This is a genomic window from Acinetobacter sp. KAM396, from assembly GCF_021602765.1.
Classification (GTDB): domain Bacteria; phylum Pseudomonadota; class Gammaproteobacteria; order Pseudomonadales; family Moraxellaceae; genus Acinetobacter; species Acinetobacter towneri_A.
Map to the genome: position 1 here is coordinate 1 of NZ_BPPH01000001.1, position 115,343 is coordinate 115,343.

General features: G+C 41.4%; 122 protein-coding genes, 1 tRNA gene and 4 pseudogenes (1 of these 127 running past the window's edge). 40 read left to right on the plus strand and 87 right to left on the minus strand.

Going from position 1 to position 115,343, the window contains the following annotated elements; all coding sequences use genetic code 11:
- Positions 1-103 precede the first annotated feature (103 nt).
- Positions 104-355, plus strand: a pseudogene (locus L6C30_RS00005) (hypothetical protein); the annotation flags it as partial.
- A gap of 111 nt (positions 356-466) precedes the next feature.
- Here L6C30_RS00005 and rhlB read toward each other — a convergent pair.
- Positions 467-1,618: an ATP-dependent RNA helicase RhlB gene (rhlB, locus tag L6C30_RS00010; RefSeq protein ID WP_230244334.1), complete on the minus strand. Its 1,152-nt coding sequence runs from the start codon at positions 1,616-1,618 to the stop codon at positions 467-469.
- A 110-nt stretch (positions 1,619-1,728) separates the two neighbouring features.
- Positions 1,729-1,941, minus strand: coding sequence for a cold-shock protein (locus tag L6C30_RS00015; protein ID WP_004648643.1), 213 nt, complete (start codon positions 1,939-1,941; stop codon positions 1,729-1,731).
- 477 nt (positions 1,942-2,418) lie between these two features.
- Here L6C30_RS00015 and L6C30_RS00020 point away from each other — a divergent pair, with 477 nt between their 5' ends.
- The 5 genes from L6C30_RS00020 (at position 2,419) to L6C30_RS00040 (ending at position 5,281) form a co-directional block, all read left to right on the plus strand.
- The gene (locus L6C30_RS00020; RefSeq protein WP_004971495.1) at positions 2,419-2,676 is read left to right on the plus strand and encodes a sulfurtransferase TusA family protein; all 258 of its coding nucleotides are present in this window, start codon (positions 2,419-2,421) and stop codon (positions 2,674-2,676) included.
- Positions 2,677-2,838: 162 nt separating this feature from the next.
- Positions 2,839-3,708, plus strand: coding sequence for an RNA polymerase sigma factor RpoH (gene rpoH, locus L6C30_RS00025; protein ID WP_004971496.1), 870 nt, complete (start codon positions 2,839-2,841; stop codon positions 3,706-3,708).
- A 172-nt stretch (positions 3,709-3,880) separates the two neighbouring features.
- Positions 3,881-4,246 (plus strand): DUF423 domain-containing protein, encoded by a 366-nt coding sequence (locus L6C30_RS00030; protein ID WP_230244332.1) that lies wholly within the window; start codon positions 3,881-3,883, stop codon positions 4,244-4,246.
- Positions 4,247-4,287: 41 nt separating this feature from the next.
- The gene (thiS, locus tag L6C30_RS00035) at positions 4,288-4,485 is read left to right on the plus strand and encodes a sulfur carrier protein ThiS (protein ID WP_004971499.1); all 198 of its coding nucleotides are present in this window, start codon (positions 4,288-4,290) and stop codon (positions 4,483-4,485) included.
- 13 nt (positions 4,486-4,498) lie between these two features.
- A complete protein-coding gene (locus L6C30_RS00040; protein WP_230244330.1) occupies positions 4,499-5,281 on the plus strand; it encodes a thiazole synthase in 783 nt (260 codons plus the stop codon).
- Positions 5,282-5,391: 110 nt separating this feature from the next.
- On the opposite strand, the gene L6C30_RS00045 is transcribed toward L6C30_RS00040, so the two are convergent.
- On the minus strand, positions 5,392-6,003 hold the full coding sequence (locus L6C30_RS00045) for a glutathione binding-like protein (RefSeq protein WP_236162304.1): 612 nt from the start codon (positions 6,001-6,003) through the stop codon (positions 5,392-5,394).
- Between the two features lie 218 nt (positions 6,004-6,221).
- On the opposite strand from L6C30_RS00045, the gene L6C30_RS00050 reads away from it, so the two are divergent.
- Both L6C30_RS00050 and trmB read left to right on the plus strand, forming a co-directional pair.
- Positions 6,222-7,673 carry a SulP family inorganic anion transporter gene (locus L6C30_RS00050; RefSeq protein ID WP_230244316.1) on the plus strand — a complete coding sequence of 484 codons (1,452 nt, stop codon included), beginning with the start codon at positions 6,222-6,224 and terminating at the stop codon, positions 7,671-7,673.
- A gap of 190 nt (positions 7,674-7,863) precedes the next feature.
- A complete protein-coding gene (trmB, locus tag L6C30_RS00055) occupies positions 7,864-8,580 on the plus strand; it encodes a tRNA (guanosine(46)-N7)-methyltransferase TrmB (protein ID WP_230244315.1) in 717 nt (238 codons plus the stop codon).
- A gap of 83 nt (positions 8,581-8,663) precedes the next feature.
- Here trmB and L6C30_RS00060 read toward each other — a convergent pair whose 3' ends face one another.
- The 7 genes from L6C30_RS00060 to L6C30_RS00090 all read right to left on the minus strand — a co-directional run bounded on the left by L6C30_RS00060 (position 8,664) and on the right by L6C30_RS00090 (position 16,048).
- Positions 8,664-9,440: a Rossmann-like and DUF2520 domain-containing protein gene (locus tag L6C30_RS00060; RefSeq protein ID WP_230244313.1), complete on the minus strand. Its 777-nt coding sequence runs from the start codon at positions 9,438-9,440 to the stop codon at positions 8,664-8,666.
- 104 nt (positions 9,441-9,544) lie between these two features.
- On the minus strand, positions 9,545-10,342 hold the full coding sequence (locus tag L6C30_RS00065) for a thioesterase family protein (RefSeq protein ID WP_230244311.1): 798 nt from the start codon (positions 10,340-10,342) through the stop codon (positions 9,545-9,547).
- A gap of 111 nt (positions 10,343-10,453) precedes the next feature.
- Positions 10,454-10,732, minus strand: a complete 279-nt coding sequence (locus tag L6C30_RS00070) for a hypothetical protein (RefSeq protein WP_236162303.1) — start codon at positions 10,730-10,732, stop codon at positions 10,454-10,456.
- A 663-nt stretch (positions 10,733-11,395) separates the two neighbouring features.
- Positions 11,396-12,880: an OmpA family protein gene (locus L6C30_RS00075; protein ID WP_230244307.1), complete on the minus strand. Its 1,485-nt coding sequence runs from the start codon at positions 12,878-12,880 to the stop codon at positions 11,396-11,398.
- A 218-nt stretch (positions 12,881-13,098) separates the two neighbouring features.
- On the minus strand, positions 13,099-14,334 hold the full coding sequence (locus L6C30_RS00080) for a dihydroorotase (protein WP_004971548.1): 1,236 nt from the start codon (positions 14,332-14,334) through the stop codon (positions 13,099-13,101).
- 10 nt (positions 14,335-14,344) lie between these two features.
- Complete coding sequence (locus tag L6C30_RS00085; RefSeq protein ID WP_230244303.1) at positions 14,345-15,361, minus strand: aspartate carbamoyltransferase catalytic subunit; 1,017 nt, start codon at positions 15,359-15,361, stop codon at positions 14,345-14,347.
- Between the two features lie 306 nt (positions 15,362-15,667).
- Positions 15,668-16,048, minus strand: a complete 381-nt coding sequence (locus L6C30_RS00090) for a hypothetical protein (RefSeq protein WP_230244301.1) — start codon at positions 16,046-16,048, stop codon at positions 15,668-15,670.
- Between the two features lie 326 nt (positions 16,049-16,374).
- Between L6C30_RS00090 and rlmKL the strand changes: the two genes are divergently transcribed.
- On the plus strand, positions 16,375-18,579 hold the full coding sequence (rlmKL, locus tag L6C30_RS00095) for a bifunctional 23S rRNA (guanine(2069)-N(7))-methyltransferase RlmK/23S rRNA (guanine(2445)-N(2))-methyltransferase RlmL (RefSeq protein WP_230244299.1): 2,205 nt from the start codon (positions 16,375-16,377) through the stop codon (positions 18,577-18,579).
- Between the two features lie 73 nt (positions 18,580-18,652).
- On the opposite strand, the gene L6C30_RS00100 is transcribed toward rlmKL, so the two are convergent.
- The 3 genes from L6C30_RS00100 to L6C30_RS00110 form a co-directional block, all read right to left on the minus strand.
- Positions 18,653-19,936, minus strand: coding sequence for a DUF945 family protein (locus L6C30_RS00100; RefSeq protein WP_230244291.1), 1,284 nt, complete (start codon positions 19,934-19,936; stop codon positions 18,653-18,655).
- A gap of 228 nt (positions 19,937-20,164) precedes the next feature.
- A complete protein-coding gene (gene clpB / locus L6C30_RS00105; protein ID WP_236162302.1) occupies positions 20,165-22,744 on the minus strand; it encodes an ATP-dependent chaperone ClpB in 2,580 nt (859 codons plus the stop codon).
- Between the two features lie 312 nt (positions 22,745-23,056).
- Positions 23,057-23,479, minus strand: a complete 423-nt coding sequence (locus L6C30_RS00110) for an OsmC family protein (protein ID WP_070156041.1) — start codon at positions 23,477-23,479, stop codon at positions 23,057-23,059.
- 148 nt (positions 23,480-23,627) lie between these two features.
- On the opposite strand from L6C30_RS00110, the gene crp reads away from it, so the two are divergent.
- Both crp and L6C30_RS00120 read left to right on the plus strand, forming a co-directional pair.
- The gene (gene crp / locus L6C30_RS00115) at positions 23,628-24,332 is read left to right on the plus strand and encodes a cAMP-activated global transcriptional regulator CRP (protein ID WP_004971566.1); all 705 of its coding nucleotides are present in this window, start codon (positions 23,628-23,630) and stop codon (positions 24,330-24,332) included.
- A gap of 204 nt (positions 24,333-24,536) precedes the next feature.
- Complete coding sequence (locus L6C30_RS00120; protein WP_236162301.1) at positions 24,537-25,586, plus strand: NADP(H)-dependent aldo-keto reductase; 1,050 nt, start codon at positions 24,537-24,539, stop codon at positions 25,584-25,586.
- Between the two features lie 195 nt (positions 25,587-25,781).
- On the opposite strand, the gene L6C30_RS00125 is transcribed toward L6C30_RS00120, so the two are convergent.
- The 6 genes from L6C30_RS00125 to L6C30_RS00150 all read right to left on the minus strand — a co-directional run bounded on the left by L6C30_RS00125 (position 25,782) and on the right by L6C30_RS00150 (position 31,470).
- Positions 25,782-26,564, minus strand: a complete 783-nt coding sequence (locus tag L6C30_RS00125) for a M48 family metallopeptidase (protein WP_236162300.1) — start codon at positions 26,562-26,564, stop codon at positions 25,782-25,784.
- 156 nt (positions 26,565-26,720) lie between these two features.
- On the minus strand, positions 26,721-27,029 hold the full coding sequence (locus L6C30_RS00130) for a hypothetical protein (RefSeq protein WP_236162299.1): 309 nt from the start codon (positions 27,027-27,029) through the stop codon (positions 26,721-26,723).
- Positions 27,030-27,266: 237 nt separating this feature from the next.
- Positions 27,267-28,586, minus strand: coding sequence for an adenylosuccinate synthase (locus tag L6C30_RS00135; protein WP_236162298.1), 1,320 nt, complete (start codon positions 28,584-28,586; stop codon positions 27,267-27,269).
- Positions 28,587-28,655: 69 nt separating this feature from the next.
- Positions 28,656-29,822 carry an ATP phosphoribosyltransferase regulatory subunit gene (locus tag L6C30_RS00140; protein ID WP_236162297.1) on the minus strand — a complete coding sequence of 389 codons (1,167 nt, stop codon included), beginning with the start codon at positions 29,820-29,822 and terminating at the stop codon, positions 28,656-28,658.
- 164 nt (positions 29,823-29,986) lie between these two features.
- A complete protein-coding gene (locus L6C30_RS00145; protein ID WP_236162296.1) occupies positions 29,987-30,301 on the minus strand; it encodes a hypothetical protein in 315 nt (104 codons plus the stop codon).
- A 134-nt stretch (positions 30,302-30,435) separates the two neighbouring features.
- On the minus strand, positions 30,436-31,470 hold the full coding sequence (locus L6C30_RS00150) for a type I glyceraldehyde-3-phosphate dehydrogenase (protein WP_236162295.1): 1,035 nt from the start codon (positions 31,468-31,470) through the stop codon (positions 30,436-30,438).
- Positions 31,471-31,932: 462 nt separating this feature from the next.
- On the opposite strand from L6C30_RS00150, the gene alaS reads away from it, so the two are divergent.
- The 3 genes from alaS to csrA all read left to right on the plus strand — a co-directional run bounded on the left by alaS (position 31,933) and on the right by csrA (position 36,477).
- Complete coding sequence (alaS, locus tag L6C30_RS00155; RefSeq protein WP_236162294.1) at positions 31,933-34,626, plus strand: alanine--tRNA ligase; 2,694 nt, start codon at positions 31,933-31,935, stop codon at positions 34,624-34,626.
- Positions 34,627-34,690: 64 nt separating this feature from the next.
- Positions 34,691-35,971, plus strand: a complete 1,281-nt coding sequence (locus L6C30_RS00160; RefSeq protein WP_178318484.1) for an aspartate kinase — start codon at positions 34,691-34,693, stop codon at positions 35,969-35,971.
- A gap of 251 nt (positions 35,972-36,222) precedes the next feature.
- A complete protein-coding gene (gene csrA / locus L6C30_RS00165; RefSeq protein WP_004971589.1) occupies positions 36,223-36,477 on the plus strand; it encodes a carbon storage regulator CsrA in 255 nt (84 codons plus the stop codon).
- A gap of 162 nt (positions 36,478-36,639) precedes the next feature.
- Here csrA and rnhB read toward each other — a convergent pair.
- Positions 36,640-37,221 (minus strand): annotated as a pseudogene (rnhB, locus tag L6C30_RS00170) (ribonuclease HII); the annotation flags it as partial.
- Between the two features lie 87 nt (positions 37,222-37,308).
- On the minus strand, positions 37,309-37,695 hold the full coding sequence (locus tag L6C30_RS00175; RefSeq protein WP_236162293.1) for a hypothetical protein: 387 nt from the start codon (positions 37,693-37,695) through the stop codon (positions 37,309-37,311).
- Positions 37,696-37,924: 229 nt separating this feature from the next.
- On the opposite strand from L6C30_RS00175, the pseudogene L6C30_RS00180 reads away from it, so the two are divergent.
- Positions 37,925-38,473: pseudogene (locus L6C30_RS00180) on the plus strand (cytochrome b).
- A 103-nt stretch (positions 38,474-38,576) separates the two neighbouring features.
- Here L6C30_RS00180 and L6C30_RS00185 read toward each other — a convergent pair.
- From L6C30_RS00185 to L6C30_RS00390, 42 genes are all read right to left on the minus strand, one after another.
- Entirely contained in the window at positions 38,577-39,578 is a 1,002-nt protein-coding gene (locus tag L6C30_RS00185; protein WP_236162292.1) for an adenosine deaminase, read from the minus strand.
- A gap of 97 nt (positions 39,579-39,675) precedes the next feature.
- Positions 39,676-40,998, minus strand: coding sequence for an NCS2 family permease (locus L6C30_RS00190; RefSeq protein WP_026438181.1), 1,323 nt, complete (start codon positions 40,996-40,998; stop codon positions 39,676-39,678).
- A gap of 414 nt (positions 40,999-41,412) precedes the next feature.
- Complete coding sequence (locus L6C30_RS00195) at positions 41,413-41,592, minus strand: hypothetical protein (protein ID WP_070156055.1); 180 nt, start codon at positions 41,590-41,592, stop codon at positions 41,413-41,415.
- Positions 41,593-42,346: 754 nt separating this feature from the next.
- A complete protein-coding gene (locus L6C30_RS00200) occupies positions 42,347-42,931 on the minus strand; it encodes an N-acetylmuramidase family protein (RefSeq protein WP_236162291.1) in 585 nt (194 codons plus the stop codon).
- A complete protein-coding gene (locus tag L6C30_RS00205) occupies positions 42,912-43,199 on the minus strand; it encodes a hypothetical protein (RefSeq protein WP_236162290.1) in 288 nt (95 codons plus the stop codon). Before L6C30_RS00205 ends, L6C30_RS00200 begins: the two co-directional genes overlap by 20 nt.
- A complete protein-coding gene (locus L6C30_RS00210) occupies positions 43,183-43,455 on the minus strand; it encodes a holin (protein WP_236162289.1) in 273 nt (90 codons plus the stop codon). Before L6C30_RS00210 ends, L6C30_RS00205 begins: the two co-directional genes overlap by 17 nt.
- A 79-nt stretch (positions 43,456-43,534) precedes the next feature.
- A complete protein-coding gene (locus L6C30_RS00215) occupies positions 43,535-45,892 on the minus strand; it encodes a hypothetical protein (protein WP_236162288.1) in 2,358 nt (785 codons plus the stop codon).
- Between the two features lie 343 nt (positions 45,893-46,235).
- Positions 46,236-46,466, minus strand: coding sequence for a hypothetical protein (locus L6C30_RS00220; protein WP_236162287.1), 231 nt, complete (start codon positions 46,464-46,466; stop codon positions 46,236-46,238).
- A gap of 38 nt (positions 46,467-46,504) precedes the next feature.
- Complete coding sequence (locus L6C30_RS00225) at positions 46,505-48,790, minus strand: hypothetical protein (protein ID WP_236162286.1); 2,286 nt, start codon at positions 48,788-48,790, stop codon at positions 46,505-46,507.
- A 1-nt stretch (position 48,791) separates the two neighbouring features.
- Positions 48,792-49,505: a glycoside hydrolase family 104 protein gene (locus L6C30_RS00230; protein WP_236162285.1), complete on the minus strand. Its 714-nt coding sequence runs from the start codon at positions 49,503-49,505 to the stop codon at positions 48,792-48,794.
- A gap of 7 nt (positions 49,506-49,512) precedes the next feature.
- Positions 49,513-50,871, minus strand: coding sequence for a hypothetical protein (locus L6C30_RS00235; RefSeq protein WP_236162284.1), 1,359 nt, complete (start codon positions 50,869-50,871; stop codon positions 49,513-49,515).
- A gap of 8 nt (positions 50,872-50,879) precedes the next feature.
- Positions 50,880-51,527: a DNA transfer protein p32 gene (locus tag L6C30_RS00240; protein ID WP_236162283.1), complete on the minus strand. Its 648-nt coding sequence runs from the start codon at positions 51,525-51,527 to the stop codon at positions 50,880-50,882.
- An 8-nt stretch (positions 51,528-51,535) separates the two neighbouring features.
- Entirely contained in the window at positions 51,536-51,976 is a 441-nt protein-coding gene (locus L6C30_RS00245; protein WP_236162282.1) for a GNAT family N-acetyltransferase, read from the minus strand.
- Positions 51,973-52,305 (minus strand): hypothetical protein, encoded by a 333-nt coding sequence (locus tag L6C30_RS00250; RefSeq protein WP_236162281.1) that lies wholly within the window; start codon positions 52,303-52,305, stop codon positions 51,973-51,975. Before L6C30_RS00250 ends, L6C30_RS00245 begins: the two co-directional genes overlap by 4 nt.
- Positions 52,292-52,636, minus strand: coding sequence for a hypothetical protein (locus tag L6C30_RS00255; RefSeq protein WP_236162280.1), 345 nt, complete (start codon positions 52,634-52,636; stop codon positions 52,292-52,294). The genes L6C30_RS00250 and L6C30_RS00255 overlap by 14 nt, the downstream gene beginning before the upstream one ends.
- Positions 52,637-52,641: 5 nt before the next feature.
- Entirely contained in the window at positions 52,642-54,048 is a 1,407-nt protein-coding gene (locus L6C30_RS00260; protein ID WP_236162279.1) for a packaged DNA stabilization protein, read from the minus strand.
- A complete protein-coding gene (locus L6C30_RS00265) occupies positions 54,035-54,661 on the minus strand; it encodes a hypothetical protein (RefSeq protein ID WP_236162278.1) in 627 nt (208 codons plus the stop codon). Before L6C30_RS00265 ends, L6C30_RS00260 begins: the two co-directional genes overlap by 14 nt.
- 54 nt (positions 54,662-54,715) lie before the next feature.
- A complete protein-coding gene (locus L6C30_RS00270) occupies positions 54,716-55,132 on the minus strand; it encodes a hypothetical protein (RefSeq protein ID WP_236162277.1) in 417 nt (138 codons plus the stop codon).
- 54 nt (positions 55,133-55,186) lie between these two features.
- Positions 55,187-56,392: a P22 phage major capsid protein family protein gene (locus L6C30_RS00275; RefSeq protein WP_236162276.1), complete on the minus strand. Its 1,206-nt coding sequence runs from the start codon at positions 56,390-56,392 to the stop codon at positions 55,187-55,189.
- Positions 56,393-56,394: 2 nt separating this feature from the next.
- On the minus strand, positions 56,395-57,210 hold the full coding sequence (locus L6C30_RS00280) for a hypothetical protein (protein ID WP_236162275.1): 816 nt from the start codon (positions 57,208-57,210) through the stop codon (positions 56,395-56,397).
- Positions 57,200-59,464: a portal protein gene (locus L6C30_RS00285; RefSeq protein WP_236162274.1), complete on the minus strand. Its 2,265-nt coding sequence runs from the start codon at positions 59,462-59,464 to the stop codon at positions 57,200-57,202. Before L6C30_RS00285 ends, L6C30_RS00280 begins: the two co-directional genes overlap by 11 nt.
- Positions 59,464-60,750, minus strand: a complete 1,287-nt coding sequence (locus L6C30_RS00290) for a PBSX family phage terminase large subunit (protein WP_236162273.1) — start codon at positions 60,748-60,750, stop codon at positions 59,464-59,466. Before L6C30_RS00290 ends, L6C30_RS00285 begins: the two co-directional genes overlap by 1 nt.
- Complete coding sequence (locus L6C30_RS00295) at positions 60,725-61,132, minus strand: terminase small subunit (RefSeq protein WP_236162272.1); 408 nt, start codon at positions 61,130-61,132, stop codon at positions 60,725-60,727. The genes L6C30_RS00290 and L6C30_RS00295 overlap by 26 nt, the downstream gene beginning before the upstream one ends.
- Positions 61,133-61,136: 4 nt before the next feature.
- Complete coding sequence (locus L6C30_RS00300; RefSeq protein WP_236162271.1) at positions 61,137-61,622, minus strand: hypothetical protein; 486 nt, start codon at positions 61,620-61,622, stop codon at positions 61,137-61,139.
- 19 nt (positions 61,623-61,641) lie between these two features.
- Positions 61,642-61,944 carry a hypothetical protein gene (locus L6C30_RS00305; RefSeq protein WP_005266881.1) on the minus strand — a complete coding sequence of 101 codons (303 nt, stop codon included), beginning with the start codon at positions 61,942-61,944 and terminating at the stop codon, positions 61,642-61,644.
- A gap of 278 nt (positions 61,945-62,222) precedes the next feature.
- On the minus strand, positions 62,223-62,495 hold the full coding sequence (locus tag L6C30_RS00310; RefSeq protein WP_236162270.1) for a hypothetical protein: 273 nt from the start codon (positions 62,493-62,495) through the stop codon (positions 62,223-62,225).
- Entirely contained in the window at positions 62,482-62,661 is a 180-nt protein-coding gene (locus L6C30_RS00315; protein WP_236162269.1) for a hypothetical protein, read from the minus strand. The genes L6C30_RS00310 and L6C30_RS00315 overlap by 14 nt, the downstream gene beginning before the upstream one ends.
- A 102-nt stretch (positions 62,662-62,763) precedes the next feature.
- Positions 62,764-63,519 (minus strand): site-specific DNA-methyltransferase, encoded by a 756-nt coding sequence (locus L6C30_RS00320; RefSeq protein ID WP_236162268.1) that lies wholly within the window; start codon positions 63,517-63,519, stop codon positions 62,764-62,766.
- A 310-nt stretch (positions 63,520-63,829) separates the two neighbouring features.
- The gene (locus tag L6C30_RS00325) at positions 63,830-64,393 is read right to left on the minus strand and encodes a hypothetical protein (RefSeq protein WP_236162267.1); all 564 of its coding nucleotides are present in this window, start codon (positions 64,391-64,393) and stop codon (positions 63,830-63,832) included.
- A 10-nt stretch (positions 64,394-64,403) separates the two neighbouring features.
- Positions 64,404-64,637 carry a hypothetical protein gene (locus tag L6C30_RS00330; RefSeq protein ID WP_236162266.1) on the minus strand — a complete coding sequence of 78 codons (234 nt, stop codon included), beginning with the start codon at positions 64,635-64,637 and terminating at the stop codon, positions 64,404-64,406.
- Positions 64,638-64,639: 2 nt separating this feature from the next.
- Complete coding sequence (locus tag L6C30_RS00335; RefSeq protein WP_236162265.1) at positions 64,640-64,921, minus strand: hypothetical protein; 282 nt, start codon at positions 64,919-64,921, stop codon at positions 64,640-64,642.
- On the minus strand, positions 64,914-65,222 hold the full coding sequence (locus tag L6C30_RS00340) for a DUF6378 domain-containing protein (RefSeq protein ID WP_236162264.1): 309 nt from the start codon (positions 65,220-65,222) through the stop codon (positions 64,914-64,916). The genes L6C30_RS00335 and L6C30_RS00340 overlap by 8 nt, the downstream gene beginning before the upstream one ends.
- Positions 65,219-65,617, minus strand: a complete 399-nt coding sequence (locus L6C30_RS00345; RefSeq protein ID WP_236162263.1) for a hypothetical protein — start codon at positions 65,615-65,617, stop codon at positions 65,219-65,221. Before L6C30_RS00345 ends, L6C30_RS00340 begins: the two co-directional genes overlap by 4 nt.
- A complete protein-coding gene (locus L6C30_RS00350; RefSeq protein WP_236162262.1) occupies positions 65,610-65,774 on the minus strand; it encodes a hypothetical protein in 165 nt (54 codons plus the stop codon). The genes L6C30_RS00345 and L6C30_RS00350 overlap by 8 nt, the downstream gene beginning before the upstream one ends.
- The gene (locus L6C30_RS00355; protein ID WP_236162261.1) at positions 65,771-65,983 is read right to left on the minus strand and encodes a hypothetical protein; all 213 of its coding nucleotides are present in this window, start codon (positions 65,981-65,983) and stop codon (positions 65,771-65,773) included. Before L6C30_RS00355 ends, L6C30_RS00350 begins: the two co-directional genes overlap by 4 nt.
- Positions 65,980-66,570: a hypothetical protein gene (locus L6C30_RS00360; protein ID WP_236162260.1), complete on the minus strand. Its 591-nt coding sequence runs from the start codon at positions 66,568-66,570 to the stop codon at positions 65,980-65,982. Before L6C30_RS00360 ends, L6C30_RS00355 begins: the two co-directional genes overlap by 4 nt.
- Complete coding sequence (locus tag L6C30_RS00365; RefSeq protein WP_236162259.1) at positions 66,567-66,767, minus strand: hypothetical protein; 201 nt, start codon at positions 66,765-66,767, stop codon at positions 66,567-66,569. The genes L6C30_RS00360 and L6C30_RS00365 overlap by 4 nt, the downstream gene beginning before the upstream one ends.
- A 106-nt stretch (positions 66,768-66,873) precedes the next feature.
- The gene (locus tag L6C30_RS00370) at positions 66,874-67,554 is read right to left on the minus strand and encodes a hypothetical protein (RefSeq protein ID WP_236162258.1); all 681 of its coding nucleotides are present in this window, start codon (positions 67,552-67,554) and stop codon (positions 66,874-66,876) included.
- The gene (locus L6C30_RS00375; RefSeq protein WP_236162257.1) at positions 67,547-68,398 is read right to left on the minus strand and encodes a YdaU family protein; all 852 of its coding nucleotides are present in this window, start codon (positions 68,396-68,398) and stop codon (positions 67,547-67,549) included. The genes L6C30_RS00370 and L6C30_RS00375 overlap by 8 nt, the downstream gene beginning before the upstream one ends.
- Positions 68,398-69,087 (minus strand): phage antirepressor KilAC domain-containing protein, encoded by a 690-nt coding sequence (locus tag L6C30_RS00380; RefSeq protein ID WP_236162256.1) that lies wholly within the window; start codon positions 69,085-69,087, stop codon positions 68,398-68,400. The genes L6C30_RS00375 and L6C30_RS00380 overlap by 1 nt, the downstream gene beginning before the upstream one ends.
- 14 nt (positions 69,088-69,101) lie before the next feature.
- On the minus strand, positions 69,102-69,392 hold the full coding sequence (locus tag L6C30_RS00385) for a hypothetical protein (protein ID WP_236162255.1): 291 nt from the start codon (positions 69,390-69,392) through the stop codon (positions 69,102-69,104).
- Positions 69,393-69,406: 14 nt separating this feature from the next.
- Positions 69,407-69,607 (minus strand): hypothetical protein, encoded by a 201-nt coding sequence (locus tag L6C30_RS00390; protein WP_180104760.1) that lies wholly within the window; start codon positions 69,605-69,607, stop codon positions 69,407-69,409.
- A gap of 124 nt (positions 69,608-69,731) precedes the next feature.
- Here L6C30_RS00390 and L6C30_RS00395 point away from each other — a divergent pair, with 124 nt between their 5' ends.
- From L6C30_RS00395 to L6C30_RS00450, 12 genes are all read left to right on the plus strand, one after another.
- Positions 69,732-70,415, plus strand: a complete 684-nt coding sequence (locus L6C30_RS00395; RefSeq protein WP_236162254.1) for a helix-turn-helix transcriptional regulator — start codon at positions 69,732-69,734, stop codon at positions 70,413-70,415.
- A gap of 202 nt (positions 70,416-70,617) precedes the next feature.
- A complete protein-coding gene (locus L6C30_RS00400) occupies positions 70,618-70,842 on the plus strand; it encodes a hypothetical protein (RefSeq protein ID WP_179988364.1) in 225 nt (74 codons plus the stop codon).
- On the plus strand, positions 70,839-71,249 hold the full coding sequence (locus L6C30_RS00405; protein WP_236162253.1) for a hypothetical protein: 411 nt from the start codon (positions 70,839-70,841) through the stop codon (positions 71,247-71,249). Before L6C30_RS00400 ends, L6C30_RS00405 begins: the two co-directional genes overlap by 4 nt.
- Entirely contained in the window at positions 71,246-72,208 is a 963-nt protein-coding gene (locus L6C30_RS00410) for a recombinase RecT (RefSeq protein WP_236162252.1), read from the plus strand. The genes L6C30_RS00405 and L6C30_RS00410 overlap by 4 nt, the downstream gene beginning before the upstream one ends.
- A complete protein-coding gene (locus L6C30_RS00415; RefSeq protein WP_236162251.1) occupies positions 72,208-72,867 on the plus strand; it encodes a hypothetical protein in 660 nt (219 codons plus the stop codon). Before L6C30_RS00410 ends, L6C30_RS00415 begins: the two co-directional genes overlap by 1 nt.
- Positions 72,864-73,178 carry a hypothetical protein gene (locus L6C30_RS00420; protein WP_236162250.1) on the plus strand — a complete coding sequence of 105 codons (315 nt, stop codon included), beginning with the start codon at positions 72,864-72,866 and terminating at the stop codon, positions 73,176-73,178. The genes L6C30_RS00415 and L6C30_RS00420 overlap by 4 nt, the downstream gene beginning before the upstream one ends.
- On the plus strand, positions 73,178-73,396 hold the full coding sequence (locus L6C30_RS00425; protein ID WP_201950941.1) for a hypothetical protein: 219 nt from the start codon (positions 73,178-73,180) through the stop codon (positions 73,394-73,396). The genes L6C30_RS00420 and L6C30_RS00425 overlap by 1 nt, the downstream gene beginning before the upstream one ends.
- Positions 73,396-73,692: a hypothetical protein gene (locus L6C30_RS00430; protein ID WP_236162249.1), complete on the plus strand. Its 297-nt coding sequence runs from the start codon at positions 73,396-73,398 to the stop codon at positions 73,690-73,692. The genes L6C30_RS00425 and L6C30_RS00430 overlap by 1 nt, the downstream gene beginning before the upstream one ends.
- Positions 73,692-74,183 carry a hypothetical protein gene (locus L6C30_RS00435; RefSeq protein ID WP_236162248.1) on the plus strand — a complete coding sequence of 164 codons (492 nt, stop codon included), beginning with the start codon at positions 73,692-73,694 and terminating at the stop codon, positions 74,181-74,183. The genes L6C30_RS00430 and L6C30_RS00435 overlap by 1 nt, the downstream gene beginning before the upstream one ends.
- Complete coding sequence (locus L6C30_RS00440; RefSeq protein WP_236162247.1) at positions 74,176-74,550, plus strand: hypothetical protein; 375 nt, start codon at positions 74,176-74,178, stop codon at positions 74,548-74,550. The genes L6C30_RS00435 and L6C30_RS00440 overlap by 8 nt, the downstream gene beginning before the upstream one ends.
- Complete coding sequence (locus L6C30_RS00445; RefSeq protein ID WP_236162246.1) at positions 74,537-74,911, plus strand: hypothetical protein; 375 nt, start codon at positions 74,537-74,539, stop codon at positions 74,909-74,911. The genes L6C30_RS00440 and L6C30_RS00445 overlap by 14 nt, the downstream gene beginning before the upstream one ends.
- Positions 74,908-75,195, plus strand: a complete 288-nt coding sequence (locus L6C30_RS00450; protein WP_236162245.1) for a DNA-binding protein — start codon at positions 74,908-74,910, stop codon at positions 75,193-75,195. Before L6C30_RS00445 ends, L6C30_RS00450 begins: the two co-directional genes overlap by 4 nt.
- A 3-nt stretch (positions 75,196-75,198) precedes the next feature.
- Here L6C30_RS00450 and L6C30_RS00455 read toward each other — a convergent pair whose 3' ends face one another.
- The 8 genes from L6C30_RS00455 to efp all read right to left on the minus strand — a co-directional run bounded on the left by L6C30_RS00455 (position 75,199) and on the right by efp (position 83,757).
- Positions 75,199-76,212, minus strand: a complete 1,014-nt coding sequence (locus tag L6C30_RS00455) for a site-specific integrase (RefSeq protein ID WP_236162244.1) — start codon at positions 76,210-76,212, stop codon at positions 75,199-75,201.
- Between the two features lie 220 nt (positions 76,213-76,432).
- Positions 76,433-76,509 (minus strand) — tRNA-Val (locus tag L6C30_RS00460).
- Between the two features lie 32 nt (positions 76,510-76,541).
- Positions 76,542-78,569, minus strand: a complete 2,028-nt coding sequence (locus L6C30_RS00465) for a DUF3488 and transglutaminase-like domain-containing protein (RefSeq protein WP_236162243.1) — start codon at positions 78,567-78,569, stop codon at positions 76,542-76,544.
- A 5-nt stretch (positions 78,570-78,574) separates the two neighbouring features.
- Complete coding sequence (locus L6C30_RS00470) at positions 78,575-79,480, minus strand: DUF58 domain-containing protein (RefSeq protein WP_236162311.1); 906 nt, start codon at positions 79,478-79,480, stop codon at positions 78,575-78,577.
- A gap of 10 nt (positions 79,481-79,490) precedes the next feature.
- On the minus strand, positions 79,491-80,417 hold the full coding sequence (locus L6C30_RS00475; protein WP_152421051.1) for a MoxR family ATPase: 927 nt from the start codon (positions 80,415-80,417) through the stop codon (positions 79,491-79,493).
- 186 nt (positions 80,418-80,603) lie between these two features.
- Positions 80,604-80,909 carry a YbdD/YjiX family protein gene (locus L6C30_RS00480; RefSeq protein WP_019837636.1) on the minus strand — a complete coding sequence of 102 codons (306 nt, stop codon included), beginning with the start codon at positions 80,907-80,909 and terminating at the stop codon, positions 80,604-80,606.
- Between the two features lie 10 nt (positions 80,910-80,919).
- Entirely contained in the window at positions 80,920-83,019 is a 2,100-nt protein-coding gene (locus L6C30_RS00485) for a carbon starvation CstA family protein (protein ID WP_236162242.1), read from the minus strand.
- 168 nt (positions 83,020-83,187) lie between these two features.
- Positions 83,188-83,757, minus strand: a complete 570-nt coding sequence (gene efp / locus L6C30_RS00490; protein ID WP_026438184.1) for an elongation factor P — start codon at positions 83,755-83,757, stop codon at positions 83,188-83,190.
- Between the two features lie 314 nt (positions 83,758-84,071).
- Between efp and epmB the strand changes: the two genes are divergently transcribed.
- Genes epmB through L6C30_RS00505 form a run of 3 tightly spaced genes read left to right on the plus strand, consistent with a single transcriptional unit; the run spans position 84,072 to position 88,953 of the window.
- Entirely contained in the window at positions 84,072-85,088 is a 1,017-nt protein-coding gene (gene epmB / locus L6C30_RS00495; RefSeq protein ID WP_236162241.1) for an EF-P beta-lysylation protein EpmB, read from the plus strand.
- A gap of 14 nt (positions 85,089-85,102) precedes the next feature.
- Positions 85,103-86,848, plus strand: a complete 1,746-nt coding sequence (locus L6C30_RS00500; protein WP_236162240.1) for a GTPase — start codon at positions 85,103-85,105, stop codon at positions 86,846-86,848.
- The gene (locus L6C30_RS00505; RefSeq protein ID WP_236162239.1) at positions 86,830-88,953 is read left to right on the plus strand and encodes an EAL domain-containing protein; all 2,124 of its coding nucleotides are present in this window, start codon (positions 86,830-86,832) and stop codon (positions 88,951-88,953) included. The genes L6C30_RS00500 and L6C30_RS00505 overlap by 19 nt, the downstream gene beginning before the upstream one ends.
- A gap of 86 nt (positions 88,954-89,039) precedes the next feature.
- Here L6C30_RS00505 and rpmE read toward each other — a convergent pair whose 3' ends face one another.
- The 4 genes from rpmE to L6C30_RS00525 form a co-directional block, all read right to left on the minus strand.
- Positions 89,040-89,264, minus strand: coding sequence for a 50S ribosomal protein L31 (gene rpmE, locus L6C30_RS00510; RefSeq protein ID WP_004971624.1), 225 nt, complete (start codon positions 89,262-89,264; stop codon positions 89,040-89,042).
- Positions 89,265-89,468: 204 nt separating this feature from the next.
- A complete protein-coding gene (locus L6C30_RS00515) occupies positions 89,469-90,467 on the minus strand; it encodes a bile acid:sodium symporter family protein (protein ID WP_236162238.1) in 999 nt (332 codons plus the stop codon).
- Positions 90,468-90,654: 187 nt separating this feature from the next.
- The gene (gene gloA, locus L6C30_RS00520; RefSeq protein WP_236162237.1) at positions 90,655-91,056 is read right to left on the minus strand and encodes a lactoylglutathione lyase; all 402 of its coding nucleotides are present in this window, start codon (positions 91,054-91,056) and stop codon (positions 90,655-90,657) included.
- Between the two features lie 17 nt (positions 91,057-91,073).
- Entirely contained in the window at positions 91,074-93,254 is a 2,181-nt protein-coding gene (locus tag L6C30_RS00525; RefSeq protein ID WP_236162236.1) for an MFS transporter, read from the minus strand.
- A gap of 194 nt (positions 93,255-93,448) precedes the next feature.
- Between L6C30_RS00525 and L6C30_RS00530 the strand changes: the two genes are divergently transcribed.
- On the plus strand, positions 93,449-96,142 hold the full coding sequence (locus L6C30_RS00530; protein WP_374706581.1) for a Lon protease family protein: 2,694 nt from the start codon (positions 93,449-93,451) through the stop codon (positions 96,140-96,142).
- A 125-nt stretch (positions 96,143-96,267) separates the two neighbouring features.
- Here the strand turns inward: L6C30_RS00530 and grxD are convergent, their stop codons facing one another.
- A complete protein-coding gene (gene grxD / locus L6C30_RS00535; RefSeq protein ID WP_236162235.1) occupies positions 96,268-96,609 on the minus strand; it encodes a Grx4 family monothiol glutaredoxin in 342 nt (113 codons plus the stop codon).
- A gap of 161 nt (positions 96,610-96,770) precedes the next feature.
- Here grxD and L6C30_RS00540 point away from each other — a divergent pair, with 161 nt between their 5' ends.
- Positions 96,771-97,982 carry an aspartate aminotransferase family protein gene (locus L6C30_RS00540; protein ID WP_236162234.1) on the plus strand — a complete coding sequence of 404 codons (1,212 nt, stop codon included), beginning with the start codon at positions 96,771-96,773 and terminating at the stop codon, positions 97,980-97,982.
- Between the two features lie 75 nt (positions 97,983-98,057).
- Here L6C30_RS00540 and L6C30_RS14945 read toward each other — a convergent pair.
- The 3 genes and pseudogenes from L6C30_RS14945 to surE all read right to left on the minus strand — a co-directional run.
- Positions 98,058-98,425 (minus strand): annotated as a pseudogene (locus L6C30_RS14945) (LysR family transcriptional regulator); the annotation flags it as partial.
- 73 nt (positions 98,426-98,498) lie between these two features.
- Positions 98,499-99,326 (minus strand): peptidoglycan DD-metalloendopeptidase family protein, encoded by an 828-nt coding sequence (locus L6C30_RS00550; protein ID WP_236162233.1) that lies wholly within the window; start codon positions 99,324-99,326, stop codon positions 98,499-98,501.
- A 106-nt stretch (positions 99,327-99,432) separates the two neighbouring features.
- A complete protein-coding gene (surE, locus tag L6C30_RS00555) occupies positions 99,433-100,209 on the minus strand; it encodes a 5'/3'-nucleotidase SurE (protein ID WP_236162232.1) in 777 nt (258 codons plus the stop codon).
- Between the two features lie 211 nt (positions 100,210-100,420).
- Here surE and L6C30_RS00560 point away from each other — a divergent pair, with 211 nt between their 5' ends.
- The 8 genes from L6C30_RS00560 (at position 100,421) to purB (ending at position 107,379) form a co-directional block, all read left to right on the plus strand.
- Entirely contained in the window at positions 100,421-100,792 is a 372-nt protein-coding gene (locus L6C30_RS00560; RefSeq protein ID WP_236162231.1) for an MCR_0457 family protein, read from the plus strand.
- A gap of 317 nt (positions 100,793-101,109) precedes the next feature.
- Positions 101,110-101,502, plus strand: coding sequence for an MCR_0457 family protein (locus L6C30_RS00565; protein WP_004971644.1), 393 nt, complete (start codon positions 101,110-101,112; stop codon positions 101,500-101,502).
- Positions 101,503-101,619: 117 nt separating this feature from the next.
- Positions 101,620-102,768 carry a D-alanyl-D-alanine carboxypeptidase PBP5/6 gene (gene dacC / locus L6C30_RS00570; RefSeq protein WP_236162230.1) on the plus strand — a complete coding sequence of 383 codons (1,149 nt, stop codon included), beginning with the start codon at positions 101,620-101,622 and terminating at the stop codon, positions 102,766-102,768.
- A gap of 106 nt (positions 102,769-102,874) precedes the next feature.
- Positions 102,875-103,405, plus strand: a complete 531-nt coding sequence (locus L6C30_RS00575; protein WP_194558785.1) for a gamma carbonic anhydrase family protein — start codon at positions 102,875-102,877, stop codon at positions 103,403-103,405.
- 162 nt (positions 103,406-103,567) lie between these two features.
- Entirely contained in the window at positions 103,568-104,053 is a 486-nt protein-coding gene (locus L6C30_RS00580; RefSeq protein ID WP_236162229.1) for an NUDIX hydrolase, read from the plus strand.
- A gap of 4 nt (positions 104,054-104,057) precedes the next feature.
- On the plus strand, positions 104,058-105,191 hold the full coding sequence (gene mnmA / locus L6C30_RS00585; protein ID WP_236162228.1) for a tRNA 2-thiouridine(34) synthase MnmA: 1,134 nt from the start codon (positions 104,058-104,060) through the stop codon (positions 105,189-105,191).
- Positions 105,192-105,203: 12 nt separating this feature from the next.
- On the plus strand, positions 105,204-105,935 hold the full coding sequence (gene hflD / locus L6C30_RS00590) for a high frequency lysogenization protein HflD (protein WP_236162227.1): 732 nt from the start codon (positions 105,204-105,206) through the stop codon (positions 105,933-105,935).
- 55 nt (positions 105,936-105,990) lie between these two features.
- Complete coding sequence (gene purB, locus L6C30_RS00595; RefSeq protein ID WP_236162226.1) at positions 105,991-107,379, plus strand: adenylosuccinate lyase; 1,389 nt, start codon at positions 105,991-105,993, stop codon at positions 107,377-107,379.
- A gap of 84 nt (positions 107,380-107,463) precedes the next feature.
- Here the strand turns inward: purB and L6C30_RS00600 are convergent, their stop codons facing one another.
- The 8 genes from L6C30_RS00600 to L6C30_RS00635 all read right to left on the minus strand — a co-directional run.
- A complete protein-coding gene (locus L6C30_RS00600) occupies positions 107,464-107,700 on the minus strand; it encodes a hypothetical protein (RefSeq protein ID WP_236162225.1) in 237 nt (78 codons plus the stop codon).
- Positions 107,701-107,727: 27 nt separating this feature from the next.
- Positions 107,728-108,189 (minus strand): hypothetical protein, encoded by a 462-nt coding sequence (locus L6C30_RS00605; RefSeq protein ID WP_236162224.1) that lies wholly within the window; start codon positions 108,187-108,189, stop codon positions 107,728-107,730.
- Between the two features lie 109 nt (positions 108,190-108,298).
- A complete protein-coding gene (gene sohB, locus L6C30_RS00610; protein ID WP_230244215.1) occupies positions 108,299-109,261 on the minus strand; it encodes a protease SohB in 963 nt (320 codons plus the stop codon).
- A 216-nt stretch (positions 109,262-109,477) separates the two neighbouring features.
- A complete protein-coding gene (gene pstB, locus L6C30_RS00615) occupies positions 109,478-110,404 on the minus strand; it encodes a phosphate ABC transporter ATP-binding protein PstB (RefSeq protein ID WP_096901086.1) in 927 nt (308 codons plus the stop codon).
- Between the two features lie 13 nt (positions 110,405-110,417).
- Positions 110,418-111,806, minus strand: a complete 1,389-nt coding sequence (pstA, locus tag L6C30_RS00620; protein WP_236162223.1) for a phosphate ABC transporter permease PstA — start codon at positions 111,804-111,806, stop codon at positions 110,418-110,420.
- Positions 111,806-113,185, minus strand: coding sequence for a phosphate ABC transporter permease subunit PstC (gene pstC / locus L6C30_RS00625; RefSeq protein ID WP_236162222.1), 1,380 nt, complete (start codon positions 113,183-113,185; stop codon positions 111,806-111,808). The genes pstA and pstC overlap by 1 nt, the downstream gene beginning before the upstream one ends.
- 98 nt (positions 113,186-113,283) lie before the next feature.
- Complete coding sequence (locus L6C30_RS00630; protein WP_236162221.1) at positions 113,284-114,309, minus strand: substrate-binding domain-containing protein; 1,026 nt, start codon at positions 114,307-114,309, stop codon at positions 113,284-113,286.
- 472 nt (positions 114,310-114,781) lie between these two features.
- A protein-coding gene (locus L6C30_RS00635; protein ID WP_019837667.1) for an aspartate aminotransferase family protein crosses the window boundary here: on the minus strand, positions 114,782-115,343 show its end. The gene runs 971 nt beyond the window's last position; 562 of the gene's 1,533 nt are visible here — the last part of the coding sequence; the start codon falls outside the window, past its right edge; it ends in the stop codon at positions 114,782-114,784.

Consider the following 115,343-nt stretch of genomic DNA (forward strand, 5'->3'; position numbering starts at 1 on the left):
GGCAGAAGAAATTATTTAGACCAATCATCAAAGACTTCATTGATGACTTTATTCTCGATAAAAATCATCTGCTACCACAGAGAATCTATAAATGATAGTGCGTAAGTCCTATATTATTTCTAAAAACAATGCAATTACAGCTGCCAATAAAACCTGTGGTACGCGTGCCACTCCAGTCTTGGTCGATGAAAAAACATCTTATAACGGCGCACTCAAAGGTGTGGTAGATGAACAAACGGGACAAATGATTCAAGCAGCTGCAAATGTTTTAGGTACGATTGCAGGACGCAATACTGATATTGCTCGTGATGATGATTATCAAACTGTGCTGACCTTTAGATGTCAGGCAAAGTAAATACGACAAGACAACTCAACAACCCAATACAAAAAAAGTCGCTCCACTGAGAGCGACTTTTAAACTAAGAACAGCAAAATTTAAACTAAAAATAGCTTAAAAATTTAATGATTAGCAATAACCATCTAAACGCGTTAATGGCAATTTTTGACCAATCGCCTTTTCAATTTCTGGCAAATAGAATGCATCATCTTCAGACAAGAAGCTAATACTCACGCCACGTGTACCTGCACGACCAGTACGACCAATACGATGGACGTAATCATCAGACTGTTCAGGCAAAGTAAAATTCACTACATGCGACACACCATCGACGTGAATACCACGCCCTGCAACGTCAGTTGCAATCATGATGTTATGTTTACCATTTTTGAATTGATCAAGCATTTTTAAGCGTTTGTCTTGGGCAATCTCACCCGACAACATCACCACTTTATAGTCATCTCGCTTTAAATGATCATAAAGCTTACGCACCTGATCACGACGATTGGCAAAAATCATGACTTTTTCAATGGGCTCATCACGTAAAATTTCTTCAAGCAATTTATATTTATCGGTTTTAGCAACCATATATACCCGTTGCTCAACATCGGCATTGGTTTTCTTTTCAGGTTCAATTTCTACCGTGACGGGTTCAAATAACCATTGTTGAGCCAAATTTAATACATCATAACTAAAAGTTGCCGAGAACATTAACGTCTGACGCTGCTCTTTACGCGGTGAATAACGCACAATACGTTTTACCGCGGGAATAAAGCCCATATCTAGTAAACGGTCTGCTTCATCAATCACTAAAAATTCAATTTGATCGAGCCAAACTTCTTTTTGTTCTACAAAATCAATTAAGCGGCCTGGTGTTGCAACAATAATATCAACAAAGTTTTTATTGAGTTGTGATTTTTGCTTATCAAAATCTACACCACCCAACAAAGTCACCACATTTAAGTCGGTAAATTTGGTTAAATCTTTTGCGTCACTTTCAATTTGCAAAGCCAATTCACGTGTAGGTGCCAAAATCAAAGCACGCGGTTCACCACGATAACGCTGCCCTTGAATTGGGTTATTCAATAAATCGTTGATGACACTAATTAAAAAGGCAGCAGTTTTTCCTGTACCTGTTTGCGCACGACCAATGGCATCATGTCCAGCCAAAGTAAATTTTAAAACCTTTTGCTGAATTGGCGTCATTTCCTTGAAACCCAAAGCATCAATAGCCTGTTTCAATTGCGGATGTAAATTTAAGGTTTCAAAACCAGAAGACATAAATATATGCTCGAACTTATACAGACAAAAAACTGACCTATTATAAACAGAAATACAAATAAAAAACGCCCCAATCATGATTGGAGCGTTTTTTTAGAATAATCGAGAGATTAGTCTAGTGGCTGTACTTCTTCAGCTTGGAAGCCTTTTTGGCCTTTTACTACGCTGAATTCAACACGTTGGCCGTCACGAAGTGAACGGTGGCCGTCACCTTGGATCGCACGGAAGTGAACGAATACATCGTCGCCGCCATTGCGTTGGATAAAGCCAAAGCCTTTAGTGTCGTTGAACCATTTAACTACGCCTTGTTCACGAGCTGTCATAAGTTAATCCTCATTGATTAAAAAGAAGGACCACCCGGTGTTGCAAACAGCAGAGCAAACAAAGTTTAAAAATATTTTTATTTCTAAGCTTGTAATCATTCTGTATAACTATTAACAAAATCCCGGTTACATCCATTTGTAATAGGGCGACAAACAACGATTGTCTATCTAAAATCCTAAATACGCATCGAGCTTAACACGGGTTTATGACAATTAATAGATTTTTTTTGATTTATCTTGTTCAGTTTGAAACGATTTGAACAAATGGAAAATTTTGATTTCTGTTAAGTGACTTAGCACAATTTTGATCTATAAATTTTATTGCAAATATCTCACAAAATAAGCCAATTCTCTTGCCCTTATGCGCAGTAAGCCGCGCAATGAATAGCCCCGATGCTTCAGATGAAATTTATTTGGGATTTGTGAACGAATTTGCTAATATGATCATTCTGTTTTTTAAGGCGAAATTTTACTTCAATGCTGTGTGATGCCGAACAACCTATCATAGTGATTGATGCTATGGGACAACCTTGTCCTATGCCTTTATTGATGCTGAAACGTGCCCTTAAACATTCAGATTCTGCACGGTTTTTATTGAAGTCATCTGATCCGCACAGCCAGCAAGATGTGGCGCGTTATTGTCAGTTACATCAATACGGCTGTGAAGCAAGCCAGATTTCGGCAACAGAGTTTCATTATGTGATTGATGTTGCCAAGCCAAAATCATCGCAATAAGTGCATCTATTTGATTGTTCATTTGTTTTAATGACTTAATATTCGCCGCTTATTGCTATAAAGATTTACATATCTACACCAATTTTACTTATTTAAGTAGAATATTGGCATTAAGATAAAGACATCGGTTATTTTACCTACCCAATCCTATAAGGAGATCTCATGAGTGACAGCAGCAATCAGTTGATGCCCCTGTCATTATCTGCACCAGGGGTAAACCTCGGGGCTTATATTAGTACTGTTAACCAAATTCCTATTTTAACGGCTGAACAAGAAAAAGAGTTAGCCGAGCGTTATTATTACGATCAAGATTTAGACGCTGCCAAAATGTTGGTCATGTCGCACTTACGTTTTGTGGTGCATATTGCACGAAGTTATGCGGGCTATGGTTTACCGCAGGGCGATTTAATTCAGGAAGGCAACTTGGGCTTAATGAAAGCCGTGAAACGCTTTGACCCGAATATGGGCGTGCGTTTGGTGTCATTTGCCGTGCATTGGATTAAAGCTGAAATTCATGAATATGTTATTCGTAACTGGCGTATTGTTAAAATTGCCACCACCAAAGCACAGCGTAAATTGTTCTTTAATTTGCGTAGCCTCAAAAAATCGAGCAAAAAACTGACGCTTGAAGAAGCACAATCTATTGCCAATGACTTAAATGTGACTGCAGAACAAGTCTTGGAAATGGAAGGTCGTTTAACCGCTTATGACGCAGCTTTTGAAGCACAGGGCGATGATGACGATGAAGGTTCAACTTATGTTGCACCTGCATTGTATTTGGAAGATAACCGTTACGACCCTGCACGTTTGGTCGAAAACGAAGACTACGAAGAACAAAGCACTTCTGCTCTGCATGAAGCTATGGAGCAGTTGGATGATCGTTCACGTAATATTTTGCAGCGTCGCTGGTTAGATGATGATAAATCGACCCTGCATGAATTGGCAGCAGAATATAATGTTTCAGCAGAACGTATTCGTCAGCTCGAAAAAAATGCCATGGAAAAAATTAAAGTGGCAATGTCATCAAACTAAACTGACATTCTTCCAAATTAATGCAAGCACATCGAAAAATAAAATTGGGCAAACTGCCCTTTTTTATTGCCTTGGATTCGTACAACTGGCATACAGGCAGGCAATTCTCAGATTTTCCCAAGCTGAAAAATGTGCTAAGGTTAAGCGCAAAATTAAATAGGTCAATTTGCGTATGTGGATTGCAATTTCTGCCTTGAATTTAGCGGTTGCGGTGTTACTTGGTGCATTTGGTGCACATGGTTTAAAAGCCCGTGCGACTGAAATTCAATTGGGATGGTGGCAAACTGCAACAGATTATTTTTTCTATCATGCTCTTGGACTTTTGGCTTTAGGCATCTTGGCTAAAGTGATTCCACAACTTCCCATTAAAGCCAGTTTTATTCTGATTCAACTGGGTATTTTATTTTTCTGCGGTTCACTTTATATCATGGCATTGGACATTGTACGCGGTTTGGGCATGATTACCCCAATTGGTGGTGCGCTCATGATTGCGGGTTGGCTGACCTTAGCATGGCAAGCCATGAAACATACCAAATAAAGCCCAATCGTATTTTGTAATTTTAAGATGGATTCTCGGTCATGCAAATTTATCTGAACGGCGAAGCACAACAGACCACTCACACGACCCTTTTACAACTGATTCAGGCATTAGATTTAGAAGGCAAACGTTTTGCCGTAGAGCAAAACGAAAAAATTATTGCCAAAAGTAAACTTGCCGAAACCCCTATTTGCGATCAAGACCGCATTGAAATTATTCATGCCGTTGGTGGCGGCTAAACTCGGAGCACCCATGCAAGATACCTTTAAAATCGGTTCACGTACCTTTAATTCACGTTTATTGGTGGGTACGGGCAAATATAAAGATTTAACCGAAACAGATTTGGCGATTCAAGCCAGTGGCGCAGAAATTGTCACCGTTGCCATTCGTCGTGTAAACATTGGACAACATCCAAATCAACCCAACTTACTTTCCGTGATTCCACCAGAAAAATACACCATTTTGCCGAATACCGCGGGTTGTTTTGATGCCAACAGTGCCGTACGTACCTGCATGCTGGCGCGTGAATTGCTGGATGGTCACAACCTCGTCAAACTGGAAGTTTTGGGCGATGAAAAAACCCTATATCCCAATATCACCGAAACTTTGAAAGCTGCGCGTACGCTAATTGACGATGGTTTTGAAATCATGGTTTATACTTCAGATGACCCAATTGTGGCGCAAGAATTGGAAAGTATGGGCTGCGTGGCGATTATGCCATTGGGTAGCTTGATTGGTTCAGGCTTAGGGATTCTTAACCCGCATACCATTTCGATTATTAAAGAAAATGCCAAAGTACCTATATTGGTAGATGCAGGAGTAGGTACCGCTAGTGATGCTGCGATTGCCATGGAATTGGGGTGTGATGGTGTGCTCATGAATACTGCAATTGCAGCAGCACAAAACCCTGTACTCATGGCATCTGCGATGCGTAAAGCGGTGGAAGCAGGACGCGAAGCTTATCTAGCAGGACGTATGCCACGTAAACGTATGGCGAATGCTAGCTCACCTGAAACGGGTTATTTCTTTAAATAATCATAATAAAGTTGCACGGTCTTTTCCAAGTCCAGCAACTCAAATAAAAAAGACGTTCAGTATTAACTCAACGTCTTTTTTATTAGCTGATTCTGGCAAATAAAAGCTAATTAAGGAATCAAGCCTTCATCACGCATCGCAATTTGTACCGACTGCCGCGCAGCGACTATATTACGGATTTCAACTACATGACTATAAGGGGTTAAATCATGCTCAATATGGTTTGACCAATTGGTGATGACAAACAAATATGCATCGGCTGGGCCGAAGTTATCATCCACCAAATATTCATGGTCTGATGACTCAATTTCTTGATCAATATATGTCAACAAACGATCAATTTCTGCATACGCTTTTTCTTTGGCTTCTGCATCTAATGGTCCAGCAAAAAATACCGCATAAGCATCATGTAATTCTGAGTTTAAATAACCTAACCATTCCAAAACTTTAGCACGACCTAAACCCGATGGCGGAATTAAGTCTTGCTTAGGGTCTTGCTGCGCTAAAAATGGCAATATTGCTACGTTTTCCGTCAAAATCAAACCCGGGTTAATTTCTAAAGCAGGTACATAGCCTTTAGGGTTAATTTCGTAATAATCGACACCCTTTTCTGTTTTATGGGTTTTTAAATCCACACGTTCAATATCAAAATCGACATTCACTTCATTTAAAATAATATGTGCTGCTAAAGAACATGCGCCTGGTGAATAATAAAGCTTCATATTTGATCCTTGTTATATAACTATCTCTTTTCTAAATCGCCTGTCACGAACTTGCAAGTGATTGAACCTATGAATTGCAAAAAACGTAAATGTCTTAAAAAGCCCTTACGCTTTGACTATCCTGCAAAATTCAGGCTTTTTCAAGTCTGTTTTAGCTGCTTTTTTTATCTCAAGATGTTTTATCATACAGCCCTTTAAAGTTTCATGAAATTGAGATAGTGATTAGCCTGAAAAAAGAAGAGTGGTTTTCCAATATCCGTACCAATGTTTTGGCGGGTTTAGTGGTGGGTTTGGCATTAATTCCTGAATCAATTGCCTTTTCTGCTATTGCAGGCGTCGATCCGCAAGTCGGCTTATATGCCTCATTCTGTATTGCGGTCACGATTGCATTTTTTGGTGGGCGTACTGCCATGATTTCTGCCGCGACAGGCGCCATGGCATTGCTTATGATTACCCTTGTTAAAGAACATGGTTTGCAATATTTATTGGCAGCCACTGTGCTCACAGGGTTGATTCAGGTTGTGGCAGGCTATTTTAAAGTTGCCAAACTGATGCGTTTTGTTTCGCAGTCGGTAGTTTATGGCTTTGTAAATGCTTTGGCGATTTTAATTTTTGTGGCGCAACTGCCTGAATTATCAAAAATGGATGGCTTAGGTTATTTGTTTGTAGGATTAGGCTTGGCGGTGATCTATCTATTTCCTTACCTCCCTAAAATTGGCAAAAGCATTCCCTCACCTTTGGTCTGCATTATTGTACTAAGTGTGGTTGCTTTATTACTTGGTTCAGATATGCGCACCGTAAGCGATTTGGGACAATTTCCTGATACGCTGCCTATTTTTCTAATACCTGACATTCCGCTAAATTTTGAAACTTTATCGATTATTTTCCCTTATGCCATGACATTAGCCACAGTCGGTTTGCTTGAAACCATGATGACCACGACGATTGTCAATGAAGCCACAGGCACAGAAGCAGATCGGCATCAGGAATGTCGTGGTCAAGGTTATGCCAATATTGTCAGTGGCTTTATGGGCGGTATGGCAGGTTGTGCCATGATTGGACAATCCATTATCAACGTCAGCTCTGGGGCGCGCACACGTCTATCTACACTTACGGCAGGCGTGTTTTTACTGTGCTTGGTGGTGTTTCTCAAAGATTGGTTGGCATATATTCCTATGGCAGCACTGGTTGCGATTATGATTATGGTGTCATTCACGACTTTTAACTGGGATTCAATCCGTAACTTCAAAAAGCATCCGAAACAAAGCAATATTGTTATGTTCGCTGTGGTGATTGTGGTGTTAGCTACCCACAACCTTGCTTTGGGTGTTTTTGTTGGCGTACTGCTTTCTGCTTTATTTTTAGTGAATAAACTGGAAAGTGAAGTTAAAGTCAGCTCATTTTTATTGGGCGAACATACTCGCCAATATGTAATTTCAGGGCAAATTTTCTTTAGCAGTTCTGAAAAGTTTTATCAATTTTTTGATTTTTCAGAAGACATCAGCAATGTCACCATCGACTTAACGCATGCACATATTTGGGATATTACCTCTGTAAATATGCTAAATACCGTGGTGAACAAATTTAAAGCCCAACAAATTAAAGTGCATATTATTGGATTGAATGAAGCCAGTCATACCTTAATTGATCAATACAGTACCCGTTCGTAATTGCTGCAAAATATTCAAACACCATTAAAGACCCAAAATGCTGAATCTTAATGATTCAACATTTTTTATGCTCAAAAGATGCAGATGGATCGCAATCTTGCGCGGTGCTGCGAAAAACCGCGAAAAAATTTGACTTCAATGGCTCAGGACTTAAAATACCGCATTCGAATTTATTAGATTTGCCAAAATTATGTCGAACGATCAATTAGACCAGCACGTTGTCGAGCTGGACAACCTCAACGAGCATCGTGAAATTGTAACGTTCATGCGCCGTTCTTCACCATTGAATACGTCACAACGTAGCGCCTTGGAACAATACGGCAACTTAATTTTGGAATATCCTGTTGGCGATTTACGTCAGCATTTTGAACACCCTGAACGCCCGCTCACCGTTGAAATTGGTTTTGGGATGGGGCGTTCTTTAGTATTGATGGCGCAGGCCAATCCTGAACGTAACTTTGTCGGGATTGAAGTCCATATTCCAGGGATTGCACAGTGCGTTTATGAAGCAGGTACAGCAGGTTTAAGCAATTTACGTGTATTAGATGCCGATGCAATTCAAGTTCTACGTGAAATGCCAGACAACAGCATTGATACGGTTCAACTCTATTTCCCAGACCCATGGCAGAAAAAACGTCACTTCAAACGCCGTTTCGTTGCCCATGAACGCATGGAATTGGTAGAGCAAAAATTAGTGTTAGGCGGTACGTTCCATGCAGCAACTGACTGGGAGCCGTATGCAGAATGGATGCTGGATGTCTTGGACAATCGTTCACGTTTAGAAAACTTAGCGGGGAAAGGCAATAGCTACCCTCGCCCTGAATGGCGTCCACAAACCAAGTTTGAACGTCGTGGAATTGAAGCAGGTCATAAGATTAATGACTTTATCTTCAAGAAAATTAACTAGTTTCTACAATAAAAAATGCTTCCCTTTGGAAGCATTTTTTTCTAGGATGGTTTTATGGCATAAGTCCAAAGATTAAGAAACGACTAAGATTGATGACGTTCTAAAATCTGTTGGCTCATCAGTGTATAAACTTCGGCAAGTGCATATTGCTGCCCTGCTGCCAATACGTCTTGATGCATGTTTAAAATATTGCGATCGCCCCGCATAGCAGGTCCTGTTTGCATTTTACGCGGATCATTCTGGGTCGCTTTATGCGCAGTTTCCATCATAAGAGGATACAGCAAACTAAAATCTACTTGCTGGTCATCCACCACTTGCTTCGCCATGTCATAACAATAATTACTAAAATTACAGGCAAATACCGCAGCCAAATGCAAACTCAAACGCTGCTCTGAAGTATAGGCATAGACTTTTTTGCTTAGGCTATTTGCCAAAGTCATTAAAAGCTGCTGATCTTCAGCAAATGCAGCTTCTATGAATAAAGGTGTTTCTGTCCAGTCAATTTCACGCTCTAAACTAAAGGTTTGTAAGGGATAAAATACCCCTGAACGTGCATGATGCTGTTGCAATACATCTAATTTGGTACTGCCAGAGGTATGCACTATCAACACATGATTTAAGTCATGATGAATTTCCTGAATCACCTGTGCAATCGCCTGATCACTCACTGCGATAATCAGTAAATCTAGGTCTGAATGAAGCTGTTCTACTTCTGCAATCGCTTCTGCGCCAACCTGTGCAGCCAAATCCTGTGCCTTGTCCAGACTACGGCTATAAATTTGCACAATTTGATGCTGTGCGTTTAAAACATGAGCCAAATGATGTGCAACTCGCCCTGCACCAATCAAACCAATTCGCATAATATTTTCAAATAAAATAAGATGAAATAATCTGCACACAGCATGCCAATAAAAAAAGGACGAAGCAATTCGTCCTAAGATTTTTTGTTTAATTCTGAATCAATTTAGAATTGACGCAAAGTTAAAATTTGCTCACTGCGTCCAAATGGCCCTTGAGTATCATGCAAGACTGCACTCGTTAAGCCAATACCATCTTCACCATATTGTTGTGTCACTTCCAAACCCAGCCATTCGCCTTGCGGTAAACGGTGTAAATGCATTTGCAAATCCAAATTTGGAAAACCCCAACCCGCATTCGGGTCTAAGCGTGGCACTACGCCATTGGCGGTATCCACCATCCCCAATAAACGCACAAAACTGGATGTGCTTTGATTTTCGACCATATCAAATTGGTTTCTTAACCAAACGATACCCTTACCTGCACGACGATCCGGATGCGCACGTGTTTCAATACTTTGAATATAGCCGCCTGGCCAACAACGCATACCATCCCAATGGGACAAATATTCAGGGTTTTCTATGGGTAAATCTTCCAGTCCTGCAATCGCGCGTGTATCTGAGGTCTTCATTTTCCATGCGCGCGCCACAATACAGGTTTTTCCTTCAGCGCACATTTCCGCTTCAATCAACTCAATGGTTTTACCTGGTCGGATCATACGGGTAGTGATACTAAACTCCCCAAAGGCAATCAAGCCAAAAATATCTAAACCAACCCGACCAATGCGCATATCATCACGCAGCATAAATTGCTCAAGCTCTGCACATAATATACCCGTTGCAGGTGCCATGTGTTGTTCATGCGGGTTCCACGCACCTTGTGCATGAATGTTGCAACGATAGTACGCAGTACAGCAACCATCGGCATGTTGTTCACGTTTAAGTAAAGTGTAATATGCTGACATTCTTTCTCTTTCCCTCATCTGACTTTTCTTGTGCTGATACTTTTACTACAAAGATTACTGATTGAATCTAGCTCAACTATTTCTACGCAAAAAACCATAATAACTCATGAGTTAACAATACCTTTTACACTGGCGGAAACCGACTAGAGCCAGCAATCCCGTCTGTGTATCTGCAGCAATTAAATGAAATTCTCCAGATAATCGTGCAAGCATTTTTTCTGCTTGTATTGCAGTTAAACCACAATCCAAAGCCAAATTCTGCATCCACCGCAATTCTATATTTTCAGTCTGCTGCATCAGATCATAGCTTAATAAAATCGCTACAGGTTTTAATGTTTGGTAAATATCTTGAAAAAATAATATTTTTTCTACTGGTACATAATGCGCCACAAATCGCCCTGGCCGCATCAAACTGCAAGTTTTCTAGCTGTGCTTGCTGGGCAAATTGATGTCTATCTGCTTTTATAAAACGTATTTGCTCATGCCATAAATGCGAGTGCCTGGTCTGAGTCAGATAATCACTCACGCCCTGCCGATAATCGATTGTAGCTGTTTGGGATAATAAGACGCATCGTAAAATAGTACGAATCCACTCAATCACATCCAGCTTTTCGACTTCAGCCAAGGAGTGTCTTCCATTTGAACCAACATATTGATTGGCAAAGATTCGGTTTGCAATGGCAAAGTTTTCAACTTAATGTAATAAACCAATAGGGTCTTGGGTGTTTTCACCTTAACCGTCAGTACCAGCACTACACACTTTCATACTTTTTGACGAACACTATCCAAAGTATTTAGTTGATCATCAAAGTTTCAGGTACTCATTCCATTAGGATAATATTCGCGCAAAGTATCGAGATTCTGGTTATTATAATAAACCTGCATCTTTTTAATCGTTCCACTTGAGATTGCTTAAGATCCCGAAAGTCATACAAGCTTCTAAGCCCAATGCTTTGACTTTACGCACCATTTATGAACAATGCTTCGGGATTGATCCGCAATAAAAAAGCCTTCACTTTGCAAAGTGAAGGCTTACAAGAAAATAGACCTATTTTAAGATTGAGGCGCCTTTTGCTCTACCACGCCTGCATCTTCCACACTACGCACTGTGCCTGTATCTACATTCAAGACTTCAAACTCAATACGGCGGTTTTTAAATTGGCCTTCTGGGGTTGCATTTGACGCAATCGGCTGCTCTGAACCAAAACCAATGGCTTGCAGCTGACCTGGGTTTACACCACGTGATACTAAATAATCGACCACGGCTTGCGCACGTTGTTGTGACAAAGTCTTGTTGGCATTGGCATCACCTACGGCATCGGTGTGCCCTTTCACAGTTAACTGCACTTGTGGCGCGCGCTGCATCAATACCGCAGCCTGATCTAAAATAGATTTATTGGCTGCTGGAATTTCAGTCGATGCAGAATCAAAATTAATGATTTGCATATTGAGTGCCGTCGCAACATCTAACGCGCGGATATTGTCAGGATTAATTGCAGCCAAAGCCTGCTCGGCATTACTAATACTGCTGGTTACAGCCTGATTGACATCGGTTACTGTGGTTTCTGCAGGTTGCTGAGTCACTACAGTCATGTTTTTAGCCAATGGACGAATTTGACTGGCTAAACGCTCTGCATCGGCATGGTTCGCTGCTTGAATAGACAGTTGATTACCCACCCAGTTTAAATTGACATTCGGTACACCTTTCAGCATTTTCAAAACACTTGGAATCACATCCTGATCAATAAATTCTGAATGATAGTTGGCATAATTTTCTGCCCCACAACCTGTTGGATGATTAAAAATTTGCTTCACTTCATTTTGCAAAATTTCCATATAGCTTGGATTATTTAACAAAATTTGACAGGTCACCAAATTACCATCACTGCCGGTACTGACTTGTAACATTGCAGCCTGATTCGCTGCGACTTGGGTCTCGGTGGTTGTAGGTGCTTGGTTGCGGTCACTGCATGCACGGAATAAAAATGCCAATAAGCCAATTAAAATAATTAAAGCTAAAATAGGCAATAACCACGAACGGCGTTCTTCTACTGGCTCAGTCACAAAAACTTCAGGTGCTTGATGTACGGTTTGTCCTGCAGCATTATTTACCCCCAATGCAGCCAATAAAGCTGTTGCCCACTGCGGCAAAGCTGCCTGAATTGAATCTAAATTATTTTGCAATAAATGTTGAATCGCAACTGGGTCTGATGAACCTGCCTGATTTTCAAGAAAGTTTAGACTAGGTGCAATTGAACGATTCAGTGTATTTTCAATTTCATCTTGTGGTGCTGTGCCACTCACCATATCCATAAATTGCTGTTTTAAAGATAGATTTGCGCCAAAGACATCCCCCACACGCGGATTTAGTTGTCGCTGCAGAATATCTATCAGTTCAGGACGTGAATTTAAAATAGACAATAAAATGGGATAAAAACTACTCAATGCCTGATTTTTTTCAAGCAAATGCTGAGTTTCCCCTTCCAATACAATGGATGACACACTTTGTTTGAGTAAGTCTATTAAATCTGTTTGCATATATATGTCCTCTTTTTTGTCTTTGTTTTCATGTTGTTTTTTAATATATATGCTTAAAATTTAAACAAATGTAATAAATTGTGGTGTTTTGATTTTGTTGTGAAATTTGAGTCAACGGAATGTAGAGTTTTCTATTTTGGGATTGTTAAAATTCAAAAAAAAGCCAGTCGAAGCTGACTTTTATTTAAAGTTGAAAATCAAATATCAATCAGAGCATATTAAGCAGTAAAGACGCGTACTGCTTTGCCTTTTACAACTTGATTAATCAAAGGCGTATTTTTGCCTTGTGACACAATCGTTTCTTTGTTCAGTGTCCATTCCACTTCTGGATCAACCAAGACCCAACCCGCTTCCTGTTCCCAACGACTTTGCATTTTTGCCACACGCGCAGGTGCAAGTGTCACTTTTTCTACCCATTCCAATGGACTGAACAGACCTTCCTGAATCAGTTGAATCCCAAATGGAATATAAGTATCAAATGCAGTAAAACCTGACAAAGTATCTGCAAATGGTGCCATTTTTGCAGAGCTATTTAACGGCTCATGATGAGTACAAATCGCATCAATCACACCATCTTTTACACCTTGACGCAGTAATGCTTTGTCTTGCTCTGAGCGCAGTGGCGGACGTACATGCGCTAACGAGTTAAAACCATCAATAATTTGATCGGTTAAATGCAGTTGATGCATCGCCACATCGCAAGTGACAGGTAAACCTTTGGCTTTAGCTTGTTGAATCAATTCAACTGATGCACCACAAGACAATAAGCCAAAATGCGCACGTACACCTGTGGCTTCAATCATCAGCAAATATTTGGCAATCGCTACGGTTTCTGCCAAAGTTGGAATCATAGGCAAGCCCTGACGCGATGCAATAAAACCTTCATGCACACAGCCATCTTTAGCAATTTGCGGTTCTTCGGCATAGAACACCACGGTCATGTCCAAACCTGCAGCATATTCCAGTGTGCGAATCACGACATCATCATCTTCAAAAGGTGCATTGGCATTGGACACTGCACTACAGCCGCCTTTTTTCAGTCCCGCCATATTGGCAGGCTGCTTGCCGTTTAAACCTTGAGTTTGTGCACCAATCACTTCTAAATAAATGCCACCATCCAACATGGCTTTTTCGACCAAACCATGAATGAGTGCACCGTTGTCTTGCACGATTGGTTTAGAATCGGGTGGCGTAAATAAGTGCAGAATTCCGTTTTCACGTGCGGCCTTGCCTTCAGATTTGAGCGTGCCATGTTGTTGCTGACCAGGTTCACGTAAACGTGCGCATAAATCGACCATAGTTGGCATGAGCCATTGACCTTGGGCATCTATGCTTTCGCTAATATCTGCACTTTCTGCAACCAACTTGCCATTTTCAAGATATACCGTTTGCACTCGGTCAATTTGCTGGATTGGGTCAAGCACACGTACATTTTCAATTTTTACAATCGCCATGACTTTTTCCTTATACCGCAATCGCGTCAATCAAACCTTGTTCTTGCAATTGACCTTGCATCGCCAAAGCCAATACCGCCATACGCACCGCAATACCGTTAGTCACCTGATTTAAAATCACCGACTGAGGACCATCGGCAATGCTTGAATCAATTTCGACACCACGGTTCATTGGTCCTGGATGCATTACAATACAGTTTGGTTTGGCAAGCGCCAAACGTTCTTTGTTTAAACCATACATTTTGTAAAATTCAGCTTGTGAGGCAAGTGCAGGCGAATCAATACGTTCATTCTGAATACGCAGGGTGATAATCACATCGCAATCTTTAATGCCTTCTTCCATTTTGTTAAATAAACGCACGCCTGCGCCATATTCCTCAAAACCGTACGGCAATAAGGTGTTCGGTGCAATCACGCGAATGTCTTTACAGCCCAGTGTTTGCAAGGCAGCCACATCGGAACGCGCCACGCGTGAATGTTTAATATCGCCAATAATCGCCACACTTAATTCTGCATAAGGGCGTTGGGTTTCACGGCGGATAGTCAACATATCCAACATGGCTTGAGTCGGATGCGCATGACGACCATCGCCTGCATTAATAATGGCAACCTTTGGGCAAACTGTTTTGGCAATAAAATGTGCAGCACCTGAAGATGAATGGCGTACCACAAAAATGTCGGCAGCCATCGCCTCTAAGTTCCACAAAGTGTCACGCAAAGTTTCACCTTTAGAGGTACTTGAACGGGCAATATCAATATTGAGTACATTGGCAGAAAGACGCTTGGCTGCGGCTTCAAATGTGGTGCGGGTACGAGTAGAGTTTTCGAAGAACAAATTCATCACCGTGCGCCCTTCGAGCAAATTATTGGTGATCAGTTGGTTTTGTTCATTGAAAAAGGACTGTGCTGTGTCCAGAATTTGGGTGAGGGTTTCTTTGGAAAGACCTTCGATGGTTAAAAAGTGTTTTAAATGCCCATCTTTATTCAATTGAATCTGGCTCGGAGTATGCAATGCCGCCAAATGCATGAGAGATTCCTTATACGTTAAGTTAACGCATTATACAGAAATTGATTTGGCAAAGCAGTGCAACTTGGCATGATTTAGTCAAAAGAAACTTATGATTTTAAAAATTAAGTCATGCAGAATCATTTACACTTTCTTTCATGCTTAATACTCTACAAAACGATGTGAAAGGATGGCACGTATATTTAACTACAATGCTACCCAATCATATTGATATGAGCTTAATGAACATCTGCTTGATCAATCTTCGCCTACAACAACCTACACAACATTAAGGCTGTGTAGGCAAAACCCGTACTATTCCCCCACTTAACGCAATGCACCAATATAATGATGCGACACCTGCGCCCGATAAATTTCTTCAGCTGTCGGTTCAGTCAAGTCATCTATATTTTCTACTGCATCTGATTGCTGCACTTCAGTCTGCGAAGTCGTTATTTCTGCATCAGCATCCATTAAGTTAGCCAATATACTGTTTAAGCGCAGCGCATAACGGCACAATTCCTCATCGTGTGTAGCGAGCGCCAATTGCAGCACAGCACGTGCATAGTCTGAATTTTCAACCAGATACATGACATCAATCACACGTCCACTGACCCGTCTTAATCGCGTATAAATTAAAGTGGCAACTGAAAAAATCTCGTTATTTGCTGTTAAAGCCTGTGCCGTGTTTAAAGTAGCCGTGGTCATTTAAATATTCCCCTTATCGCTTCATTGTTGTTTTGCAGTGTTTGATGCTCATCTGCAAAATGTTCACCATCACAACAATGTATGAGCAAAAATACATACCAATCATGTGAATATTCAGGTTTTTATTCTTGCGCAATACAATCACTCAAAATTTTATGGGATGTCATTGCATCCTCACTGCATTTTTAGAAAAAAAAAGTAAAAATACCCTGAAACTCTTCAAACCAAGACCTTTAAAATTCTGCACGATTCACGCTAAATCACTAAGTTTTCTAGCACAAAATACGGTAAAATAGTCGATTGCTGAATTGCTTTTGGAAATTTTCATGAATTCGAAACCCCGTCTTTCTACATATTGGGTCACCTGTGCAGATGGACTTGAAACCTTATTGCAAGAAGAAATGCAAGGTTTAGGTATTCAAAATATCGAACGTTTACCGGGTCGTTTAATTTTCAAAGGCACACTCGAAAATGCCTATCGTGTCTGCATGTGGTCACGTTTAGCCTCACGTGTCCTTACGCCAATTCACACACACGAAATTGAATTCAGTCACGACGCGCGCGATGTAGCCGAAGAGCTTTATGAAGGTGCGCTTAGCTTTGACTGGTCACTCATTTTTGCCCCACAAAGTACATTTGCAGTGCGTTTACACATTGAACGTGACATCAAAGTAAATAGCCAGTTTGCGACCTTGCGCGTTAAAGATGGTGTGGTCGATTCATTTATGGATGCAGTGGGCAAACGTCCAAGCATCGACATCAAACAGCCAGAAATTACCTTATACGTGTTGGCAGGCAAAAAAGAACATACATACTGCCTTGATTTATCGGGCGATTCATTGCATAAGCGCGGCTATCGTCGTTTTATGACCGATGCGCCAATCAAAGAAAATCTTGCAGCGGCAATTCTGCAAAAAGGTCAATTACAACACATTCAGCCTGACATCATTTTAGATCCGATGTGTGGTTCAGGTACCTTTATTATTGAAGCTTTAATGATGCTGACTGACCGTGCGCCAGGTCTAGTACGTCGTTTTGGTTTTAATGGTTGGCAAGGCCATGACCATGAATTATGGATGAACATTAAAGCTGAAGCAGCAGAACGACATCAGACAGCATTACAACAACCGCTGCCAAAATTCTATGCTTTTGATGCAGACTGGGAAGCAGTCAAAGCCACCAAGCAAAATATTATTGCTGCCGGTTTTGAACACTTGCTCGATCAGATTCAAATTGAAGAACGTACTTTGGCCGACTGGCCAGATTTTCAGGCTGAAGGCAAAAAAGCCTTTATTGTCACCAACCCACCTTATGGTGAGCGTTTAGGCGATAAAGCCTCGAACCGTGCCTTGTATTTGGGTTTATCTGCCCTATTGCAAAAACATTTCCCAAATCAAAAAGCAGCTGTAATTGCCGCACAGGTCGAACAAGCCGATGTACTGGCATTTAATGACCCTCAAATTCTACGTTTGATGAACGGTAAACTACCAATTTATGTCCGTTTTGGCACGATCAAACCTGCAACAGTAGCACGTCCATTCTTAGCTGACTGGCAACCTCAGCAATTTGAACCGATTGAAGGTGCAGAAGACTTCACCAACCGCTTACAGAAAAATATGCAAAGCCTGAAAAAATGGGCTGTGAAAGATAATGTCTATTGCTTACGTTTATACGATGCAGACTTGCCTGATTTTAATGTCGCAGTCGATTTATACGGCGATCGTTTGCACGTACAAGAATATGCACCACCGAAAAAAATTGATCCTGAAAAAGCCAAAAAGCGTTTTAATCTTGCATTACAAGCAATTCGTGCTGTAACAGGCTTAGGCCGTGATGCGGTATTCATTAAGACACGTGCCCGCCAAGAAGGTAAAAATCAGTACACCAAACAAAGTACTGCTTCTAAGCGTTTTATTGTGCAAGAAGGTCAAGCGAAAATTTTGGTCAACCTGACGGATTATTTAGATACAGGTTTATTCCTAGACCACCGTCAAATGCGTTTACGCATTGCCAAAGAAGCTCGTGGCAAGCACTTCCTGAATTTATACAGTTACACCTCAACTGCAAGTTTGCATGCTGCACTTGGCGGGGCTGCAAGTACCACCAGTGTCGATTTGTCCAACACCTATTTAAACTGGTCTAAAGAAAACTTTGTATTGAATGGTTTAACGGTAGACCATGCCGATGAGCAACATCAATTCTTTGCCAGCGATTGTTTTGAATGGCTCAAAGAAGGTCATGAACAATATGATCTGATCTTTATTGACCCACCAACTTTCTCTAACTCTAAAAAATTCTACGGAACGTTTGACGTACAACGCGACCACGTTTCTTTAATTAAACGTGCCATGAACCGCTTAACCACAGGCGGTACGCTGTACTTCTCCAACAACTACCGTGGTTTTGAAATGGATGAAGAAATTGAAGCCATGTTTGATGTGCAGGAAATTAGCCATGAAACTATTGGCCCAGATTTCAAACGCAATACCAAAATCCACCGTGCTTGGAAAATTCAGCACCCACCTGTTTAAATAAACGATATGGTATTACAACAAAGCCTGTTCAATTGAACAGGCTCTGTTTTTTCGTAGGTCAGTATCTAGCTTATTGACCAGTTAAAAACTTCTTTTCACCATATTGATAATGCATCGACAGTTTAAATTCATCACCATCACGTTCAATTTGCTGATTGCCTTGCATCGCACTGAGCATCTGCTCTAATTCTTGATCAGACATGCTTTTACCCGCAGCATTCATATAATTATTCATAATAGTTTTGACCACTTGCTTGTTAAAGCTCACATCGGTTTGCACTTCTAGCAAACTTGGGAACATTTTTGCTAAGCCTTCTACAGTGGTTTGATGCCCTGGCATCACTTTACCGACCAAATCTGCCCGAATACTGCCTGTGCCTAACTTCAACTGATTCTTCTTCGATTCAAACTGAAAACCCTCATTAATCACCGCCACTAAGGCTTGTTGAACTTCCTTCTTAAAGTTTTCTGCTTCTAAGCAGGAATTGCTTTGTTTTTGAATAATATCAAAAAAGGTCTGCATTTTTGTGCGTTGCAAATCATTAACATCCCAATTTAACTGCAAATCTTGCATGGCAGGCACATTATTTAAACCTAACTCGGCAATTTTAAATTTTGAATGAATATCAACCGTACGCTCATGCAGTTGAGTATCCATACGCCAACTGAAGTCCTTCATTTTGCCTGAACCCACTGCTTTTGGGTCTTGACGCTGCATTTCTGCAATACTGAATTGGAAATAGCCCGGCTCTAAAGACTGTGCATTCAAAGCCTGATTGGTTTTAAACTGCATACCTTTTACTTGAAGATGTCCAAATTGATCGCGTACCGTCAATTGAGGCACATCAAAACTCATATTTACAATTTGCTGCTGCCCTTGACTTTGTTTCCCCTGAAACTCAATCTGCATAGGCGAAAATTTAGCTTCAAGTCCTGCTTCTTTTTTCTCTATGGCAGGTATGCTCAATTTCGTGGTTGATACGCCCAACCAATTTACTTGTGTTGTCATATTTAAAGGCTGCTGAAAGAACTCGGAAAATTGGCCCTGCCCTTGTTCCAGATTCATTTTAGAATCAATTTGGTAACCTTTCCATGTCCGCTGAATTTGATCTTGTCCGTGAAACACCAATTTTTCTTTAGCATTACACGGGTCTGAAATAATGGTCATTTTCCATTTGGCAGTACCTTTTAAAGTCCCCATGTCGTAGTCTGTATATTGCACGCTAATATTAGGTGCAGGATTTGAATTTTGTTGATAATGCTCACGCAGGCTCTTATCTGCATATAAATTTCCCGCAGCGGCAGCTCCTGCTAACACTGCAACCCCCATTCCACCCCATACTATTTTTGACATAGATTCTGCTCAGAATTTATCTATTTTTATTGAAAAAAAATTATAATTAATCTTCTTTAAAAAAGATAATTGTTTTGCAAATAAATCACTTAAATAAAATATTTATCACAAAATATTTAAAATAGCTGTCACTTTTGACCAAAAATTTTACTAATGTGACCTGAATTGTCAGTCATAAAAAAACCCAGCCGAAGCTGGGTTTATTGAAAGTTGCTAACATATAGCCAATTAGCTGAGTTTCATTTTTTCAAACACCAATTGACCATTTTCAGCTTTAATTAAAATCGTATCGCCTGCAACAAAGTCGCCTGCTAAGATTTTTTGCGCCAACGTGTTTTCCACTTGTTGCTGAATCGCACGTTTCAATGGACGTGCACCGTAGACTGGGTCAAAACCTGCTTCAATCAATTGATCAAATGCAGTATCGTCTATCGACAAGCGCAAATCGCGTTCGCTTAAACGTGCACGTAAACGATCCAATTGAATATCGGCAATGCCACGAATTTGTGCTTTTTCCAATGAATGGAACACCACCAATTCATCAATACGGTTAATAAATTCAGGGCGGAAATGTTGCGACACTGCTGCCATGACCACGGCACGTACTTCTTCACGTGTTGGATTGTCACCTAGTTCACGTACATCATGCGAACCCAAGTTAGAAGTCATCACAATTACAGTGTTTTTAAAGTCCACCACGCGACCTTGTGAATCGGTCAGGCGACCATCATCCAACACTTGCAATAAGATGTTAAATACGTCCGGATGGGCTTTTTCCACCTCATCAAACAACACCACACTGTACGGTTTACGACGCACTGCTTCGGTTAACACACCACCTTCTTCATAACCAACATAGCCTGGAGGCGCACCAACCAAACGGCTGACCGAGTGTTTTTCCATAAATTCAGACATATCAATCCGAATCATGGCATCATCACTGTCAAACAAGAAGTTTGCTAAAGCTTTTGTCAATTCTGTTTTACCTACCCCTGTTGGGCCAAGGAACAGGAACGAACCACTTGGACGGTTAGGATCAGACAAACCAGCGCGTGAACGACGTACTGCATTCGATACCGCTACCACAGCTTCGTCTTGCCCCACCACACGGTTATGCAAGAAATCTTCCATGTGTAGCAGTTTTTCACGTTCACCCTGCAGCATTTTCGATACAGGAATACCCGTTGCAGCACTGACGACTTCTGCAATTTCATTGTCCGTAACTTTGTTACGCAATAATTTTGGTTCTTCTTTCTCTTCAACCAACTCATCTTGTGCCAGTTGTTTTTCCAACTCAGGAATCACGCCGTATTGCAAACGTGACATTTCTGCCAAGTCGTTCTCACGCTGCGCCTTTTGCAATGCCATACGTGCCTGATCTAACTGAGTCTGTATTTGCTTAGTACCTTCAACCAAGGTTTTTTCCGCTTTCCAGACTTCTTCCAAATCATTGTATTCATTCTGAACTTCAATAATTTGTTTTTCTAAATGCGCAACTTCGGCACGGCTGCCTGCATCTTCATCTTTCTTCACTGCTTCAAGTTGCAGTTTCAATTGAATTAAACGGCGCTCTAATTTATCTAAAGCTTCAGGCTTAGAATCTAGCTCCATTTTAATCCGTGATGCTGCCTCATCCACCAAGTCAATTGCCTTGTCGGGAAGTTGACGGTCTGTGATATAACGGTGTGACATTTTAGCAGCAGCAATAATCGCCGAATCTAAAATTTTCACCCCGTGGTGCACTTCGTAGCGTTCTTTCAGACCTCGTAAAATTGCAATGGTGTCTTCTACACTTGGCTCATCTACCAATACTTTTTGGAAACGACGCTCTAAAGCCGCATCTTTTTCAATATATTGACGATACTCATCTAAAGTAGTGGCACCGACGCAGCGCAATTCGCCACGCGCCAATGCAGGTTTCAACATATTGCCTGCATCCATGGCGCCATCACCTTTACCTGCACCCACAAGCGTGTGTAATTCATCAATAAACAAGATGACTTCACCTTCTTGTTTCGCCAAGTCTTTTAAGACCGCTTTTAGGCGTTCTTCAAACTCACCGCGATATTTCGCACCTGCCAACAAAGAACCCAAATCTAAAGATAAAACACGTTTACCTTTTAAACTTTCAGGCACTTCACCATTCACAATACGCTGCGCCAAACCTTCAACAATCGCAGTTTTACCCACACCAGGTTCACCAATGAGTACTGGGTTGTTTTTGGTACGGCGTGACAATACCTGAACGGTACGGCGGATTTCATCATCACGACCAATTACAGGGTCTAGCTTGCCCGCCAACGCACGTTCAGTTAAGTCGATGGTATATTTATTGAGTGAGTCACGTTGATCTTCGTGATTATTGCTCATAACTTTTTCATCCCCTCTAATTTTGTCAATCACGCTACGCAAACTGCCTGAGGTCACGCCTACACTGTTCAGTAGTGTTTTGGTCGCGCCCACTTCGGCCAAACCCAGCATCAACCAATCGGTTGACAAGAACTCATCACCTGCTTTTTGGGCAAAACTGTCAGCCAAATTCAGGGCTTTAACTGCATCTGGACTTAAGTTGATATCGCCTGTTGGATTGGCCAAAGTCGGTGCATCGGCAATCGCTTGCTGTAATTTGCTTTGCAAATCACGTAGGTTGGCGCCTGCTTGTTGTAATAAACTGACATTGGAGGCTTCTTCGAGCAAAGTCGCCAATAAGTGAATGCCTTCAATGGCAGTATGATCTTTCCCTATCGCGAGAGATTGGGCATCGGATAAAGCTTGCTGTAGGCGGTTGGTAAACTTTTCAAAACGCATTCTTGTTATTCCTCACAACAAATTGTGTACTTGATGGATATATGGGAACGCAGGTGTAAATTTCAATTAAATTTTTTATATATTTTTCAAAATCTTAATTAAAATTAACAGTTGGATTTCAATTATAATATTGGACTTATTAAAGTAAATTTCAAGTTTAGTCTGGTAATTTTTTTATAGTGAGTTGAATGATTGACATACACTTGCATATCAATAAATTAAAGGCTTTTGATTATTATTCATGCAAATTGAAATATTTAGTTACAATGATTGGCAAATATACCAACCATTGTATGACCTATCAGTCAACGCCTAATCTTGTTCAATAATTTCAAAATCATGGCTAATTTCAACACCACCATCAGATAGCATTTTACTAGCAGAACAGTATTTTTCTGCTGAAAGTTCAACCGCCTTCGCGACCTGCTTTTCCTTGACAGCCTTGCCTTTGACTACAAAATGCAAATGAATTTTGGTGAACACTGCAGGGATGCTATCGGCACGTTCTGCTGTTAACTGACATTCAACATGCGTCACTTCTTGGCGTGATTTCTTTAAAATAGTCACAATATCGAATGAAGCACAACCACCAAGTCCCATTAAGATTAACTCCATAGGACGTGGACCACGGTTTTCACCACCATATTCTGCGGATCCATCCATCACTACAGAATGACCACTTTCTGATTTGGCTTCAAAAGCAACGTTCTCTAACCACTGAACACTTGTTTGCATTGCAACTACCTAAAAAAAACTATAAATTGACACGGGTATTTGTACACTAACATAACTTGAGTTGATAAGGAATTTCATCTCTACTGTGTGACAAGTTCAGCTTAGGTCTTGTGCGATCTATTATTTATCCATTTTCGGAACCGTTAGCATGACTTCCAACTTTTCACAGCTGAGTACTGATGCATTGTCCCCAGGACAACTGCCTGACTCAGTCAAAGCATTATTAAAACGTGCATACATCAACCGTTATCCAAAACGGACAACTATTGTTGATGCAGGGACTGAATCAAAATCATTATATTTGATTCTAAAAGGTTCAGTATCAATTATTCTTCGCGAAGATGACGATCGCGAAATTGTTGTGGCATATTTGAATCCAGGTGACTTTTTTGGGGAAATGGGTCTGTTTGAATCGAATCCACAACGTACTGCAGAGGTTCGTACTCGTGATGTCTGTGAAATCGCAGAAATTACTTATGAAAATTTCCACGAACTCAGCAAACAATATCCCGATTTAAGCTATGCCGTTTTTGCACAGCTGGTACGTCGTTTAAAAAATACCACACGTAAAGTGACTGACCTTGCCTTTATAGATGTGTCTGGTCGTATTGCACGTTGCTTGATTGATCTTTCTGCGCAGCCAGAAGCCATGATTTTGCCAAACGGTCGTCAAATTCGTATTACACGCCAAGAAATTGGTCGTATTGTCGGCTGTTCACGTGAAATGGTCGGGCGTGTTCTAAAAACACTTGAAGAGCAAGGCATGATTGAAACTGATGGTAAAGCCATTCTGATTTTTGATGCTTCTTTGGAGCAAAATGAATCCACTGATGGCAACTTTGATGACGAGTAAACCATCTATATTCTCTTTAAAAAAGCAAATCTTCGGATTTGCTTTTTTATTACCAGCTGTTAATTTTTTACCATTTTCAATTATCAAAATACCATTATTGCTGTCACTACAATGAAGTAGCAATTTTCGCAGCCACAAGTGGCGCAAAATGGTTTCAGCTCTTGTAACATCAATATATACATATAATTTTGAGCGAGAGACAATATGCAATTTAAACCATTGGCAAAGACGGGGATTTTAGTTCCAGAAATCTGCTTGGGCACGATGACCTTTGGTGAACAAAACACGCAATCAGATGCCTTTGAGCAACTGGATTATGCCTTAGAGCGTGGCGTGTATTTTTGGGATACCGCAGAAATGTATCCCGTACCGCCCAAAATAGAAACTCAAGGTGCAACTGAAACTATCATTGGTAATTGGTTACAGCAACATGGCGGACGTGATAAATTATTTTTAGCCTCTAAAATTGCAGGCCCATCGCAAGGCGGCAGTCATATTCGAGATGGCAAAACTCGCTTTAACGCGCAGGATATTCAATCTGCGCTAGATGGCAACTTAAAACGCCTTCAAACCGACTATATTGACTTATACCAACTGCACTGGCCGCAGCGTCCGACCAACTTTTTTGGCAAACTCGGTTATGGCAACCAAGAAGCACAAAATTCGCAAGAAGTAACCGACCTTGCTGAAACCTTAACCGCGTTGCAACAAGAAATTCAAAAAGGGCGGATTCGCTATATTGGCCTGTCAAATGAAACCCCCTGGGGCACCATGAAGTTTCTACACTTGGCAGAACAGCTAGGATTAAGCAAATTTGTCAGCGTACAAAATCCTTATAACTTACTGAACCGCACTTACGAAATCGGCATGTCTGAAATTGCCCATTATGAAGGTATTGGACTACTCGCCTACTCACCTTTGGCTTTTGGTTATTTAACTGGTAAATTCCGTCATGGTGCACGCCCTGTCAATGCCCGTGTCACGCTTTATTCACGTTTTAGCCGTTACAGCAATCCACAAAGCGAATGGGCGACCGAACAATACGCCCAACTTGCAGAACAACACGGCTTGAGTTTAACGCAACTGGCTCTGGCATTTATTAAGCAGCAATTTTTTGTAACCAGTACCATTATTGGCGCGACCAATATGGCACAACTCAAAGAAAATATTGATGCTTTTGACATCAACTTATCAGATGAAATTTTACAAGGTATTGAAGCCATTCATCGTCAACAACCCAATCCAGCACCCTAATTTCATTTTAAGCACTGCTTTAAAATGAAATTAGAAAATTGAAGTAAACAAGTGAGCTGGCGTTTAAATTAAAAACATGAGTTCAGCTATAACGCACCATTTTTATGTTGTTTAAAGTCAAAAATTTTAAAAAAGGATGCGCATTTCTATGCACATCCTTTCTTTGATTCATCTGTCTTACTGACTAATGTTATCTTAGCGGCGGTTTTTGTTATAAATTGCCTGAGCTGCAGGTAAGTTTTTACGCATCGCCTCAATACGCTGACTGTTCGATGGGTGCGTTGATAAGAACGATGCACCACCGCCACCTTCAAGTTTGTTCATTTTTTCCCAAAGGGTAATAGCAGCTTGCGGGTTATAACCTGCACGCGCCATAAGCATTAAGCCACCCTGATCGGCACGACCTTCCAAATTACGCGAATATGGCAAGCCAATCCCAATTTGCGTACCCAATTGTGCTGCTGCTGCACCCAATTGACCAACGTTATTACCCGCTGCACTTAAGCCAACATTCAACGCCAAGTCTGTTAAAGCTTGCGCACCAATTTTACTTTTAGCGTGTTCTTCTAGTGCGTGCACCATTTCGTGCCCCATAATTGCAGCAATTTCAGCATCGGTTAAATTCAGTTTATTGACAATACCTGTATAGAACACCACTTTCCCGCCAGGTGCAACAAAAGCGTTTACCTGATCAGACTTAAGCACCGCCAATTGCCATTGGAAAGGCTGTCCTGTTTGGTTCATTTGGTTGGCATATGGAATCAAACGCTGAAACACGGTATTAATCCGTTTATACGTAGTTGAACTAGTGTCTAACTGATTTTTATTGCGTGCGTCTTGTACCATTTCGTTATAACTTTTAGATGCAGTTGCATTTAAGGTGGCAGTATCTGCACCTGCCATGTCTGCAACAGTGGTACACCCTGACACTGTGATTGCGCCTGCGGCACATAAACTTAACATCAGTTTTTTGTTCATTATAATAATCTCCGCCTTACGAGCTATCTTCATATCAATCAATTGTATAAAATCAATTCAAGGCTTTAAATCAATAATCACTTCATAATCATATTATTTATGTAAATAACGCCTAAGCTGTGTACAGATTATATGTCTAAGCGATCAATAACTACCTTAGTAAAGAAATTGATAAGACAACCAAAACACTAAACAGAAGATATTTAAACCCAAGTAAATTTTAGATACTACTTCTACTTTTTCTTCCATTGCTGGATTTTTGCGTTTGTAGAGTAGGTAAGCATTTTGAATCAGAATCAGTGGCACCAAAATACAGGCAAAAATAACGCTCAAACCCATAAATGCCTGATACATAATATTCGGATCATGCTTTTGCGATAAAATCAGCATCATGGCAATGGTCGGTGCTCCGCCCATCGCGAACAACAAAGAATAAAAAATCGTACTGGTAATATTTTTATGCATCCTGCATAACCTTAATTAAATTTAATTTTCTAAAGCCATTGTAACAAGCCACCCTGCGCTGCACAGTGCCAGTCATCTGCAACTTTAGTCTTGAAAAAACCACTCACTCATCATCATCTGCAATGTTTCACCAAATGAGTCGCTATGGAAACTGAAACAACATCAATAAAAAGCCCCATCATATAGACAGGGCTGAGTACATCATCAGAGCTTAAATTCTATGTCAAAGCACAACACTTAAGCATCAAATGGATGACGTAATACAATCGTTTCTGCGCGGTCTGGGCCTGTAGAAATAATGTCGATTGGACATTCAATTAACTGCTCAAGACGCTTGATGTAGTTCACTGCATTTTCAGGCAATTGTTCTACACTGGTCGCGCCGACAGTTGATTCAGACCAACCTGGCATGGTTTCGTAAATTGGCTTTAAGTTTTCGTATGCAAGCGCATCAGAAGAACCTACGCAACCTGAATCGGTATTTTCATAACCTACGCAGATTTTGATTTCTTCTAAACCATCCAACACATCTAACTTGGTCAAGCAAATACCAGAAAGTGAGTTTACATCGACTGAACGACGTAAAATTTCGGCATCAAACCAACCACAACGACGCTGACGACCTGTAGAGGCACCGAACTCATGACCCACAGTACCTAAGTGTTTACCAATCGCATCACCCACGTCATTTGCTGCGTCGTATACCAACTCTGTTGGGAATGGACCTGCACCTACACGTGTGGTATAGGCTTTGGTAATCCCTAAAACGTAGTCTAAATGTAATGGACCTAAGCCTGAACCCGAGCTTACACCGCCCGCAGTCGTGTTCGATGAAGTCACATACGGATAAGTACCGTGGTCAACATCAAGCAATGAACCTTGTGCACCTTCAAACATAATATTGTCACCGTTTTTACGGTAATTATGAATTTCGGTTGTTACATCAACCACTAATGGTGCAATCACTTCACGCCATTGGTCGCATAGTGCTAAAACTTCATCTAACTGAACTGCTTCAACACCGTAGTATTGTGTCAATTGGAAGTTGTGATAGTCCAATAATTCAGTCAATTGAGTACGTAACGCCTCACCACCACGCACCAAGTCTGCAACACGAATTGCACGACGTGCAACCTTATCTTCATAAGCTGGGCCAATACCACGACCTGTTGTACCAATTTTGGCATTACCACGTTTTTTCTCACGTGCTTGATCAAGTGCAATGTGATTCGGCAAAATAAGTGGGCAGTTTGGTGAAATGCGTAAACGCTCTTTCACTGGCACGCCTTCTTGCTCCAAAATACCCATTTCTTTAATAAGTGCTTCAGGAGAAAGCACAACACCATTACCAATTAGGCACAGTACGTTTTCACGTAAAATACCTGATGGAATGAGGTGTAATACAGTTTTCTTACCACCAACCACGAGAGTATGACCTGCGTTGTGTCCGCCTTGATAACGAACGACTGCCGCCGCCTGATCGGTGAGCAGGTCGACGATCTTACCTTTACCTTCGTCGCCCCATTGGGTACCAAGTACCACAACATTCTTGCCCATAATAGCCTCATTACATCATGCTGTTAAAATTGAAAACCAAGACTTGTAACATGAAACATGCCTTGGCGATTAAATTTTTTCGACTATCCACTCACCATTTGCAAGAACCAATTGGTGCGTTGCGTATGGAACCGAGTTTAAATCATCATTGCCCAACAATTGAATTACCCTAAAGCCTTGCGCACGTGTATTTTGAATAGCCGCGATTAAATCGGGTTGTGAGCCTTTAGGCGCAACAACAACAGCCGATGATTCAAAACGGCCTGCACTTAATACAAACAAGTCACAAGAGAAACCTGTTGCAGGACGCGCACGTCCAAAATGCTGACCAATGCCATCATAACGACCACCTTGAGCCAATGGCGCAGCACGATTCGGTGCATATACCGCATACATTAAGCCCGTATGGTAATGATAAGAACGCAGCTCAACCACATCTATACCAATATGCAGATTTGGCCAACGCGCCTGAATTTCAGCTTGTGTTGCTTTAACCGCTTCAAACGCTTGCTTAAATTCGCTATTTGTCAACACTTCAGCACTTAAATGAGCCTGCAAAGCATTTAAATCGCTGGCATAGCGACCTAAAGCATAAAAATCTGAACCGAAGTTTAAATCTCGGGTAAATTCTGCCAGTTCAGGCAATGCTTTACGCTGATATAAATCTGACATTTGACGTTCAATGGCTTTGCTTAATTCTGCTTGTTTAACCAAGCTACGGAACATACCGACATGACCCAAGTCTAAATGCATACCTTCTGCCAGACCTGCTTCTTTGAGCAAGCTGATCATAAGATCAACCATTTCTACATCGGCATCAATGCTATCTGAACCAAATAACTCTGCACCCAATTGCAATGGTGCACGTGTAGAATTAAAACCTTGTGGTTTAGTATGTAAAACCGTACCTGCATAGCAGTAACGTGCAATACCATCTACAGGATGTACATGCGCATCAATACGTGCTACTTGGGGTGTCATATCGGCACGCACACCTAGCAAACGACCTGAAAGTTGGTCAATTACTTTAAATGTGGCAAGGTCTAAATCTTGATTCGATTCTGATAGAGAAGATAGAGATTCAATGTATTCTATGAATGGCGTGTACACCAACTGATAACCTCGAGATGCAAGGAAATCCAGTGACTTACGACGCAAGTTTTCAATCACTTGCGCTTGTTCTGGTAATACATCAGCTACACCATCAGGTAATAACCATGTCTCTGAAATGGGCATGTTGTAAACCTAAATTCTTGTTTGCGCGGAACGAATCCGCATAAAAAAATCGGGAGCACACCCGATTTCTCCTAGTTTAGCATGATACTTTTGCTCATGCACCTGACTTTTTCTGAAATATGCGGTAAAAAATATGAATACACGACATCTTTCAAAACCGTCATTTAAAAGTCCTGATTTGATTTGACTACCTTTGCCAATAAACTGACCAACTCGGCATTTTGCATTTCAAGCTGTGCTGTTTTTTGCACGGTTTTATCTAGCGCATCTTGCTGAACCTGCATCTTTTTGGCCAAGTCTTGCATAATTTCCAAAGTCTTTTTCAGATGCTCTTCTAAATGTAATACTTTTTGCTCGACTTGCTGTTGATGCCGCACATCGCTGCTGCTGTCTGCCTGATTTTTAAACTGCAACCAAATCAGAAAAATTACAGCAAGTGCCAGCAAAAAAATAAATCCCCACAATAAAATAATCATCATGCTACTACTCTATTCAAACTTTCTATGCAAACTTTGTTTTATCAATCAGTGAATTAACCGTGAATACGAATTATAAAATCTTTCATCACTATTGCATGCTTTTTACACTTTGTATATGTCTTTAAAAGTAGCTCTTATACTACCCGCTGACTAAAAGATTCGCACAAATCCAGTAAACGATTGGCATAACCCCACTCGTTGTCATACCAGGCAAAAACTTTGGCTTGATGGCCCACCACCATGGTTTGGCTTAAATCGACAATTAACGAATAAGGTGAATGGTTAAAGTCACTCGATACCAAAGGTTCATCGGTCACTTGCATAATTTCGGCATAATCATGCGCTGCCGAAGCACATAACACCTGATTCAATTTGTGCACCGTAATGGGTGACTGCGAAATAAAAGTTAAATCAATAGCTGCAACATTAATGGTTGGCACACGAATCGAATAACCATCAATCCGCTCTTCCATTTTTGGCATGACTTGTTTTAAAGCACCCAAGGCAGATGAAGTTGTCGGAATAATATTTTGTCCTGATGCGCGCGCACGTCGTAAATCGCGATGCGCCTGATCCAATACAGTTTGATCGGCTGTAACTGCATGTATTTCAGTCATTAATGCGGTATCTATTCCGAAAGCATCATCAATAATTTTAACCAGTGGCACTAAAGCCTGCGTGGTACAAGACACACTGGAAATAATTTGGTCGGTACTTTTGACTTCGTGATGGTTCACACCATAAACAATCGCAGCATCTACAGTATCGAATGGCGCGGCACCAATAATCACACGTTTTGCACCCGCGGTAATATGCTGCGTTGCTGCCTCACGAGAACGAAACAACCCCGTGCATTCTAGTAGCACATCCACATTTAAAGCTTGCCATGGCAATTGCGCAGGTTGAGACTGATTCAAGACCTGAACTTTTAATTGCGCCAGACCTGCGGAAATATTCAAGAAAATTTGTTCATTTTCAAGGCTGATTTCCACCTGCCCTTTAAAACGACCATGGGTACTGTCGTATTTAAATAAATGAACTAGGGTTTCTACATCGGCAATGTCATTTATCGCGACAATTTCAAAATGAAAGTCTTTGGGGTTTTCAAACCAAGCCCGCAGCACATTGCGCCCGATTCTACCAAAGCCATTGATTGCCACTCGTTGCATGACTGATCCTTTCATAATGAAATCAAAATTTAAGCATTGCTATGTTAATAGATTTTGCTCGCCTACTGAAAAAAATCAGATCAATTCTACGAATTTTCACGCAATTTGTTGTTTAATTCGGCAAATTGAAATATCGGCTTTGGCTTTCTCCCGCACATCTACATTTTTTAACTTTCTGCATTCCGCTTTATGGCAGTTCGGCATATTAACTGGCCTGCATTAAACGCTTATTTTGAATATAAATATTCATCATCTTCTAATGCAAAGATTTATTCTGTGTATGAGCAACAAAGTTTGAGTCAGATATTGTCATCTATTCACACTAAAATGATTGGTGATAGTGGCTTTTTCCGTTATAATTTGGCGTTTTTAAAATTTTAAGCCTGCATGACAGCAAAAGAATTATTTTTTGTCAGACTGTCTTGCATTTAGCCAAATCAGAATTTATGGAGTGACTTGGTTGTGAGTACTCGTTTTATGACATCAGCTGAAATTCGTGAAGCATTTTTGCGTTACTTTGAATCGCAAGGGCATACACGTGTCACATCGAGTTCTCTAGTTCCTGCCAACGACCCAACCTTATTATTTACCAATGCGGGTATGAACCAGTTTAAAGACTGTTTCCTAGGGCTGGAAAAACGTGATTATGTGCGGGCTGTATCGTCACAAAAATGTGTTCGCGCAGGCGGTAAACACAACGATTTAGACAATGTCGGTTATACTGCTCGTCACCATACATTCTTTGAAATGCTAGGTAACTTCTCGTTTGGTGATTATTTCAAACGTGATGCAATTAAATTTGCTTGGGAGTTTTTAACCAGCGAACAATGGTTGGCTCTACCGAAAGAGCGTTTATATGCCACGGTTTATCACACCGATAATGAAGCGTTTGACATCTGGAACAAAGAAATTGGTTTAGATGCTTCTCGTATTATCCGTATTGGCGACAACAAAGGCGGTCAATATGCTTCAGATAATTTCTGGGCAATGGGTGATACAGGTCCTTGCGGTCCGTGTTCTGAAATTTTCTATGATCATGGCGATCATATCTGGGGTGGCTTACCTGGCACACCTGAAGAAGATGGTGATCGTTTCATTGAAATCTGGAACAATGTATTCATGCAGTTCAACCGTACTGCAGATGGTGTATTGCATCCGCTTCCAGCACCTTCTGTAGACACTGGTATGGGCTTGGAACGTATTTCTGCAGTATTGCAACACGTCAACTCAAACTACGAAATCGACTTGTTCCAGCACTTACTCAAAAATGCAGCAGAAATTATTGGTTTAGATACTACTGAGCTTGAGGCAACTGCACAGCAAACTGGCAAAACTGTAGACTACCCTGCTTCGCTCAAAGTAGTCGCTGATCACGCTCGCTCTTGCTGTTTCCTGATTGCGGATGGTGTAAACCCATCTAACGAAGGTCGTGGTTATGTTTTACGTCGTATTATTCGTCGTGCAGTACGTCACGGCAACAAATTAGGCGCAACAGGTTCATTCTTCCATAAAATGTTGAAGCCACTCATTGAAGTCATGGGCGATGCCTATCCTGAACTTGCAGCACAACAAGCGCGTATTGAAGCACAACTTCTGAAAGAAGAAGAACAGTTTGCCAAAACGCTTGAGCAAGGTTTGAAATTGCTTGAAGGTGAATTAGCACAACTGAAAGGTTCCGTAATTCCAGGCGAAGTAGTATTTAAACTATATGACACTTACGGCTTCCCGACTGACTTAACAGCAGACATCGCACGTGAACGTGAATTGACCATTGACGAAGCAGGCTTTGAATTTGAAATGGCAGCACAACGCCAACGTGCACGTGACGCAGGTAAGTTTGCGGTTGACTACAACTCAATTGTGAAAGTTGAGGGTGACACCCAATTCGATGGTTATGATGCGACTGCAGGCGAAGGTCAAATTGTGGCTATTTACAAAGATGGCGAACAAGTCGATGAAGTGGTTGAAGGCGATGAAGCTTTAATCGTACTAAATCAAACTCCTTTCTATGCAGAAAGCGGTGGTCAAATTGGCGATACAGGTATCTTCAAAAACGAAACAGGGATTTTTGAAGTTCAAGACACCAAAAAATCTGGCGGTGCCTTTGTCCATCAAGGTATTGTCACCATGGGCAGCCTAAAAGCTGCGCAAACCGTCGAAGCCATTGTAAAAGCAGACATCCGCGAAGCAACTGCACGCAACCACTCTGCAACACACCTATTACACGCTGCCCTACGTCAAGTTTTAGGCGCACACGTACAGCAAAAAGGTTCATTAGTTGCTTCTGATATTTTACGTTTTGACTTTGCCAATGACCAACCTGTGTCATTTGAACAATTACAAGAAATCGAGCGTTTAGTGAATGCAGAAGTTATTGCCAATACCGCAGTTTCTACTGAATTACTGGATATTGAAGCAGCGAAAGCCAAAGGCGCAATGATGCTGTTTGGTGAAAAGTATGGCGATGAAGTTCGCGTACTTTCTATGGGTTCTATTATTGAAGATAAAAACTTCTCCATTGAATTGTGTGGTGGTATTCACGTAAAACGTACGGGTGATATTGGTCTATTCAAAATCATTTCTGAAGGTGGTGTTGCAGCTGGTGTACGTCGTATTGAAGCAATTACAGGCAGCAAAGCTGTTGAAGCCGTTCAAAAAACTGAACGTGATATCAACAGTATTAATGCCTTGTTGAAAGCACAAAAAGACCAGACTTTAGAAAAAGTCACCAGTTTGGTCGATACTGCTTCTAGCCTTCAAAAGCAGATTGAACAGCTCAATCAAAAATTAGCGCACTTCCAAGCAAATGAACTTTTAAGTCAAGTACAAGAACTTGCTGGGCGTACTACGCTCATTACGACTGTACAGAATATGGATGCAAAATCACTGCGTAACTTGCACGACGGTGTAAAATCCAAACTCGACCAATCAGTGATTGTACTTGCAGGTGTAGAGGGCGATAAAGTCAGCTTGATCGCTTCTGTTGCACCAGACTTTACTGCTACGATTAAAGCAGGAGACATCATCAAACACTTGGCTACAGAACTAGGTGGTAAAGGTGGTGGTAAACCTGATTTGGCACAAGGTGGCGCGCCACTTAACGAGAACTTTGCATCGGTGATGGCAGGTTTAACTGCTTGGCTTGCGGCAAAATAATCTCACTTTTTGTGTAACTGACCCTGCACCGGTAATTCAGGGTCATGGCTTATATGGAACAACTATGGCACTAATCGTTCAAAAATATGGCGGTACCTCAATGGGTACTCCCGAGCGCATTTTAAATGTTGCTCGTCGTGTGAAGCGCTGGCATGATCATGGCCACAAAGTAGTGGTTGTCGTTTCTGCCATGAGTGGCGAAACCAATCGCCTACTCGCTCTCGCGAAAGCCATTACCGAAACCCCTGATCCGCGTGAATTAGACCAAATGGTGTCTACAGGCGAACAGGTGACGATTTCGATGTTAGCGATGGCGCTGAATTCTATTGGTGTTGAGGCAAAATCACTAACAGGTCGCCAAGTTGGTATTCAAACTGACAGCGCATTTACCAAAGCACGTATTGAATCAATCAATACCGATGTATTGACTGAAAACCTAGACGCAGGCCGTGTGATTGTGGTTGCTGGTTTCCAAGGTTTTGATGCCGAAGGTAACACCACTACTTTAGGTCGTGGTGGTTCTGATACTTCTGGCGTTGCACTTGCTGCTGCATTGAAAGCTGATGAATGTCAAATTTATACTGACGTAGATGGGGTTTACACCACAGACCCACGCGTCGCACCAAAAGCTAAAAAAGTAGATCGTATTTCTTTTGAAGAAATGCTAGAAATGGCATCTTTAGGTTCTAAAGTATTGCAAATTCGTGCGGTTGAATTTGCAGGTAAATACCAAGTTCCTTTACGTGTATTATCAAGTTTTGATAATGACGATGATGGCGCATTCGACGAAGATTTTAAACAAAATGTCGGCACACTCATTACTACTGAATTGGAAGACAACATGGAACAACCTATCATCTCAGGTATCGCGTTTAACCGTGACGAAGCAAAATTAACTATTTTAGGTGTGCCTGACGAGCCAGGTATTGCATCTAAAATCTTGTCACCTATTGGCGCTGCCAATGTTGAAGTCGACATGATCATCCAAAACGTAGAAGAAGATGGTACTACTGACTTTACCTTTACCGTAAACCGCGGTGAACTTGCCAAAGCAAAATCAATTCTTGAAGCTACTGCAAAAGAAATTGGTGCGCGTGAAGTCGCGACACGTAGCGACATTGTCAAAGTATCTATCGTAGGTGTAGGTATGCGTTCACATGCGGGCGTTGCAAGCAAAATGTTTACTGCCCTTGCTGATGAAGGCATTAACATTCTCATGATTTCTACCTCTGAAATTAAAATTTCAGTAATCATTGAAGAAAATTACCTAGAGCTTGCAGTTCGTAGTTTACACACTGTATTTGGTCTAGATCGTGAAAGCGGCGAGTCTAGCGCACGCGCTTAATGACTCCCTGTCAGAAAATGTAATTGTCTGACAAATTTTGCGAAAAAGTACAAAAAATTAGAGCCACTATAGTTTTTTTTATAGTGGCTCTGTTATATTGAGCAATATGCTTTCATAAATTTTGACAGCGCTGTATCTTATAAAATAAATAATGATACGTTCCGTTAAAATTTACTGGTTTTTTATTTGGTTGTGACTTTTAAATTGCTTTAAAAATCAATGCAGGTTTAGCATTTTGCAAGGAGATAAACATGCTGATTCTCACCCGACGTGTCGGAGAAACATTAATGATTGGGGACCAAGTCAGCGTGACTGTGCTGGGCGTCAAAGGTAACCAGGTTCGTATTGGGGTAAATGCGCCAAAAGAAGTATCGGTTCATCGTGAAGAAATCTATCAACGTATTCAACACGAGCGTGCCATGCATGAGCATTTGCAACACTTAGATCAAGATTATCAACCATCATTTGAAGAAGATAACTACTCGCAAAATGACTTTAATCGTTAAACGATTAAGGTAATTGAATATAAAGCGGCTCATTTGCCGCTTTAAATTTTTCTTCTGAATGCTTTTTTAAAACTTGCCCCATTTCGATGTTGCTCGCTGATTCTGATTATGTACAGGATGTTTTATCTACAACTCAGCAATAGTTTTACATGAAAATTAATGTTATTTTTCCATCAATTCTAAAGCCTTTCGCACAGGTGCAAAACTTCGTCGATGTGCCGAAATCACACCATGCTGTGCAATCGCTTCAAAATGTGCTTTGGTTGGGTAACCTTTGTGTTTAGCAAAACCAAATTGTGGAAATGCTTGGTCAAGCAACACCATTTCACGATCTCGCGCCACTTTGGCTAAAATACTGGCTGCCGAAATCTCTGCATGTAATGCATCTCCCCCCACAACTGCATCACACGACATTGCTAAACCTTGCGGAATTTTATTGCCATCGACCAAGACATGCTCAGGTTGAATAGACAAAGCTTCTACCGCACGACGCATCGCCAATAACGACGCTTGCAAAATATTCACTTCATCAATTTCGGCTGCTGATGCTTCTGCAATTGCCCAAGCTAAAGCTTTTTCCTGAATTTCAACAAACAACTTTTCACGCTTTTTTTCTGTCAATTTTTTAGAGTCATTTAAACCTTCAATCGGGTTATTCGGATCTAAAATAACTGCCGCGGCAACAACAGAACCTACTAAAGGCCCACGGCCTGCTTCATCAACACCCGCAATTTTCATCATCTTTTTCCTAAAAAAAAGGCTGAAATATTCAGCCTATCTCACAATGCGCGTCATCATGCACCCTTTTTTAATTGTACAGAGTCACTAAACTTATCTGACTGCTTCTGCCACACATGCATTAATGGTTCTTGATACCGCGTTGCTCACAATCGTTGCACGGGCAGCAGGGTCAATTGCTGCTGTGGCTAAATCTACTGCAGTCACGTTTTGTGGTGCTTTTTCACTGACACAGCCACAAATTTCAGCTTGAACATTTTGCTTTTGCGTTGTTGTCATCACACGTGTCGCAGTGTGCCATGCAGGAATGTTATTTAATTCAGTCACACACTTGGCATTAATTGCAATTTTAATAGCCGTCATACCCAATTGTTGAGTTGCTGTCGGTGCAGTTGTCGTTCCTGTAGTAGTACCTGTAGTTGTGGTACATGCAGATAAAGCCAAAGCGATAGGTGCCAATACAGCGAGTAGTTTTTTCATGGATATTGTATTTAATATTCAAGTCATTTGGATGAAACAATGCCGCTATTGTGCCTAAACTTGTTTGGCGAAGGAATAGCTTTTTGCAATTTCTACATTCATGTGCCTAGTCTTAATAAGAACTTTATTTTTTTCAGCATTGCAGATTTTCAACACTCTGTTGCAGGTAGATACTTTTTACCACATGCGGTTGTATAGCATGCAAGCATCCATTAGCCTGAAATACAACATGAACAGTTCTCACTCATATTACACCCGTACCGCAGAATTTTTACATTTGCTCATGGCGATTATTTTTATTGCCGCACGGGCAATCGGTTTTTTAGTGGCAACCTTATAAGCGATGAAGCCGATGACAGCTTCAAAGGTGATGTGATTACCCTGCATAAAATATCGCTACACCAATTATAGTTTATGGGTGATTCGCTTATTTTGGCGTTATACCCACCCTGTACCGCAATTGCCTGACAGTATGTCATCTTTGATGAAAACATAAGCGCATTTGTGACATTTGGGTCTGTTTTTTATGCTGCTTGCGATTCCAATTACGGGCTGTTTAGTTGGAGAGTGGGGGGAAACTTGTGCATGTGCTGTATTTATTTGAAATTCCAGCATGGGTGGATAAGACCCCATAACTATTACGGATTGTTAAACCTGTGCATACTTATTGTCTTGGTTTGCAGAGGCAATGTTGGTTGAGCATGTATTTGCCGCACTCAAACATCACTTTATAGATAAAGAAGATGTATTGCGTAGTATGACGCAGCAAGGTCAATAATTTTAAAAATTTGAATTTAAAGCGACTTAAATTGTTCCCCCCAAACAGCAGCTTAAATTAAGCTGCTGCTTTGTAATCTAAGCGAATCTAAATTCAGTTTAACTCACGCCAATACTTGAATTTGATCAATCCATTTTTGCTTTTGTTCAACCGAAATAAATGAAGCTTCAAAAGAATTGATCGCCAATTGTTTTAATTCAGCATTGCTTAAGTCTAAAGCTTGGCTAATTGCAACAAAGTTATCATTCATATAGCCACCAAAATAAGATGGGTCATCTGAATTGACGGTCACTTTAACACCCTGCTGCAATAAACGGCGGATGTTGTGCTGTGTCATATCATCCACCACACATAGCTTTAAATTACTCAATGGGCAAACCGTGAGCGGCATTTTTTCTGCGATTAAACGCTGCATTAATACAGGATCTTCTTCAGAACGCACACCGTGATCAATACGATTTACTTTCAGTAAATCTAACGCTTCCCAAACATATTCGGATGGCCCTTCTTCGCCTGCGTGTGCCACGACTAAAAAGCCTGCTTCACGTGCTTTGGTAAAGACACGTTCAAACTTTGAAGGGGGATGCCCGACTTCGCTTGAATCTAAACCCACTGCAATAATTTGATCTTTATAAGGTAAAGCCTCTTCTAGCGTAACAAATGCAGCATCTTCACTTAAATGACGCAAGAAACACATAATTAAATGTGAACTGATGCCTAATTGTGTTTGTGCATCTTCGCAAGCACGTTGTAAACCATTAATCACGGTTGCAAATGCCACACCACGCTCGGTATGGGTTTGCGGGTCAAAAAACATTTCGGTATGTACCACACGGTCTTCAGCACATTTTTCAAAATATGCCCACGCTAAATCGTAAAAATCTTGCTCATGTAGCAATACTTGTGCGCCTGCATAATAAATATCTAAAAAAGACTGCAAGTTATGAAAGTTATAAGCTTGTTTGACTTCTTCTACAGACTGATACGGGATATCTATTTGGTTGCGCTGTGCAATAGCAAACATCAATTCAGGTTCAAAAGTACCTTCAATATGCACATGCAGTTCTGCTTTAGGTAATGCACGGATTAGCTCAAGTTGATTCATGTTCAGTCCTTTTTGTATTTTATGGGAGAATTTTAAAAATTGATCAAAATAAAAAAGGGTGCAAACTGAGTTTACACCCCTTTTCAGTTTAAAAATGTTAACCGCCAAACATGGCAAATTTTAATGCCCAAAGTACAGCAATTATCCACACCATATAAGGTACAGACTTCGCTTTGCCAGTGAGTAGTTTAATTAAGGCATAACTAATAAAGCCCATGGCGATGCCATCGGCAATAGAATAGGTAAATGGCATGAACACGAGTGTTAAGAAGGCAGGCACTGCTTCGGTAATATCATCCCAATCAATATGCACAATGCCCTGAATCATCAATACACCCACAAATAACAAGGCAGGTGCTGTTGCAAAACCAGGTACCGATTGCGCGAGCGGCGCTAGAAATAAACAGGCAATAAACAACAAGCCAACAATCACTGCGGTTAAACCAGTACGACCACCCGCTGCAACACCTGCAGATGATTCAATATATGGCGTTGTTGAAGATGTACCCAATGCCGCACCTGCTACAATGGCAGAAGAGTCGGCAAAAAGCGCTTTTTTCAAACGAGGTAATTTACCATCTTGTAACAAGCCTGCGCGGTGTGAAACACCCACTAAAGTGCCTGTAGAGTCAAATAAATCGACCAAGAAAAATACGAAAATTACACCAATTAAACTTGCTGTAAATAGACCTTCAAAGTCCATCTGCATAAAAGTAGGTGCAATAGATGGAATTTCACCAACCACTCCTTTAAATTCGCTTAGACCTAAAGCTGTTGAAATAGCAGTCAGCACCAAAATACTGATGATAATTGCACCACGCACTTTAAAGTGATGCATCACCACCACCATTAAAAACCCCAATAGCGCTAAAAGTACAGTGGGTTGTTTTAAGTCACCTAAGCCCACCAAAGTCGCAGGATTATCGACAATAACACCAGCATTTTTAAGTGCGATTAAAGCAAGGAATAAACCAATACCACCGCCAATGGCTAGTTTTAATGACATAGGAATGGCATTTACAATTGCTTCACGGATTTTAAACATGCTAATAGCAATGAAAATAATCCCTGATACAAAAACTGCTGCCAAAGCCGTTTGCCAAGGCACACCCATGCCTAAACAAACCGAGTAAGTGAAATAGGCATTTAGCCCCATGCCAGGTGCCAGTGCGATTGGGTAATTGGCAACAATCCCCATCACTAAACAGCCAATTGCTGCGGCTAAACAGGTGGCGACAAAGACAGCTCCATGATCCATTCCTGTTTCAGATAAAATCATCGGATTGACAATAATGATGTAACACATAGTTAAGAATGTGGTTACACCCGCCAAAATCTCGGTACGGAATGTGGTCTTGTTTTCACTTAATTTGAATAAGCGCTCAAGCATTCCCGCTGAGGATGGATTAGGAGTCGTCATGACCTAGCCCCTGTAAATAAACTGAGTTTGTAGCATGACTCAATTTTAAGTCAGCACTTAAAACCTGTGTCAGTTGTAACAATAGATTTGCCCAATGAGCATGTAAAATCACAAAAAAGATAAACTTAATTCACAATCAATCATTTGATTTTATCAAAATCAAAATTTCGGAATGCTAAATAAAAAAGCCGCATAAATTTTATGCAGCTTTGTTCATCTTGTTTCACTTCAGTCACACTCAAAAATAATGCAATTGAGTTGTGATGAAGCAGTTTCAATTGGCAAATTATATCATAGGGATTTTTTTTAAATTCTAGTTTTTTGAATTAAAGATAAAATTTTACGATAAAGTGAACCACACAAAAGAGTGATGAATAAGACAATTACCAGACAGCATGTTAGAAATTTCTACGTTTATTCTGTGACTTGCAAAGCGTGAGGTGTAGCGACTTCTGTTTTTTCTAGCGATAAATTTGCAGATTCTGTCAAAACTTGGTTCAGTTCTGCCTGCTTTCTCGTTTGCTCTTCCAAGTAAACAAGATAACCTAATAAAACGACCAACACCACCAAAATTAGTACAAGATTGTGTTTCATATCATTTACTTTTAGTGAACAATTTTAATACATAGTATCAAAAATTATGTGCAATGTAACTCTTAATGTACCCACATCAAAATTCACTTATGAGCCATGAACTTCCCCCCATTGCGCGATTGTCTGATTGATGTTTTTAAAGTGTTTTAAGAGACATAGAAAAATGTTGTTGCAATCGCGATTAACCATAGAAACGAAGCCCAAACCACATCCAATCCTGCATCCATTATGCTAAGTTCAGTTGTTTGATTCAAAAAATACGGTGGATAAAAGCTGAGGAAAACCGCTCAGTTAGTGTTGAATGATCTTATTGCGATTGAACTAAACTCCCAATAAATATACACCCTAGAAAATAAAGTGTAATTGATGAAACACGTCAGTTAGCTACCGTTAGTTATTGTTTTAAATTTAAATAAATGACTTATGACACAGTAGAAACACTTGATTCCCTAAAAACACCACGAAACAAAAAGCCCACCTTATAAGATGGGCTTTAAGTCACTGATTACTCAGTAAATATGGTAGGCATATCCAGACTCGAACTGGAGACCTCTACGATGTCAAGGTGGATAACATTTTATAAATATCAATGCATTAAGTAGCATTGACACAAGACCTGACACACTATGATTTTGGTCTATTTCTATCGAAATTCACCTGACACAATGATTATATCGGGTTTTAGCAGAATTTATAGTATCTTAAAACAGCAAACCCCAACACGCCTTGTTGCGTAGGGTTTGCACTAAAGCCCTCACTTGAGAGCTTTCTTATACGCATTACCAAGTTTTACGTCATAAGCATTTCTAGCATAAGCGGGACCATTGTAGCCGCGTGCAAATACTTTCCAGTCTTTGTTTTTTAGTGCGTTTACTAAGCCATTCACTTTAATGAAGCGGCACATTGCTTCAAGTTGCGATGCTTCGTCACGATACATCGCATTAATGAAGTTTTGCAGAGTTGGATAACTTAAAGCTTTCCAGTGATAGCCCATGACTTGACCAATGCCCCATGATGCTGACTCTAAAGCCGATTCACGGTGATATTGAGCAGCAGCATTCAAACGTCCGTGCTGTGCAGAATATAAGCCATAATTGCCCATAGTTTTGTTGCACAGATCAGGACGCTCTCGCATAGCTTTGTCTGCTATTGCTGCTTTACCATTTGCGATTAGTCTTTGCCGAAATACATGGCGCTCAAATAGAATCACTGGTGTGCCGTCAGCATTAAACCCACTGCCCTTGCACTCAACCTCAATCACGGCTTTTAGTGCTGCAACTTCGATACCGAGTCCCAATGCTTGTGCTTGAATCTGAGCTTCAGTTAGTTTTTTGCTCATCATTATCTCCGTGCAATTCAGGCTGATATTTCAAGCGTGAAAAAATACTTAACACGTTGTTCAAAAAGCCAAGCCATAGCACCCATGAGTGTGGCAATAACTCTTTAATTTCTTGTGGTACTGCTGCCCAAAATTGTGGAAAATTAGAGCCAAATAGCCAAAGTAGTTCAAAAGCCGCATACATCAAGACATAAAAAAAGGCGCTTAATGCACCCACTTGTACCGACTTGAGTTTCCAAGCCTGTTTCCAGTTATCGATCAGTTTCATCACACCCACCCTTTTTACACGTAATTTTTCGCATATTGATTCTGTGCAATTCTGCTGCACGTTGATTTTCTAAAAACTTGAACACTAGATTCACAATAAAGCCTGCTAAAGCGACTGCGAAACCCAGCCATGGCAATATGTCTATTGATAAAAGCCAAGCGATAAAGCCACCGCCTGCCCCGACATACGTTGTTTTGCTTGCTGCTGCTGATACTGTTGCTGCAATCTCCGCAGCGGCTTGCTTCGTTTCAGACACGGTGCCCCCTAAATTTTGGTAATAAAAAAACCCTAATCTCATTAAAGATTAGGGCTATTTTTAAAATAAAATACTGCGCTTAGTTTGTGAATCTTGCATAAACTCTACTATTAAGCCAAGTGTCAGATGTATTTGTGAATCCGTAATCAAAAGCAACACCTATAAATGGTTTATCGCTTTGCGCTGATGATTTAAAAAGCTTTGCTGGTAGAACAAAACTAGCAAACGCATCTTTGCTGTACGAAAGCACCTCACAACTCGCAAAGTTTGCAGAAGCTTCTAGTGTAAAAACTTGAGCCATCTTTAAATTAGCAGGTTGCGGTGCAACGTAAATCAATGGTTTAGCATCAAGTTTAACTTTGTTGCTTTGCGCGAACTTTACACTATAAGTCATAATTTGCTCAAGACCACTACATGCTGTCGCAAGATTATTTTGTCCGTTGTGTGTGTAGCTTATAGTATTACCTCTGCTGTTGTCTTGATCATAGATATTAATTGAACTTGGTACTTGTTCAGCTACCCCCCTCGGATAAGATGCATTAATATCGACTTCAAAAGTACAGCCATTTAATCTATATACATCAAGCTCTGCGATCTTAGAGCCAGCACGAACACCTGAATAATCAACATCATTATCTTTAAAGATATAATTTCGCAGTATGATTTGAACATCAATACCGAGGTGTGCAAACTGATTTTTAATCGTGAACAACTTTGGTGCTTTGATATAGTTTCTAAAAATATGCAAGCCTTCATTAAAGAGTATGCGCATATCTAAAAACTGTTCATTAAGTTCCGTGTCAAAACTTGCAAAAAAACTATTATCTCTGAATTGTTGCGCGCTTTTAACAATAACACCGTAATCTTTCGCCAGATCTCCAGAGGTTGTGATGAATGATCGCTGCGTTAAATCTCGACCAGCCAAGATTGATGACTTAATACCTGCATCTAAATACGCCTGCTCGCTAGTGTATGATAAGGCATTATGCACATTATCAAAAATATCAGCAAAACCGTAAGGTTCAACACCACCATCTTGAAACCAAAACGCTAGAAAGTGATTGGTTTTAGCAGTGTTTCCATAAGCAAAAAAGTTATCTTTTACTGGTTGTGCGTAATCCCAAAGATACGCGCATTGTAGAAGCGCAACAGAATAACCATCTACTGTATTGTTATAGAAGTAGTTTTCAGTCCCATGTGATTCAAAAGCACAAGCAATCAATCGTGCCTTAAGTGAGCTATCCGTAAACTTATTACTGTACACTCTGCAATCAGGGGCAATAACCCAAAGCGAGCTATGGTCATTACTGAATGATGTGTTTGATAAAGTATCTTTTACATGATTGTCATGAAAGCGCACACCCTTAGCCTTATTACGCGCAACCAAGATGTTGCCGTAATCCCCGCCTATGGTTGTTAAGCCGTACATGTGGAAGTTAGTGCAACCACCCAAGAAAACAAGATACCTTGATGTTGAGTGTGTGCTTGTCATCCCACCAGCTAAACTACTATCAATAGTTCCCGCGCCAAATAATTGAACATCATCTTGTGGGTTTGCATCAACCCAATCTTCTTCAGAACTTGGGTTTGCAGCACAGAATACATAAGTTGAACCATCATTAAAATATGAGCCTATTTTAATTGATGCACCTGACAAGATATTAATATGAAAACCAGATACTAACCGAACACCACATTTAATTGATGTCGGGATATGCGTCATACTACCAGTACGTGGTAGTTCACTATTGATTAGCATATCTTTGTCGATAATGATCCGACCTGTCAGTTTGTTTTTTTGCAATGCAAAATTCAGCTTATCAAAATTCTGAGCATCATCGGTCACACCATCACACGCACAACCTGCCATGTACGGAGTATAAGTATCGGACTCTAAGAAACGCTCCCAACCGTTAAAAATAAACACACCGTCATTTTCAGCAGCACGAGCTGACTTATAAATAAACCAGTTGCCACCTTTGTACGGGGTTGCCTCACCAAGATAGCTAACGCCATTTCCAGGATAGTAAGATTTTACAAAGACGCGCATGCCGTTGAATGGGTTTTGAATTGCCAACATTTCTGCAATCGACTCTAGCCCATCATTTATTTTTTTTTGGGGAATACCATGATAAACAACAAAAGAAGCATCCCATTCTGTATATGTACCCGTTTTCTCAACATCATAGACCACAAACCCAAATCGATCTTTAACAACAACCCGATACAAGCCATCAAGGAAAATATCAGCTTCACCCGCCGCATCAAGCAAAATCGGGTTTGTGTTTTCGGTTGTTTTATCAATATCAAGCCATGTGGTTTTTGGAATATCTGAATTCGGCTCATAGGTATAAACTTTGCAGCCAGACAGTGGAATGCCGAGCTTATTTGTGAACTTAGCCCGAATTTGCGGCATTGGTGATGCGATATTTGACATAAGAATATCCATAAAAAAACCACCAGTTAAGGTGGTTGATGTGGTTTAATTTGGGGATAAGAAAAATTGAGGGGTTGGGAATGAAGAAAATTATCGTTGCTTTGTTTGGGGTTTTCTGCTGAGTGGGTGCGAGGACTCAAACAGCAAGCCAACGTACAGTGAAACTGGCTTGCCAAAAAATTGCAGAGCAATCATCAAGGCCAACATTGAAGAATATAAAAAGGTTCGCAGATATTCAGACTACGAGCTAATCATTCTGGAAACAGATGGCATAATGGATTCGATTAACCGAAATTGTGGTGAAAATGGTTATTCATGGGAATCTGATTAATAAAAAAGCACCCTAGGGTGCTTTGTTTTCATCTTGACACATTTTCAATATCTTTCTTGCGTCAATTGTTCCAGTTAGAATGAATGATATTGCTGCAACAATTGCAACTACTGGTATTAATAAGAATAGATACGAAAAAGCATTCGAATCCCATTTTGCAATAATGGATGTAAAAATCATTAGCGTAAAAAATGCAGCAAAACCCCACATGACAATAGAAATTCTGGCTAAATATTTTCTCATAAAACCCCCATAGTTATGAGGGATTTATAGCATAAATTTTATTGCTTTGCTGTGTTTGCTCCACCAATTAACCCAAGCTTAGTGAGTTGATCAATAATCGATTGGCTTGTTTGGGTTGCTGGTAGTGGTGTTTTGCTTGCAAGTGATGCAGCTCCCTTGGTTGCCCTTGATACACCAACCTTAGTTGCTGCACCCTGTAATGGTTGAACAACATTATTGCCAATAACTGGAACATACTGCCCCCAATCTCCAGCAGACTTAATCCATCTACTAAAGTAATTCATTAATCCAGATGCTGTATTTGAGTTGTTCACATAAGAATGTGCTGGCTGTGTTACGAGGTACTCCATCGCCATTCCAATATCTTTTATGCGTCTAACCTCATCAGGACTAAATAGAATTGAAAGCTTTCTATCACCGATTTTATCAAGAGCAGACTTCATAGCTGCTGGGCTTGGCTGCCCATTCTGCTTGATTGCTTGATTGCTAATATATTCCAAAGTCTGCTGCTTAATATCACGAACAACCTGAGGATTGTTTGCAGACAAGACCTCGATGGTTTTATTTAACTCATCTACATTCCCACCAAGAATTCGACTTTGAAACACCTTGTCTGGCTTAACATCCTTAAGAGCATCCTTGAGTATTGGTATCTGCTCTTTAAGTTGGGTGTTCGCCTTATAAGCATCTCTTGCAAACTTGTACGCTACCGCTGAATCATTACCCAAGAGCCCACCCAATGCCTGTGCTTGGCGATTATTTAGGGCATCTCGCACCAATCCAATTGCTCGGCTTGTGCTGGTACCCTCACCTGTCACTGGTTTAAGTGCTGACTTGTATTCATCATTAAGCAACTTAATGAATTCATCTGCCTTATTTAGCGTGAACATATCGGGGTTTTTTTCAACATCCCTAAGCATCTTTTTAACACTTGCTGGGAGGCTCATGCTTGCATAATTTTGCTCCAGTACGTCATTCGCTTCTTGTGCAAATGCTTTCCCATCCAAAACAGCATTGCTACCCTGGGTGTTTCGAGCAATATCATAAGCTGATCCGACGAACTCCTTATTTTTGGAGTAGCGATCAGTTAGGGTTTCCATGGCGTCTTGAGCTACAGCGTACTGATCTATGGCTTTCCCGCCAGTTGCTGCAATTGACTCATCTAACAGTTCAGCAATTTTTTTGTTGTCAGCTACAAACTTATCTCGAAGCGCATCGCCAGCTGGAACTTTTGCCAATTCAGCCTCTTGCTGCCAAAGCTTCGGGTCACCAGTGACTTGAGCTCTAGTTCCACGAATACCAACACGATCCAGGACGGCTTTTCGCACAACCGCATCAGGGTTTAGATTTTTGCCAGACTCTAGTGCTTTTCTGGCTTCAGTTCGCAAGCCTTTTGCAACATCGTCACTCAGGTCGGAGAGTTTTAAGCCCTTTGTCTTTAAGGCATTATTAATATGTAGATCAACATTGATATTGGTTGTGCCAAGCTTGTCATCAATGCTTTGTAGGATTCTGTTTGTTTCCACTGTACTAACTTTGGATAAAGCATCAGCGGCTTTATTTCTTGCTTTTTGAGCAACCTTAGTCACACCTTCGCCAACTTTTTGACCAGCTGCAGCACCAATAGCACCACCAAGCGCACCAGCACCCATGCTTTTTAATCGTTGCGTGCTATTCTCATGCACACCAGTCGCACCAACCAAAGCACCCAGCGCAGCATTCTTACCAAGGAACTCTGCACCTGCTTTAGATACCAGTGGCACACCTGATTTGAGTGTTCCGCCTGCGCCTGCAATTGGAGCAGTCATTACCATGTTTGCACCAATACGACCAACATCCACACCTTGATTATTAGCCTTTCGTACTGTGTTGTGAGCATTATTAATGTTCTTATAGGTCTTGGTAACTCCTTCATAAGAATTGGTTGGTAATTTGGTGCCAGCAACTGCGTTGACGCCTTGGCTGATCTTGTCTTTAACGTATTGAGCGCCTTGAACAAATGGCACACCAATATCAGCAGCACCAAGCAAAGCTGACTCCCATAATTGGGTTGGCCCTTGCTTCTTGAGTGCTTCTTGTTCACGTTTTTGGCGTGCCTCTTTGGTGTTATCGAATGGCTGGTAATTGCTTTTAGGTTTTGAATCTACAAAGCGAACTTTCAACCCTAGATCGCCAGCAATCTGCTCTTGTGAAAAACCATCAGCACGTGCTTGTTTAATACTGCTGTTGAAGTCAGGGTTTTTGCGGAGCTCATTCCAGATCTGATAATCCTTCATGCCTTTGTTTTTTGCATTTTGGATAAATGCAACTGTTTGAGATGCCATGTTAGCCCCCTGGGAATAGTTTTGCTTCTTGTTCTGGCGTTAGGTAGCTGGACTGCTGTGTATTTTGGTTGCTTTGCTGGAATAGCCTTACTTCATCCTCGGCGCTCAAATATCTGGTGGCTGGTGGTTGCTGCTGCGGAAATAACTTCGCTTCATCTTCAGCACTTAGATATTTCTGCCTGATAGTTTGAGGTTGTGACTTTCCAAATAATCTGACCTCATCCTTTGCGCTCAGATATTGCGGCTGATAACCGCCTTGTTGAGCGCTGCCGCCAAGAAGCTTATTAATCTCAGCTTGTGATCGTTTTGGTTGCGCATAAGGCGAAGATGGTAGGGATGCCCAAGTACCACCAAGCTTTTGGATAGCAGCCTGATAATTGCCTTTCAGCACATCACCAAGCGCACCTTTTTGCATGATCAAGCCAATAGCACCAATATCTTGTGACTGTGGGGAGAAATCCTTCAGGTTGTACTGACGAGAAAGACCATCCCATGTGCCTTTTAAGAACTGGTAACGACCTGCTGCCGTGGTGAAATTGGTTTTACCATCAGTCTGTCTAAATGATTTTCGCACATTTGGGTGCGCAGATAAGTTGCTAAATCGCTCGTTGCCGAAGATGGTGTTATAGCCATGCCGAACACCCTCAGCGCTGGCAATAACATCAAGCAACTTTCGCACGTTTGGATTGTTTAAATACTGCTGAGGGGATGCCATGCTTCACCTATTTGAAGTAAGAGAGTGACGCACCACCAGAGCCGCCACCGCCTTGCTGAGATTGGAAATAGCTTCCGTTGCGAATGCCCTCAGCCTTGGCTTGATTAGATTGCAGTCTGCGCTCTGCCATCTGAATAGCTCGATTGTAGATTGCTTCACGCTGCGCACGTGGCAAGTTTGCCGAACCTTGCAGTTGCAGCAAGATTGCTCGCTCACCCTCTGTAGGCGCACCACCAAATGTGGCTTTCAGCATTTCCAGGGCATTACCAGTGACAATGTTATTCAGCATAGCTGTTGCTGTTGCTGCTTCACTGTCTGTCAGGTTTCCAGCAACTGCGGCTCGCTGTGTAGCACCAAAACCATCGTATGCAGTTTTGCTGTAATTCAATGCAGCACGCAGGTTTTCAATACCGTTTTGAGCAGCAGAAATAGAGTCCGTAACCTCAAACAGCTCTTTTTGCGCAGTTGCAGACATGCCACCTTTGCCAGAATTGGCAGCAGGCGCTTTAGCGTGTTTTCCATCCTGACCAAGCAGTGGCTCGTATCTACTCCCTGCTGGGCGGTTCTTGTAGAAGATATACCCCATACCATCCGCACCAGCCACAACCTCGCCTTGATTCTGCTCAATATTGATTTTCTGTTGCTCAAGAGCCTGCTTGACTTGTAGCTCTTGCTGCCCAAGCTGATAGTCTTTGTCAGTGCTGTAAATACTCGCCTGAGTAGTCCGGATATTGTTGTTGGCGGATGTTTGGTTATCCAAAACATTGTCAGCAGTAGTGAGTGAGTATTTCGGATCTTGCAATCCTTTGAAGCGACCTAGTGCATATTGTTGCGCCTCAGCAGCATTGGTTGGCATATTGGTCAGCGCATCAAGCTCGGCCTGATAGTTCTCAGGACTGATCACACCATTGTTTTTCATGCTCTCAAGTTGTGCTTTTGCTGCATTTGGCCCACCAGTTAGAAATGCCGACCAGATAGAGCCGACATTGTTTTGGCGTGTAATGCCTGTTTCGGTGGTGATCTTTCCAGTTTCAGCGCCAATTTTTCCTGACTCGGAGCCAATCTTTCCAATTTCAGCATAAGTTTTGCCAAGGTCAGCATTGAACTTCAGTTGATCTGCTGCGGCTTTTGCTGATGCAAGTTGGTCGGCTTTAAGTTGGGTATTTAGCCTGTTTGCAAAAATAGAGTTATTCGCAAAGGCTTGCTGTTCTTTAGGGTCTTGAAGTTGTCGCATTTTTCGAACTTTGCTGTCATACCCAATCTGACCAATGGCGCCAATCAGGTTTTGCAAACCAGCGTTATTTCGCTGCTGGATCTCCTGCTGCATTGCCGCGCCCTGAAGAATAATATTTGGATCAATCGCCATATTTCACCTCAAATAAATAATCCAGCAACACCAAGACCAGCACCAACCACAGAGCCAAATGTATTGGCTGTTCGGTTTCCAGCCGCAATCTGCCCAGCAGCCTGAGCATTAGCCCCTGCCATGGTGTTATTTGCCACGGCTTGAGCGGTCTGAGCGCCTGCGTTCCCTTGTTGAGCCGCTGCGTTTTGACCAACACCAACAAGGTTTGACAATCGGTTGTACTGGTTAGTCTGATCTGCGTTAAACCGGTTGTAGGCATTTTGATACTCTTGACTCGCCATGTTTTGGCCATAGCCCTGTAGTGCTTTTAATGTTGCGCCTGACAGCAAACCACCACGTGCAGCAGCACTCGATTGAATAGCGTCCTGACCCTGTTGTAGTCGGAACCGATAACTTGGGTCGCTGTAAATATCTTGACCAGTGTAGGTTTGGTTAAAATAACCATCAGGGCCCATTTGACCCATTAATTGAGCTAGTGAGTTTTTACCAGCATCTGCATAAGGCATTAAGTCTGTACGGGTTTGGTCGTACATATCTTTTTGAATTTGGGTTGCTTCTCTTGATGCTGCTGCCTGCGTGTTTGCTGCGTTCTGGGCTGCTTTCGCCTGCTGATTTGCCCCGGTTAATGAGCCGAGCGCTTTCCCTACGAATGACATACTTCACCTCATAATTTTTTAAACATGATTGTTTCGATTGGCTGGAAGCCTTTGCGCTGCCACATGGCCTGACAGTCATTCGCGGCAAGGTTTGCCAGCGTCCAAAATTGCGCTCGCTCTTTGATGTATTGCTCAGAGAATTGCAGCAGTTTTGCAGAGTGGTTGCGATAATCCGGATCAACGAAAATTGCATCGGTATGTGCTTGAGTCATGCCCTTATGTCGAAGCATTGGTGTAATGAATATCCAGTGAAAGCCGATTGCTGCACCATCTTTCCGCATCACCAAACAATGGAAGCTATCAAGCTGTTCGCAGTGTTCAAACAATTCAACATCAAAGTTGAGCTGCAAGCCAGTGAATCCAGATTCCCCTAGTTCAAAAACCTGTTTACATAACGGCATCAACTCCTCTATGCAATCAATCCACTTCTCGCGCTGAATCGTAATCACTGTGCTTGCTCCGATACAGAAAGCATGGCGTTGCAACCTTCGCCTTTGAAATAAACCTTAAACCCGCCTTCAAGCACATGATTAACCACTTCTGGGCAAAGGTAGCTTTCATTCGGCATAAGGATTTTCTTTACAAGACGCTGAGCTGATGCGGCGGGAGCGCTGATATTGGAAGGCAAAATATAAACCTCAATATTTACGTTATCCCCACTTGCATTGTGAAAGGTACAAGCTCGAATATGGGCGATTGCTGCGCTTTTAACTTCATACGCCAAAACATCACCAGCAACCAAGGTTTGCGGCTTGAACGGTGTTTTATATAGAATCATTAAGTATCTCGCTTGATGGCACTATTGCCAGCGGTGCATGAAATTCAGGCAATAAAAAAACCGCTTGAAGCGGCTGTATTTGATCTTGAGCGGCTTGCTGTATAGGCGCCACATAAAGCTCATCTTTTATTGCGCTTAAATCTAATAAGGTTTGGTTTTGTATGGCTTGCGGTGGCAATTGATGAGCCATCTGTGTGATTTCAGCTAAGTCGGCCTGATCATCAACCGATGCCACCTGTGACAACCGCAAAAAGAACATATACCAGACTTGCGACAATTGCCCATTGATATACATTGGCTCTTGAATCGGCACCTGAGTTGTATCAAACATTGGCTTTATCTCACCCTTGCTTTAGCCCCAAGAATAACCAGTCGGCTTGAATCACTGATTCTTAGTCGGAATACTCGGTTTCTGGACTGCCCCAATCGATTAAATACAGTGCGCTTGTTGAATTCACCAATTGCACCAAAATCCAAAACTCGGTCTTTGGACCATGATTTGCCACGATCGTCTGACCAGTCCAGGCGAACTACCGGATTAGTGTTTTCCTGCTGACCGGTTTGTAATATCAACTCAACTGCATCAAATACCAGTTGTGAGCCTTGCGGGTTAATGACTGGTGTAACTCGCTCTCGTAGAATTGGCTCTAAGTTGTCGGTACTGCAATCGGGGCATAATCGGTAAACAATGCCGTTAGATCGATCACCCACCAAGTGCTCACCATTAAAAAACACATGGGTCATAGCGCGGTGGTGCTCATGCTGATACTCAGTCAAATTATAAAAACTACGCTCATGCCACATATTCGTGGTCGCATCAAAACACCATGTTTTTTTAGCGGTCGGGAAAGTCATCATCAAGAAAGCATGACCGTCTTGTTGATAAGCAAATGAATAAGCATCATCAACGCGCTCGTAGTTTGCAATTTCCGTTTCAATTGCATGATTTGATACGCGCTGCGCCTGATAGCCTTGTGTTACGACAATTTGCGCCTGACCGTGCTCGGAGCGTGTAAGCCATGCCAGTCCACCACCAAACACACAAACAGAATTTTTAGCAGCACAACCAGTTGCAATGAAAGCACCTGACATGCGCTGAAATGGCAAGTCTGGATTGCCGGTGCTTATCCAGACCTCAGTTGTCTTTTCGCCAATCAACCAAAGTTGGCTATTTACGGTGATAGTTCTGATCAGGTTGTCCGACTTCGCTTCTGCGGTGGCGTAGTTTAAGCCGGATGTTGCGGTTTCAAGTAAGTCTGACCATTGAATCCGACCTGAATTTGGAACAGTCCATACAAGACGGGAATCAAGCAAGGTTACATCAGAAGCACCCATGAACTCAGAGCCGTCACTAGCATTAATGACGCTTAGTAATTCACTGGTAATAGTGTATTTATAGGTGCTTCCCCCGACAATCATGACATGAATGCCATTGTCAGCAAAATAGACAATATCTGTTCCGGTAATTGCGCCTATCTGCTTCACATTGTCGTTTTTATCAACTCGATATAGTGTCTGACCTGCCACGACCAAAACAGCGCTATTAAGCGCATACAGACCACGAATAGCGCCTGAGAATCCAAACCTTTTTACTAGCCCTGGTGTTGGTAATAATGCCGACACCTGCGGAGTATTACCACTTTCAACCACTTGAGGGTAGAAATTTAAAGTGCGCTGGCAGTCAATTGCCCAGTCTTTAAGGTGGTAGGACTGACCAACAATCGGCAAATCAATAACATTCATCGTATCCACTCACCCCAATATCCAAGTCGTTTTTCACATACAGCGGTGTAATATTGCTGCGCCTCAAGACTTCGATAGCATTGCGCTGGTTCAGTAAGAGCATTTGCGTAGGCTCGAGCCCAAACATTGGCGCAAGCTCAACCGCCAGCGTTAAAAACAAGGCTCGCTCATACTGTGGTGGTAGCACCAATTCATCACCAGGCTCTAATGCGTATGGCAAAGAGAAAGCCTTGAACTTTAATTCACCAGTGCCGCTAAATGTCCAGATGTTGCCAGATACCGAGTAAGTGACCGCCGGATTGGTTGTGGTTGTGTTGGTGTCACGAACCAATCGAATTGGCTCACCATCTAGTGTAGCGGTATCGGAAACGTGCTGAATGGATGCGACCAGTGCTGGGTTATCCAAAGCATCAGGGGAAATGGTTGCTGTACCTGTTAGGTTTAGCGTGATTTCCTGCACCTTGTTTACATAGAGTCGCATTGTGGCCCATTGAGCCAAAACACCCTGTAGAGAGTAAAGTGCGTCCACAAGCTCGCTTGCTTCAGCATTCTCACCTGCGGCCAATACCCCTAACTGTTTAAGTGCTGATTCAATGATCTTGGTGACGTTCATGATTATCTACCTATCCAACCTTTTAAAATTAAAGCTTCAATAATTTTCTGTGAATCAGTCCTGATGATTAGCTTCATGGCTTAACACCAAGTTCACCAAGGTTGCTTTGTTATCTCGTGCGCCATATTGCACACCTTTTTCATCAAGCATCACCTTTAAGTCATCTGCTGGGGTATCTTCCAATTCTTTAAATCGAATCTGCTTGCGTAGCTCGATGTTTTCTTGCATACCGTTGGCGATGATGTTGTTCAGTCGTTCAATTTCATCCTTTGCTTCAGCCAATGCTTCATCTGATGCTTTTAGGTCGGTTGAGTAAATCTCACCAACTTTCTCACTTTCACTTTGCTCTGGCAGATCATAAAAACCAATCCAACCTTGTTCGCGAAGTTCATCTTCATGCGCTTCATGTTGTGCGATTTCGTATGTGTATTTCGCTTGACTGCCCTTGTAGAGCATCTTTGGGTATTGCATGTTTCAATCCTCAAGATAAATAAAAAGACGGAGCCGAAGCCCCGCCCGTTTAACTTATGAAGTCACTTGTGGAATACGAACCGCATGTAAACCACGAACTGTTTGGAAGCCATACAGTACGTCGATACGAGTACGCTCAAGATCGTTGTTACCATCACCAAACGTCATCACACGAACACTAATACCGCTTGGCAAACGTGCTGTGTAACCTTCACATGATGCAATCACTGGTAATGGTGCGAATGCTGCCGTGAATGCGTCTTTGTGGAACGCAAGGTTTTGCACGCCAGCCACAGAAACCGAAGTAACCGCCGCAGTATTTGCAGGGCCAGCAGAAACAGTTTTGTTTGGTGCAGTTGTGTTGATTGATGGGTAAATCTTCACATCAGTTGCAGTTGTTGCCACTGTTACAGTTTCAGTCACAACGAATTGTTGTAACACGCCAGTGTCTTGACCAGTCAACGGATGAACCGCATTCACACCAGCGATGGTAATCACTTCACCTTTAACCAATGTGCCTGCAGTACCAGCCGCCATTTTAATGGTGTCACCAGTTTGCGATGCTGCTGCAACGGTCACAGTTTCCGCTGTGCCTTTGGTATGCGTCGGGATTGACTGGTGTTCATACAAGTCTTGACCAAACGCAGTTGCTACATAGCCATCAAGGTATGCTTTGCTAGATGCTTGAGTCGGGTTATACAAGCGAGAGATTTCACCAGATAACGCCACGTTTGCTGTGCTTGTGATTAAAGTTGAACGGTCACCTGCTGGAGCTAAGTATTGGTTCATCTTGGCACGAGCTAGAGCCAATGCATTTGATGGGTTAGTACCTGCTGTGTTCATTGATACAGTGTTTGGAACACCTAGAACGGCTTTAGAGATCAAGTCAGCTTCAACCACAGACGCAAGGGTGCGCATTTGCGGCATCAAGATACGCTCTTTAAAGTCCGAGATGTCGAGCATCTTCTCTTTGGTGCCAAACTGCAGAGCAATGTGCTTTTGCGTATCCAGCGATAAGTTTACCGATTCTTCGATCACATCCGCAGCAGAACCACCTGCAGCAAATGTTGCACCATCAAACACTTTACCAGCAGTCGGAATTTTGATTTTTACTGTGTCGCCTTTTTTGAAGCCTGACACATCAGTGCCAAACTCATCTTGACGGCCCTTGTTGATATTTGCTGTGAACGGTGCAAGCTCTTCGAGCATCTTTGCAGCTTCACGAGCAATCATTTGATGGGTTAAAACTTGGTTAGCCATAATCATTTACCTTTTCGAGATTTCAATTCTTGTCGATACCATTCGTCATCACTCATAGCCGCAGGACTGCGAGCCACTGGAGCATTGGCTGACGTTGGTTTGATTGGTTTTGGTGTGTTTGGTACTTTTGGAGCAGCTTTAGACGGCTGTTTTGCACCGATGATCTGACCAATTCGCATTGCTGCTTGGACTTGATTCATCTGTGACAATTCGAGATACAGCTCATCGTTTTGGATAATGTCGGCAGCAAGTGAAAGTGTTTCTTTCGGGCTTAAACCAAACTGATCTAATGTGATTGGTAATTCTGGTAATTCATTGGCTTTCTTCACCAATGACTCAACATCAACCCCTTCATCACGCAATTCATTCACAGCAGTTTCAAACTGAACCTGACGTTCAATCTGTTCCTTCTGCTCCTGCTCGGCTTTAAGCTTTTGGAGAACTCGATCTTCTGCTTGCTTCACAAAAAAGTCTTGCTGGGCTTGCAGGTATTCGCTGTAATCCTCAAAATCCTCGATTTGTGGTGCTTCACTTGCTGCTTTGGGTGCCTCAAGCTTGGCTTTGTATTCATCAAGCTCACGCTTCAACTCGGCACGCTCACGCGCTAACTGTTGAATGCGCTCCTGTGCTCGGTTCTTTTTCTTGCTTTCCTGCTCAGCTTCCTGTTTGGCTTTTTCCTCATCTGATTGCTCAGCTTCGGTTTCTTCACCATTGTTCGGCTGCTCAGGCTGCCATTCTTCAGTTTGCTCTGTTTCGACTTCTGCGGCTGTGTTTTCCGTAGCGCCTGTATCTACGATGTCGTCACTTTCAAACGTCATTGTTCTGCTCCATGTTTGGCAGCAAATCGCCACCAGTGTTGATCAATGCGCTGTCCTCAATCTGATCGGGATTGAGAGCGAGATTAGGCTGAACCGTTTCTTCAGGCATTAAAAAACCCTGCTCATTGGCAGGGCTTTCCATGTCTGTTGGCGCAATATCCGGTGGTGGCTCAGACCATTCGGGTTGCGAGTATTCGTCATCGTATTCTGGCTCATAAGCTTCCGATGGGGTGTATTCATCCACATCTTCACCTTGCTCAAGCCAGTCTTGCGGTGCATTGCGTAAGTCAATCTGCTGTTTCATCAACTCGACAATGCCGCGTAATTCTTCAACATCAGCACGACCTGAATTATTGATCTGTGCGACCTGAATATCTTTTTCGGCTTGCAACTGGATTTTAACCAATTCAAGTTGTCGATCTGCTTCTTTATCAGTTACCTGTTTTTGCAGTTGCTCAAGGTCAGCTGTCATCTTCTGCACAAGTTGATCTAGTTGCATAATCTGCGCTTTAGCCTGTTCAGGATCAATCTGATCACCATTGCCAAGCACTTGAGGTGGCATTGTGGTTTTGATGCGCTCTGCAATTTCTTTAGCGTTCAGGAGTGGTGAGTTTTGTAGCAGAATGTCACCAATCAAGCTGAACAACTGAGGATTCATGCTGAGTAACTGCATCATCAAGGCAAAGTTTTGTTCACGCTGAGTATTGAATGATGGACCTGTGTCCATGCGAACATCATAGCGACCAACTGTTATATCAGTGAAAACACCCTCGCCATTCTCTTGCAGTAAACCAACCATCTTAGCCTCACCATCTGTACCGATGATTCTACGCATCATTGGCACCGTATAAAGTGCCTGATACAGACCAAGCAGGATGCGAGCAGCATGTCGGATGGATTTGTTTAAGTTGTCTTGCAAATGGAACTGTGCAGTTTCAGACTGACGCTGACGCATACCAATCGCAACGCCTGACGTTTCATTGCCTTGACCGCCCATGACAGGTGCATGCATGTTTAAAATGTCTGTAATCGCTGTTTTGGCTGATTCTGCGGCATTCAGGATGCCAACTGGCGGTTGTGCTGCACCGATGCGCTGAGGCAATCCGTTCTGACCACCGTCTTCATCACTGTAGTTATACATCACTGCTGCATAACTACCTGGATTGCGCCACTGATCCTCAAAGCCTGAGATACCTTTAGCATCCACAACCAAAACATCATCTTGGTTTTTCTGCAAAATATGCGCTTCGGTAGACTTCCAGTAGTTGAACAAACGCTGTGGGTCTTTAGCAAAGTGAACCAATGAGAAGATGTGACGTTCTTCCTCAACAAATGTCACTTCACCATAAACAGGAATAATCGGGATGTACTGACCAGGGAAAATGGTTTCTTCTAGTACCTTAGAACCCGACACCTTGAACCATTTGATTTCAGTTCGAGTAGTATCACGCTCATTGACAACATAACCACTAGCCAATGCTTCTTCTTCGGTATAACCGTACTTCTCAAGCAACTCTGACTTGTAGCCTGTGGTGCCATCTTCAAGCATCCAAAGCTTGTCTTGCACCTGAGTTTTCTTGAAGTATTCAGCAATGCGAATGGTATCGTCTACATCGTTACACCAACTGGAGTATTCTTCAAAATCTACATCAACCAGAGCATCTTTGCCGTACTGCTTCTCAATGTCTGATTTCTTGACCCACTCACCCACAATGGCCCAATTCATATCTGAGCCATCAAGCGCACGGCTGAGTGGGTCGATATAGACTGCATGTGGATTATGCACAGGCATAAAGCGAGGTTCTTGGTTGAATGACAACTCATTCACGTAGTCGGTAATGATACGGAAAAAGCCAATGCCACCATAAACCGCGTTTTCTGCTGCGGTATCGTAAGCCGATTCAGCGTCTGAACCTTCTTCAGTATCTTTAATCAAACCCTCAATGATTGCAGCCACATCAACATCAGCACCATTATCCACAGGGATAACTTTAGCTTGTGGTCGGTTTTGACGTTGTGTATTGATCTGCTGGCGGCAGTAAGCACGTGATAAGTTAAACTCAAGCGATGGTTTACCATCTGCCCGACGTTTAGCAACTGCGCCCTTTTCCCACTGAGCGCCTTCAACTGTCACAAACTCTTTATCTTCAACACCACGTTCATAATTATCGTGCCAATATTCTTCAGCAGTTTTCAGGTTTTGGCGAATCTCGTTGAGAATCTGATCCTGTTTTTTGTCTTGTTTCTTGTCCATTAGCTCATCCATCCACTGCGTTTAAGCTGCGGTATCGGTTTTGGTTTGGCTGTTTCATGCATTTTGTTGATGTTTAAAGCACCCTCACCAAAGGCATCCGAGCTATGTGAAGCCCAGTCATGCACTGGCGTTGCCTTAAATTGCTCTAATTTGTCGTTAAATTCACGACGATAGTTTTGTAATGCGCGAATACCGTGCTTACAGTTTTCAGCATCAAACCAACAATTTTTCAAGAATTGCCGTGTGGCTTCGATACGATCTTCAACACCAAGCCTTGCGCCTTTATTCATTCGATAGCCAAGATTAGCCATCGTTTGCTCACGGCTCACACCACTTGATAGGTCACGTGCTGCAATGTCGTGCGGTGCAAAATGCTTTTCGTACTGATAGCCGTACTGCTGCTTTTTCTCATCGAGAATGCGAGCGTAATGCGCCAACGGCTCATTGTTCGCCTCATAATGATCGATTGCTCGGACTTCCTTACCATAAACCTGAAAAAACCAAATCGATGTAGGGTCAAGAATCCCCAAATCCCATGATGTGTAAACAGGTAAATTGGGGTCGTGCGGAACTTTACAGATACGGTTTTCACGCTTGATCTGCTCAAACTCGGCTTTGTAGATTGCACCATCTGCAATTTCTTTGGGTCTACCAAGCCAAATATGCTCATATTGATCGTAGTCATCGGCTTTCATCTGTTCAGCGAGTGCAATCAATTCATCTGGGCATTCTTTGTTGTCTGTGTAATTGATCTGCACCACAACAGTGTCGTCACGCTCACCAAGCACGTATTGCGAATAAACAGCGTCACTTGGTAGCTTTGGGTTCATTGACATGATAACCATCGGCTTAGAAGTACGAACAACTGTGGGAATCAAAATAGACAATGAGAATGCACTCACTGTCTGCGCTTCTTCAATCCACGTAATTGTTGCACCCTCGAATGACTTAACCGATTCGACTGTATGATTCAGCAAGCCAGCAAAGCTAAATTCAGTGCCGTTGATGCCGCGTATTTCTGTTTCTAAAATTTGATAGAAGTGACCTAAGCCTAGTGCTGCAATGCGATCTGATAAGAGTTTATGCACAGACTGCTTAATTGACTTTTGCACTTCACGACAGCAAAGAATGCGATGCTTTTGTTTTGCACCTTCGATCAGTAGAAAGTCTGCAATCTCCCACGATTTACCACCGCCTCGACCACCGTGATACACATAGAACAGTTTGTTGTTTTTTAGATGCGTATAAAGTGGCTTGAACTTAATCGGTACTCGTTTCTCCATCATCTTCGAATACCACCTTTAAACTCATGTTGATTGGGTTGTTTGGGTCGCCTGAATGTTCAATTTTGTCTTTGAACATGCCTAAGTGTTTGCCAAGATGCGCCCAGGCAGATACACGTGCTGATTGTGTAGAGCCTTCTGCATAGTCTTGAGCTTCTTTAAGCAAGCCACTCACCACCATATCAACGGTTAATTGAGTTTTGTTTGATAGGCTTTCTTGCGCTTCTTGAATGGCTTTTGCAATGTTAGGTTTTGTGAGGTTTTCGCTTCCAATCTCTTTGGCTGTTTTCTCACTGTACCCCGCACGTATCGCAGCTTGCGTTGCATTCAGGTCTATCAGATATTCTTCGACAAACCTTTGCTGTTTAGGCGTTAGGTTCGCCATATCTTTACTCCATTGCAAACATCAAATCATCAGGTGTATGCAGATAGCACCCATGTTTATTACAGAATGCATGAATGTCATTTAGGTACTCAGTGAACTGGTCCACCGTTGCATCCGTGGTACTAATCAATTCATTCAATCCGTCTGCCACAGCATGGTATTGCGGATGCTTCTGATCTCTTAATACTTTGACTGCTGCAAAGGTCTTTCTGTATTGACCCACATCATCACGATGATAAATACGCGCCAAGAATTGCTTTTTAAAGAATAGATGCTCTGAGTCTTTATCTGTGCCTTGGCGCTTGGACCATTGAGTGACCCAGAGCCAATAGAGCCTATTCTGTGCAGTGGATCTATCATCCTGCTTCCGATCTATCACCACCCTTAACGGCTTACCATCATTAATCGCTTGAGTGTAATGGGTGTGCATATAGTTGATGGCTTTGGTGATGTCAGCATGACTTTGGATAGGAAACACGGCTTTTTGCATTTCCTATCTCCATTTCTATTTAAAAACTGGTTGGTTGAGCTACAGCGCGAACCAGATACATTAGACCAGTCTGAAAGTCTGTCTTGGCCATGGCGGCAAATCGCTCTGGAGTAGCTGCCTCCAGTCGCTCCCACTCTTCCCCGTTTACCAATGCTTGACCCGCATCACATTTACAGTTGTATCGCTGTGTTGATATGTGTTTTTGCACTTTCTCAATTACAGCTTGAACCTGCGGGCCAATCGCCTTGATCTCGTTCATAAGATCAATTTCGGCTTGGGATAAGTCACGGTAGCCTTTGATTTTTTGATGTTGGTTTTCCATTTTTCCTCTCACAATAAAAAAAGCCCATCAAATTAATGATAGGCTTTGCAGAAAAACATTACATACCACATGTTATATCTGGCTGTCAGAAATAATAGCTTAAAATGCTTTCAGGTTAATTTCAAGCCATGCTTTGCTTGTGTAGGAACGTCTAATATCACCAGTTCTGGTAAAGTAGAAAATCCCGTTTGGTGCAACAATGTAATATGTTGGGTATTCAGTGTCAGTACGATAGTGTGTAGCGCCTACTGGTTTATTTTTTATGATATCCACATTCATCAAAACACCTCACCACCTTTTCGCATCATCAACTCAGTCTTAACCAACCACTTCTCAAACATGGCTTCACTTTGTTCTCGGTTGCCCAACTTGTACTGATCAAAATCAGAATGGCACACGTGACACAAAGGAACTGTAAACGAATCATCTGCTTTTATCCCTCTACCCTTACCGTGCTTGGCGCTATTTGAATGAGCCGCTTGTGAGTTTGGATTACCGCACCTCACACACGGAAGCTTACGAATCTCAGCGAGTCGCTTAGGACTTCGCATTGAGCTGCTTCTCTATGTTGTAAATCTGCCTGCCAATCTTCTTTAATTCAGCACCACAGTCTTGTTTAAATGCATAGCTTGAAAACAAATGGTTGTAATTCATTAACCGCGCTTGGTTTGCTTTAAGTATTTCTAAGTTTTTAGATGCTTCGACACGATCAACCATGACCACCGCCAATAAGAAAAGAAAAACCCCGCCAATAATGCATATTGAGCAAGGTCTTATGTGCCGTAATACGTTCGGCAAATGCCACTGGAGTGGCGAGGGTTAGGAATCTTGAATACGCTTCTTGGCTATCTCAAAATAATTCTGATCCATCTCAATACCAATAAACTTTCGGTTTAGGTTTTTAGCTGCAACACCTGTGCTGCCACTTCCCATTGTGAAGTCTAAAACCGTTTCATTTTCTTGTGTATAGGTTTTTATTAGGTATTCAAGTAGTGCTACAGGTTTTTGGGTGGGGTGAAAATGATCTTTTCTTGAACCTGTTGAATATTGCAATATTGTCTTTGGGTAATATAAGTTATTAAAACTCTCTGTAGGAATTATTCCGAAATTATCAGAGGCTTTACCACCACCCTTTTTTCTAGGCTTTCCACGCTGCTCCATAATTGGATAATAGTTGCATTGCTTTGCATAAAAAACGTGGATCATCTCATGTGATTTCATTGGTTGTTTTCTTGCTAAAGCAAAATTACCACCCTTTGTTTTATCCCAAACCCAATCGTACTTATACTGCTTAATGTTACTCATACGCAAAGCACTACTAAAAGGCTCACTACCAAACAAAACAATAGCACCATTCGGCTTAATGATGCGTTTTAATTCAACCCACATCGGCTCGAACGGAATCACGCTATCCCATTTGCAGGCCGTTGTTCCGTATGGCGGGTCTGTTAAAACCATATCAACTGAACCATCAGGAATAGTTTTCATCAGTTCTAGACAATCACCATGACCAAGCATTGTGTTTTCATTAAGCATAAAAAAAGAGCCGTTAGGCTCTAACGACTCAAATTTCATATTTAACTCAATTTACTTTTTTACTTTGCCACACTTGCGACATTCAACCTGAATGAAAATATCCGACTCGTAGTCGTAATCGTGAATGCAGAACAGTCGCTTTAAGAATTGGAGCATGTTTTCTCCTGAATCCAGGTGACGGCATTCAATTTAAACCACTACGAATAAAAGAAAGCCGCCATAAAAAAAGCCCACATTTCTGTGAGCTTTACGGTAATTATCAGTCTGTCCTGATCGTCATTTGCTTTCAAAGTGGCTTGCGTATAGTTTTGCCACTATAAACTAAACGTACCAAATCGGGAGAAAGTTGTCAATTTTTCAATCTCAAATCTTTTCTATAGTTATTGATATGAGTGTCTGCTGCCTCTTTCGCTTCAGTTAGCATTAAATTAAGCGCATCACCATAATGCTTCCAATTGTTCTCATAAGTCTTCACAGTCATTACATTTAAAATACCTGCTGCTCTTAATCGACCTTGTAACTTGTAATCATCATTCAACCAGTGATACAAAAAGAAAAACAACTCCATTCGAGCAATAAGCCGACATGTATTTGGTAGCTCATTTTTCTTATATTTTTTCTCACTATCAGCAACCGCATAGATCGACTTAAAGAGATGATCTTCAATTCTTTTACGCTCTGGTGATTCTGCTGAGTATTCACCTGTGGCAAGTAGATATGCTAAATCCTTTTGAAGCTCACACTCCATTTTTGCAATCACACCAAGCTTCTCATCCCAACTTGGCGGCCTTTCACCTGTTGCTGCTATACAAGCCTCATATACAGCAACCTTAGCTCGTAGCTCTCGACCCAACCACTCAAAACTACTCAATTTTTCAACTGCTGCATTCATTCCTATCACCTCTAAAGCCATTCCAATCCCCTTAATTCAAGGACTGCTTATAAACCGCCTCAACATCGGCTTTTAATTCGTCAAGCATTTTCAATGTTTCATCACGACCAATTTCAGCAAGTATTGATCCGACAAAATCACAAATCACTAGCCGCTGGATTGTTCTTAAATTTCTTGAATCATCGCTTATTGCTTTTGCGCAAATCTCAACCTTGGTTGAAACAGCTTCTTTAACTTCTATAAACTTTTCTGTTACTTCATTCATCCCTATTCCCCCAAAACTTTAATTGCTTGTTCTGCAGACTCGACCACTGCAACATGACCACGCCAACTCTGGTGCCACTCGATCTGATCAGGCGTAAGCTTACGCGCTGACTTAACCTTGCCACCGTCTTTTACTTCGAGAAGCAGATTCTTACCCCTAAAACCAACCAGTAAATCAGGCACACCCTTTCCAGTTGCAGCAAGTGATTGAACACTTGCCCCAACCTGACGTAACGCCTTTACAATTTCAGTTTGATTTGCATCAACCTTTGCGGCTCTACGCATTGTCACCTCGCAAGGCTTCCAAAATCGCTTTAGGTGTTTCCACCACTTCACACGCTCTTTCAGCCAAAGTTGCATATCCAGCAATGTCGCGATAGTTGTCAAAATATTGCGGGTCACCATTCACAGCCCGAGCAATCTTGTTGCAAATCATAAAAAGACTGGTTTTCTGCTCTGCGTTTAAATGCTCGTAGTTTGCGCCACATTCAACGATAGCCATGAGCTTCTGAGTTGTACCCGCCACATCGGAATAATTGCCATATCGAGCGCCACGTTCGTTTAATGTGTTATTAATCTCACTCACTCATCACCACCCTTGAGCGCTTGCTCTAACACATCCAATATTTCATCTGCACACTCTCCTAAAGTCTTTGACTCCCACACCTTGCCTTGCTGGTGTTTCTCCTCAGACTTCTCCCATAGTGTTTGTGCTAGTCCTTTTACCGCATCCACCCGCTTTTGCAGCTTTGTATTTTTCATCTTGCTATCTACCAGCTTACTCACCAACTCGTCATATTCATGCTTTTCATTTTCTAGTTGAATGTCACGACTTTTGATAACATGAACGAGTGCAGCGTTTTCTTTCTGCAGCTCATCAATTTTGGCTTGTTTTTCTTTCCAAATATTCCAAGCCACAGCTTTATTGGCCCATGAATCTTTAGACGCATTCTCTTTCCAATATTTCTCAAAATCACTCATTCCAAACCCTCCATTCCCCGCGAATCAAATCTTCATGCAACTTGCTTTCTTCATCCGCTGCTCTATGCAGCGCTTCAAGTTGCTCTAGCAGTAATTCCTTTTCTTGCAAATCAGTCGTTCGATTCGCCTGATCTCTCAATTCTGTGAATCCTGTCATCCCTCTAACCCCAATGCGCCAACCACTAAAACCAAACCCATTACAATCAAAGCCGACAGAAAAAAGACGTATTCTTTCTCTGTAATCTCTGGGTCAAGCCCCTCATCCGTAAAAGTAGACAAACCCCAATAAGCACCAAAACCTAGACCACCCAGCATCACCGACAACAACCCGATGATGAAAAACAAGTAAGCGAATAACTGTGTCATGCTGCCAACTCCTGTAAACGATATTTCCTGCGCATTCCGCGATTCACACGCTCTGCTTTAAACTTGTTGTAAGACTGAAAATCCTTAAATTTCACATCTGCTTTCATGTAGCACATGCACTTAAACAGCTTGTAACCCTTATCCAAAAATGGCTTATGCACATCATCAGTTTCTTGCTCTAAGCCTTTCCATCTGCGTTTAAAGCCGTGTTCATCCACCACTTTCTTATCACTACCACCAAGCTTAAATTGGTCGTAAGTCATAGCAGGCACATCAAACTGCACTGCTGAACTCTGAATGTCGGTTGGGTCGTCCTTGTGGTAGTAGTAAGAATCCATGCCCACAAAAAACGCAGTGTCATCAACCATTAAATCCCACAAAATTGGCACAACAAGATCGCCATCGAAATACTCATACATACCCTCGATACTTTCTTTTTGTGACAGGCCAGCGGCTTTCAATTTGTTTGATGCTTCGGTCAATTCAACATCATCAAAAGATGACCAAAGCTCATAAGTTTTAGCCAATTCGTTTCGATACAGATTGACTAGCTTGTTCGGGTTGTATTTCTTATTGCGCTTTTTCATGCCTGTGATCCAAATAGTTGCTTTGCTTTGTCGGTGGCTCTGTAGTCGTAAATCGTCACTTTTTCTAAATACCCAGCATTCACCAAATCCTTCAAGCATTTGCGAATCGTGACTCGCTGCGCTTCAAGAACAGCTTCAAAAATATCTGCAACAGTGAAAGTGCTTCTTGAATGGGCAGCAAAAATTAAAATATCCAAGCGATTCTCAAATATGTTTATTGAGTCGTTTCTCACACCCCACCCCACTTAACCAACGCAGCACCAATCGCCATAAATACAAACATCAAAACTTTGTTTAGGTCTTTCATGCTGCACCGCCTGCATTCATGTTTTTGAAAAGTGGCTTTGGTTGCCCTAAAACCTCGACTTGAGCGCGATTAAACGCATCTTTCCATCCAAGTCCCTCGGACATGAATTTTTGAGTCAGATCACAAATTGCCTGATCTTTGTCACTGAGTTTTTTATTGAGGTTTTTAGCAATGCCTTTTGGTTGTGCTGTGGCAATCATTTTTGGTGGCACATACCACTCTTGTTGACGTCCTTGCATTTGCGCTTTGGTCAAATAGGTTTCATAGATTGATTTGAACTGCTTGAAAGCCTCTTTCATGCTTCCCTGCTCAACCAACCAATAAACCGAATCCCAAGCTTTTTTGGTCAAAGTGGTAACTTTTAGTTTTTCAGCGAGTAATTCATGCTCTGATTGATTTGAGTAATCACAAGCACGCTGCCAAGCTTCCTCAACAGTCCACCACGATCCAGCAACACACCATGATTGGAACTCAGCAATGTCTGGGCAATATCGACTTGAATACAGTCGCGCCATGCCTTGATTGAATTGCTCATCGGTTAGCATCATCACAGCGCCACGAACAACGGTTTCCATCACATCAGGGCTAAGGTGTGCATAACGCTTTTGGAATTGACCGCCATAGCGTACTTGCAATGTTTGAAGCAAAGTCTGTTCTCTGGTGAACTCATTACGCATGACCCACCTCCTCAATCAGTACCGACTTTTTTGGTGTGACATCCACCATTTCGTTTTGGCTAAATTGCTCGCCTACTCGTTGGTTGTATTCAGCCCATGGGTTAGCTTGGTTTTGTGGGTGGTATGCTTGTTGCTGCTTAGCCATTCGGTTTTGATACCAATCAGCTCTAAACGATCCCCATTCTTGCTTTGCAGCAAACTCGATTGCCTGCACAAAATTAAGATTCACAGCTTCAGCCTGAAGTTTGATTTCCTCTATCGCCAATTCTGTGAACTCAGAGCCTTTACGTTTTTCAATAACGGCTTGCGCATACTTCTCACCAACCCCCATTTCAATCAGCGCATTAATCGCTTTCTGTTTTTTGGTGATGCGTTTCGGCTTCGGATTTTTTGCAGATTCATCTGCCGTAATATTTATATTGGTTACTGGTTCTTGGTTATTGGTTAATGGTTTATGGTTAGGTGACGGTTCGTGTTTTTCCTCACACGCTTCGTGCACGGTTCGTGACGCTTCGTGCTTATATTTACGTTTTGCTTCACGATCTTTGGCGATTCGTGCATTTGTTTCAGCCTTGGATTTGTAGGAATCTAGCTCCTCTTGAATACGGTTTTGCACATAACGACCATCTTCCTGAAGCTCGAAAAACTTACTTAGGACGAATTTAACCGCCGCCACTTCTGCTTCATCACGCGCCCACGCCCAATCTAATGCTTCTTCTAAAGTTGGGAATGTTTCACGGTCATAAACTGCATCCATAAGCAAGGTGTAAGCGCCATGCTCAAGCATGGATAAGCGCCCTGCTTTTTTGGCATAATCACCTATGTTGCGTTTGTAGTAATGCATTACGCCACACCCTCACTTACTAATTTCTCGATTGCCCACGCCTCACCTTTGGTGGTGAACATTGGTTGGGAAAAGCCAAGCTCTGTTTGTTTTAATTCGCCATAGCCAGCATCGATAAACCACTGCTTAAACACACGTGCGCGCTTCACATTGCGGCTATACACATCTAACTCATCTAGCAACTTATTCATTGCCACTGCTGACATACCAAGCTTTTGAGCTACTTGCGTTGCATTGAGAAGTGTTGAGCGATCTACAACCTTGTCGAAGTATTTAACCTTTGGTGCTGCTAGTTCTAATTGACGCGCCTGATCTGCTGCAAGTTGAAGCGCTTCAGCAAATGTTTGAGGTAGTCGCACAGCGTTTTGGTTTTCTAGCTCATACCAACGCTTTACCAGTGCTGCGGTAAACTCTGGGCAAAGTTGAGCAACAATTGTGATGCTGTCTAATTTTCCTTGCTCACCCTTAAAAATGTAAACTTCAACATCGTAAATGCGGTTATTTACTTCCTTTTGCACAACCTCACTGTGAGGACGTGCTATTACAGCATCACGCTTGTCTGTTTTCCCTGAAAGGATTTCTATTGTGCGCTTCACATTGTCGTGACGTTTTTGACAAAGCTCTGCAATTTCCAGACTTGTCATTGATTGTTCAGAATTTCCAAACTGTGGTAAAATTGGCATGTTCATGTTGGTTAGACTCCTTATTGAACGTCAGGCTCAGTAGTTCGCGCTACTGGGCTTTCTTTATTTGTGGACGATGTATTCACCGTATTCGTGGTACTACCAAACGCCCTGCTGAGATACTCATGTTGTTTCTTGAACTTCAGGAGCTTCTCAATGGCTGCATCCCGAATCCACTCTGAACGCTTTATGTCGTCCATTGCTGCCAGTGCATCAATCGCTTGCAATGCTTCATGTGTCATGCGGACTGATGTTGAGTCGGTCTTTTTCCCATGCACATCAAGAAAACCTAAATCCAATGCTTCTTGCATATCGTCTACCCCCATCACGCAACATCCTTGTTGCGAGCCACACTTGAGATATTTGGATTTAAAAAGATATGCGGATACTGGAGCTTCACCTCCGCAGGTATCCCTCTTGTCATCCAGTTTTGAACTCGCTGTTTGCTTTTTAAGCCAAGCATCTCAGCAACTTTTGTTGACCCACCAAGAGCAACAATGATGTCTTTATCAGTGCTGATAGACATTTCACTCTCCTATAAACATTTGTGTATTAGATAGTAAACGCTGTGTTTACTGATGTCAAATCATTTGTTTAACACAATTTGTTTACTGTTGAGATAATAAAACCAAGAACAAAAGGGGTTTGTTATGCACGATTCATTTAAAAGACTGCTTGAGGCGAGCAACAATCTAAGCCAGGAAGAAATCGCAAGACGTATTGATGAATCACCACAAACGCTGACCAACTGGAAGAAGCGTGGTGTGTCAAAAGCTGGGTCTTTAAAAGCTGCTGCTGAGTTTGGCTGTTCTGCAAACTGGATTTTAAGTGGTGTTGGTGAGAGCTCTGGTAGTGATGTTTCTCGTGTTGCAGGGTGGGATAGCTCCACCCCACTAGAAAGTGATGAGGTTGAAGTGCCGTTTTATAAAGATGTTTTAGTGTCTTGTGGCTCAGGGTCGCTTGGCGAAATCATAAACACAGAAACAAGGAAGCTAAGACTAAGCGCCTCAACATTAAGGCGTTATGGTGTTGATCCAGCAAATGCGCTTGCATTAACAGCTTTCGGCAACTCAATGTCCCCAGTCATTAATGATGGTGCAACGGTTTACGTTGACATAGGTAGAAAGAATGTTATTGATGGAAAGATTTATGCGATATGTCACGGTGGTCTTTTTAAGTTTAAATACTTATACAGAATGCCAATGGGCGGCATAAGGATTGTTAGCGCCAATAGTGACGAATACAAAGAAGAAGTTTTAACGCAGCAAGAAATTATTGACCAGGAGTTTGAAGTTATCGCTTATGCATTTAATGTGCAAAATTCGCTGCCATAGATAAGTAAACAAAATGAAATTTTAAGACTGCTTATGCGGTCTTTTTTTATGTCTATATAAAACAGTTGTTTATAAATTAATTACACATTTGTTTATTTAAAGTGTTGACTACAGTACACATCATGTTTACTATTGACCTCGTAAACAACAAAAAGCCCCGACGGTCTGGACAACAGCGGGGCTCGAATACAACGAGGTCATTATGGCAACAAACACATCCCAAAACAAGCTAGTCGAAACGCTAATTAAGCGCCAAGACAAAAAACGCTTTGTTTCTAAGCTTAAAAGCTTTGCTTCAAATGCTGCTGCATCTGCACTAATTGCAGCAAGTACATTCATCTTTTTAGGCGTTGGTTTAAAGGCTTGTGAAGCGGAACAAGTTTCGCAGGTGAAAGCGGCTAAAGCACATCAGGAGGCTATGCGATGAACGCAATTACTCAAGAAACAGTCCTTGCCCCTGTCTTTTTAGACTTTGTGCTAACCGAAGTTCAGGCTGAAGAAAACGGTGCAATTTTCACTTTGGAATATCGCTTTAAGCATGTTTTAGATGCTCGTATGGAATGCTTTATTCCTTTGATGCAATCGACTCAAACCTATATTCACAACGATGGTTTAGACCCGCAGGATGATGTGGATGTTGAGATTGATTCGATGTTTGCGCCTGACAACTCGCTTGCAACTATTTTGTGTGCAGATGGTGTGACAGCGAAAGAAGGTCAGCAATTCATGCTCACCAGCGACCAGGTCTTTAAACTGAATCAATTGTTAGAAGAACATTTTGAATATGCGTATGAGCGCCAATTAGAGCGTCGTGCAGAGGAGATTTACGGATGAACGCACCAGTTAGACATAACGCTAAAGACTTTTTCGCAAAGCCAATGGTTCAGGAAAAGTTAAAAGAGCTTGTTGGTAAGAACGCCCCTGCTTTTGCAACGTCTGTATTGCAGATCGTGAACAGCAACTCAATGTTAGTAAATGCCGACCCGCAGACTATTTTTAGTGCTGCATGTATGGCTGCAACGCTAAACCTGCCAATCAATAACAATCTTGGTTTTGCCTACATTGTTCCTTATAGCACAGATGCAAAAGATGCTAATGGAAATAAAATACCCTTGCTTGATGCTAATGGAAATCGGGTTAAAAAATATTACAACGGCAAAGAATTTCCTCAGTATCAAAAAGTAGTGGAAGCTCAATTTCAGCTTGGATACAAAGGATTCGTGCAGCTTGCTCAACGATCAGGTCAATTTAGTCGCATTGCTGCTACACCTGTTTATCAAGGGCAATTAATTTCAGCCAATCCACTGCTCGGTTATGAGTTTGACTGGACTATTCCAAGTCAAGGCTTGCCTATTGGTTATGTGGCTTTCTTTAAGTTATTAAACGGCTTCACTGCTGAGCTTTATATGAGTAAAGCAGAGATTGAAAAACATGCTGGAAATTATAGCCAGTCATTCAAATCGGGTTATGGGGTTTGGAAAGATAATTTTGACGCAATGGCGCTTAAAACCGTGTTGAAGCTGCTTTTATCTAAGCAAGCGCCACTTTCGATTGATATGCAAAAAGCACAAATGGCAGACCAGGCAGTCATTCGTGATGTGGATAAAGACGAGTTTGACTACATCGACCATCAAGAATCAATTGCGGACTTGGAAGCACCAAAACCAACGCTGAATGACGATGAATTCAATGCAGCACTTGAACAACTAAACGCTAATGCGATTGATAAGGCTTATATCTTAGATGGGTATAGCTTAACAGATGCGCAGCGTGTAGCGGTGGAGGCTCAGTGATGAAACTATTCCGCTGTTCTTCCCTGCACAAATTAATCGGTGATGGTCGCTCTAAAGCGGCTGTCATCAGCGACACAGCAAAATCGGCTATCCGTGACATCGTGAAAGAAGATTTATATGGCTTTCGTTCATTCACGGGTAATCAGTACACGCAAAAAGGCAACTTGCTAGAAGATTTAGCGATTGAAATGTCGGGCAAGATGCGTTTCCGCAATTACCAAAAGCATGTTGGACGTGTTGAAAATGAGCTAATCACTGGCGAGTGTGATGTGCTTGATCTTGAGCGAAAACTCATTATCGACACCAAAGTTACTTGGGATATTGGCACACACCCATTTTTCCAAGATGAAGCAATGGAGAAAGTTAAAAAAGCAGGCTATGACGTTCAGATGCAGGCGTATATGTGGCTGTATGACTGCGAAGTGGCAAATGTTGATTTTTGGCTATTCCCTTGCCCACCCGAGCTTTTAAAAGATTGGGATGACATAGATCAATTGGTTCATCTTGTCGAAAAAATTGATATTCGAGAGCGCAAAACCACTGTGACAATCGAGCGTGATGAATTGGTTATTCAGAAGATCAAGGACAAGATTCCGCACTGTCAAAACTACTATGAGCAGCTATTTGCTGAGAGCAGTAAAGGGAAGGTGGCAGCATGAAACTACCCAACAGTATTTCACCCGCCTTTATCGAATGGTTGGATCGTGGCGGTCACAAAATTGAACTCAAGAAAAACGCCATGATTGTGAAAAAGCAACTTAGCGATGGTGTGAAGCGCAGCGTGATTCCTTTCGAGCGTCACGAAATTAAAGAGTTTTACGAATTAGATGAATATCTTTCTCAGCGTTACGAGCTTTTTCTAAAGCAGTATTTCAACAATGGGAAAGGTTTTATTCAGGATTTGCATTTAGCTATGGCGAGTAAGTATCGCAAGGCTGTGATGATGAATAATTTAGCGAAGGTGGCGTGATGGCTAAGTACATCGAAACAGAGCTTGGTACTGAAAAGCAGTGCATTACCTGTGGTGACTACTACCCTGCAACAAAGCAATTTTTCTTTGGCACTGGTCGCAAGAAAAAAGATGGTTCGCCTTGTTTGGATGCTAACTGCAAGGCTTGCTACAAGGAACGGTTTAAACCGCAGATTCAGCGTTGTTATGACGTAGCGCATAGATACGAGGTGGCGTGATGGATATTAATAAAGAAAAAATTGCTCATGAAAAACACCTGCTTTCACAAGGTGTGGATTTCAAATATTTGCCAAATATTCAATATAACGAATTGGAAAATGTTTATGAATTAATTGAATGGGATGAGGAATACAGTGAAGCTCTGAATGAAATTAATTCAAGCTGGTGTACATGGCAAGCAGCCAAGGAACATGAGGCAAATAAGCTAGGTCAAGAGACTCTTACTCATTATCGCCTACAAGAGCTTATTGCAATTGGTGTTAAAGCGGCACTTGATGAGCGGGAGAAAGAGTGATGGATTTGCTGAAAGAAAGAGAGGCGTTTGAGCAGCATTTAACTGATACAGGTCTTGTTGAGTTTTCAGACTATGGTTTTGCGGTTGATGAGTGTGATGAGTATTTGCATGAACCAACTCAAGTTGCATGGGATTCTTGGCTCATCGGGTTGAATAGAGCCAAAGCCCAAGCCATTCCCGATGGGTTTGTTTTAGTACCGAAAGAAAATATTTTTTGTTATTGGCAAGACAATGATGAGCCTGAAAACCTTTGCTCAAATGAATCTGATTTTGATTGCTTAGGAGATTTGATCGACCTCGGTGAAATTATGGAAATTAATAAATTTACTCAAGCGCGTGTCGATAAAGAAAAACTTTTTGGCACTTGGTTTGCTGAAGCAATCAACCCATCTGAAAAAGCTAATTTCTTTGTTGGAACTCACGCTGAGTGCATGGAAATTCTTGCAAAGAATAAAGCAATGATCGAAGCACAGGAGCCAGCCAATGACTGAAATTCAACTAACCAAGCTTCAATTGGCTAACTATGTTTGCGATGAGTTGCACAAAGAAATGCCGTTTGATCTGATTTTTAATCAGGATGAATTTGGACCATTTATGGAAATTATCGAAGCTTCAAATCTTGATGTTGGATTTCCAGTTAAGAACATCGGTGACAAGATTCATGTTGGTGTAACCAAGGATAATTCAAACGATATATATCAAGCATTGAGCAGTTATATCGCAGAGCATCAAGAGCCTAAAAACTGCATTGATACGCTCATCAAGAGTGGGCAGTTTGATCGTGATTTTAAAGGTGTGTTTGGGTTGCCGATTGGTGTGGTTAAGGCTTTGGGAGAGGTGTCTAGTGAATCTAATTGAACAGTTGGGCGGGTATGAGTGTGCGGCCTATGAATATAAAAACACACTACTTGCCGATGACTTTCCTTATGTGATTAAAGCAACAGGTACAAAGTTCACACGTCCTGAGCTTGGTGATGAGCTTCTTGAGCACCGCCGCCAGCACAATATTTTTGAGGTTGGGGATAAGGTTGTATTGGCTAAATCTTACTCTTTGGATACGGTTCATGAGATCAAAAGAATTGAAAACCTTACACCACATATCAAAGATTCAGAGACTACATACTTTTTGGAAAATTCATTAGGTTGTTGGTCATTTCAAATAAAACACGCCACTGATGAAGAAATCAAAGCGGGTAAAAGATTGGAGAGTGGCAAATGAAAACATTTCAACTAACAATTGAAGCAGACAAGCCGCCACAGGTTTTGGTCGGTGAGAATGTCTTTGGTGGTGTTGTCAAAGAAGTGAAGTTGCTTGACACGGTGCTACTGAGTTCTGAACAACTTGCAGCTAAATACAATATCAGCGCACAGACTGTTAGACGTAAGTTGGCAGGGTACAATCAAGGATTGAGCACAAAATGCTTATACAACGCAGCGATTGCAGATGAAATCCTAAATCCTAAAGCCAAAAAATCCACTGGTGGTCCTAGGCGTAAAAATTAACGCCTAGCTATCTAGCATTTTCAATATATCCTTGACGTCGGGATTATAGTAAGTGTTCACCAAAACCTTAATTGTTTTATGCCCTGTGACCTTGGCTAAAACCTCAACTGGCAATTTCTGGTCATTCACAAAACGAGTAATCGCTTCATGGCGTGTGTCGTGAAATCTGACTTCTTCAACACCTGCCCTTGCCTTTGCACGCTCAAATTGCAATCTAAATGCATTCTCAGTAAGCGGGATTAAGCGGTCATCATTATGCTGAATCAGCGCCATCAACTCTCTAGCTTTCTTAGTAAGCGGCACATCCCTTTCTTCACCGTTTTTGGTGTCAGCCAAGTGAATATGGTCTTTAAATATATTTGCCCTGCGAATTGATAATATTTCGCCACGACGCATAGCTGTTTCAATTGCAAAGAGAAATGCCCATGCAACGTATTGGTTGCTGGTGCGCGGCACATTACCAACTTCATATTTTAATTCAGCAAGAATTCTATCTATTTCAGACTGCAAAATGCGTCTGTTTCTTGGCTTTGGCTTGCGTGGTTTTTTAAGACTGAAAAATGGATTGCTGTCTAAAATAAACAATTCCTTTTGGGCGAAAGTAAAGACGGAACTATAGAGGGATATTTCTTTTAATACTGTGCCGTCCGACACTTCGGATTGTCTTTTGTTGCGCCAGTGCGTTAAATCTTGCGGCGTGATCTGCGTAATGTCTTTGCGACCAAGCAAGCCAAATCGCTTTTCAAATGAATCCAGCTGCTCGCGAATATATTTTTTAGATTTAGAGTCTTTGCCGTGTGCTTTATAGTAAAGATTAAATAAATCAAAAAATGTAGTCACAGTTTTACGCTGCGCTTCTATTTCTTCTTTTGGCGTGGAGTTGGCTTCAATCAATCTAGCCATTGCCCAATGCAAGCATTCTTGCTCGGTATCACGTGTGCAATATTCACGCTTGCCATTAAGCATGATTGAGATTGACCAACTGCTGCCACGCTGTCTAGGTTTTGGTAATTTCATTGCTGTTCACCATTTATGTAAAGTTATGTAAGAAATGAGCGCCACGTTTTTTCAAACAAGGTTAGACACGTTTCTTGACACAAATCCTGACACAATGATGACACAAATTAAGTTTTAAGTGTTGTCCATTTCGCAACATCGGCAACAATGGCAACAAGGAAAAGGCAATAAAAAAGGCTTGCAAGTACATGAAATTCCTTGCAAACCTTTGATATATATATGGTAGGCATATCCAGACTCGAACTGGAGACCTCTACGATGTCAACGTAGCGCTCTAACCAACTGAGCTATACGCCTAAAGTGTTTCGCATCATATTCAGTTTTGGTTTTTAAGACAAGCCCTTTCTGTGTTTTTTCAGCACATCCGCGCAAGTTTTAAGCAAATCCAAAACTACCTGCTCTGAAGTAGAGTCATACTCAGGCGCATAAGTATATTGTTGATAACACACGCCTAAACGCTTAAATGCCTCTTGTTCATTTGCATCTACCTGCGCTGCTAAACGCTGCATCCACACACTCACTGTTTCTGCATCCTGTTTTTGCAACTGAGCGGGCAATCTTTTAGAAAATTTGTCTAAGGCACGATTTATGCGAGAACCTTGCTGACGTTTTTTCCAAAAAATCCAGCCAAAATACCCTGCTAAGATCAAGAGAATACTTGAAACCAACACCGCTGCCAAAGCATAGTTTGAGTGCAGCCCTAAGCATCCAAACCAGTGACGCTGTGACTCGGCATCATAACCCACGACCTTGCTTTGCCATTGATAACTTGCATAATCACTCCACACCCGTAAAGAACGAATAAAATTAGAATGTTGGTATTGCCACATTTGTGTGTCAGCACCCAAAACGGCCCGATCATCTGCCATTAGGTTTTGCATACCATCATCTATACGTTGAGGTGCAATGATGGCTGTCGGGTCTATGCGTACCCATTGTTGATTGAGCAACACTTCTGTCCAAGCATGTGCATCTTGCTGTCGTACTTCCCAGCTTTGTCCATCGGGTGCAAGTTCCCCACCCTGATAGCCCACGACTACACGCGCTGGAATCCCGACATAACGCATCAATAAGGCAAAACTTGAGGCATAATGTTCACAAAAACCTTGCTTACTCTGAAACAAGAATTCATCGACTCGGTTTTGTCCGAGCATTCCAGGTTTTAAGGTATAACTAAAGCCATTACTTCGGTACCACTGCAATACATTCTGCACGTAGCGTTCAGGTTGTTGCTGACTTTGAGCAAACATCTGCAGGGCAAATTGCTGAGCTTTTGGGTCAGATTGCGTCTGTACCTGAACATTTAAACGCTGGCTAAAGCGTCGATAACGCTCGTTCTGTGCATCATCCCCTTGAATACGTGCGGATTCCCCAACCCACTGCAAAGCAATCGGTTGAATCCGACCATTTTGACGCTGTGGCACCATACTCCAATCACTGCGCAATATATATCCCTGCTGATTTGGCACGGATTTTTCCAATGCCATAATCCATTGGACACGTGGATCTGCTGTAATGTATTGATACTGAAAATCGACTTGGTCTGGCTGTAATTGTGCTGCCTGAACAGGTTGTTGATTGCTAAAATTGCTTGTCCATGTACGACCATCATATTGATCTAGTACCATCGCCCGCCAATATAGTTTTGAACGTGGCGGCAGTTGCTGCATATTCCCCACAATACGAAATGCCAAAGCAGAAGATTGTGATAATTCAGCAATATCGCCCGGTGACATCGTGTCACTAATACCTGTCACACCTTTGGCGTCTGGAATAGGCACATGCCATAATGGCGGCAAACGAGGAAAGAATAAAAATAATAATAAAAAGAATGGCAAAGCGTATGCAATAAACTTGGCGACATTTTTAAGGTCATGCCTCGCATCTTGGCTGCTCGAATGACGCGACGCATAATCTGCAAATGCGCTTTTTTGAATTCGATATAATCCAATTAAACAGCTGATCAAACATAGAATGACCAACACGGTCATCCACATGCTTTGGCTATATAAAAATGAACTGGCACTCACAAAGAGTGCAAAATTAAATAAAATAATCAGGTCGCGTTGGGTTTGACTTTCTAAAGCTTTGGCAAACAAAAAGGTGCTTAATAAGCCAACCCCTGCCTCTATGCCTATCAGACTTTGATAACTCAGATAAATACTGGCTAAAGCACAGCAGGTCAATCCATAAGTCAAAACTTTAGAAATACGTGCTGTCTTCTTTTTATAGTGACGATACAACAGCAACAACATCATGGCAAAAATAATACTCAATGCCACAGGGCTAAACAGCATGTGAGCAGCCAAAATTAAAATCAGGCTAAGCAGAATAGATTGCTGAATTGAGTGGTGCATGATTGTCAAGCCTGTGCCAAAAGAATTTTTGCCTGTTTCAACTGACGCTCACCCACACCTTTTTCAAGGATCGCATGCGGCAAAAACATGGCATAATTCAACTGTTGTTGTTCGCATTGCTCGACCAAACCCATCATCAAACTTAATTTTTCTTCGTGGGTCGGTGCAGGCATGTGTTCATAATAAATATCGATACTCTGTTGATCCTGATATTGTTCAAATACTTTTACATATAAGCCCTGACCGCGTGCAGCTTGCTTCCATGACACGGCTTGCAAGGAATCGCCCAATTGAAAATCACGCAGCTCACGAAACTCGTCTAAATCGGGTTGAAAGCTGTGTAGATGCTGTTTGTTTTCTGCGCTATATATGTCGGCTTTTGGCGCCACCCAAGTGATACGTGACAAATTCAAGTAAGTCCATGCACGTACTAGTCCAAAAGGATAAACCGAATAAATGTGTAAATGAGGGTAATGAAACTGCCCACGTTGTGCTGCAAAAAATGTCAAAATATACTGCTGTTGGGTGTCTTGAATGAGAACCTTTGCTAATTGATGATCGGCTTTAATCCATAAATAACGTGTCTGGGCGAGCTGTTGTTTGAAATGCAATTGTAATTGCAATACTTCGCCCACTTGCCCAACTTCCGGGGTCACAATTTCAATCTCTAATTCATGCAGCTGCTTAAAGGTCAAATAAAAACTGATACACAAAATGGCGCTGATCAAAAAGCAAAAGCCTAAAATCAAGTTATTACCATAATTCACGCCAGCAATAAACGTGATCAAAATCAGTACTAAATACAGATAACCCTGTTGGTAAGTAAAAACCAAAATATCTTTTTGTTTTAAGATTTTGTGCCGATCAAACAGAAAACGTGTCTTGATCCAGTTTTGCCATGCTTGCTTCAACATGCGTGTACTAACTCACTTTAACCTGTTGCATCACCTGCAAAGTTTCTGCCTCACTCAATCCAATACGATGTGCCGCAACGGCCACAAATACCGCTTGAATATCATCGGCAGTGACAAAACTGCGTTGCTCGATTAAGGCGTGAGCTTGCGCTGCTTTTTTTAATGCCAAAACACCACGAGTCGATAATCCGTGGCGAGCTTTACGGGTTTCTGCGGCTAAGTCGAGTAAGTAGTCTAGCGCAGTATCTGATACGTGAATTTCTGTGACCAATTGCTGTAAGTTTAAAATTTCTGTTTCAGTAAAAATATGTTTCAAACTAGCAATCAGCGCATGTCTTGAGTTTTGTTGCAACAGCATTTTTTCAGCAAAACGCGATGGATAACCCAAAGTCAAACGCATTAAAAAGCGATCAAGCTGTGATTCTGGCAGCGCATAAGTACCACTTTGAAACAGTGGGTTTTGTGTGGCAATTACCCAAAAGGGTTGTGGTAAACCATAACGCACACCATCCACCGTGACTGCCCCCTCTTCCATGGCTTCTAACAAGGCACTTTGAGTTTTAGGCGAACAACGGTTAATTTCATCGGCCAATAAAATTTGGGTAAAAATAGGACCTTGCTTAAATTCAAATTGATGTTCTTTTTGATTGAACATATTTACACCAATCACATCACTAGCCAGCATGTCATTGGTAAATTGAATGCGCTGAAATTGTAGACCTGCCAAGTGGGCTAAAGCGCTCGCTAAGGTAGTTTTACCTAATCCGGGTAAATCTTCAAAAAGCACATGCCCGCCTGCTAACAAACAACTTAGCGCCAATTTGGTCTGCTGTTCTTTATCTAAAATAATGGTATTAATTTCTGTCAAAAAAGCCTGAATTTTGCCAGCATAAAATTCAATTTGTGCATTGAGCGGTTGCTGCGCTTGCGTCAGTTGTTGTTTTTGAACTTTTTCTGTACCCCAAATCACAGTAAATCCCCTTGTCCCAAAAAAAATGGCGCATGTTTAAACATACACCGTTTTTCTAAATTTCCAAAGAAATCCTAAAGATATTCTAAGCTGCCTAATCACTGAGGGTTAAGCAGCCCATATCTCTATACTTTTCATCCTGATGCGGGATTAACACGGACACTTTTTCAAACCACCTTTTGCCGATGGATAACGGGCATCGACACAATAACGATAAAAAGTCTTCGCATCCATGGCTTCTAAATCTGGATGATGCTTACGCATGTGTTCCAAATAGTTCTGATAATCCGGTACACCAACCATTAAACGAAAACTTTGTTGCAAACGCTGCCACAAAGTAGCGATACGCGACCAGTTTTTCGGATTCAAAATCAAATCCTTTTGCGACATGATGGTCATTTTAATGATGTTGTAAATCACTGTTTTGCCCTGTTGGGCAAATTTCAGCTTAATCATGTGCTGACTCCTAATGACTGCTATTTGGCTGAATAGTTTCAGGATCACGATAAATCGCTTCGGCTTCATGTACAGTTGGCGTTGGGCTTGCCAATGCACGGCGAATTACCCTAATAGCAGCGAACAACATCACAAATGCCACAATCATAAAGAATGCACATAACACGGCGTTAATTTGATTCGACATCACAATGGTTTGCATTTCGGTGACTGTTTTAGCAGGTGCTAAAATTTCATTGCGTTGAATTGCGGCACTGAAACGATCTGCTTGCGCCAAGAAACCAATTTTTGGATTGTCGTGGAAAATCTTTTGCCAGCCTGCGGTCATGGAAGTAATGAACAAGAATACGGTTGGGATAATCGTCACCCAAACATATTTTTCTTTTTTCATTTTAAACAAAATCACTGTACCTAAAATGAGCGCCATTGCTGCCAAAATTTGGTTACCAATACCAAACAGCGGCCATAAACTGTTAATACCGCCTAAAGGATCGACCACCCCTTGATAGACGAAAAAGCCCCAACCTGCCACTGCGACTGCCGTGCCAAGCAAGTTACCAAAGAAATTATGAGAATTTTTCACCACAGGAATAACAATCCCCACAGTATCTTGCACCATGAAACGGCAAGCACGTGTACCTGCATCTACCGCAGTTAAAATAAATAAAGCTTCAAATAGAATGGCAAAGTGATACCAGAACGCCATCATCGAGCGGTTATTAAAAATCTCGGTGATGATATGTGCCATACCAATCGCAAAAGTTGGCGCACCGCCCGTACGTGACAGAATCGAGCTTTCGCCCACTTCTTTTGCCAAAATGGTTAAAGTTTCAGGGCTCACCACAAAGCCTAAATTTCGTACCGCTTCTGCCGCACTTTCGACAGTTGTACCTAAAACTGCAGTGGGTGCGTTAATAGCAAAGTACACGCCCGGGTCTAGCACCGTGGCACAAATCATCGCCATGATCGCCACGAAAGACTCCATCAACATGCCGCCATAGCCAATCATCCGAATGTCTTTTTCGTTATTGACCAGTTTTGGCGTCGTACCTGAAGAAACCAGTGCGTGGAAACCCGAGATCGCACCACAAGCAATCGTAATAAATAAGAAAGGAAACATCGAACCCGCAAAAACAGGGCCAGTACCATCAATAAATTGTGTCACGGCAGGCATTTTCATTTCAGGCATTGCAAATACAATCCCGACAGCCAAACCTGCAATCACACCAATTTTTAAGAAGGTAGATAAATAATCACGTGGCGCCAACAGTAACCACACAGGCAATACTGAGGCAATAAAACCGTAAGCAATTAAGCACCAAGTCAGCTCTGTACCACTTAGGGTAAACAGTGGGCCCCAATAGGGATGTTGTGCTACATTTTCACCGTAGATAATACCCATCATCATCAGTACAAAACCAATAATGGAGACCTCTGCAATTTTCCCTGGGCGGATAAAGCGCATATAAATGCCCATAAAAATTGCAATTGGGATGGTGGCTGCAATACTAAATACACCCCACGGGCTATTGGTTAAGGCTTTAACCACGACTAGCGCCAGCACAGCAAGAATAATCACCATCACACCCAATGCACCGAGCATGACAATCACACCTGCAAATGAACCGAGTTCTTGCTTGGCCATTTCACCCAAAGAGCGACCATCACGACGGGTCGAAATAAACAATACCAAAAAGTCCTGTACTGCACCCGCCAACACTACGCCCACCAAAAGCCAAATAGTCCCTGGCAAATATCCCATTTGTGCAGCGAGAATAGGCCCGACTAAAGGACCTGCACCTGCAATGGCCGCAAAATGGTGCCCGAACAGCACGCCTTTATTGGTCGGCACATAATCCAAACCATCTGCCAAACGATGTGCAGGGGTTAAACGTCGTTCATTTAATTCAAAGACTTTGGTGGCAATAAATAAACTGTAGAAACGATATGCGATGCTATAGACACAGACTGCGGCTAAAACTAACCAGACTGCATTGACGTGTTCGCCTCTACTGACTGCCAATATCCCAAAAGATACTGCACCCAATATGGCGACCAAAAGCCATATAATTTTTGAAGTCAGAGTTGACTTCGGCTGAACAGATTCCATTTCAATCCCTCATATTTGTTGCATTCAATCAGCGTCTTAAATTATTCGAGGTACTGCTGTTTTCCTTTGCGACTTTACTCTGCATCTCCTTGTTTTGATCTAATACTTTGGCATAAAAAAAGGGATGATTTTCATCATCCCTTGCGATAATAGTCTATTTTTAAACCATTATGCACGTTCTAAATAATCGCCAGTACGAGTATCTACACGAACGCTTTCTTCTTGCTGAACGAATAATGGAACACGTACTACTGCACCTGTTTCAAGTTTCGCTGGTTTACCGCCACCGCCAGAAGTATCACCACGAACGCCTGGATCAGTTTCAACGATTTTTAATACTACGAAGTTTGGTGGGCTTACTGTTAAAGGTACGCCATTCCACAACATAATGGTACATTTTTCGTTTGAATCATCTTTTAACCATTTTGCAGCATCACCCATTGCGGTTTTATCAGCAGCTATTTGCTCAAAAGATACAGGATCCATAAAGTTCCACATTTCGCCATCGTTGTAGAGATATTCCATTTCTACTTCTACAATGTCAGCTGCTTCTAATGAATCACCAGACTTAAATGTTTTTTCTAAAACTTTACCAGAACGAAGGTTACGAAGTTTTACGCGGTTAAACGCTTGACCTTTACCTGGCTTTACATATTCATTTTCCATGATTGAACATGGGTTACCATCAAGCATAACCTTAAGGCCTGACTTGAAATCATTCGTAGAATAATAGGCCATGACTGGCACACTCCAAACTGACTAACTTAACTATATATGCTACAAGCAAATGACCAACGCAGCTTTGCGATGCTCGCCATCTTGCAACATCTTTTTTTTCATCGGACGTATTGTAAATGAGCAAGCCATAACGAAGCAATGAAAATCCACTACCGATCGCCTCAAGATATCGGTAAAATCAGCTGTTTTATAATGATTCTGATTCAAAGCGATCAAATCATTCACGGCATTCACGCTCAATAAACACAGAATTCTTCTAGGCTATACAGATGTGTGCTTGGTTCATTTCACCTTATATTTAAAACTTTTCTGGCATGATCAATTACCTGTACCAAGAACAAAACTGGCAATCTCAACTCAGTGACTTGATCACCGACCCACGCGAATTGTTAAATCTTTTAGAGTTGTCTGAACAGCAGTTGCTGTCAGGTGCATTACTGGCATCAAATCAGTTTAAATTGCGTACCCCAAGAGCATTTGTTGCCAAAATGCAAAAAGGCAATCCGCTCGATCCCTTGCTATTACAAGTTTTGCCGCATCATTTAGAACTTGAAGATCATCCCGGATTTGTCACCGACCCTTTGGGTGAGGAACAAGCCAATCAACAACCTGGAGTCTTACACAAATATAAATCACGCTTTTTGCTCACCCTGACTGGTGCTTGCGCCGTGCATTGCCGTTATTGTTTCCGAAGACACTTTCCTTATCAAGAAAACCTGCCAAAAACTGAAGATTGGGACAATATCCGTAATTATATTGAAAGCCAGCCCGATATTAATGAAGTGATTTTAAGTGGTGGTGACCCACTCACTTTGTCAAATCGTAAATTGAATATCTGGATTGAACGCTTAGCATCTATTCCGCAATTAAAATTTTTGAGAATTCACTCACGAGTTCCGATTGTTATTCCCAACCGTATCGATGAATCGCTGATTTCCTTACTAAAAAACAGTAGGCTGCGTATTATTCTAGTGGTACACTCGAATCACGCATCAGAATTAGATGACTTTACGTGTTCGCAACTCACCAAGTTAGTTGAGCAAAATTTCACCGTTCTGAATCAAGCAGTCTTATTAAATGGGGTCAATAATTCTGCTCAGGTCTTGGCCGATTTAAGCTATCGTCTTTTTGATGCGGGGGTGATGCCTTATTATTTACACGTGTTAGATAAAGTAAAAGGAGCGTATCATTTTGATTTAATGCCGCAAGACATTGATCACATCTATAAAGAGCTTTTAGCGAACTTACCTGGCTATTTAGTTCCTAAACTCGTTAGGGAAATTGCGGGCGAAAAAAACAAGACACCTTTATTTGGGGTTTCAACTTATTGAGTTAAATAATAATCATGAATATAAATACTTCAGATCTTTTTCTAGTTCCCAGCGAACTAAAGCTGGAGCAATTGAGTTTTTGTCAAAATACGGTTAAAAGCATTCAAGCGTGGGCAACGGATTTATCCATTTTACAATTGGGTGATTCTTCCCAAGCCCTGTTTAATGCACTGTTAGAAATTTCACAACTGAAATGTCAGGAAACATTACGTTTTGACTTAATTCAAGCTATTCATCCAACACTTGAAAATGTACTCACCAGCCTAGAAAAGCATTTTTTCAATCAGGCCTTAATTAGTAATGACCGCAACGATCATATTGTTGAACTCGCGCTGTTATTACGCAGTCACTTCGCCAAAGTGTATATTGATATTTCCCGACGCAGTCACCAACAACTCTCTCAACAAAAGTTTTCTTTATTTGCCTTTAATTTAAAGAAGAATTTACAAACTGCACGAGTTCTATCTAGCTATTATGCTTTACAGCAATTGGCTCTACTGCGCTATCAACAACACATGCTTTATAGCCCCGCCTTGCCAAATCAGTGGCTGATTGCACACCAACTTTTAGATACTGCAATTCAACAACATTATTATTTAAATAATATTAATCAGTTACAAGGTACACAACATCAACTGATTAATATTGCACAAGCCTATGCACAGCTGATTTTATTGGAAATTTTCAATACCCATCAAATTCGACCTACTGAAATTCAAGGTTTATATCTTTGTAGCTTTGACTGGGCAAAACTGATTCAAGTTTTACCCAAAGAAACGACATTTTCACGTTATGTGGTCGATGCAAGTAAAGATCATCCCCCTATTTACAATTCGCACCAAAGCCAAGGCTTTCATGCCAACATTTTTATTGCAACTCAATCCCTGCTTGATCATTTAAATGAAGCTCAAGGTCGTAAAGCTGTAAATTTATCACGCAATGAAAAACTGTTCTTAACTCCTGCCCTACATTTCCACTTGCATAATATTTTGACCAATACGGCAGAACGTGTGCATGAGCGTTATGAGTATTCGGCACGAATTAAAATTTGCTTTGGATTAACTGTGGCACATTTTTATCTCTCTAATGGTAAAAACTTCAATGAAACATTGGCTTTGGGAGATAACTACCAATTCCAGAATGAAAGCCAGTTTGTCAACGCCATGCATGCCAATTCTACGGTAGATATTAGCGCTGTTAAAACTTTAGACCGTCAAGCCAAACAAATTCACAATGCCGATGTTTTAGATATTAGTGTCAATGGCTATCGTATTAAATGGACCGGTGAAACACCGAAAAACCTTAAAACTGGTGAATTTATTCTCGTTCAGGAAAATAGCCAAAGTCCGTGGCGTGCTGGTGTAATCCGTTGGATTAAACAATCAGTTGAAAAAAGTTTAGAAGTTGGTTTGGAAATTTTAACTCAAGATATTTATCCTTGTTCTGTTTTTATTAAAACAGATCGACATACGGGAAATTATCATCCAACATTATTGGTACAAAGTACACAGGTTGATGAAGTCAATAACACGTTGATTTTGCCAAATCTGCAAATTTTACGTGATAAAAAAACCATACAATTACGTTTAGGTGAAGAAGAACTTAAAGTGTTCTTAATTAAACCGTTACTGATTACCCAAAGCTTTATTCGCTTTGATTTTGAGTTGTTAAATGATCAACAACAGCCTTTAATTGATGGTTTTATTCAGAAACAAGTGAATGAAGTTAAAAATCACGATATATGGGAAGCATTAAAGTGAGAAATCCATTATTATCTAAAAAGCTCAAACGTACCAAAACACGTTTACTCATAATCGATGACAACCAAATACGTTTTAATCAAATTTGTGAGCAACTCACTGCAAATGAGCACCGTGTTCAGGCTTATCTCTTAGATGACATAAAAAATTTTGAAAAACAATTACATTTAACTTGGGATTTGGTGATTTTTGGTCGTGCTTATGACATGAAAATCGATCAGGCCCTTACTTTAATTCGTGCATCACAGCAACCGAATCTTCCGCTACTGTTACTCAAACCAGATGATTACGATGCCACACAATATACCAGTTATGTGCGCAAAGGCATCTATGACATTATCAATTTAGATTATCCTGAACGCTTCTATTTTGGCTTAATTCGCGCATTGTCTTTTAGTCGCTTACAACAGTCACAAGAACAACTTATGACTGAACTTGATAATGCGCAATCACAAGCACAGGCGCTAGTCGAAGACAGTAGCAAAGCTGTGGCAATTATTCAGGAAGGAATTCATGCACAAGCCAATGCTGAATATTTACAGCTATTTGGTTTAAAAAGTGAAGATGACATTATTGGCTTGCCATTATTAGATTTATTGCAACCCCAAGATATTACAGATTTTAAATTCCGCTTTAAGAAAGTCAGTCAAGGACAGTTTGAACACGGCCATTTTGATATTCATAGCCAAAACCCGCTTCTGGCACAACAAAACCCACTCAAAATTGAATTCATTGCAGCAGCTGACGACGCCATACAAATCACCATAGATATTGAAAATACTGCGCATAATACAGCCCCTACTCAAACCACCTCAGACAAAGCGACAGCAAAGCCTAGCGCCTACCAATTGGTGAATCGTACTTTAGCCAAACAGCCTTCTAGTGATAATGCTTTGGTGGTGTTTTCGTTGGCGAACTGCCCAGATTCAATTTTCCAATCCGACTGGCAAACCACAAAAAATTACTTTGCCAACATTAAAAACTTTTTAAAAGAACAGACCAATGTACCTTTATTTAATGTGAGTAATGGTTTAGTCGTTGGTTTGTTCCAAGCAGAATCGCCTACAATTTTAGAATCAAAACTGATTGGCTTAAACTCACTCACGAAACCCCAATTACTCACGGTAGATCAACACAGCTATCCGCTTAATTTGCGTATTGGTTATGTGCCGCTCACTCAAGATATTCAAAATGAAAGCAATTTTGAACAACTGATTAGCCAAGGTTTTGCCAACGCATTACCAAAGCCACAAGAACAACATAACTCAGGTTTAGCCTTAGACTTATCCTTTGGTGAATCTAATTTAAATGTAATTGAACCTGCCGTTGCTGTACCACAATCCTACAGTGAATCAGCAATTATTGCTGCTATACGTCAAAGCCTAGATCGAGGTGAAATTCATCTTAAATATCAACAACTTTACGACAAGCAAGATACTAACTTATATACCTACGAAGTAACCAGCGGCTTTATTTTCAATACCGAATGGCAACCACTGACTGGCTTAATTGACTTGGCAGAAGACCCAGAATTAGCCATTAAACTGGATCGTTGGATTTTGGTTGAAGCCTGTAAACAATTACACAATTTCATTACCCAATACCCTGAAGCAAAGTTGATTGTCAATTTAAACAAATTTGTTTTATTACAAGACCGTAGCTTCCCTGAGTTTGTGTCTAAACTGATTACGATTATTGGAAGCCGTATCAGCCATCCATTAATTTTGCAATTCTCAGAAGAAGATATCAGTCAAAACTTAGGTGATGCACAGAAACAAATCAATTTATTACGTCAGCACGGTGCTGAAATTTCTCTACGTGATTTTGGTCATTCGATTTATAGTGAATCCATCTTGAAACAAGTTGATATTCACTACTTAACCTTACACAGCGCACTGACTGAAAAACTGGCTTCAGATGACTCTACGCAAGAATTGCAGGAACAATTGAGCATTTATAGTGAAATTAAACCTATTGAAGTGTTATTACGTGACTTAAATGATATGAACCTGTTTGCAAATGCATGGAATGTCGATGCACGCTTTATTCAGGGTGATTATTTCCAGAAAAAACTCGATCATTTAATTGATGTGCAAGACCAATAAGGTCTTGTGCATTAGGGTCTATATTTTTAGATCCTAAATCTAAGGCACAAAAAAACGGGCAATTGCCCGTTTTTTTGTACTGGATATTAACGTTTGATAGAACGTGACATACCAGCAAAACGTTGTTTGAACTTGTCGATACGACCGCCAGTGTCAACATTCTTTTGCTTACCAGTGTAGAACGGGTGGCATGCAGAACATACGTCAAGATAAAGAGTTTCTTTACCAACTGCTGAACGAGTTTCGATTACGTTACCGCAAGAACAAGTTGCAACTAATTTTTCATATTTTGGGTGAATATCGGCGCGCATCGTCGATTACTCCTAAGATTTAAGAAGGCTTAAGCTGTCATCGCAATTGGTCACTCTCATTAACAAAAATGAGGAAATGCTTTAAAAACAGACCAACACCACAACAGACCATTCTTTTGGCCCACCGAGACGGATACCGTCAGAGCTAAGCACAACAAGTTGGGCAATATTATACGGAATAAAATATTTTAAAGCTAATTATTCTTAGGAATTTAATTCTTGCGGTTCAGTCGAATCTGACTGCTTCTCAAGATAATTGGCAATCACGCCACACACCATTAACTGAATTTGATGGAAAATCATGATGGGTAAAACAATCATCCCCAAAGGCTGCCCAATAAATAAAATTTGTGCCATTGGTACACCACTGGCTAAGGTTTTTTTGGAGCTACAAAAAAATGCGGCAATTTGATCTTCACGTGCAAAACCCAACCATTGCGGTACAACCCACGCCAACCACATCACAAGGGTCAATAACATTGAGCAGGCAATAATCAACAGCAATAAAGTCATACCACTGACTTGATGCCACAATCCTGCTACCACTGCCCCACTAAATGCGCCATAAACCACCATCAAAATCGAACCCTGATCAAACACCTTGACCAATTTTGGCAATTTCAGCATCTGTGGAAAAACATAAGGACGTAATAATTGCCCCAAGATAAATGGCACCAATAACAATAACGTAATTTGAATAATCGAGTTTGTCGGGTCAAAACCGTGCTCAGACTGCCCTAAAATAAAGATTCCTACTAAAACCGGGGTAATAAACATCCCAATTAAATTAGAAAAAGACGCACTGCAGACTGCGCTGGCAACATTGCCTTTTGCCACTGAAGTAAAGGCAATTGAAGATTGGACGGTTGAAGGCAAAAAACACATGAACAAAAACCCCCAATACAACTCCTGCCCAAGCATTGGAACTAAAATTGGCTTAGCTAGCAAACCTAAAATCGGAAATAACGCAAAAGTAAAAGTAAACACCAACGCATGCAATTTCCAATGCATCATGCCTTGAATGACAGCTTCACGTGATAATTTCGCCCCATGCAAAAAGAACAAAATTGCAATGGCAACCGTCGTAATCACACTAAAAACTTCGGCGGCCTGCCCTGACACAGGCACGACACTGGCGAGGATCACCATCACAAACAAAAGAATGGTAAAACGGTCCAATGCCAATAACTTCAACATAAACACATCCTGTATTTTTTACTGTTGCAAAAAAAGCCCAGTAATTTTTACCTTTCGATAAAGGTATATTACTGAGCTCTATTCAAAAAGCGAGCATTTTAAGGTGATGTTCAATATTTTTAAAATGAATACTGAACAATATACAGTTTATTGTGTAATAAACGTTTATTTTTCACTGTTGCACAGATAAAGATTAATTATTGCGTGCGTTCTGATCTTGCTGAATCAGTTCAATCTTATAACCATCTGGGTCTTCAACAAAGGCAATGACCGTCACGCCACCTTTCATTGGTCCTGCTTCACGTACCACCTTACCACCACGTGCTTTAATTTCTTCACATGCTTTGTAGGCGTCTTCCACCCCAATTGCAATATGACCATAGCCATTACCCAAATCATAACTTTCTGTATCCCAGTTATGGGTCAGCTCCAAAACGGTATGATTTTCTTCATCGCCATAACCTACAAAAGCAAGCGTAAAATGACCTTCTTCGTAATCACGCTTACGGAGCAAAGTCATACCTAAAACTTCTGTATAAAATTTTAATGATTGCTCTAAATTACCAACACGTAACATGGTATGCAGCATGCGCATGACATTCATCCTTTTATTCAATCGGTTTTGCTTGTACGTTGATGCTCACCCAACAGTTTCGCTACCCACACCACTAAAATTAGAATAGGTATTCCAATTAAAGTGGTCATAAGAAAAAAGTTCGGATAGCCAATATTCGTCACTATAGTACCCGAATAACCGCCTAAAATCTTAGGGGTCAGGGTCATAAGTGAGCTAAAAATTGCATATTGCACTGCAGTAAATGATACACTGGTTAAACTCGATAAAAAAGCAATAAAAGCTGCACCTGCCAAACCTGAAGCCAAGTTATCGACAATAATGGCAAAATATAACCATGCTGTACTATATGGTTTAATCACCTTGCCCTGAATTTCAACCATATTGTTTGAAGATGATTGAACGATCGGCAAAGGTTGAATATCTACATCCAAAGGATTGGCTTCATGAGTGCTTAAGTCCACCTGATAGGTTTGACTGTGTTGCTGTATTATTTGCTGCCCATTCCACAGTACGACTTGTAGTTGTTTGCTTGGTGAGTCTGCTAAAAGCTGTCCTGCAATCGCTGCAGTAAAAATCCCTTGCGCATCCAGTTTTGCATCAAAACTTTGCCCATCTAGTTGTAGTACAATTTTTTGCTGTTCGGTTAAGGCAGGCCCTGCATATTGCCCACGTACGACAATACTGTTACTGGTTTCATTTGCGCTAATACGATTATCCGACGTCAGTGGTAAAAACTGAAGTTGCGCAGTTTCGGCCTCAGTTTGATGCAAATACGGCATCGCCACTAAACGTGACGGCATATCGCCCGTTTGGTATTGTGCACGCACCTGAATTTCATCCTGCGTTGCTAAAACCTGACTAGGCACAGCCACTTTCCAATATCCAACTTCATCGGCTTGGGTTTGATATTGTTGCTGCCCCACATAAACTTGCACATCGCTCAGTTGCTGTCCTGACTTCACCAGACCAATAAAAATAAGATTAGTGGATGATGCCAACACTGCACCGACAAACATTAATTTCATAATGTTCATGCGCTGTGCCAGTAAGCCACCCAAGAAGCCACCCACCAAGCTAAAAATAACCCCATAAACCTTAACCGCTTCGGCAATTTGTTCTTTGCTAAAGTTTAGATCCTGATAGAACACATTAGAAATTACACCTGCAATAATGTCTGAAACTCGATAAAAACCAATTAAGAGTAGTAACACCAGTGCCAGTTTCATGCCGTAGCGTTTAAAAAAATCTGCGACAGGATGCACCCATGTTTCAAATGCCATCTGTTTATTGACTGCGCCCAATTTGACCAAAATTGTGCCCATACCTACAGCCGCTGCACCCGATGCAATAAATCGTAAAGCTTCTATCGAAAATAATAAAAATGCATCTTTGAGTTGGAATTGTTGTTTTAAGGTTTCGGTTAAATTACCCGAAAAAACATAGCAGAACACAAAACTTAGTACCGCAACAAAAAACACTGCAACTAGACGGAAATAGTCACGTCGTTGATAATGCTTGTTGACCCGATTGACTTGTGGTTCACGAATCACTAGAGTCGTGATAATGCCAATCAGCATCACCGAAGCCATCGCCAAATAAGTCATTTTCCATGCACTATAAATATAGTTGCCTTTGGCTGTACCTAATGATGCTGCCAAAAATAAAGCACCTGCCCCCGCGACAATCATCCCAATGCGATAGCCCGCGTTATAGGTCGATGCCAATACGGTTTGCATTTGAGTTTCAGCCAATTCAATACGGTATGCATCAATCACAATATCTTGCGTAGCAGCAGAAAAACCCAGTAATACTGCTCCAAATGCCATTTGATATAAATGTGACTGTCCCAACGCAGGGTCAGAAAATGCCATCACGGCAATTGCACAGACAATTAAACATTGGGCAATGAGAAGCCATGCCCGACGACGCCCCAGTTTTTTAGTTAAATAGGGTACAGGCAATTCATCAATTAATGGCGCCCAAACAAATTTAAAGGAATAACCCAAAGCGGCCCAGCTAAAGAAGGTCACTGCACTTTTATCAATACCTGCTTCGCCCAACCATAAGGATAGACTGGAAAAAATCAGTAAAATTGGAATACCTGCAGAGAAGCCCAAAAACAGCATAATTAGCGCACGACGGTCTAAAAATGTCGTAAATGCCGCTTTCCACCCTGTATTTTGTGCTGAAGTTTGCCCAGTCTGTTGTGTGGTCATTCGATTATTATTTTCTATCAAGTCAAAGTGTTGTTATTCAATCGCGGAATAGCTTCTGTTTCAACAGTATTTATGAAATTATCCACCACAGCCTTGTCATTATGTAGTAAAAATTACGGCTTTGCTTGAATTTTCCGCTTAAACCTGTATACCTTTAAACTTCTAACTGCACTATTTCGTTTTGGATTTCTACAGTGACCCAAAGACTTGATCAAATCACCCCATCAATGACAACCAACACAACAACAGCAGTGCCAGACGCACAACAACCGCTTCTCAGCTCTGCCTTTGAACAAAGCGAAATACAAACCACCTTAGAAAATACGCGACTCACAGCAACACAACTCACCCATATTCCAAATTACGATAATATTCCCGCTTCAACCCGACGCATTAAACCGCTGAATAATTTTTTAGGACAAGATCGGGCACGCGCTTCGGTTGAAGCAGGTATTTCCCTGCCATATTCTGGCTACAATATTTTTGCAGTGGGTACGGCGGGATTGGGCAAACGTACCATGGTCAAGCGTTTGCTACAGCAACATGCTAAGAGCATGCCGACCCCAAATGACTGGGTTTATGTCAATAACTTCAAACACCCGCGCCAACCGATTGCCTTGCAATTGCCTGCAGGTCAAGCGCCTAAATTCCAAAGCTTGTTACATCAAACTTGGCAAACTATTTTAAAGCAACTTGAACGTCGTTTTACAGCAGAAACCTATCACAACCGCATTGAAATGATTCGTCAACAAGCGGGTGATGAACAGCAACAAGCTTTGATTGAGCTGACCAGTGAAGGTGAAGAACTCGATTTAAAACTGATTGCGCAGGAAGATGAACATTGTTTTGTACCCGTGCATCTGAAAAATGATAAAATGCAGGAAATGTCTAAGGAAGATATTAATGCTTTAGACAGCAAAACCCGTGCAGAAATTGCGTCCAATATTCGTTATATGAATAAAAAACTGGAGCGTTTGGGTTTGCATTTGGGCGATTTAGAAGATGATGCACGTGACAAAGTTCAAGACTTGAACCGTGATATTGCCAAACAAGTGGTGATGCCACGTATTGATATTATTGAAAATAAATACCCTAGCGTCGAAGGTTTGACTGAATATTTACAATATTATGCCGAAGACATCATAAATAATGTCGAATTTGTTTTAGAACAGGAAGAAGATGATTTTCGTCCTGGCACATTTAGTCGTATTCCTGCACGCTATCAAGCTAATATTATTGTGACGCACAAACCTAACAGCGGCGTACCTGTTATTTTTGAAGATTTTCCAACCCATTACAATTTATTGGGGCATGTGGAACAACTCACGCAAAATGGCACCATCACCACTGACTTTACCTTAATTCGTGCTGGCAGCTTACACAAAGCCAATGGCGGCTTTTTGATGCTCGAAGCAGAACAATTACTGGAACAGCCTTATGCTTGGCAAGGACTGAAACGCGCCTTAAAGTCAGGACAATTGAAACTTTCATCATTGGAGCACATGCTGACCTTAACAGGTAGCATTTCCATTGAACCGCAAGCCATTCCACTGAATATTAAAGTGATTTTACTGGCAGAACCTGAAATTTATTATGAAATTTTAGAGTTAGAACCCGAACTGGGCAGCGTTTTTAAAATCCGTGCCGATTTTACCGATACATTACAACGTAATGACGAAAACGAGCAAGCGTATATGCAACTGATTGCCGACTATGTGCAATCTGACAAATTATTGCCTTTTGACCGTTCTGCTTTGGCAGCATTACTTACTGACTCAAGCCGTCAAGCTGAAGATCAAAGCTCACTTTCCTTACATGCCCTCACCTTGGGTGATTTAATTCGTGAATCGCATCACCATGCAGCACAGGCAGGTGATAAAACTGTTTCCGAACAACATATCAATACTGCGCTCGATCATCGTAAATATCGCTTAGGCTATTTAAGAGAGCTGTACTGGCAAGATTTATCACGCGGTACGCAGTTAATCGAAACACGTGGGCATCGTTTAGGGCAAATTAACGCCTTGTCAGTGATTCACTATGCCGATGTCGAATTTGGCTTGCCTTCGCGCTTAACAGCTTCGGTCTACCAAGGCGGTGGCGATATTTTAGATATTGAACGCAGTGTAGAACTAGGCGGTTCTTTACATGCCAAAGGCGTATTGTTAATGGCCAGTTTCCTTAAAGCACATTTTGGCCGTGAACAAATTTTGCATTTTTCTGCTGCCCTCGCCTTTGAGCAAAGTTATGGTCAAGTTGATGGCGACAGCGCAACGGTGGCTGAGCTTTCGGCTTTGATTTCTGCAATCAGCCAGTTACCTATTGATCAATCTTGGGCCATTACAGGTTCAATGAATCAACTTGGTCAGGTACAGCCCATTGGTGGCGTGAACGCAAAAATTGAAGGGTTCTTTGATGCCTGTAAACTGCAAGGTTTAATGGGTAAGCAAGGTGTAATTATTCCACGTCAAAATATGCAGCACCTCATGTTGCGTAAAGATGTGATTGAAGCCGTAGAACAAGGTCAATTCCACATTCACGCCATTGATACCATTGACCAAGCCTTAGAAATTTTAATGGCACGTCCTGTTGGTAAACTCACTAAAAAAGGACGTTACAGCAAAGGTTCAATTTACGCTGCAGTGATGGAACAACTTGAATATTGGCAAGCCATTGAAGATGGTGCAGAAATTGAAGAAGAGCCGAAGAAAAAGAAAAAGTCCAAGAAAGAAAAGGACAAAAAAGACCCAGAGCAAAAGGACAAAGCGCAAAAAGCCAAGAAAAAACAGAAAACGGCTGAACCATCTAATGCAGCACTTTCGGATGAGGATACTGCCGAGTCAGCTGAAACGACTGAACTTACAACAGAAAGTTCTGTAACAGACTAAGCGTAGTCATTCGAGTCAGTTATTCAAGCTCATTCCAGATATAAAAAAAAGCGCCGAGGCGCTTTTTTTATATCAACTTTTTTGTATGGATGACTTGGGTTTGATTTGACCCAAGTCCAATACTTTTAAACTTCAGGTGCTGGGCTATATTGCTCAACCAAAGGTTTTAACTCACCTTTTTGGAACATATCCAACATAATATCGCTACCACCAATGAGTTCGCCATTAATCCACAATTGTGGGAACGTTGGCCAGTTCGCAATTTTTGGCAAAGTGGTACGAATATCTTGGTTTTCTAAGATATTCACATAGGCAAAAGGACGACCAATTTGACTGAGTGCTTCTACTGCGCGCGCAGAAAAACCGCATTGTGGAAATTGTGGTGTGCCTTTCATATAAAGAAGAACAGCATGTTTAGCAATTTGTTCACGAATTAACGCTTCGGTATCACGTACTTGTTCAGTCATTGGTAAATCCTCAACTCATCTGTGTGGCATTATACCCAAAACCGAGCAAAACAGTACGTCTAAAGCAATAAATCCAATTTTATTTACAATTAGGCTTTCCATCTGCAGTAGATTTTGCTTATATAAGTTTTTTCCTCCAACCTAACAGATAAGAGTTAGTCATGAATAACATTACCCTTGCTCCTGTGCAAACTGATCAACCATCACATTTGATGCCTGTATTTGGCCGTCAGCCGATCAGCTTTGTCCGCGGTCGAGGTTCTTATCTTTATACTGAAAATGGCACAGAATACTTAGATGCACTTACAGGCATTGCTGTATGTGGTTTAGGTCACGCACATCCTGCGATTACCGAAGCAATTGCCGATCAAGCGGCGACTTTAATTCACACCAGTAACTTGTTTGAAGTGCCATGGCAAACTGCTGCTGCACAAAAACTGGCTCAAGTTGCAGGCATGGAAGAAGTGTTCTTCTCAAACAGTGGTGCAGAATCTAACGAGGGTGCAATTAAAATTGCACGTAAGTTTGGTCACATGCAAGGCGTTGCCAATCCTAAAATTATTGTGGCCGATCATTCTTTCCATGGTCGTACCTTGGCAACCCTCTCTGCAACAGGCAATAAAAAAGTTCAGGAAGGTTTTGCACCGTTGGTTGAAGGTTTTATTCGTGTGCCTTTTGGTGATATCGAAGCCATTGAAGAAGCTGCGATTCAGCATCCTGATATTGTGGCTATTTTAGTCGAGCCGATTCAGGGCGAAGGCGGTGTGAATACTGCTCCACAAGGTTTTAGCTACCTAGAAGATATCCGTCGTATTTGTAATCAACACAACTGGCTGATGATGCTGGATGAAGTACAAACAGGAAATGGGCGTACAGGTAAATTCTTTGCTTATCAGCATACCAACATTGTGCCTGACGTACTGACCACCGCCAAAGGTTTGGGCAACGGTTTTCCCATTGGTGCGGTCATGACGCAAGGTCGCGGTGTAGGCGTTCTTACTGCAGGAAATCATGGTTCTACTTATAGCGGTACTGCGCTTGGTTCACGTGTCGTTTATACCGTGATTGACACCATCCAGAAAGAAAACCTAGTAGAAAATGCAGCAAAAATGGGTGGCTATATTGTGGAGCAATTGCGTCAGCAATTAGCAGACCAAAATGTAAGCGTGCGTGGTTTTGGCTTGATGATTGGTATTGAATTACCAAAACCATGTGCAGAATTGGTCGATATTGCCCGTGACGAATACAAAATGATTATTAACGTAACTGCAGGTTCTGTGGTGCGTTTATTGCCAACTTTAAACATTACACAGGCTCAGGCAGATCAACTGATTGAACGCCTTGTAGCAATGATTAAAAAATTCTTGGCTTAAATGAATTGCTAAAAAAGCCGCAATTCAAACTGCGGCTTTTTGTTAACTCATCGATCAAGCACATTATCAACGTTCAATTAATATGCCTCGATGGGCAGATAGCCAATGATAAAGTGCAGGAATCACATGGTTCGCGCCTAATTCTAGCGTGGTGGCAATGCTTAAATCACCCACCAAATCATCTCTAAATTCATTAATGCGTATTTTACCACGCTCAGCAGCAAGCATTTCTTGACAACTGGGGGAAAAAGCTTGCCCTACTTCAGTCAAATTCAGTTTTCTAGTAGAACGATGCAGAAGTCTGACTGTATATCTTGCTCTAGTGAACGGATTTGTTGAGTGACGGCACTAGTGGTGATCCCTAAATCACGTGATGCACCGCTAAACGAGTTTTTTTCAACAACACAAGCAAATAGACCCATTGCTAGTAGTTGATCTAATATCAATTCCCTCTAAAATTATAATCGTTGCCTTCATCTATCGATAAAAGCAACTTATTGTTTTATGCGGTGAAATTTAATTTATTGGTAAAACCTGAGTCGGATTAATTGGCTTGCCATCTAGACGTACCTGAAACTCCAACATGGTACGTGTTGCACCTGAAGAACCCATTTCGGCAATCTTTTGACCTGCAGTCACATTCTGACCACTGCTCACATTCATCTTACTGTTATGCGCATAAGCAGTAATGTAACCATCAACATGTTTAATTAAAACTAAATTACCATATTCTTTCAGACCATCGGCTGCATAAACCACTTGGCCATCGGCAGCTGCATAAATTGGATCACCGACATTGCCACCGTAACGAATACCTTTAACATTAGTTGCTAAATTAAAATGCTCAATGATCGCACCTTGCGATGGTTTCACCCAACGTAATGTGCTGCTACGCACAGGTGTACTTGGTGTCGTTGAGCTGCTGGTTGTGGTGGTAGTCGATGTTACCGGTGCAGGTGTTACAGGATTCGTTGGCAAAGTGACTGTTTGACGCTGAATTGGTGCGGCCTGCGTTACAGGGCGTGTGGTTGTGGTACGTGGTGCATTACCGCTTTTTAGGCGAATAGACTGCCCGACATAAATACGATAAGGCGGTGCAATATCGTTCATCTCTGCAATGCTGAGGTAGCTCAAACCATAACGCGCGGCAATACCACTTAAAGTATCACCCGAACGTACAGTATAAAAATTCGGCGCTGTGGCAAAACGTGCAGAATTATTTACTTGAGGTTTAGAGGCACAACCACTCAACACAATGGTAGCAACAATAGCACTGGATAAAACTAAGGTTTTCAACAATGCTGTTGGTGTGCTAAATAAACGATATTGAAACACCACGGGCATTCTTTCCTCTCTACAAATTCTAAATACTTTCTATTGCGCTTAGAGTAGCAAAAAAGTCCTTGAAATGAGGCTTACAAGCTACTTTTTCACAAAGTTATAACATTAGTTAGCCAATTGGGGGAAATTGACTGTGCAATGATTGCAAAACGTCATAATTAGTGGCGTCCATCTGAATTGGCGTCACGCTGACATAGCCATTCGCTACCGCAAAAAAATCGGACTCAATTTCTGTTAAGCCTTTTTTCGGTGCAGCCACTGCCTCGCCCGATAAACCAATCCAATACACTTGACGTCCACGCGGATCGACCTGACTGGTAATAGGTTTGGACTGGGTGCGTTGCCCTTGATACGTTACTTTTGTGCCCTGCAAAACAGGCACATCCGGAATATTGACATTATAAATATGACGAGGTGGTAAACTTGGCAAACCTTGAGCAATGAAGTCATGCACCCACTGCGCTGCCTGCATATAATCTTGTGGATGCTGATAAGCACGTACATTATGCCCTGCAAGTGATACTGCAATCGCAGGCTGTTTCATCAAACGTCCTTCAAAAGCCGCACCGACTGTGCCTGAGTACAGTACATCATCCCCTAGATTTGCACCGCTGTTAATGCCGCTGACCACCAAATCAAATTCGAAATCGAACAATCCATTCATCGACAAATAGACACAGTCTGCAGGTGTACCATTCACTGCCCAGACATCTTCAGCAATTTGCACAGGACGTAATGGTCGGTCTAAAGTCAGCGCACTCGAAAAACCACTGCGTTCACTTTCGGGTGCAACAATCACCACGCGACCCAAAGGTTTTAAGGCTTTCGCCAAAGCTTGGATACCAGGTGCAAACACGCCATCATCATTGGCTATCAAAATATTCACAGAAAAATCTCAGATAAAACAAATATAAAGGTTATATACTAAAATATAGCAACGTCGGTTCAATCTTAAACTTGTTTGTGCCTGATTCATGCCTAAGCACATTTAATAAGCACACGACAACAAAATGACTGATCAGCACATTTCATTGAAATATACAAAAGATTATATATATTTAGCGCTTAACATCCATCCAAAAATATATGTGATTCTCATGATTTTAGCTTTGTCATTTCGTCGTTTATTGGGTCTAGGTTTTGCTGGTGTATTAACGCAGTCTGTAATTGCAGAAGATTTGACTGCAGCAGAAGCCAATACGATTGTGAAAGAAGATGTTGCAGCGGCACAAGTCATGACTGAAATGTGCCCTGCACTGATTGGAAAAAATGCAAAATTAGATGCCAATATTCAAGCACTGATTCAAACTTATCTACAAGATTATTCAGAATCGAACATGACGCTTGCCAAACTACAAGCCGACGCAGAATATCAATCCGTTTTAGCTGAAGCGCGTGAAGCAGCAAAAGATACAGCCAAAGAAGAGCAAAAAGTAGTGTGTCAGGAAGCTTTAGAATTAGCACTTTAAATCACATGATTTAAATACTATTTTGAGCCTGTAAATAATTTTGCATACTCACCCTTTAAGGCAAACTTTCAAAGTTTGCCTTAAATTTTATGCTTAGTTTTTATATCTGGTATTTTTCCACTATTATTTTACGCTTTATATCAAGCCACTGATTTTCAAATTTCAGACTTTAATCTTCACTTTTTATACATGATTTGCGCTCAGATCACACAGCTTTAATACATTTTCACTCTTTCAATTCGCAAATAAATGATTCATCTTATAAGCACTTAAATGAATCGGTAGATTCAGTTCAAACAATATTTAAGGTACTTGATATGCAATTTTCTGGCTTAAAAAATTCACGTGCAGTTCATTTTTTTGGCGCAGTTGCGCTCAGTTTGGGTTTAAGTCAAGCCGCAATTGCGCAAGAAGAAAATATTGAAGTGACGCCATTACAACAAGTGACTCAGCAAGAATTAGCCGCTATTTATGTGTTATCTGAAGTTTGCCCTTCACTAGTCAAAGAACAAGATCAATTTCATCAGGGTTATACAAAACTTGCCCAAGAATATATGCCTAAAGAAAAAGACGCTGTTACTGCCTTAAGTAAACTCAGCAAACAAAAAAGCTTCCAGCCAATTTTAAAAGAAGCCCGTGCCGATGCCAAAGCTGCTGGAACAGCCAAAAACCAAGCAATTTGCCAAGAATTGACAGCATATAGCAGATAATACAATTTGGTTACAATACTTTTATCAATAAGCCGATTTCTCCCATAGAAGTCGGCTGAGCTTTGCCCTAAAATGCTAGCTCTTTTGTGCATACCTCAAGTATTGGAACCTCTTAGAATGACCCCAAAAAGCGCCCTTGCTGCATTATTACTATTACCAAGCTTTTCTTATGCAGCAACTGTCTTAGCTACACCACCAGAACTCAATAACAAATCATACGTTTTGATGGATTATGAGACGGGACAAATTTTAGCTTCAAAAAATGAAAACGAAAAACTCGCCCCTGCCTCAATGACCAAAATGATGACTAGTTTCATCATTGAACAAAAGTTATTAAAAGGCGAACTCACGGAAGATGAACAAGTCCGCATGAATGAGTCTGCATGGTGTCGTGGCAGCAGCACAGAATCATGTATGTATGTTCCTTTAAATGGCACAGCAACCGTACTTGAAATGCTACGCGGAATTATCGTGCAATCGGGCAACGATGCATCTAAAGCCATGGCAGAGCACATTGCAGGTAATGAAGGCACATTCGTTCACATGATGAATGAAGAAGCCAAACGTATTGGCATGAGCAATACCCAGTTTATGAACTCTACGGGTATGCCTGCTGAAGGTCACTTTTCTACCGCAAAAGATATGGCGACTTTAGCGCAGCACATCATCCATGACAGCTCAAAATACTACCCAATTTATTCTGAAAAAGAGTTTTCTTTTAATGGAATTAAACAAGGCAACCGTAATGCCCTGTTATATACCGACCCAAGCGTAGATGGTCTAAAAACAGGTCATACTAACGAAGCAGGTTTCTGCTTAACCACTTCAGCTAAACGTGGCCCAATGCGTTTAATTTCGGTAATTTTTGGTGCGCCGACCATGCAGGCTCGTGCAACTCAAACCCGTGAATTATTGGCTTGGGGTTATGCAAACTACGAAACTGTACGTGTACAGCCTGCCAACCAAGTCTTGGCCAAAGCCAAAGTATGGTACGGTAAAAGCAAAGAAGTACAAATTGGTTTACCAGAAAACTTTAACGTGACCATGCCAAAAGGCAAAGCCAACCAAATTAAAACCCAATTGGTGGTTCAACCTAAATTGACTGCTCCTTTGAAAAAAGGTCAAGTCATTGGTAAATATGTGGCAACTTTAGACGGTAAAGTGATTGCAGAAAAACCATTGGTTGCTTTGCAAGATATTGAACAAGCAGGCTTCTTTGCACGTATGTTAGACCATATCAAACAGTTCTTTAGTAATTTATTCTAAGATTTTCAGCTTAGACTAAAGCGAAGCACACATTGTCCGAATGTGTGCTTTTTTTTATTTTATACTGTGTCCCGTCCTGAATTTATAAGCTATAGATGTGTCAATCATGAAAAAAAATATTCGTGCCTATTTAGACCACACCCCAAAAGTTGACGCAAGTTGTTATGTAGATGAATTATCTATTGTGATAGGTGATGTGCATTTGGCTGCCAATGTATCGGTTTGGCCTTTTGCCGTGATTCGTGGCGATGTTAATCATATTCGGATTGGTCAAAACTCCAATGTGCAAGATCATGCCATGCTGCATGTCAGCCATAAAAAAGCCGACAAACCTGAAGGTTCTCCGCTAATTATTGGCGAAGATGTCACCGTTGGACATGGTGTAACGTTACACGGCTGTACCATTGGTAATCGAGTGTTATTGGGCATCAATACGATTGTTTTAGATGATGTCGTTATTGAAGATGATGTGATGATTGGCGCAGGGTCTTTAGTGCCACCGCGTAAGCGTTTAGAAAGTGGTTATTTGTACGTGGGTAGTCCTGTGCAAAAAGTTCGTCCTTTAACTGACAAGGAAAAAGAGTTTTTACCTTATTCTGCACGGCACTATGTGAAGGTTGCAGGGAATTATCAATAAAATGCCCCTCTACAAACACACTTTCTTGTGGGGGATTTTGCAGGTCTATGCATTGAACTGAAACATCAACCTAGATTTACAGTTTTAAAGAAATCCCCTTTCAACATAGCCACATCCCCCTAAATTTTGTAGAATATGCGTTTTATCCCATGGTGCTTTTCAATGACTGCTTGGACTGCTCACGTTACCGTCGCCACCGTTATCGAAAAAAACGGAAAATTCCTGTTTGTTGAAGAACATACAGAGGGTGTGATGCATAGCGTGTTTAATCAACCTGCAGGGCATGTTGAAGCGGGCGAAAGCTTAATTGAAGCCGCAGTACGTGAAACCATGGAAGAAACTGGGCATCAGGTTAAAATTAATGCCTTATTGGGTATTTATAGTTATACACCGCCCATGTTTCCTGACCGCACCTATTACCGTTTCTGCTTTTTAGCCGAATCGCTGCAACATGATGCGCAAGCTCAGCTCGATCCAGACATTATCGGTACTGTGTGGATGTCTGCAGATGAACTGGCTGAATCTGCACGTGCCCGTAGTCCACTGGTAATGAAAGCGGTTCAAGATGCGCTCAGTGGTCAGTCTTATCCTTTATCGCTCATTTACGAGCACCAAAATTCTCCCCTAATTTCAAGTTTGGATGCCTAATCCTATGCAACAACGTGTCATCGTCGGTATGTCAGGTGGTGTAGATTCATCTGTTTCTGCTGCACTTCTACTTCAACAAGGTTATCAGGTTGAAGGTCTTTTCATGAAAAACTGGGAAGAAGATGACGGCACTGAATATTGTACCGCAATGGAAGACCTTGCCGATGCGCAAGCGGTGTGCGACAAGCTCGGCATTAAGTTGCATACAGCCAACTTTGCGATGGAATATTGGGACCGAGTTTTTGAGCATTTTCTTGCCGAATATGCCGCAGGACGCACGCCAAACCCCGATATTTTATGTAATAAAGAAATTAAGTTCCGTGCCTTTTTAGATCACGCCATCAATTTGGGTGCAGATTTTATTGCTACAGGGCACTACGCACGCCGTGGTGAAACGCAATACAACTCCAAAGGCGAAGCCTACGCTCCACTGTTACGTGGTTTAGATAAAAATAAAGATCAAACCTATTTCTTACATGCAGTGCATGGTCGTGAAATTAACAAAACCCTGTTCCCTGTGGGTGAAATTGAAAAACCACAAGTCCGAAAAATTGCCGCAGAACTCGATTTAGTTACCGCCAAGAAAAAAGACTCGACAGGGATTTGTTTTATTGGCGAACGTCGTTTTAATGACTTTTTAAAACAATATTTGCCTGCTCAAGCTGGAAAAATTGTTTTAGACAATGGTAAGGAAGTTGGTGAACATCACGGCTTAATGTACTATACGCTCGGTCAGCGTGGTGGGATTGGCATTGGCGGCTTAAAAGGTGTGGCCGAAGGCGCATGGTTTGTCCTGCATAAAGATATTGAAAACAATCGATTAGTGATTGGTCAAGGTCACGAACATCCACTCATGCAAAGCACTATTTTATGGAGCGAAGCAATTGATTGGGTGGCAGGTGAACAAGAAATTCCAGCCTCGGGCTTCCGTTGTACTTGCCGCACCCGCTATCGCCAAGATGATCAAGATTGTGTAATTTTCAATGATGACAGCATGCCTGGCGGTGTACGTGTGGAATTTGATGAGCCACAACGTGCGGTCACTCCTGGTCAAAGTGTCGTATTCTACTCGGGCGAAGTGTGTTTAGGCGGCGGTGTCATTCACCATACCAACGCACCAAAACCAGATTTTATTTAAGGATTGTTCCGGATGACAGAGTTACCGTTTCAACAGTCTCCAACTCTGAATGTTCGCCAAAATCGTGCTTTGGCATTAGCGGGTGTGTTCCAAGCCACTCAGCTTACGCACATGACCGCACTAACAGGCAGACAAAGTATTGGCGATAGCGGTAACTTTTATTTTGAGCAATTGATTAAAGCCAGTTTAAACATTCGTCCAAGTCATAACAAAAGCTCACAAACACTGGATTTTTTTAATCATTTGGCTGATATTTCACTGGGTTTAAAAACACTGGAAAGCAGTATCAACCAACCCTTCAATACTGCGCCAAAATCACGTTTACCCAAGTTATCAAATGCCAAATTGCCCATGTCTTACGCTATGGCATTGCTGCAATTGGAAAAGAAAGTCTATAGCAACCCTAAATACGTTGAAATCATTGAACAATCGCAGCAAAAAATTTTAAAACAACTCTCATTTTTTGATAATAACTATTTGCATCCTAGTATTATTGCCAATTTAGCACAAACCTATGTAGACACAGCAGGACAAATTAACCCGCGCATTATGGTACGTGGCAATGCAGAAGCATTTAAGGATTCTGCACATACCAACCGAATTCGAGCTTCGCTTTTTACAGGCTTACAAATGGCACACCTTTGGCGTCAACTTGGTGGCAGTTCATGGGGCATGGTATTTAGCAAACGTAAATTATTACGTGATATTCAAGATCTGGCGCGTTTACAGTATCAGGTGGTTTAAACCATGCTGAACACGCTTTTGTTTTAGGTTTAATTCCAAAGTTTAAGGAATCGATATGAACGCTTTAACCGCACTTTCGCCATTAGATGGGCGCTATGCAAGCAAATGTGATGCTCTCCGCCCTTTCCTATCTGAGTTTGGTTTAATCCATGCTCGTGTGACTGTTGAGGTGCGTTGGTTACAAGCGCTTGCCAATCGTCCTGAAATTACCGAAGTGCCCGCTTTCAGTGCGGCAACCAATGCTGCATTAGATGCAATTGTTGCAGATTTCTCTGAAGATGATGCCAATCGCATTAAAGAAATTGAACGTACCACCAACCATGACGTAAAAGCCGTTGAATATTTCTTAAAAGAAAAGATTGCCAACATTGATGAATTGAAAAATGCAGGTGAATTTATACACTTTGCTTGTACTTCAGAAGATATTAACAACTTGTCACATGCGTTAATGCTTAAAAATGGTCGTGAAGTATTGGTTGCAGCGATGCAGCAAATCATTGATTCGATTGTTGCATTGGCAGAAAAACACGCAGATCAACCAATGTTGTCACGTACTCACGGTCAAACTGCAAGCCCAACAACTTTGGGTAAAGAAATGGCAAACGTGGCATATCGTCTTGCACGTCAAATCAAACAGTTCAAGCAAGTTGAGCTTTTGGGCAAAATCAATGGTGCAGTAGGTAACTACAACGCTCACCTTTCTGCATACCCAGAAATCAACTGGCCTGCACATTCTCAAGCATTTGTAGAATCTTTAGGTTTAAGCTTTAACCCATACACGACTCAAATTGAGCCACACGACTATATGGCAGAATTGTTTGATGCGCTACGTCGTTTCAACACCATTCTAATCGACTTCAACCGTGACGTTTGGGGCTACATCTCACTTGGTTTCTTCAAGCAAAAACTGAAAGAAGGTGAAGTTGGTTCTTCAACCATGCCGCACAAAGTAAACCCAATTGACTTTGAAAACTCTGAAGGTAACTTGGGTATCGCCAATGCAGTCTTGGCTCACTTAGGCGAAAAATTACCAATCTCTCGCTGGCAACGTGACTTAACTGACTCGACTGTATTGCGTAATATGGGTGTTGGTTTTGCACAAAGCTTGATCGCATTTGAAGCTTGCTCTAAAGGTATTGGCAAACTTGAATTGAACGCACAACGTATTCTTGAAGATTTAGACAATGCTCAAGAAGTATTGGCTGAACCAATTCAAACCGTTATGCGTCGCTATAACATCGAAAAACCATACGAAAAACTAAAAGCCCTGACTCGTGGTCAAGCCATGACACGTGACATGATGGTAGATTTCGTGAATGGTAACGAGTTAGAAGGCGTTCCTGCAGCAGACCGTGCACGTTTAGCGGAAATGACTCCTGCAACTTATATAGGTAATGCTGCTGAACAAGCTAAACAAGTTGCTGATCTTATTTCTAAAATCTAGTTTGTATAGCAATAACCCGAATACAAAAATGCGAAGCTTCGGCTTCGCATTTTTATTCCCTCTCCATTGAGGAGAAGTTTTAATTTATTCCTCAGGACAATACTTTGCAAAATCTGTCTGCATTTTTTCTAATTCAGCACCCGTTAAAATATCGCTAAAGTAGATGTAATAGCTGATATTTGGATATTGAATTTCGTGGAGATACATCATGCCACGCAGTGAAATAAATAATTCTTCAGGAAAAGCACCCAAGTTCAATTCGTCAAATTCATAATTAAAATAACAATTTTGCGTTGCAAGATATGCTTCAGCGACAGCCATATTTCTGCTCTAATCATAAAATATACTTTATTTTATCTGATTCGCTTCAATACTGGTCTGTATTTCGGTGGGTTCAATCCATTTCAGCAGCTTAGATTCTGATAAATGTGGGTATTTAAACCTGTCCAAGTATTCAAAGCAGACCTTGTGTCCTTTCGGCACTTTCTCTAAGTTCTGGCCAAACAACAAATGCCGATTGTATTTATCACCCTCAAATCGAATACTGACACGCTCAAATGCTTCACGACGACGAACCTTATGTAACTGATAAAACTGCACTACGCCACAGTGCTGAGATGCAATCACAGGTGAATCATTTGGCTTTAAAACACCATACAATAGAAAAATGCAGACACTGGGTAGAAAGCTCAGCCAAAATAAAACTTTCTTTGAATCATGGTTAATGAGTTTGTTTTCAGCATAGAGCATTGCGAACATCGGAATAAACACGATGCTTAAGAATCCCAGTAACAAAATAAACGTAAGCATATGCGTCCAGGCTAAATCAAACTACTAGCCTTATATCATAATGATTTGATTTGAAGAAATAAAAAAGCCCACAGAAGTGAGCTTTCCCTATCATTTGTAGAGGAATAAATTAAAGTTTCGGATCACGCATTTGGACTAAGCTTGAATTTGCTTTACTTAAACTTTCTATGACTTTATTCATTACAGTTGGAATCAGACTATCTGCCATTTGTGCAGCTTGTAAACCCAGCTTTTCACCCAAAGTTGGCTTTTTACGAGTTTGAATCACATAGATATCATGCTGTGGCAACAAACTCAGCAAATATTCATCTGAGGTTTCCAACTTGTCTATCAAGTTTAGCTCCAACGCATCCTGACCATACCAATGCTCACCTGTTGCCACTTTTTCAACATTCAGTTGTGGACGGTATTTTTCAACAAAGTGTTTAAATAGCACGTGAGTTTGTTGCAATTCTTCTTCAAACTTAGCCTTGCCTGCTTCGGTATTTTCACCGAACATGGTTACAGTGCGTTTATATTCACCTGCAGTGTACATCTCAAAATCTATATTTTTTTCTTTGAGCAAACGATTAAAGTTTGGCACTTGTGCCACTACGCCAATAGAACCCAAAATCGCAAATGGCGCTGACACAATTTCTGAACCAATGCATGCCATCATATAGCCACCACTTGCCGCAACTTTATCGACACAAATGGTTAAATGAAATCCTGCATCACGTAAACGTACCAATTGCGCAGCAGCAAGTCCATAGCCATGTACCATGCCACCAGGGCTTTCTAGGCGCACCACCACACGGTCACGACCTGCTTTTGCTGTTGCCAAAACCAAAGTGATTTCTTCACGTAATTGCTCTACTGCTGATGCGGCTGTATCGCCTTTAAAGTCAAGTACATAAATTTTTTGATTGTTCTTTTTACGGGCTCGTGCTTCACGTGCCATTTGTTGGCTAAGTTGCAACAACTCAAGTTTAGATGCCGTAGTTTGCGCAATTTTTTTTCGTTGTTCGTTAATTCGCGCATTTAAATGGCTAATACGAATTTCGGCAGGTAATTTAGGTAAATGAAATAACATAGATCCGCAATTCTCAATTTTATTTGTGCTTAGCTTAAGATGAGGGCTGAACTTAAAAATTCAATATCACCTTGTTGATTTGCTTAATTTAATCGATTTTAAATCTCATTACCGTTTAATTTGTGCAAAAGCAAAATCATGCTAGGTACTAAACATTCGTCATAAAAAAACCGCAAATCGGTTTGATTTGCGGTCCTTTTATACAGATTTTGAAAATTAACCAAAACGACCTGTAATATACGCTTCTGTTAATTGATGGTCTGGCTGAGTAAATACTTTTTCAGTTGCATTCACTTCAATCAAATCACCCAAATGGAAGTATGCAGTACGGTCAGATACACGTGCTGCCTGTTGCATAGAGTGCGTTACAATTGCAATTGTATATTGAGTAGAAAGTTCAGAAATTAATTCTTCTACTTTTGCCGTTGCAATTGGGTCAAGTGCCGAACATGGTTCATCCATTAAAATTACTTCTGGACTTACCGCAATGGTACGTGCGATACAAAGACGTTGTTGCTGACCACCCGACAAACCAGTACCTGGTTGATTCAAACGGTCTTTCACTTCATCCCACAAACCAGCTTTACGCAAACTGTTTTCTACAATTTCTTCCAAATCGTATTTATCGCGCGCTAAACCATGCAGTTTAGGGCCATAGGCTACGTTTTCAAAAATTGATTTTGGAAATGGGTTTGGCTTTTGGAACACCATACCAACTTGCGCACGTAATAATACGACGTCAAGGTTAGGATCATAAATGTCTTGGTTATCCAACATCACTTTACCCGTTACACGACAGCTATCAATGGTGTCGTTCATACGGTTTAAAGTACGCAAGAAAGTAGATTTACCGCAACCAGATGGACCAATAAATGCAATCACTTCATTTTCATAGATATTTAAATCAATACCTTTGATTGCTTCAGATTCACCATAGTACACATGCACATCATTGGTACTTAATTTCACATTTGAAGACTTAGCTTCTTTTTTGCTAGACGCTTGTGTATCAAACTGTGAAACAAACGAAGTTGATGATTGCTTCTGTTCTACATCTGGAGATGTAAATTGGCTTTGCTGTGGATTCACTTGTTTATCCTGTTCTAAGGAATTTGGTTTTTCTGTGCTTGCTACAGTATTCATATTCTGCCCTCAATTACCAGCGTACTTCAAACTTCTTACGTAACCAGATTGCAAGGCTGTTCAAGCCAATCATTAACGCAAGCAATACGATAATGGCTGCAGCGGTACGTCCTTCAAAGAAGTTACGCAATTCATTACCCTGCCATAAGAAAATTTGCACAGGTAACGCAGTAGATTGATCAAGTGGAGTTGCTGGTACACTGGCAACGAAAGCACTCATACCAATTAATAACAATGGTGCGGTTTCACCCAAAGCTTGTGCCACACCAATAATTGCACCCGTTAAAATACCTGGTAATGCAAGTGGGAGTACATGGTGAAATACAGTTTGTAAACGAGAAGCACCCAAACCTAAAGCAGCTTGACGAATCGACGGAGGCACTGCTTTTAATGATGCACGCGTGGTAATAATCACGGTTGGTAAGGTCATTAGACTGAGTACCAAACCACCGACCAATGGTGCAGACAATGGTAAATGCATCCAACCAATAAAGATCGCAGCACCTAACAAACCGAATACAATAGAAGGTACAGCAGCTAAGTTGTTAATGTTCACTTCAATAATATCAGTAATCGCATTTTTTGGCGCAAATTCTTCTAAGTAAATTGCCGATGCAACACCAATTGGAATCGAAATAAAGATCACAATGAGCATCATGAATAATGAACCCATGAATGCACCCGCCAAACCAGATGTTGCAGGAGAACTACGTGAGTCTGGGCTAACAAAAATGTTGGTATTGAATGTACTTTCAATAATGCCTTGTGACTCTAACTTGTCTGCCAATTGACGTACTTCAGGGCTTAACTGTTGCTGCTCATCTGGCAGGCTACGGTCAATATTACCTTCTAACCATACATCTACGTTAGCATCTGTAAGTACTTTAACATCTTTAGTTTGACCAATCAGTGATGGATCAGCCAACACCATGTCACGTACACGGTACGCTTCAGAACTGGTATATAAATAGCCAAGATCATCACGCTGTGCTTCTAGCGCTTTATCTTTAGCAATAATGCCGTTCACAATGAGGGCATCCCAATCGACCATACCCATTTCAGTTTGCCACGCAATCATACGTTCTTCGTATTGAGCTGGTGACTCACCTGCAATTGCTTTCGGTTTTGGACCTGCATTCACAACTGCTGGATCGAAATAAATTGGAAGGCTCATGCTGCTTTGCCAAAATGCTGGCAAGCCTTTGGCCAAAATACTGCCAAAAAGCAACACGACAAAGAATAAACCTGCGATAACTGCCGACAGCCCCATAATACGGAAAGTTTTTTCCTTACGATGACGCTTACCCAATGAACTGGCGATGGTTTTTTTACGTTGTTCACGTAATTCGGCAGCAGCTTGTGGATCTAACTGATCCAAAGACGATGTATTTGAAGTACTCATTAGTCGTATTGCTCACGATATTTACGCACGATGTATAGTGCAACAATGTTCAAACCTAAGGTAATCACGAACAGGGTCAAGCCAAGTGCGAAAGCAACCAATGCTTGCGGACTTGCGAAATCTGTATCACCTGTTAATTGGTTGACAATCGTAATCGTAACCGTAGATACCGCCTCTAATGGGTTTGCGTGTAGTAAAGGACTATTACCTGCAGCTAACACCACAATCATGGTTTCACCAATCGCACGTGACGCAGCAAGTAAGAACGCACCAATCACCCCTGGTAATGCAGCTGGCATAACCACACGGCGAATGGTTTCAGATTTGGTTGCACCCAAGCCTAAAGAACCATCACGTAGCGCACGCGGCACTTGCGTAATAATGTCATCAGACAATGAAGATACAAATGGAATGATCATAATACCCATGACCAGACCTGCAGTTAATGCACTAGTGGCATTAATATCGAGTCCAATTAAGGCACCTGCAGTTTTTAAGAACGGACCAATGATCATCATGGCAAATACACCATATACAATCGTTGGAATACCCGCTAAAACTTCAATGGTTGGTTTTGCCCAAGCACGGAATTTCGGAGATGCATATTCTGCTAGATAAATTGCAATCATTAAGCCAATTGGTACTGCAACAAGTAAGGCAATACCACTGACCATTAAGGTACCCCACAGCAATGGCAATAAACCATAACTGCCGTCTGCACTACCCGATGTACTAAAACCTGGGTTCCAAACAGTACCAAAGAAGAAATCCAGTGGGCTAACGAAACTAAAGAATCGCATTGCTTCACTGAACATAGACATCACAATACCGACTGTAGTCAGAATCGCGACACCAGAACATAATGCCAAAGAAATGTTGATGATTTTTTCAACTTGGTTACGTGCGCGGAATTGTTGTGAAACACGTTTCTTTGCCCACACCAGACCAAATAAAGCCGCACAAATAACAACCGCAAGTTTAGCGTATGAACCAATCGTTGCTACTTTAGACAATTGCTCTGCTGCTGCAATTTCATAAGCAGCTGGTGTATCACTTACACCAAAACCAGAAGCAATCGCTTGTACGCGATCAACCAAAACACTGGTACTTGCAGGGTCTAGGCTTGCAGCAATGTGCGCTGGCACATTATTTATTACCACTTGCTCTAGAATACTTGGCTCTACCAAGTTCCAAACAATCAAAATTAAAAAAGCAGGGATACCACACCATAATGCTACCAACGCACCATAATATCCTGGGCGTGAATGTAACATTGCAGAGTTATTTCCCTTACCTGCTAGGTTACGGCTCTTGCTTAACCCGATTTGATAGGCTATGGCGATAATGGCCAATAACACACCTATGAGTAGCAGATTCATGTATTCTCCACTGTTTTTTCAATTTCGTTTTTGAAAAAACATTTCTTAGCAAAAAGCCGATGGCTGGTCATCCCTGCCATCAGCTGTTTTAACTCAAATTACTTAACCGCTTTACCAGCTTTGAAGTTAGCAAGAACTTGTGCACGCTCTTTGTCAGACATAGAAATTAAGCCTGCTTTGTCTAACTTAGAACCTTTACCAGATACTTTTTTGCTCAAGAAGTATTCAGTAAACTCTGGTAAGCCTTTGATTGATTTAAGGTGCTCACCTTTCACGTAGAAGAACAATGGACGTGATACAGGGTAAGAACCATTTAAGATTGTGTTTTCAGACGGTGCTACGTTGTTTACAGTTGCAACACGTAAACGGTCACGGTTTTGGTCATAGAAGCCTAAACCAAATACACCTACTGCGCTTGGAGAAGTTTTCAAGCGAGCCAATGTTTCTGTGTAGTCACCCGCAATTTCAATTACACGACCATCTTTACGGAAAGATGTACATGCTTTTTTCTTCGCATCTTTGTCTAAAGCTTTAATTGCTGAGTAAGCTTCACAGCCTGCATCAACCATTTTTTCTTGGAACACTTCACGTGTACCGTGGTTAGATGCTGGAATAACTAAAGTGATAGGCTCATTTGGAAGTGTTTTGTCAATTTGGTTCCAACGAGTATATGGGTTAGCAACCATTTTACCTTTAGATGGTAATTCAGCTGCAATTGCTGCAAACACGTGGTAAGGTTTTAATTTATAAGCTGCTTTGTTTGCATTTGATGCAAATACGATACCGTCGTAACCAATTTTAATTTCTAAAACTTGGTTAACACCAGCTTTTTTACAAGCTGCTAATTCTGAATCTTTAATTTTACGAGAAGAGTTCGCGATGTCGATTGTGTTATCACCTACACCGTTACAGAACTGCTTCAAACCACCTGAAGAACCGCCTGAACCAACAACTGGAGTTTTAAATTGTGGGAAAGTGTTACCAAATTCTTCTGCTACAATACTTGCGTATGGTAGAACGGTTGAAGAACCCGCAATTTGGATGGTGTCACGAGCTGCGTTTGCAGTTGTTGCTACAGCTGCTGCAGATACGGCTAAAGCAATGGCGATGTTAGTAAAGCGCATTCTGTTCTCTCTCATTTATGCAAGTTCGGAGTACGTCACTTGTTATTAAGTTTTGTACTTATTTCGATAACTGCATTGTGATTTTATAATATGACAGGCATGTTACAGCTTTGTTACGCTTTGGTTATATTTGCTTTTCGTATTTAAAATAATTTTTAAATCATTTAAAATCAATAACTAATAAAATATTAGAGTACTTATTTTTTTCATTATTTAAATTTCAAATTGTATTAATTCATGCCAGTGTCATCATTATTTATGGATTTTCCTTCCAAAACTGATGATTTATTCGCCAATTTCGTAATTTTATGATATCCGCAGTGCATTATTTAAGCCAAAAACACCTAATCCATCACAAAAATTCAAGTAAAATGCTACAACACTCCGCTGTAATATTTTTAATCAGGCATAAAAAAAGCCACCGTAGTGACTTCTTATGTTGTATTTCATAACAATCTGAAAAATGAAAGCATTAGTCGATTGGTGGCGTATAAGTACCCGCTACAATCGCATCTTTAATACGATCTGCTTCTGCCAATACCAAGCCCAATAAGTTTTTCACGTTTTCAAGTGTTGCCACTGGGCTTAAAGTCGTCATCTTTAATGATTGAACATTACCGACTTTAGTTACACCAATATTGGCTTCACCACGTGCAAATAACTCATCTGCTACGTTTTGGTTCAAGCTATCCAAGAACTCTGCAGGATAAGCTTCAGGCACAACACGGAACAATACTGAAGCAAATTGTGGTTCAACCAACAATTCTAAACCTGCAGTCGCCTTAATATAATCAGCAACATCACGTGTTAGCTTGACACCATGATCAATCATGGAACCGTAAAGCTCTTCACCTAATGCTTCAATCGTCATCCAAAGTTTCAACGCATCAAAACGACGTGTTGTTTGTAATGACTTAGACACCAAGTTTGGTACACCGTGTTCTTCATCATACGCAGAGTTCAAATATTCTGCTTCATAGTGCATGAAACGATAGTTCGCTTCATCTTTTAGCAAAAACGCACCACACGAGATT

Bases quoted from the DNA above. Each gene is read 5' to 3' on its own strand.
- rhlB (WP_230244334.1), bottom strand. From the start codon at position 1,618: ATGTCTTCTGGTTTTGAAACCTTAAATTTACATCCGCAATTGAAACAG.
- L6C30_RS00015 (WP_004648643.1), bottom strand. From the start codon at position 1,941: ATGACAGCTCGTGAACAAGGCGTAGTTAAATGGTTCAACGACACTAAA.
- L6C30_RS00020 (WP_004971495.1), top strand. From the start codon at position 2,419: ATGCTGTGTGATGCCGAACAACCTATCATAGTGATTGATGCTATGGGA.
- rpoH (WP_004971496.1), top strand. From the start codon at position 2,839: ATGAGTGACAGCAGCAATCAGTTGATGCCCCTGTCATTATCTGCACCA.
- L6C30_RS00030 (WP_230244332.1), top strand. From the start codon at position 3,881: ATGTGGATTGCAATTTCTGCCTTGAATTTAGCGGTTGCGGTGTTACTT.
- thiS (WP_004971499.1), top strand. From the start codon at position 4,288: ATGCAAATTTATCTGAACGGCGAAGCACAACAGACCACTCACACGACC.
- L6C30_RS00040 (WP_230244330.1), top strand. From the start codon at position 4,499: ATGCAAGATACCTTTAAAATCGGTTCACGTACCTTTAATTCACGTTTA.
- L6C30_RS00045 (WP_236162304.1), bottom strand. From the start codon at position 6,003: ATGAAGCTTTATTATTCACCAGGCGCATGTTCTTTAGCAGCACATATT.
- trmB (WP_230244315.1), top strand. From the start codon at position 7,864: ATGTCGAACGATCAATTAGACCAGCACGTTGTCGAGCTGGACAACCTC.
- L6C30_RS00060 (WP_230244313.1), bottom strand. From the start codon at position 9,440: ATGCGAATTGGTTTGATTGGTGCAGGGCGAGTTGCACATCATTTGGCT.
- L6C30_RS00065 (WP_230244311.1), bottom strand. From the start codon at position 10,342: ATGTCAGCATATTACACTTTACTTAAACGTGAACAACATGCCGATGGT.
- L6C30_RS00075 (WP_230244307.1), bottom strand. From the start codon at position 12,880: ATGCAAACAGATTTAATAGACTTACTCAAACAAAGTGTGTCATCCATT.
- L6C30_RS00080 (WP_004971548.1), bottom strand. From the start codon at position 14,334: ATGGCGATTGTAAAAATTGAAAATGTACGTGTGCTTGACCCAATCCAG.
- L6C30_RS00085 (WP_230244303.1), bottom strand. From the start codon at position 15,361: ATGCATTTGGCGGCATTGCATACTCCGAGCCAGATTCAATTGAATAAA.
- L6C30_RS00090 (WP_230244301.1), bottom strand. From the start codon at position 16,048: ATGACCACGGCTACTTTAAACACGGCACAGGCTTTAACAGCAAATAAC.
- rlmKL (WP_230244299.1), top strand. From the start codon at position 16,375: ATGAATTCGAAACCCCGTCTTTCTACATATTGGGTCACCTGTGCAGAT.
- L6C30_RS00100 (WP_230244291.1), bottom strand. From the start codon at position 19,936: ATGTCAAAAATAGTATGGGGTGGAATGGGGGTTGCAGTGTTAGCAGGA.
- clpB (WP_236162302.1), bottom strand. From the start codon at position 22,744: ATGCGTTTTGAAAAGTTTACCAACCGCCTACAGCAAGCTTTATCCGAT.
- L6C30_RS00110 (WP_070156041.1), bottom strand. From the start codon at position 23,479: ATGCAAACAAGTGTTCAGTGGTTAGAGAACGTTGCTTTTGAAGCCAAA.
- crp (WP_004971566.1), top strand. From the start codon at position 23,628: ATGACTTCCAACTTTTCACAGCTGAGTACTGATGCATTGTCCCCAGGA.
- L6C30_RS00120 (WP_236162301.1), top strand. From the start codon at position 24,537: ATGCAATTTAAACCATTGGCAAAGACGGGGATTTTAGTTCCAGAAATC.
- L6C30_RS00125 (WP_236162300.1), bottom strand. From the start codon at position 26,564: ATGAACAAAAAACTGATGTTAAGTTTATGTGCCGCAGGCGCAATCACA.
- L6C30_RS00130 (WP_236162299.1), bottom strand. From the start codon at position 27,029: ATGCATAAAAATATTACCAGTACGATTTTTTATTCTTTGTTGTTCGCG.
- L6C30_RS00135 (WP_236162298.1), bottom strand. From the start codon at position 28,586: ATGGGCAAGAATGTTGTGGTACTTGGTACCCAATGGGGCGACGAAGGT.
- L6C30_RS00140 (WP_236162297.1), bottom strand. From the start codon at position 29,822: ATGCCCATTTCAGAGACATGGTTATTACCTGATGGTGTAGCTGATGTA.
- L6C30_RS00145 (WP_236162296.1), bottom strand. From the start codon at position 30,301: ATGATGATTATTTTATTGTGGGGATTTATTTTTTTGCTGGCACTTGCT.
- L6C30_RS00150 (WP_236162295.1), bottom strand. From the start codon at position 31,470: ATGCAACGAGTGGCAATCAATGGCTTTGGTAGAATCGGGCGCAATGTG.
- L6C30_RS00160 (WP_178318484.1), top strand. From the start codon at position 34,691: ATGGCACTAATCGTTCAAAAATATGGCGGTACCTCAATGGGTACTCCC.
- csrA (WP_004971589.1), top strand. From the start codon at position 36,223: ATGCTGATTCTCACCCGACGTGTCGGAGAAACATTAATGATTGGGGAC.
- L6C30_RS00175 (WP_236162293.1), bottom strand. From the start codon at position 37,695: ATGAAAAAACTACTCGCTGTATTGGCACCTATCGCTTTGGCTTTATCT.
- L6C30_RS00185 (WP_236162292.1), bottom strand. From the start codon at position 39,578: ATGAATCAACTTGAGCTAATCCGTGCATTACCTAAAGCAGAACTGCAT.
- L6C30_RS00190 (WP_026438181.1), bottom strand. From the start codon at position 40,998: ATGACGACTCCTAATCCATCCTCAGCGGGAATGCTTGAGCGCTTATTC.
- L6C30_RS00195 (WP_070156055.1), bottom strand. From the start codon at position 41,592: ATGAAACACAATCTTGTACTAATTTTGGTGGTGTTGGTCGTTTTATTA.
- L6C30_RS00200 (WP_236162291.1), bottom strand. From the start codon at position 42,931: ATGAGCAAAAAACTAACTGAAGCTCAGATTCAAGCACAAGCATTGGGA.
- L6C30_RS00205 (WP_236162290.1), bottom strand. From the start codon at position 43,199: ATGAAACTGATCGATAACTGGAAACAGGCTTGGAAACTCAAGTCGGTA.
- L6C30_RS00215 (WP_236162288.1), bottom strand. From the start codon at position 45,892: ATGTCAAATATCGCATCACCAATGCCGCAAATTCGGGCTAAGTTCACA.
- L6C30_RS00220 (WP_236162287.1), bottom strand. From the start codon at position 46,466: ATGAGAAAATATTTAGCCAGAATTTCTATTGTCATGTGGGGTTTTGCT.
- L6C30_RS00225 (WP_236162286.1), bottom strand. From the start codon at position 48,790: ATGGCATCTCAAACAGTTGCATTTATCCAAAATGCAAAAAACAAAGGC.
- L6C30_RS00230 (WP_236162285.1), bottom strand. From the start codon at position 49,505: ATGGCATCCCCTCAGCAGTATTTAAACAATCCAAACGTGCGAAAGTTG.
- L6C30_RS00235 (WP_236162284.1), bottom strand. From the start codon at position 50,871: ATGGCGATTGATCCAAATATTATTCTTCAGGGCGCGGCAATGCAGCAG.
- L6C30_RS00240 (WP_236162283.1), bottom strand. From the start codon at position 51,527: ATGTCATTCGTAGGGAAAGCGCTCGGCTCATTAACCGGGGCAAATCAG.
- L6C30_RS00250 (WP_236162281.1), bottom strand. From the start codon at position 52,305: ATGATTCTATATAAAACACCGTTCAAGCCGCAAACCTTGGTTGCTGGT.
- L6C30_RS00255 (WP_236162280.1), bottom strand. From the start codon at position 52,636: ATGTTTGATACAACTCAGGTGCCGATTCAAGAGCCAATGTATATCAAT.
- L6C30_RS00260 (WP_236162279.1), bottom strand. From the start codon at position 54,048: ATGAATGTTATTGATTTGCCGATTGTTGGTCAGTCCTACCACCTTAAA.
- L6C30_RS00265 (WP_236162278.1), bottom strand. From the start codon at position 54,661: ATGAACGTCACCAAGATCATTGAATCAGCACTTAAACAGTTAGGGGTA.
- L6C30_RS00270 (WP_236162277.1), bottom strand. From the start codon at position 55,132: ATGCAATACCCAAAGATGCTCTACAAGGGCAGTCAAGCGAAATACACA.
- L6C30_RS00275 (WP_236162276.1), bottom strand. From the start codon at position 56,392: ATGGCTAACCAAGTTTTAACCCATCAAATGATTGCTCGTGAAGCTGCA.
- L6C30_RS00280 (WP_236162275.1), bottom strand. From the start codon at position 57,210: ATGACGTTTGAAAGTGACGACATCGTAGATACAGGCGCTACGGAAAAC.
- L6C30_RS00285 (WP_236162274.1), bottom strand. From the start codon at position 59,464: ATGGACAAGAAACAAGACAAAAAACAGGATCAGATTCTCAACGAGATT.
- L6C30_RS00290 (WP_236162273.1), bottom strand. From the start codon at position 60,750: ATGATGGAGAAACGAGTACCGATTAAGTTCAAGCCACTTTATACGCAT.
- L6C30_RS00295 (WP_236162272.1), bottom strand. From the start codon at position 61,132: ATGGCGAACCTAACGCCTAAACAGCAAAGGTTTGTCGAAGAATATCTG.
- L6C30_RS00300 (WP_236162271.1), bottom strand. From the start codon at position 61,622: ATGCAAAAAGCCGTGTTTCCTATCCAAAGTCATGCTGACATCACCAAA.
- L6C30_RS00305 (WP_005266881.1), bottom strand. From the start codon at position 61,944: ATGGAAAACCAACATCAAAAAATCAAAGGCTACCGTGACTTATCCCAA.
- L6C30_RS00310 (WP_236162270.1), bottom strand. From the start codon at position 62,495: ATGCGAAGTCCTAAGCGACTCGCTGAGATTCGTAAGCTTCCGTGTGTG.
- L6C30_RS00315 (WP_236162269.1), bottom strand. From the start codon at position 62,661: ATGGTTGATCGTGTCGAAGCATCTAAAAACTTAGAAATACTTAAAGCA.
- L6C30_RS00320 (WP_236162268.1), bottom strand. From the start codon at position 63,519: ATGAAATTTGAGTCGTTAGAGCCTAACGGCTCTTTTTTTATGCTTAAT.
- L6C30_RS00325 (WP_236162267.1), bottom strand. From the start codon at position 64,393: ATGGCTTTAGAGGTGATAGGAATGAATGCAGCAGTTGAAAAATTGAGT.
- L6C30_RS00330 (WP_236162266.1), bottom strand. From the start codon at position 64,637: ATGAATGAAGTAACAGAAAAGTTTATAGAAGTTAAAGAAGCTGTTTCA.
- L6C30_RS00335 (WP_236162265.1), bottom strand. From the start codon at position 64,921: ATGCGTAGAGCCGCAAAGGTTGATGCAAATCAAACTGAAATTGTAAAG.
- L6C30_RS00345 (WP_236162263.1), bottom strand. From the start codon at position 65,617: ATGAGTGATTTTGAGAAATATTGGAAAGAGAATGCGTCTAAAGATTCA.
- L6C30_RS00350 (WP_236162262.1), bottom strand. From the start codon at position 65,774: ATGACAGGATTCACAGAATTGAGAGATCAGGCGAATCGAACGACTGAT.
- L6C30_RS00355 (WP_236162261.1), bottom strand. From the start codon at position 65,983: ATGACACAGTTATTCGCTTACTTGTTTTTCATCATCGGGTTGTTGTCG.
- L6C30_RS00360 (WP_236162260.1), bottom strand. From the start codon at position 66,570: ATGAAAAAGCGCAATAAGAAATACAACCCGAACAAGCTAGTCAATCTG.
- L6C30_RS00370 (WP_236162258.1), bottom strand. From the start codon at position 67,554: ATGCGTAATGAGTTCACCAGAGAACAGACTTTGCTTCAAACATTGCAA.
- L6C30_RS00375 (WP_236162257.1), bottom strand. From the start codon at position 68,398: ATGCATTACTACAAACGCAACATAGGTGATTATGCCAAAAAAGCAGGG.
- L6C30_RS00380 (WP_236162256.1), bottom strand. From the start codon at position 69,087: ATGAACATGCCAATTTTACCACAGTTTGGAAATTCTGAACAATCAATG.
- L6C30_RS00385 (WP_236162255.1), bottom strand. From the start codon at position 69,392: ATGCAAGAAGCATTGGATTTAGGTTTTCTTGATGTGCATGGGAAAAAG.
- L6C30_RS00390 (WP_180104760.1), bottom strand. From the start codon at position 69,607: ATGTCTATCAGCACTGATAAAGACATCATTGTTGCTCTTGGTGGGTCA.
- L6C30_RS00395 (WP_236162254.1), top strand. From the start codon at position 69,732: ATGCACGATTCATTTAAAAGACTGCTTGAGGCGAGCAACAATCTAAGC.
- L6C30_RS00400 (WP_179988364.1), top strand. From the start codon at position 70,618: ATGGCAACAAACACATCCCAAAACAAGCTAGTCGAAACGCTAATTAAG.
- L6C30_RS00405 (WP_236162253.1), top strand. From the start codon at position 70,839: ATGAACGCAATTACTCAAGAAACAGTCCTTGCCCCTGTCTTTTTAGAC.
- L6C30_RS00410 (WP_236162252.1), top strand. From the start codon at position 71,246: ATGAACGCACCAGTTAGACATAACGCTAAAGACTTTTTCGCAAAGCCA.
- L6C30_RS00415 (WP_236162251.1), top strand. From the start codon at position 72,208: ATGAAACTATTCCGCTGTTCTTCCCTGCACAAATTAATCGGTGATGGT.
- L6C30_RS00420 (WP_236162250.1), top strand. From the start codon at position 72,864: ATGAAACTACCCAACAGTATTTCACCCGCCTTTATCGAATGGTTGGAT.
- L6C30_RS00425 (WP_201950941.1), top strand. From the start codon at position 73,178: ATGGCTAAGTACATCGAAACAGAGCTTGGTACTGAAAAGCAGTGCATT.
- L6C30_RS00430 (WP_236162249.1), top strand. From the start codon at position 73,396: ATGGATATTAATAAAGAAAAAATTGCTCATGAAAAACACCTGCTTTCA.
- L6C30_RS00435 (WP_236162248.1), top strand. From the start codon at position 73,692: ATGGATTTGCTGAAAGAAAGAGAGGCGTTTGAGCAGCATTTAACTGAT.
- L6C30_RS00440 (WP_236162247.1), top strand. From the start codon at position 74,176: ATGACTGAAATTCAACTAACCAAGCTTCAATTGGCTAACTATGTTTGC.
- L6C30_RS00450 (WP_236162245.1), top strand. From the start codon at position 74,908: ATGAAAACATTTCAACTAACAATTGAAGCAGACAAGCCGCCACAGGTT.
- L6C30_RS00455 (WP_236162244.1), bottom strand. From the start codon at position 76,212: ATGAAATTACCAAAACCTAGACAGCGTGGCAGCAGTTGGTCAATCTCA.
- L6C30_RS00465 (WP_236162243.1), bottom strand. From the start codon at position 78,569: ATGCACCACTCAATTCAGCAATCTATTCTGCTTAGCCTGATTTTAATT.
- L6C30_RS00480 (WP_019837636.1), bottom strand. From the start codon at position 80,909: ATGATTAAGCTGAAATTTGCCCAACAGGGCAAAACAGTGATTTACAAC.
- L6C30_RS00485 (WP_236162242.1), bottom strand. From the start codon at position 83,019: ATGGAATCTGTTCAGCCGAAGTCAACTCTGACTTCAAAAATTATATGG.
- efp (WP_026438184.1), bottom strand. From the start codon at position 83,757: ATGGCCTATTATTCTACGAATGATTTCAAGTCAGGCCTTAAGGTTATG.
- epmB (WP_236162241.1), top strand. From the start codon at position 84,072: ATGATCAATTACCTGTACCAAGAACAAAACTGGCAATCTCAACTCAGT.
- L6C30_RS00500 (WP_236162240.1), top strand. From the start codon at position 85,103: ATGAATATAAATACTTCAGATCTTTTTCTAGTTCCCAGCGAACTAAAG.
- L6C30_RS00505 (WP_236162239.1), top strand. From the start codon at position 86,830: ATGGGAAGCATTAAAGTGAGAAATCCATTATTATCTAAAAAGCTCAAA.
- rpmE (WP_004971624.1), bottom strand. From the start codon at position 89,264: ATGCGCGCCGATATTCACCCAAAATATGAAAAATTAGTTGCAACTTGT.
- gloA (WP_236162237.1), bottom strand. From the start codon at position 91,056: ATGCGCATGCTGCATACCATGTTACGTGTTGGTAATTTAGAGCAATCA.
- L6C30_RS00525 (WP_236162236.1), bottom strand. From the start codon at position 93,254: ATGACCACACAACAGACTGGGCAAACTTCAGCACAAAATACAGGGTGG.
- grxD (WP_236162235.1), bottom strand. From the start codon at position 96,609: ATGACTGAACAAGTACGTGATACCGAAGCGTTAATTCGTGAACAAATT.
- L6C30_RS00540 (WP_236162234.1), top strand. From the start codon at position 96,771: ATGAATAACATTACCCTTGCTCCTGTGCAAACTGATCAACCATCACAT.
- L6C30_RS00550 (WP_236162233.1), bottom strand. From the start codon at position 99,326: ATGCCCGTGGTGTTTCAATATCGTTTATTTAGCACACCAACAGCATTG.
- L6C30_RS00560 (WP_236162231.1), top strand. From the start codon at position 100,421: ATGATTTTAGCTTTGTCATTTCGTCGTTTATTGGGTCTAGGTTTTGCT.
- L6C30_RS00565 (WP_004971644.1), top strand. From the start codon at position 101,110: ATGCAATTTTCTGGCTTAAAAAATTCACGTGCAGTTCATTTTTTTGGC.
- dacC (WP_236162230.1), top strand. From the start codon at position 101,620: ATGACCCCAAAAAGCGCCCTTGCTGCATTATTACTATTACCAAGCTTT.
- L6C30_RS00575 (WP_194558785.1), top strand. From the start codon at position 102,875: ATGAAAAAAAATATTCGTGCCTATTTAGACCACACCCCAAAAGTTGAC.
- L6C30_RS00580 (WP_236162229.1), top strand. From the start codon at position 103,568: ATGACTGCTTGGACTGCTCACGTTACCGTCGCCACCGTTATCGAAAAA.
- mnmA (WP_236162228.1), top strand. From the start codon at position 104,058: ATGCAACAACGTGTCATCGTCGGTATGTCAGGTGGTGTAGATTCATCT.
- hflD (WP_236162227.1), top strand. From the start codon at position 105,204: ATGACAGAGTTACCGTTTCAACAGTCTCCAACTCTGAATGTTCGCCAA.
- purB (WP_236162226.1), top strand. From the start codon at position 105,991: ATGAACGCTTTAACCGCACTTTCGCCATTAGATGGGCGCTATGCAAGC.
- L6C30_RS00600 (WP_236162225.1), bottom strand. From the start codon at position 107,700: ATGGCTGTCGCTGAAGCATATCTTGCAACGCAAAATTGTTATTTTAAT.
- L6C30_RS00605 (WP_236162224.1), bottom strand. From the start codon at position 108,189: ATGCTTACGTTTATTTTGTTACTGGGATTCTTAAGCATCGTGTTTATT.
- sohB (WP_230244215.1), bottom strand. From the start codon at position 109,261: ATGTTATTTCATTTACCTAAATTACCTGCCGAAATTCGTATTAGCCAT.
- pstB (WP_096901086.1), bottom strand. From the start codon at position 110,404: ATGAATACTGTAGCAAGCACAGAAAAACCAAATTCCTTAGAACAGGAT.
- pstA (WP_236162223.1), bottom strand. From the start codon at position 111,806: ATGAGTACTTCAAATACATCGTCTTTGGATCAGTTAGATCCACAAGCT.
- pstC (WP_236162222.1), bottom strand. From the start codon at position 113,185: ATGAATCTGCTACTCATAGGTGTGTTATTGGCCATTATCGCCATAGCC.
- L6C30_RS00630 (WP_236162221.1), bottom strand. From the start codon at position 114,309: ATGCGCTTTACTAACATCGCCATTGCTTTAGCCGTATCTGCAGCAGCT.